The 115343-nt window shown below is 32.6% G+C and carries 108 protein-coding genes (2 of these 108 running past the window's edge); 53 read left to right on the forward strand and 55 right to left on the reverse strand.

What is annotated here, in order from left to right:
• Window positions 1–2710, reverse strand: partial view of an esterase-like activity of phytase family protein gene (locus DG435_RS00475; protein WP_106794339.1) — the 5' portion only. 158 nt of this gene lie to the left of the window's left edge; the window shows 2710 of its 2868 coding nt (coding positions 1–2710); it begins with the start codon at window positions 2708–2710; the stop codon falls past the left edge of the window.
• Window positions 2711–2961: 251 nt separating this feature from the next.
• Window positions 2962–3567, reverse strand: a complete 606-nt coding sequence (locus DG435_RS00480) for a hypothetical protein (protein WP_106794340.1) — start codon at window positions 3565–3567, stop codon at window positions 2962–2964.
• Between the two features lie 315 nt (window positions 3568–3882).
• Between DG435_RS00480 and DG435_RS00485 the strand changes: the two genes are divergently transcribed.
• The 13 genes from DG435_RS00485 to DG435_RS00545 all read left to right on the forward strand — a co-directional run bounded on the left by DG435_RS00485 (window position 3883) and on the right by DG435_RS00545 (window position 16820).
• Window positions 3883–6282: a TIM-barrel domain-containing protein gene (locus DG435_RS00485; protein WP_106794341.1), complete on the forward strand. Its 2400-nt coding sequence runs from the start codon at window positions 3883–3885 to the stop codon at window positions 6280–6282.
• Between the two features lie 27 nt (window positions 6283–6309).
• Window positions 6310–8442 (forward strand): glycoside hydrolase family 97 protein, encoded by a 2133-nt coding sequence (locus tag DG435_RS00490; protein ID WP_106794342.1) that lies wholly within the window; start codon window positions 6310–6312, stop codon window positions 8440–8442.
• A gap of 328 nt (window positions 8443–8770) precedes the next feature.
• Window positions 8771–9166 (forward strand): hypothetical protein, encoded by a 396-nt coding sequence (locus tag DG435_RS00495; protein WP_159025730.1) that lies wholly within the window; start codon window positions 8771–8773, stop codon window positions 9164–9166.
• Between the two features lie 24 nt (window positions 9167–9190).
• Entirely contained in the window at window positions 9191–9736 is a 546-nt protein-coding gene (locus DG435_RS00500; RefSeq protein WP_106794344.1) for an MOSC domain-containing protein, read from the forward strand.
• Between the two features lie 98 nt (window positions 9737–9834).
• Complete coding sequence (locus DG435_RS00505) at window positions 9835–10425, forward strand: YdeI family protein (protein ID WP_106794345.1); 591 nt, start codon at window positions 9835–9837, stop codon at window positions 10423–10425.
• Window positions 10426–10438: 13 nt separating this feature from the next.
• Window positions 10439–10747 carry a hypothetical protein gene (locus tag DG435_RS00510; RefSeq protein ID WP_159025731.1) on the forward strand — a complete coding sequence of 103 codons (309 nt, stop codon included), beginning with the start codon at window positions 10439–10441 and terminating at the stop codon, window positions 10745–10747.
• A gap of 182 nt (window positions 10748–10929) precedes the next feature.
• Window positions 10930–11364 (forward strand): hypothetical protein, encoded by a 435-nt coding sequence (locus tag DG435_RS00515; RefSeq protein WP_106794347.1) that lies wholly within the window; start codon window positions 10930–10932, stop codon window positions 11362–11364.
• A 63-nt stretch (window positions 11365–11427) separates the two neighbouring features.
• Window positions 11428–11898: a hypothetical protein gene (locus DG435_RS00520; protein WP_108840538.1), complete on the forward strand. Its 471-nt coding sequence runs from the start codon at window positions 11428–11430 to the stop codon at window positions 11896–11898.
• Window positions 11899–11978: 80 nt separating this feature from the next.
• Window positions 11979–12881, forward strand: a complete 903-nt coding sequence (gene bla, locus DG435_RS00525) for a class A beta-lactamase, subclass A2 (protein WP_199852732.1) — start codon at window positions 11979–11981, stop codon at window positions 12879–12881.
• 273 nt (window positions 12882–13154) lie between these two features.
• Window positions 13155–13961 (forward strand): class I SAM-dependent methyltransferase, encoded by an 807-nt coding sequence (locus DG435_RS00530; protein WP_106794875.1) that lies wholly within the window; start codon window positions 13155–13157, stop codon window positions 13959–13961.
• A gap of 210 nt (window positions 13962–14171) precedes the next feature.
• Window positions 14172–14663, forward strand: coding sequence for a hypothetical protein (locus DG435_RS00535; RefSeq protein WP_106794874.1), 492 nt, complete (start codon window positions 14172–14174; stop codon window positions 14661–14663).
• A gap of 87 nt (window positions 14664–14750) precedes the next feature.
• On the forward strand, window positions 14751–15485 hold the full coding sequence (locus tag DG435_RS00540) for a LytTR family DNA-binding domain-containing protein (protein WP_106794873.1): 735 nt from the start codon (window positions 14751–14753) through the stop codon (window positions 15483–15485).
• A 123-nt stretch (window positions 15486–15608) separates the two neighbouring features.
• Complete coding sequence (locus tag DG435_RS00545; RefSeq protein WP_106794872.1) at window positions 15609–16820, forward strand: alpha/beta hydrolase; 1212 nt, start codon at window positions 15609–15611, stop codon at window positions 16818–16820.
• A gap of 135 nt (window positions 16821–16955) precedes the next feature.
• Here the strand turns inward: DG435_RS00545 and DG435_RS00550 are convergent, their stop codons facing one another.
• On the reverse strand, window positions 16956–17468 hold the full coding sequence (locus DG435_RS00550) for a hypothetical protein (protein WP_234387190.1): 513 nt from the start codon (window positions 17466–17468) through the stop codon (window positions 16956–16958).
• A gap of 74 nt (window positions 17469–17542) precedes the next feature.
• Window positions 17543–18049, reverse strand: coding sequence for an RNA polymerase sigma factor (locus DG435_RS00555; protein WP_106794870.1), 507 nt, complete (start codon window positions 18047–18049; stop codon window positions 17543–17545).
• Window positions 18050–18493: 444 nt separating this feature from the next.
• Here DG435_RS00555 and DG435_RS00560 point away from each other — a divergent pair, with 444 nt between their 5' ends.
• The gene (locus DG435_RS00560; RefSeq protein WP_106794869.1) at window positions 18494–18889 is read left to right on the forward strand and encodes a lysozyme inhibitor LprI family protein; all 396 of its coding nucleotides are present in this window, start codon (window positions 18494–18496) and stop codon (window positions 18887–18889) included.
• Window positions 18890–18932: 43 nt separating this feature from the next.
• On the forward strand, window positions 18933–19466 hold the full coding sequence (locus DG435_RS00565; protein WP_106794868.1) for a GNAT family N-acetyltransferase: 534 nt from the start codon (window positions 18933–18935) through the stop codon (window positions 19464–19466).
• Window positions 19467–19600: 134 nt separating this feature from the next.
• On the opposite strand, the gene DG435_RS00570 is transcribed toward DG435_RS00565, so the two are convergent.
• The 8 genes from DG435_RS00570 to DG435_RS00605 all read right to left on the reverse strand — a co-directional run bounded on the left by DG435_RS00570 (window position 19601) and on the right by DG435_RS00605 (window position 27665).
• Window positions 19601–20281, reverse strand: a complete 681-nt coding sequence (locus DG435_RS00570; protein ID WP_106794867.1) for an HAD family hydrolase — start codon at window positions 20279–20281, stop codon at window positions 19601–19603.
• Between the two features lie 78 nt (window positions 20282–20359).
• Window positions 20360–22144, reverse strand: a complete 1785-nt coding sequence (locus tag DG435_RS00575) for an NAD(P)/FAD-dependent oxidoreductase (protein WP_106794866.1) — start codon at window positions 22142–22144, stop codon at window positions 20360–20362.
• A 21-nt stretch (window positions 22145–22165) separates the two neighbouring features.
• Window positions 22166–22981, reverse strand: a complete 816-nt coding sequence (locus DG435_RS00580; RefSeq protein WP_106794865.1) for a TauD/TfdA family dioxygenase — start codon at window positions 22979–22981, stop codon at window positions 22166–22168.
• Window positions 22982–23016: 35 nt separating this feature from the next.
• Window positions 23017–23991, reverse strand: coding sequence for an isocyanide synthase family protein (locus DG435_RS00585; RefSeq protein WP_106794864.1), 975 nt, complete (start codon window positions 23989–23991; stop codon window positions 23017–23019).
• Window positions 23992–24927: 936 nt separating this feature from the next.
• A complete protein-coding gene (locus DG435_RS25365) occupies window positions 24928–25161 on the reverse strand; it encodes a hypothetical protein (RefSeq protein ID WP_159098241.1) in 234 nt (77 codons plus the stop codon).
• Window positions 25162–25524: 363 nt separating this feature from the next.
• Window positions 25525–26166, reverse strand: coding sequence for an outer membrane beta-barrel protein (locus tag DG435_RS00595; RefSeq protein ID WP_106794862.1), 642 nt, complete (start codon window positions 26164–26166; stop codon window positions 25525–25527).
• A 249-nt stretch (window positions 26167–26415) separates the two neighbouring features.
• On the reverse strand, window positions 26416–27282 hold the full coding sequence (locus tag DG435_RS00600) for a hypothetical protein (RefSeq protein WP_159025775.1): 867 nt from the start codon (window positions 27280–27282) through the stop codon (window positions 26416–26418).
• 26 nt (window positions 27283–27308) lie between these two features.
• Entirely contained in the window at window positions 27309–27665 is a 357-nt protein-coding gene (locus DG435_RS00605; RefSeq protein ID WP_106794860.1) for a hypothetical protein, read from the reverse strand.
• Window positions 27666–27984: 319 nt separating this feature from the next.
• On the opposite strand from DG435_RS00605, the gene DG435_RS00610 reads away from it, so the two are divergent.
• Together DG435_RS00610 and DG435_RS00615 are read left to right on the forward strand one after the other, a co-directional pair.
• Window positions 27985–28662 carry a response regulator transcription factor gene (locus tag DG435_RS00610; protein WP_106794859.1) on the forward strand — a complete coding sequence of 226 codons (678 nt, stop codon included), beginning with the start codon at window positions 27985–27987 and terminating at the stop codon, window positions 28660–28662.
• Complete coding sequence (locus DG435_RS00615; RefSeq protein WP_106794858.1) at window positions 28659–29921, forward strand: cell wall metabolism sensor histidine kinase WalK; 1263 nt, start codon at window positions 28659–28661, stop codon at window positions 29919–29921. Before DG435_RS00610 ends, DG435_RS00615 begins: the two co-directional genes overlap by 4 nt.
• 2 nt (window positions 29922–29923) lie before the next feature.
• Here the strand turns inward: DG435_RS00615 and DG435_RS00620 are convergent, their stop codons facing one another.
• From DG435_RS00620 to DG435_RS00640, 5 genes are all read right to left on the reverse strand, one after another.
• Window positions 29924–30583 (reverse strand): alpha/beta hydrolase, encoded by a 660-nt coding sequence (locus DG435_RS00620; protein WP_106794857.1) that lies wholly within the window; start codon window positions 30581–30583, stop codon window positions 29924–29926.
• 4 nt (window positions 30584–30587) lie between these two features.
• Window positions 30588–31397, reverse strand: coding sequence for a hypothetical protein (locus DG435_RS00625; protein WP_106794856.1), 810 nt, complete (start codon window positions 31395–31397; stop codon window positions 30588–30590).
• 21 nt (window positions 31398–31418) lie between these two features.
• Entirely contained in the window at window positions 31419–31748 is a 330-nt protein-coding gene (locus DG435_RS00630) for a membrane protein (RefSeq protein WP_024769477.1), read from the reverse strand.
• Between the two features lie 68 nt (window positions 31749–31816).
• Window positions 31817–33070: a dihydroorotase family protein gene (locus tag DG435_RS00635; RefSeq protein WP_106794855.1), complete on the reverse strand. Its 1254-nt coding sequence runs from the start codon at window positions 33068–33070 to the stop codon at window positions 31817–31819.
• The gene (locus tag DG435_RS00640; protein WP_106794854.1) at window positions 33067–34995 is read right to left on the reverse strand and encodes a BatA and WFA domain-containing protein; all 1929 of its coding nucleotides are present in this window, start codon (window positions 34993–34995) and stop codon (window positions 33067–33069) included. The genes DG435_RS00635 and DG435_RS00640 overlap by 4 nt, the downstream gene beginning before the upstream one ends.
• A gap of 254 nt (window positions 34996–35249) precedes the next feature.
• On the opposite strand from DG435_RS00640, the gene DG435_RS00645 reads away from it, so the two are divergent.
• Window positions 35250–36482: a DEAD/DEAH box helicase gene (locus tag DG435_RS00645; RefSeq protein ID WP_106794853.1), complete on the forward strand. Its 1233-nt coding sequence runs from the start codon at window positions 35250–35252 to the stop codon at window positions 36480–36482.
• An 82-nt stretch (window positions 36483–36564) separates the two neighbouring features.
• On the opposite strand, the gene DG435_RS00650 is transcribed toward DG435_RS00645, so the two are convergent.
• Window positions 36565–37107 (reverse strand): porin family protein, encoded by a 543-nt coding sequence (locus tag DG435_RS00650; protein ID WP_106794852.1) that lies wholly within the window; start codon window positions 37105–37107, stop codon window positions 36565–36567.
• A gap of 172 nt (window positions 37108–37279) precedes the next feature.
• Between DG435_RS00650 and DG435_RS00655 the strand changes: the two genes are divergently transcribed.
• Window positions 37280–38848, forward strand: a complete 1569-nt coding sequence (locus DG435_RS00655; RefSeq protein ID WP_106794851.1) for an NAD(P)/FAD-dependent oxidoreductase — start codon at window positions 37280–37282, stop codon at window positions 38846–38848.
• Here the strand turns inward: DG435_RS00655 and DG435_RS00660 are convergent.
• From DG435_RS00660 to DG435_RS00675, 4 genes are all read right to left on the reverse strand, one after another.
• The gene (locus tag DG435_RS00660; RefSeq protein ID WP_106794850.1) at window positions 38845–40053 is read right to left on the reverse strand and encodes an ATP-binding protein; all 1209 of its coding nucleotides are present in this window, start codon (window positions 40051–40053) and stop codon (window positions 38845–38847) included. The two genes, DG435_RS00655 and DG435_RS00660, sit on opposite strands and share 4 nt — an antisense overlap.
• Window positions 40054–40240: 187 nt before the next feature.
• Window positions 40241–42043: a cytochrome-c peroxidase gene (locus DG435_RS00665; RefSeq protein ID WP_106794849.1), complete on the reverse strand. Its 1803-nt coding sequence runs from the start codon at window positions 42041–42043 to the stop codon at window positions 40241–40243.
• Window positions 42044–42047: 4 nt separating this feature from the next.
• The gene (locus DG435_RS00670) at window positions 42048–43517 is read right to left on the reverse strand and encodes a phosphatase (protein WP_106794848.1); all 1470 of its coding nucleotides are present in this window, start codon (window positions 43515–43517) and stop codon (window positions 42048–42050) included.
• A gap of 142 nt (window positions 43518–43659) precedes the next feature.
• Entirely contained in the window at window positions 43660–44433 is a 774-nt protein-coding gene (locus DG435_RS00675) for a TIGR02757 family protein (protein WP_106794847.1), read from the reverse strand.
• 256 nt (window positions 44434–44689) lie between these two features.
• Between DG435_RS00675 and DG435_RS00680 the strand changes: the two genes are divergently transcribed.
• The 3 genes from DG435_RS00680 (at window position 44690) to DG435_RS00690 (ending at window position 48678) form a co-directional block, all read left to right on the forward strand.
• The gene (locus DG435_RS00680) at window positions 44690–45748 is read left to right on the forward strand and encodes an AraC family transcriptional regulator (RefSeq protein WP_108840539.1); all 1059 of its coding nucleotides are present in this window, start codon (window positions 44690–44692) and stop codon (window positions 45746–45748) included.
• A 558-nt stretch (window positions 45749–46306) separates the two neighbouring features.
• On the forward strand, window positions 46307–47149 hold the full coding sequence (locus tag DG435_RS00685) for a M57 family metalloprotease (RefSeq protein ID WP_106792991.1): 843 nt from the start codon (window positions 46307–46309) through the stop codon (window positions 47147–47149).
• 692 nt (window positions 47150–47841) lie between these two features.
• Window positions 47842–48678 (forward strand): M57 family metalloprotease, encoded by an 837-nt coding sequence (locus tag DG435_RS00690; RefSeq protein ID WP_106792992.1) that lies wholly within the window; start codon window positions 47842–47844, stop codon window positions 48676–48678.
• A 119-nt stretch (window positions 48679–48797) separates the two neighbouring features.
• On the opposite strand, the gene DG435_RS00695 is transcribed toward DG435_RS00690, so the two are convergent.
• Together DG435_RS00695 and DG435_RS00700 are read right to left on the reverse strand one after the other, a co-directional pair.
• Window positions 48798–49664: an ABC transporter ATP-binding protein gene (locus tag DG435_RS00695; RefSeq protein WP_106792993.1), complete on the reverse strand. Its 867-nt coding sequence runs from the start codon at window positions 49662–49664 to the stop codon at window positions 48798–48800.
• Window positions 49665–49719: 55 nt separating this feature from the next.
• Window positions 49720–52155, reverse strand: coding sequence for a DUF5916 domain-containing protein (locus DG435_RS00700; protein ID WP_106792994.1), 2436 nt, complete (start codon window positions 52153–52155; stop codon window positions 49720–49722).
• Window positions 52156–52299: 144 nt separating this feature from the next.
• Between DG435_RS00700 and msrA the strand changes: the two genes are divergently transcribed.
• The 3 genes from msrA (at window position 52300) to DG435_RS00715 (ending at window position 53822) form a co-directional block, all read left to right on the forward strand.
• Entirely contained in the window at window positions 52300–52857 is a 558-nt protein-coding gene (gene msrA / locus DG435_RS00705) for a peptide-methionine (S)-S-oxide reductase MsrA (protein ID WP_106792995.1), read from the forward strand.
• Window positions 52858–52862: 5 nt separating this feature from the next.
• Complete coding sequence (gene folE, locus DG435_RS00710) at window positions 52863–53459, forward strand: GTP cyclohydrolase I FolE (RefSeq protein ID WP_106792996.1); 597 nt, start codon at window positions 52863–52865, stop codon at window positions 53457–53459.
• 63 nt (window positions 53460–53522) lie between these two features.
• On the forward strand, window positions 53523–53822 hold the full coding sequence (locus DG435_RS00715; protein ID WP_106792997.1) for a hypothetical protein: 300 nt from the start codon (window positions 53523–53525) through the stop codon (window positions 53820–53822).
• Here the strand turns inward: DG435_RS00715 and DG435_RS00720 are convergent.
• The 6 genes from DG435_RS00720 to DG435_RS00745 all read right to left on the reverse strand — a co-directional run bounded on the left by DG435_RS00720 (window position 53819) and on the right by DG435_RS00745 (window position 59226).
• Window positions 53819–54340, reverse strand: a complete 522-nt coding sequence (locus DG435_RS00720) for a DUF6787 family protein (RefSeq protein ID WP_106792998.1) — start codon at window positions 54338–54340, stop codon at window positions 53819–53821. The genes DG435_RS00715 and DG435_RS00720 overlap by 4 nt on opposite strands.
• Window positions 54341–54374: 34 nt before the next feature.
• Complete coding sequence (locus DG435_RS00725; protein WP_106792999.1) at window positions 54375–54803, reverse strand: DUF6146 family protein; 429 nt, start codon at window positions 54801–54803, stop codon at window positions 54375–54377.
• A 234-nt stretch (window positions 54804–55037) separates the two neighbouring features.
• Window positions 55038–55670, reverse strand: coding sequence for a DUF937 domain-containing protein (locus DG435_RS00730; protein WP_106793000.1), 633 nt, complete (start codon window positions 55668–55670; stop codon window positions 55038–55040).
• Between the two features lie 177 nt (window positions 55671–55847).
• A complete protein-coding gene (locus DG435_RS00735) occupies window positions 55848–56798 on the reverse strand; it encodes a D-2-hydroxyacid dehydrogenase (RefSeq protein ID WP_106793001.1) in 951 nt (316 codons plus the stop codon).
• 69 nt (window positions 56799–56867) lie between these two features.
• Window positions 56868–57932, reverse strand: coding sequence for a 3-phosphoserine/phosphohydroxythreonine transaminase (gene serC, locus DG435_RS00740; RefSeq protein WP_106793002.1), 1065 nt, complete (start codon window positions 57930–57932; stop codon window positions 56868–56870).
• A gap of 232 nt (window positions 57933–58164) precedes the next feature.
• The gene (locus DG435_RS00745; protein WP_106793003.1) at window positions 58165–59226 is read right to left on the reverse strand and encodes an acyl-CoA reductase; all 1062 of its coding nucleotides are present in this window, start codon (window positions 59224–59226) and stop codon (window positions 58165–58167) included.
• A 66-nt stretch (window positions 59227–59292) separates the two neighbouring features.
• Here DG435_RS00745 and DG435_RS00750 point away from each other — a divergent pair, with 66 nt between their 5' ends.
• The 4 genes from DG435_RS00750 to DG435_RS00765 all read left to right on the forward strand — a co-directional run bounded on the left by DG435_RS00750 (window position 59293) and on the right by DG435_RS00765 (window position 62119).
• Window positions 59293–59640, forward strand: a complete 348-nt coding sequence (locus DG435_RS00750) for a 4Fe-4S dicluster domain-containing protein (RefSeq protein ID WP_024769451.1) — start codon at window positions 59293–59295, stop codon at window positions 59638–59640.
• A 118-nt stretch (window positions 59641–59758) separates the two neighbouring features.
• Window positions 59759–60349, forward strand: coding sequence for an outer membrane beta-barrel protein (locus tag DG435_RS00755; protein WP_106793004.1), 591 nt, complete (start codon window positions 59759–59761; stop codon window positions 60347–60349).
• A 104-nt stretch (window positions 60350–60453) separates the two neighbouring features.
• Window positions 60454–61329, forward strand: a complete 876-nt coding sequence (locus DG435_RS00760; RefSeq protein WP_106793005.1) for an alpha/beta hydrolase — start codon at window positions 60454–60456, stop codon at window positions 61327–61329.
• Window positions 61316–62119, forward strand: coding sequence for an alpha/beta hydrolase (locus tag DG435_RS00765; RefSeq protein WP_106793006.1), 804 nt, complete (start codon window positions 61316–61318; stop codon window positions 62117–62119). Before DG435_RS00760 ends, DG435_RS00765 begins: the two co-directional genes overlap by 14 nt.
• A 108-nt stretch (window positions 62120–62227) precedes the next feature.
• Here the strand turns inward: DG435_RS00765 and DG435_RS00770 are convergent, their stop codons facing one another.
• Window positions 62228–62593 (reverse strand): hypothetical protein, encoded by a 366-nt coding sequence (locus DG435_RS00770; protein WP_024769447.1) that lies wholly within the window; start codon window positions 62591–62593, stop codon window positions 62228–62230.
• 560 nt (window positions 62594–63153) lie between these two features.
• Entirely contained in the window at window positions 63154–64860 is a 1707-nt protein-coding gene (locus DG435_RS00775) for an alpha-amylase family glycosyl hydrolase (RefSeq protein ID WP_106793007.1), read from the reverse strand.
• A gap of 196 nt (window positions 64861–65056) precedes the next feature.
• On the opposite strand from DG435_RS00775, the gene menA reads away from it, so the two are divergent.
• The 8 genes from menA (at window position 65057) to DG435_RS00815 (ending at window position 75161) form a co-directional block, all read left to right on the forward strand.
• Window positions 65057–65956, forward strand: a complete 900-nt coding sequence (gene menA / locus DG435_RS00780) for a 1,4-dihydroxy-2-naphthoate octaprenyltransferase (RefSeq protein WP_106793008.1) — start codon at window positions 65057–65059, stop codon at window positions 65954–65956.
• Window positions 65957–66060: 104 nt separating this feature from the next.
• A complete protein-coding gene (locus DG435_RS00785) occupies window positions 66061–66741 on the forward strand; it encodes a metal-dependent hydrolase (RefSeq protein ID WP_106793009.1) in 681 nt (226 codons plus the stop codon).
• Window positions 66741–67781 carry an o-succinylbenzoate synthase gene (locus DG435_RS00790; protein ID WP_106793010.1) on the forward strand — a complete coding sequence of 347 codons (1041 nt, stop codon included), beginning with the start codon at window positions 66741–66743 and terminating at the stop codon, window positions 67779–67781. The genes DG435_RS00785 and DG435_RS00790 overlap by 1 nt, the downstream gene beginning before the upstream one ends.
• A gap of 6 nt (window positions 67782–67787) precedes the next feature.
• Window positions 67788–68726 carry a CPBP family intramembrane glutamic endopeptidase gene (locus DG435_RS00795; RefSeq protein ID WP_106793011.1) on the forward strand — a complete coding sequence of 313 codons (939 nt, stop codon included), beginning with the start codon at window positions 67788–67790 and terminating at the stop codon, window positions 68724–68726.
• Window positions 68727–68796: 70 nt separating this feature from the next.
• Window positions 68797–69912 carry an AMP-binding protein gene (locus tag DG435_RS00800; RefSeq protein ID WP_106793012.1) on the forward strand — a complete coding sequence of 372 codons (1116 nt, stop codon included), beginning with the start codon at window positions 68797–68799 and terminating at the stop codon, window positions 69910–69912.
• 191 nt (window positions 69913–70103) lie between these two features.
• The gene (locus DG435_RS00805) at window positions 70104–72188 is read left to right on the forward strand and encodes a VWA domain-containing protein (protein WP_106793013.1); all 2085 of its coding nucleotides are present in this window, start codon (window positions 70104–70106) and stop codon (window positions 72186–72188) included.
• A gap of 118 nt (window positions 72189–72306) precedes the next feature.
• Entirely contained in the window at window positions 72307–73626 is a 1320-nt protein-coding gene (locus DG435_RS00810; protein ID WP_106793014.1) for a M24 family metallopeptidase, read from the forward strand.
• An 83-nt stretch (window positions 73627–73709) separates the two neighbouring features.
• Window positions 73710–75161, forward strand: a complete 1452-nt coding sequence (locus DG435_RS00815) for a hypothetical protein (RefSeq protein ID WP_106793015.1) — start codon at window positions 73710–73712, stop codon at window positions 75159–75161.
• Window positions 75162–75171: 10 nt separating this feature from the next.
• Here the strand turns inward: DG435_RS00815 and DG435_RS00820 are convergent, their stop codons facing one another.
• Window positions 75172–76407, reverse strand: coding sequence for a M14 family metallopeptidase (locus DG435_RS00820; protein WP_106793016.1), 1236 nt, complete (start codon window positions 76405–76407; stop codon window positions 75172–75174).
• Between the two features lie 142 nt (window positions 76408–76549).
• Window positions 76550–78178, reverse strand: a complete 1629-nt coding sequence (locus DG435_RS00825) for an acyl-CoA carboxylase subunit beta (protein WP_106793017.1) — start codon at window positions 78176–78178, stop codon at window positions 76550–76552.
• A 507-nt stretch (window positions 78179–78685) separates the two neighbouring features.
• Here DG435_RS00825 and DG435_RS00830 point away from each other — a divergent pair.
• The 4 genes from DG435_RS00830 to DG435_RS00845 are packed head-to-tail and all read left to right on the forward strand — an operon-like array spanning window position 78686 to window position 81926.
• On the forward strand, window positions 78686–78868 hold the full coding sequence (locus DG435_RS00830; RefSeq protein ID WP_034238511.1) for a CAL67264 family membrane protein: 183 nt from the start codon (window positions 78686–78688) through the stop codon (window positions 78866–78868).
• Window positions 78869–78908: 40 nt separating this feature from the next.
• On the forward strand, window positions 78909–80600 hold the full coding sequence (gene ettA / locus DG435_RS00835) for an energy-dependent translational throttle protein EttA (RefSeq protein ID WP_106793018.1): 1692 nt from the start codon (window positions 78909–78911) through the stop codon (window positions 80598–80600).
• A gap of 1 nt (window position 80601) precedes the next feature.
• Window positions 80602–81294 (forward strand): HAD family hydrolase, encoded by a 693-nt coding sequence (locus DG435_RS00840; RefSeq protein ID WP_074406055.1) that lies wholly within the window; start codon window positions 80602–80604, stop codon window positions 81292–81294.
• A 2-nt stretch (window positions 81295–81296) separates the two neighbouring features.
• The gene (locus DG435_RS00845; protein WP_106793019.1) at window positions 81297–81926 is read left to right on the forward strand and encodes a chloramphenicol acetyltransferase; all 630 of its coding nucleotides are present in this window, start codon (window positions 81297–81299) and stop codon (window positions 81924–81926) included.
• 97 nt (window positions 81927–82023) lie between these two features.
• Here the strand turns inward: DG435_RS00845 and DG435_RS00850 are convergent, their stop codons facing one another.
• The 3 genes from DG435_RS00850 to DG435_RS00860 form a co-directional block, all read right to left on the reverse strand.
• On the reverse strand, window positions 82024–82809 hold the full coding sequence (locus tag DG435_RS00850; protein ID WP_106793020.1) for a DUF3050 domain-containing protein: 786 nt from the start codon (window positions 82807–82809) through the stop codon (window positions 82024–82026).
• Between the two features lie 334 nt (window positions 82810–83143).
• On the reverse strand, window positions 83144–84265 hold the full coding sequence (locus DG435_RS00855; RefSeq protein ID WP_106793021.1) for a histidine decarboxylase: 1122 nt from the start codon (window positions 84263–84265) through the stop codon (window positions 83144–83146).
• A 261-nt stretch (window positions 84266–84526) separates the two neighbouring features.
• A complete protein-coding gene (locus tag DG435_RS00860) occupies window positions 84527–85117 on the reverse strand; it encodes a pseudouridine synthase (protein ID WP_106793022.1) in 591 nt (196 codons plus the stop codon).
• Between the two features lie 329 nt (window positions 85118–85446).
• Here DG435_RS00860 and DG435_RS00865 point away from each other — a divergent pair, with 329 nt between their 5' ends.
• Window positions 85447–85896 carry a cold-shock protein gene (locus DG435_RS00865; RefSeq protein ID WP_106793023.1) on the forward strand — a complete coding sequence of 150 codons (450 nt, stop codon included), beginning with the start codon at window positions 85447–85449 and terminating at the stop codon, window positions 85894–85896.
• 112 nt (window positions 85897–86008) lie between these two features.
• Here the strand turns inward: DG435_RS00865 and DG435_RS00870 are convergent, their stop codons facing one another.
• Window positions 86009–86812: an MBL fold metallo-hydrolase gene (locus tag DG435_RS00870; protein ID WP_106793024.1), complete on the reverse strand. Its 804-nt coding sequence runs from the start codon at window positions 86810–86812 to the stop codon at window positions 86009–86011.
• A 221-nt stretch (window positions 86813–87033) separates the two neighbouring features.
• Entirely contained in the window at window positions 87034–87789 is a 756-nt protein-coding gene (locus DG435_RS00875; protein ID WP_106793025.1) for a sulfite exporter TauE/SafE family protein, read from the reverse strand.
• Between the two features lie 239 nt (window positions 87790–88028).
• Between DG435_RS00875 and DG435_RS00880 the strand changes: the two genes are divergently transcribed.
• On the forward strand, window positions 88029–89747 hold the full coding sequence (locus DG435_RS00880) for a SulP family inorganic anion transporter (RefSeq protein ID WP_255409733.1): 1719 nt from the start codon (window positions 88029–88031) through the stop codon (window positions 89745–89747).
• Between the two features lie 9 nt (window positions 89748–89756).
• Here the strand turns inward: DG435_RS00880 and DG435_RS00885 are convergent, their stop codons facing one another.
• From DG435_RS00885 to DG435_RS00895, 3 genes are all read right to left on the reverse strand, one after another.
• Window positions 89757–90722 (reverse strand): carboxypeptidase-like regulatory domain-containing protein, encoded by a 966-nt coding sequence (locus DG435_RS00885; RefSeq protein ID WP_234387112.1) that lies wholly within the window; start codon window positions 90720–90722, stop codon window positions 89757–89759.
• Between the two features lie 153 nt (window positions 90723–90875).
• Window positions 90876–92489: an FAD-binding protein gene (locus DG435_RS00890; protein WP_106793027.1), complete on the reverse strand. Its 1614-nt coding sequence runs from the start codon at window positions 92487–92489 to the stop codon at window positions 90876–90878.
• Window positions 92490–92621: 132 nt separating this feature from the next.
• Window positions 92622–92945: a hypothetical protein gene (locus DG435_RS00895; protein WP_159025610.1), complete on the reverse strand. Its 324-nt coding sequence runs from the start codon at window positions 92943–92945 to the stop codon at window positions 92622–92624.
• 344 nt (window positions 92946–93289) lie between these two features.
• Here DG435_RS00895 and DG435_RS00900 point away from each other — a divergent pair, with 344 nt between their 5' ends.
• From DG435_RS00900 to DG435_RS00910, 3 genes are read left to right on the forward strand one after another with little or no spacing between them, the layout of a single operon-like run.
• Window positions 93290–93619, forward strand: a complete 330-nt coding sequence (locus DG435_RS00900; protein WP_106793029.1) for a helix-turn-helix transcriptional regulator — start codon at window positions 93290–93292, stop codon at window positions 93617–93619.
• Entirely contained in the window at window positions 93613–94899 is a 1287-nt protein-coding gene (locus DG435_RS00905; protein ID WP_106793030.1) for a type II toxin-antitoxin system HipA family toxin, read from the forward strand. Before DG435_RS00900 ends, DG435_RS00905 begins: the two co-directional genes overlap by 7 nt.
• A gap of 16 nt (window positions 94900–94915) precedes the next feature.
• Window positions 94916–95746 carry a DMT family transporter gene (locus DG435_RS00910; protein ID WP_234387113.1) on the forward strand — a complete coding sequence of 277 codons (831 nt, stop codon included), beginning with the start codon at window positions 94916–94918 and terminating at the stop codon, window positions 95744–95746.
• A gap of 106 nt (window positions 95747–95852) precedes the next feature.
• Here DG435_RS00910 and DG435_RS00915 read toward each other — a convergent pair whose 3' ends face one another.
• From DG435_RS00915 to DG435_RS00925, 3 genes are all read right to left on the reverse strand, one after another.
• Window positions 95853–96104: a hypothetical protein gene (locus DG435_RS00915; protein ID WP_106793031.1), complete on the reverse strand. Its 252-nt coding sequence runs from the start codon at window positions 96102–96104 to the stop codon at window positions 95853–95855.
• A gap of 1101 nt (window positions 96105–97205) precedes the next feature.
• Window positions 97206–98423, reverse strand: coding sequence for a sorbosone dehydrogenase family protein (locus tag DG435_RS00920; RefSeq protein ID WP_199852703.1), 1218 nt, complete (start codon window positions 98421–98423; stop codon window positions 97206–97208).
• Between the two features lie 198 nt (window positions 98424–98621).
• Window positions 98622–99257 (reverse strand): LysE family translocator, encoded by a 636-nt coding sequence (locus tag DG435_RS00925; RefSeq protein WP_106793032.1) that lies wholly within the window; start codon window positions 99255–99257, stop codon window positions 98622–98624.
• Between the two features lie 122 nt (window positions 99258–99379).
• On the opposite strand from DG435_RS00925, the gene DG435_RS00930 reads away from it, so the two are divergent.
• On the forward strand, window positions 99380–99832 hold the full coding sequence (locus DG435_RS00930) for an Lrp/AsnC family transcriptional regulator (RefSeq protein ID WP_159025611.1): 453 nt from the start codon (window positions 99380–99382) through the stop codon (window positions 99830–99832).
• Here DG435_RS00930 and DG435_RS00935 read toward each other — a convergent pair.
• The 3 genes from DG435_RS00935 to DG435_RS00945 form a co-directional block, all read right to left on the reverse strand.
• On the reverse strand, window positions 99829–102213 hold the full coding sequence (locus tag DG435_RS00935; protein ID WP_106793034.1) for a TonB-dependent receptor domain-containing protein: 2385 nt from the start codon (window positions 102211–102213) through the stop codon (window positions 99829–99831). The two genes, DG435_RS00930 and DG435_RS00935, sit on opposite strands and share 4 nt — an antisense overlap.
• A gap of 148 nt (window positions 102214–102361) precedes the next feature.
• Window positions 102362–103504 carry an AraC family transcriptional regulator gene (locus DG435_RS00940; RefSeq protein WP_106793035.1) on the reverse strand — a complete coding sequence of 381 codons (1143 nt, stop codon included), beginning with the start codon at window positions 103502–103504 and terminating at the stop codon, window positions 102362–102364.
• 93 nt (window positions 103505–103597) lie between these two features.
• Entirely contained in the window at window positions 103598–104158 is a 561-nt protein-coding gene (locus tag DG435_RS00945) for a Crp/Fnr family transcriptional regulator (RefSeq protein ID WP_106793036.1), read from the reverse strand.
• A gap of 331 nt (window positions 104159–104489) precedes the next feature.
• Between DG435_RS00945 and DG435_RS00950 the strand changes: the two genes are divergently transcribed.
• From DG435_RS00950 to DG435_RS00960, 3 genes are read left to right on the forward strand one after another with little or no spacing between them, the layout of a single operon-like run.
• Window positions 104490–105392: a GlcNAc-transferase family protein gene (locus DG435_RS00950; protein WP_106793037.1), complete on the forward strand. Its 903-nt coding sequence runs from the start codon at window positions 104490–104492 to the stop codon at window positions 105390–105392.
• On the forward strand, window positions 105373–105969 hold the full coding sequence (locus tag DG435_RS00955) for a 2OG-Fe(II) oxygenase (protein WP_106793038.1): 597 nt from the start codon (window positions 105373–105375) through the stop codon (window positions 105967–105969). Before DG435_RS00950 ends, DG435_RS00955 begins: the two co-directional genes overlap by 20 nt.
• Before the next feature lie 22 nt (window positions 105970–105991).
• Window positions 105992–106342, forward strand: coding sequence for a hypothetical protein (locus tag DG435_RS00960; RefSeq protein ID WP_159025612.1), 351 nt, complete (start codon window positions 105992–105994; stop codon window positions 106340–106342).
• Between the two features lie 336 nt (window positions 106343–106678).
• On the opposite strand, the gene DG435_RS00965 is transcribed toward DG435_RS00960, so the two are convergent.
• The 5 genes from DG435_RS00965 to DG435_RS00985 form a co-directional block, all read right to left on the reverse strand.
• Entirely contained in the window at window positions 106679–107314 is a 636-nt protein-coding gene (locus tag DG435_RS00965; RefSeq protein WP_106793040.1) for a hypothetical protein, read from the reverse strand.
• Window positions 107315–107331: 17 nt separating this feature from the next.
• Window positions 107332–107841 (reverse strand): DinB family protein, encoded by a 510-nt coding sequence (locus DG435_RS00970; protein ID WP_106793041.1) that lies wholly within the window; start codon window positions 107839–107841, stop codon window positions 107332–107334.
• Between the two features lie 18 nt (window positions 107842–107859).
• Complete coding sequence (locus tag DG435_RS00975; protein ID WP_234387114.1) at window positions 107860–108858, reverse strand: NAD(P)-dependent alcohol dehydrogenase; 999 nt, start codon at window positions 108856–108858, stop codon at window positions 107860–107862.
• A 136-nt stretch (window positions 108859–108994) separates the two neighbouring features.
• Complete coding sequence (locus tag DG435_RS00980; protein ID WP_106793042.1) at window positions 108995–110821, reverse strand: serine hydrolase; 1827 nt, start codon at window positions 110819–110821, stop codon at window positions 108995–108997.
• Between the two features lie 64 nt (window positions 110822–110885).
• Window positions 110886–111329 (reverse strand): GNAT family N-acetyltransferase, encoded by a 444-nt coding sequence (locus DG435_RS00985; RefSeq protein ID WP_106793043.1) that lies wholly within the window; start codon window positions 111327–111329, stop codon window positions 110886–110888.
• Window positions 111330–111736: 407 nt separating this feature from the next.
• On the opposite strand from DG435_RS00985, the gene DG435_RS00990 reads away from it, so the two are divergent.
• Together DG435_RS00990 and DG435_RS00995 are read left to right on the forward strand one after the other, a co-directional pair.
• On the forward strand, window positions 111737–111976 hold the full coding sequence (locus tag DG435_RS00990) for a DNA-binding protein (RefSeq protein ID WP_106793044.1): 240 nt from the start codon (window positions 111737–111739) through the stop codon (window positions 111974–111976).
• A gap of 89 nt (window positions 111977–112065) precedes the next feature.
• Window positions 112066–112737 (forward strand): DUF2293 domain-containing protein, encoded by a 672-nt coding sequence (locus DG435_RS00995; RefSeq protein WP_106793045.1) that lies wholly within the window; start codon window positions 112066–112068, stop codon window positions 112735–112737.
• A 91-nt stretch (window positions 112738–112828) separates the two neighbouring features.
• Here the strand turns inward: DG435_RS00995 and DG435_RS01000 are convergent, their stop codons facing one another.
• Complete coding sequence (locus tag DG435_RS01000; protein WP_106793046.1) at window positions 112829–113335, reverse strand: hypothetical protein; 507 nt, start codon at window positions 113333–113335, stop codon at window positions 112829–112831.
• Between the two features lie 973 nt (window positions 113336–114308).
• Between DG435_RS01000 and DG435_RS01005 the strand changes: the two genes are divergently transcribed.
• On the forward strand, window positions 114309–114758 hold the full coding sequence (locus DG435_RS01005) for a hypothetical protein (RefSeq protein WP_106793047.1): 450 nt from the start codon (window positions 114309–114311) through the stop codon (window positions 114756–114758).
• Between the two features lie 29 nt (window positions 114759–114787).
• Here the strand turns inward: DG435_RS01005 and DG435_RS01010 are convergent, their stop codons facing one another.
• A protein-coding gene (locus DG435_RS01010) for a sterol desaturase family protein (protein ID WP_108840540.1) crosses the window boundary here: on the reverse strand, window positions 114788–115343 show its 3' portion. It continues 125 nt past the right edge of the window; 556 of the gene's 681 nt are visible here — the last part of the coding sequence; the start codon falls outside the window, past its right edge — the gene reads right to left on this strand; it ends in the stop codon at window positions 114788–114790.

A 115343-nucleotide genomic window follows, 5' to 3' on the forward strand; every position in this document is an offset into this window, starting at 1 on the left:
GGTTGCCATGTATGTCATAAATATCAATAGATACAGTATTTTCTTTTTTTATGGTATTGAAAAAAGTAACCTCATTTCTAAATGTATTTGGATATACTTTAATAGTATTGGCGGTTGTCTTGTTTTTGTTAGATTTTATTTTTTTCCATTGTCTTCCTAATGGTTGATCTAACCATAAAAGAACAAACTCATTATCATCGGGGAGCCCCGTACCTATATGGCGACCTACACTAAAAGGATAGTTATTATCATTGAGTACACCGATTAAAAAAGGATTAAATACAACTACGCTTTCTATCGTAACAAAAGGAAATGCAAAATCTTTTCCTATTCCTATATCACCTTCTAATCCTGGTTCAGAAATTCTACGAATATCGTTAATTTTAAGAAGATCAACATTTAATCGTTTTTCTATCAATGTTTTGTCTTTATCTAATTCAACCTCATAAATTGCTTTATAACCATTTATATCTCCTTGAGAACCATCACGCTCTATGATTAGTCCTCTTTTTGAGCTAAACATGATAAAATCTCCTATTGCACTAGCTTTCTTATGAAGAGGATATTCGAATCTTTTACCTGTATATGATTTTCTTTCTAAATCGAATTCATGAATCAGTAAATTATTAGTATCAGAACCTTTAAGAGGTTTTTCTAGTAAAGGTAACAGCGTTTTTTTATCGGTGCTTAATGCCATTCCTTCAAAACCTCCACTACCTTTTACCCGAAAAGGAGTGTCTAGTTTTGTATTTCTATATGGCCAATATAATCCCGCTAACCATGGAGTGTTTTTCCCGTTTTGATCTTGTAGATTGGTTCCATCTCCCGCATTACCTACTTTGGGGAAATCACCAAATAAACATACTGTTCTTATCTCTGGGTATTTTTTATGAGCAATAAGAAGTGTCCTGAAATCAAAACTTTGAATATCCGCCCGATCAGTAAGATTATTTGCAACGATTACATCGGCCACAGCCGTTGTAAAAGTTTTTGAATCTACTGTTCTATTTGCAAAAATATCCCCACGATCATCGATATCGGTCCTGGGGTTAATTTTGGTTTCAATATTAAAACGAACCTTGGATGCATTCTTCCAACGTTTCACTGCCTCGGGATCTGAAGCCCCAGGTCCGTTTTGGTAGTATGATGTGTAAAAATTCACAAAATCGAATAGCTGCTGTAAGGAAGGCATAATATAAGGATCTATAAACCTATTCTGTTTTGCAAAAGCTACAGCAACCGGTGATAAAGAGAGATCATTAGTTTGAGAAGGCCTTCCATTTAAGATTTTATCTGCAATAAATGTATTTTGAATTTGATCTAAAGAAAAATCTTTAACAAGAACTTCATCTTTAAACTCATAGGGTGTACCATCTGCTTTACGTGTTTTTGCAGCTTCGATATGTGGATCATGATCCAAAACAGGGATTCTATCCAGCGTAATGCCGCAATCAGTTTCTATGGTTGGCATCAGAAAATCCAATGCAGCCTCTATAGCGGGTAATGTATTCTCTGGACGTAAGTTTCGGGCACCTCTATGGCCTTGTGCATCAAATAAATTGATATCAATCAACCCTTCAGGAGTCATAAAATCAGGTTGACCATCTTTATTTTTATCAAATTTTTGAAGGGATTCTAGTAATACATCAGGGCGATCAGAGATAATTCCCTGTACACCAAGATCCAAAAGCAGGTTTATGTTTTCAAGATCATTTACAGTATATACGACTACTTGGTGACCTGCGCGATTTAAAGAAGATACATTAAATAGTTCACTAGATGCAGCGGCTAGGGCAGAAGGAGGGTTTTTTCTGCTTCCTACTACCGTATTGGTATTTTGATCATCAAGCATCACGTACCATGGGGACATTACCGGAGATTTACTTCCATATGCTTTTGCATGTGACCGCATAGCATTCATTATCCGCAAGGCACTATATTCCTCACTATATGGATTCTGTGGTGCACGAAGTTCTTTCCCTGGGATGTCAAAATCAGGTAGTGGTACTGGAGGATCCATTAAAACACCATTCTTGTCAAAATGTAATAAGAAAGGTCCAAATTCATCACCAATCCAATAATCACCGTTAGCAGTTCTTTGTATAGATTCTATATCAAAATCTGCTCCAGTGAGAACTCTCGAATCACTAAAATGATTGGTAATAGCAAAAGGAATCAAACCATTAGGATCTCGCAACTCAATGTAACTTAATACATCAATAGATCCATTACCCCAACCAATAATGCTTTTGAAATTTGGCTTGATTCTATACAGACGAAGATTATAATCTGATGAATTTTCGATACTCCCAAAACCATTATCTGATAATACGGTGAAGGTTCTGTCGTAGTTGTTTAAAATTGAAGAAAACCCTTGTATTGGCTGTTTATTATAAAAAGGAACTGGCTGTTGATTGATTAATCCTTGGTTGATGTATTGTCCTGAGGTGGGTCCATTGGAGAAGCTGGCAGCTGGTAAAACTGCTCTGGATATCAGTATATCTCCAAAGTTTATGAAGGACTTACCAGTTCCTTTTAGGTATGTTTTTCTATTAAAATGATTATCGGTAGGAAGATCGAATTTGGATTTCTCTATAGACTCATTTTTAGAGGTCAATTTTTGAGCTTGTAATGTAAATAGCCCAATACATAGCATACTTAATAGTATACAGTGTTTTATTTTAGAAATGATTAAGTAATGACGTTTCATGGCGTGTTGTACATTTAAGATTTGCTTGGTTAATGACACCCTAAATTTACATCGCGTATATTACCTGATTGTTTATCATTCTTAAATAAATGATTATGTCTGTTATCCGTTTTTCTTTTTCTGAATTTACCGTAATTAAATGCTCTTTTTTACTCGTAAATTCAAACAATAAATACATAGTGTAAAGTTCCATGAAAATAAAACAAGGCCATCTACACTGGTAAATGGCCCGTTCTATATATACATATTGATTATCTAATACCATCTGGTAGTGAACTTATGCTACATATTTTTTTACGATATGTAACTCTAATTCTAATTTCATACGGTCCAAAGGGTGAATTATGCATAATCCCACCAGGTAATCGCTCATAATTAGTGACCAAATATGAAGAATTTGGCCTATTGTCAATGGCCAAATTCATCCAACCATCTAATCTGCCATTAAAAACATCAGCAGAATAACAACAATTGTTTAAATACAATTTTATGATACGGGTTTGTGTTATATTTCCTCGCCACCAGGTACAATTAGATGGGAGTTCTTCGGTACGACAATTATTTAATAGATCATCAATGATATATTGATGAGGCATATCTCTTCCGGATCCCGAAATAAAATTACATTCGTCTGTATCCAGAACCAGATCATCACTACAAGATGATCTATCATAAGTAGAACAAGTAGAAACCTCGATAGTTTCTCGTTTCAGATTTTTGCTATCTGAATTTTTAAGGATTGTATTTTCTTTTTCTGAAGATACAACTTCTTCTTTCTCACAGGATGAGAAAAGGAACGCTCCAATAAACAAGATTAGAATTGAGTAATTTACATTTTTACAGGTTTTAATTTTCATAATAATGAGTATTTGATTTTCCTACTCTATTTTTAGGATTTTCGGTTTCTCCTTTTTGTATTTCTACTCCTATATCAGCTTCAGCAAAGTTTTGTTACCCAATATGCAGCACTTTATGATGAACTTATTTAGACACCTGGTTTGTACTAGAAATTTTTACGAAAACGTTGTAGTGATTTTTTGTGATTCTTATTAAGTAAATTGAGTTTTACTGAAAAATCAATAATTCTTCTGGTGTAGCTATCGTTATATCCTTATTCTATAGGGATTCAGTTATATTTGAGTACTATCTATTGATAAAAACACATGTTGAATATGAATTCTAAGTTTACCTTTTTTCTAGTATTTATTACACTTATACTCACGACAATTTCTTGTAAAAAGAAGTACGAAGGCCCATATCAAGGCTTCAAAAAAAAAGACACTCATATCGAGGTGTTTAAGGATAATGGAAAATATATAATTAAACCTTATTCTGATAAAATTATAGAAACCTCATTTATACCAACAGGGGAGACATTTAATTCACAATCTCATGCCGTAATCTTAAACTCTATTGCTACAAAAATACAGGTATTAGAAAATGATAGTGTACTGACCATACATACTAGTGGTATTGATGTTCATATCACCAAAGAACCATTTCATATTTCATACACGTATAAGGGAAAGAAGCTGATTTCTGAAAAAGAGGGGTATATAAAAACAGATTCTACCGAAATTTTGGATTTTAACCTGGATAAAAGCGAAGTGATTTACGGAGCAGGATCTCGAGTGGTAGGGATGAATCGTAGAGGTAAAAAACTTCAGTTATACAATAGAGCTCATTATGGGTATGAAAATTATTCTGAATTAATGAATTTTACAATGCCTTTAGTGCTTTCTTCTAAAATTTATGCTGTTCATTTTGATAATGCTCCGATTGGATTTTTAGATATAGATAGTAAAAAAGATAATACACTACAATATGAAACCATTAACGGAAGAAAAACATATCAGGTAGTTGCAGGGGATGATTGGAAAGATTTGATAGATCAATATACCAACCTCACAGGAAAACAACCATTGCCTCCTCGTTGGGCATTTGGAAATTTTGCGAGTCGTTTCGGGTATCATTCTGAAAAAGAAACCAAAGAAACTATAGCTAGATTTAAAACAGATAGTATACCATTAGATGCTGTAATTCTGGATATTTATTGGTTTGGAAAAGAGATCAAGGGACATATGGGAAACTTTGAATTTTTGAAAGACTCATTTCCAAATCCAAAACAGATGATCAATGATTTTAAAGATCAGGGAATCAAAACAATATTGATTACAGAACCTTTTGTACTAACGACTTCAAAAAAATGGGATGATGCTGTGAAGAGAGGCGTTTTAGGAAAAGATATGAAAGGGAATCCATTTCAATATGATTTTTATTTTGGAAATACCGGAATTATAGATATTTATGATCCTAAAGGAAAAGAATGGTTTTGGGATATTTATGCTACATATACTCGTGATTATGGCGTAGCAGGTTGGTGGGGTGATTTAGGAGAGCCAGAAGTACATCCTTCAGAATTGCAACACGCTACAGGAAGCGCAGATGAGGTTCATAATATTTATGGTCATGATTGGGCACGATTGGTGCAGGAAGGGTACCAAAGAGATTTCCCTGATCAACGTCCGTTTATATTAATGCGGGCAGGATATTCTGGATCTCAACGATTTGGAATGATCCCATGGTCTGGTGATGTAAGCAGAAGTTGGGGGGGATTGCAATCCCAAACCGAAATAGCATTGCAGATGGGGATGCAGGGATTAGGGTATATGCATTCTGATCTGGGAGGATTTGCTGGCGGTGAGGTTTTTGATTCAGAATTGTATACCCGCTGGTTACAATATGGAGTGTTTCAACCCATATTCAGACCACATGCTCAGGAGCACATTGCACCAGAACCTGTTTTTCATGATATAAAAACAAAAGCTTTAGCCAAGAAAAGTATCGAACTTAGATATAGCTTACTACCTTATAATTATACCATTGCTTTTGATAATAATCAAATGGGGTTACCATTAATGCGTCCTTTGTTTTTTGAAAATACAGATAATAAAGAGTTATCCGAAATAAGTTTTGCCTATATGTGGGGTGATCATTTTCTGGTATCACCCATAGTACAACCAGGTATTGCATCTATGGATATTCCGTTTCCAAATGGAGCAAATTGGTACGATTTCTTTACCGGACAGAAATTTGAAGGAGGAACATTTAGAACAGTTGAAATAGTAGAAGATCACATTCCTGTATTTGTAAAAGCAGGAGCATTTATTCCTATGGTAAAACCTGTACAAACCACAGAAATGTATACGACCAAAGATATAATACTACATTATTATTATGATGATCAAGTGAAGACAAGTTATGGTAAATTATATGATGATGATGGTAAAACATCTAATGCTTTTGAAAATGGAAAGTATGAGATATTAAAATTTGATAGCAAAACAACTCCTGAAAAATTATCTGTAACATTATCAGCAGAAAAAGGAGCTAATTACACATCCAGTGACAGAAAAGTGACTTTGGTTATTCATAATATAAAAACTGAACCAAAATCTATAACAATAAAGGGAAGTTCTACTTTATTTGATTGGGATGCAGAACATAGAACATTAAATATTGCTCTCGATTGGAATTCTACCAAAGCTAAAAGTATTGATGTAATTTTTTAAAAGATTGAGAAAATCAAAAACTGACAAATGACTAAAACAAAAATCATACTATTATTTATAACTCTTGTCCTCATAATATCTTGTAAGCAAGAACAGTTGATTGTTACAAGTTTATCATCTCCAAAAAAATCAAATACGATAGAATTTTATTTATCTCAAGATGGGACTCCCCGGTATTTGGTTAAACATAAAAATAAAATTGTAATCGACAGCTCTTCCATGGGATTTGATTTTAAAAATCAACCAGCTTTAAAAAGCGGTTTAGAAATTATTGATACTAGATCCAATAGTGTAGATGAAACCTGGGAAATGCAATGGGGAGAACAACGGAAAGTTAAAAATCATTACAACGAATTAATCATAGAACTAGAAGAAATAGCTGCTCCGAATCGAAAATTTAATATACATTTTAAAGCATATGATGATGGTATTGGGTTTCGTTATGAATTTTTACCACAGCAAGGTGTTGATAGTTTAATTGTAATGGATGAGAATACAGAGTTTCAGTTAACAGGAGATCATACTACATGGTGGATTCCCGGGGATTGGGATATTTATGAGCATCTATATAATACCACTAAGATATCCGAAATTAATGCACTGGCCTTAAAAGATCATAATAATTTAGCTCAGACCACGATTCCTGAAAATGCTGTAAATACTCCCGTAACTATGCGTACGGCTGATGGAATATATTTAAGTTTCCATGAAGCTAATCTTACCGATTATGCCGGGATGACACTAAAGGTTGATAATGATACTTTTAAATTAACAAGTGAGCTTGTCGGCTCAGACAGATTAGGTTATAAAGTGAAAAGAGCTTTATCTGAAAAAACGGTTAAAACCCCATGGCGAACTATTCAAATAGCAGATAAAGCGACCGAATTAATAGATTCTAAATTGATTGTCAATTTAAATGAACCCAATAAAATTGGTGATGTTAGTTGGTTTGAACCTAAAAAATATGCCGGAATTTGGTGGGAGATGCATATTGATAAATCCTCTTGGGATTACGGAATGGCTATGGATGAGGATGGAAAATGGATTGATAATGGGAAAGCACATGGACGTCATGGCGCAACCACAGAAAACACTAAAAAATATATTGATTTTGCTGCAAAAAATGGAATAAAAGGTGTTTTGGTTGAAGGATGGAATACAGGATGGGAGCGTTGGATTGGTTTTGAGGATAGAGAAGGGGTTTTTGATTTTGTAACACCCTATCCCGATTATGATCTTAAAGCATTAACCCAATATGGAAAAGAAAAAGGGGTAGAGATTATTATGCATCATGAAACCTCTGGAGCACCTCGTACATATGAAAAACAATTGGATACAGCATTTCATATGATGAGCCAGTTAGGGATTCATTCTGTAAAAACGGGCTATGTTGGGAAAATAATTCCAAAAGGCGAATATCATCATGGACAATGGATGGTAAATCATTATCGAAAGGTCTTGGAGGCTGGAGCAAAATATAAAGTAGCAATAAACGCTCACGAACCTATTAAAGCTACTGGTATTCGACGTACATATCCTAATGCGATCGCCAGAGAAGGACTAAGAGGGCAAGAATTTAATGCCTGGGCAGCCGATGGAGGAAACCCACCAGAGCACCTGCCCATAGTTGCTTTTACAAGAATGTTAGCGGGACCCATTGATTTTACTCCTGGAGTGTTTGATATATCTTTGCCAACCAAAGAAAATAACCAAATTAATACAACACTAGCACAGCAACTAGCCTTATATGTTGTCATCTATAGCCCAATCCAAATGGCTTGTGATTTACCAGAAAATTATGAAAATCAACCTGCATTTCAATTTATAAAAGATGTAGGTGTAAACTGGGAGCAAACTATTGTTTTGAATGGAGAAATTGGAGATTATGTAACCATTGCACGAGAAGAAAGAAATACAGGAAATTGGTTTGTAGGAAGTATAACAGATGAAAATAAAAGAGAAATAACTATCAATTTTGATTTCCTTAAAGAGGGGGAAACGTATCAGGCGGTACTCTATAAAGATAGCGATGACACCCATTATAAAAACAACCCTACGGCAATAGATATTGAACACCTTGAAATAGAAAAAGGAACGACAAAAAAGATTAACCTCGCCGAAGGTGGTGGGGTTGCTATTAGCATCATGTTAAAGAAATAACATAGTATAGAAAATAATGATTTATTATCGAAATGAGGAGAATACTACATCGAGCTAAAAAAAACATAAATTACTCATTCTACTTGTGTTATATTTTAATCGATGCTGTAAAAAGTAATCTATCTCTCTGTAATTGAAACGCTACTGAAACTAAAAACGTAAATATTTCTTTGCAAAAGAACCTAAAAATATAGATATTGTATGTCTTAAAACCTTTAACCGATTAAGAATTAAAAGAAAATAAATACAGGTAATTTAGTATTATAAATTGCGATTGGTATTTCTTTGGATTTGCATCAAAATTCTAAGGTTTTTAATGCAAAAAAATATGAAAATCAAGAGTATACTGTTTTTTTTTATTGCCTTAATTTTAGTTGGATGTAAAACCGATGATATAGTATGGCTTGATGGCCAGTGGGAAGGAGTAGGGTGTCAATTGGATTTAGAAGATAATAATACCTGGTCTATTAATTTAGAGATTGATATTTACCAACAATCATTTGAGATAAAATATCCAAGCTTAGAATGTTCTGGACAATGGGAACTGGTCGAGTATTCATACAATCGTGCTACCTTTAATGAATTAATTTTAGAGAACACCAATACCTGTATAAAAGAAGGAACGGTAATCATAACCAAAGTGGATGAAAATCATATTAGTTTTAGCTATTATATTATAGATGGAAAAGATGTTTTGGCCTTCTCTACGTTGAAAAGAAAATAAGAATATTGGCGTATTATATACTAAATGAGGAAAGGAAAGATACTAGGTGTAAGCAAGAGTCAATCTCACACTTTTAATAAATTTAGTTGCGAGCATATAACGCTTATCAAAGGATTGGGCGTTAAAGGAGATGCCCATATGGGAAAAACAGTAAAACATAGATCTAGAGTATTAAAGGATCCTACTCAGCCAAATTTAAGACAAGTACACCTGATTCATTCTGAACTATTTGAGGAATTGAAGGAGAAAGGATTTTATATCAAGAAAGGGGAGATGGGAGAGAATATTACTACTATCGGGGTAGACTTATTAAGTCTTCCTAAGAGTACTATTCTAAAGCTTGGTAAGAAAGTGAAAATTAGAATAACTGGTTTAAGAAACCCTTGTAATCAATTAAATTCTATAAAAGAAGGATTGATGAAAGCTGTTTTGGTTATTGATGAGAATGGGGATTTAATAAGAAAAGCTGGTGTTATGGGAGTAGTGGTAGAAGGTGGAGAAATATCTGTTGAAGACGAAATTGAAATTTTATTACCCGAAGAACCATATCTTAAACTAGAAAGAGTATAGGAAACACGATAATATATCTCTTCAATTTTGATAGTTTTTTGAAACTTAGAAGTTGGTTATATTAACTGGTTTCGGTCATAAATTTAATACCTGGGGCTATGCAAAAAAATAAATCAGTCGAAGAATTTATTTCAAAGAAAGAAGAATGGAAAGAAGCATTAGAAATCTTAAGATCAATAATGCTTACTACAGAAATGGAAGAGACTATAAAATGGGGAATTCCGGTTTATACTATTAATGGAAAAAATGTAATAGGAATAGGAGCATTTAAATCCTATGTAGGTATTTGGTTTTATCAAGGTGTATTTTTAGAAGATAAGGCAAAGAAGTTGTTAAATGCTCAAGAAGGAAAAACCAAAGGTTTACGACAATGGAGATTTAATACTACTGATGATATAGATGAAAAATTGATATTTCAGTATGTAAAAGAAGCAATTAGAAATCAAAAAGAAGGCAAAGAAATCAAACCAGAAAGGTCAAAAACAATCGAGATTCCTTATGAATTATTAACTGCACTGAGTGTCAATGATAATTTAAAAAAATCTTTTGAACAACTAACTCCTTTCAAACAAAAAGAATACGCAGAATATATTGCTACAGCAAAGCGAGAAGCTACTCGTATATCAAGATTAGAGAAAATAAGCCCATTGATAATAGATGGTATTGGGTTGAATGATAAGTATCGATAAAAAATACTATTTTTTGCAAAACAATTTAGAGCAAAATAAATCAGAAGGTTATTCTAAACTAAGAATGTTATACATTTTTGCGATTGCTCCTTTTATTCTTGTTGGTAAGTGGACGGTTGGAAAAGATCTTATCGAATTACGGAATGAAAACTTTAAACTAAAATTCAAACAACGACTCATTTTACTTTTGACGGGAGCTTTGTTTTGGATAGGAATCTTTCTTTACGGATTTAATACATCTGAAAAGGAACGGTTAAAACTTTCTCCAGAAGACGAAATAGAAATATCTGACTGGAAAAAGAAACACGGATATGAAAAATAAACATTGGGGCAACACGATATATATGATCATAGCTGATTAGTGATTAATCGATTGGTTCTTGTATTTTTATGAGGGCGCAATGCTTGCAAAAAACAAAAGCTAGCAACCAATGCGCAGAAAATGTCGATAGTTAGGTAACATTATGTACAGCTACAACACATATATTAAACGTTGTATAACATATGAAAAAAAAGAACCAAATATTAATTGTAGCGATGATATTACTTTTCAGTTGTAAATCGAAAACTGTAATCATTGAAAATTCTGAGAATGGAAAAATGGAATTTAAATTCTTGGAAATCGCACAACCATTTGATTTGGAGTTAACCGAATTTCATGAAAACAATTTTCATTGTTTTACTGAGGGAATTCCATATGCTATTCTAATCGGAAAAACTAATAATACCTCATTACCAAATATTGTTACAGTTCTTTCAAGATGTGAAGAACGAACTTTTAAAGTTGGACAAAATTTAAGGATTGTTCCAAAAGAAGATCCACGGAATAATGTTAGCCTTAATTTAATTTACTCTTTAAAGGATACTATAATTAGTGGAAAGAAGAAAAGCTGGCTCATAGGTGCTGAAAATAATGCGATTTGGGGGATTGCTGAATAAACTGGATTAATATGAAAACGTTGTACAATAACATATATTAAATGTTAACTACAATTTGAAAAGATGACAACGAAGTACTTAATAGCAGGCTTAATATTTGGAATATCAATATCATTTATTTCATGGATAGTTGGAATGATTATTAATGCAATCCTTTTGAAAACTGAATTTTATAAAAAGATATCTAATCTGAATTTTATTACTAGTGAAACTATAAATAAAAATATTGGAATCAATTATTTTAAATGGATTGTAAAAAACACCTTTTTCAAATTTTTTAACCAAAAAATAAAATTAGAAAACCAGAAAATAGATTTGACTGAAATACGAAGAGAAATGACAATTGCGGAAATAAGTCATTTAATCGGATTTGTATTCGTAACCTTTTTTGCCTCATATAAAAGCATTACGGAAAACTATTCATTTGGACAAGTGATTATGATTGTTAATGTCTTAATGAATTTATATCCATCTTTATTACAGCAGAAAAACAAAAGACGAATTGATAAACTAATAAAAATAAAAAGCAGCTAACAATTTGTATAGTTCATTTGCTTCCTTCGGGTAGCAAACGCACCATACAAAAGACGTTATCTGTAAGCAAAATAAAAATTATGCTAAAAAAAACACCCATTATATTCTTACTCTTTTTAATAGTTTTCTCAAAAGGATATTCTCAAGAAATTGAAACATTAAGAAAAAAAATTGACAGTATTATAAATACTAAAAAAGCAATTGTTGGAGTCGCAATTAATGGTATTGAAGTTAAAGATACTCTAAGTATCAATGGTCAAAGACACTTTCCAATGCAAAGCGTATTCAAGTTTCCAATTGCATTGACAATTTTATCTGAAATAGACAAAGGCAACCTTTCTCTAAACCAAAAAATTGACATTAAGAAAAGTGAGTTGTTGCCTGGACTATGGAGTCCAATTCGAAAAAAATATCCAGAAGGTGGCAAATTTACCATAGCGGAAATCATAGAGTATACCGTCGCTTTAAGTGACAATGTTGGTTGTGATGTTTTGTTAAAACTTCTTGGAGAACCACAGGCTGTTGAAAATTATTTTTCGAGTCTCGGTTTTAGGGAATTTGCTGTTAAGATAAATGAAGAGACCATGCAAAATAATTGGGATTCTCAATTTCTAAATTGGACAATACCAAAAGAAGCTAACAAGATACTGGCAACATTTTATGAAAACAAAAATGGTTTACTTTCCAAAGAAAGCTATGATTTCATATGGAATATAATGAAAGGAACCAAAACAGGAAAAAACAGACTAAGGGGACAATTACCTAAAGAGACGGTAGTTGCACATAAAACTGGCTGGTCAGGAAAACATAAAGAAACAGGTATAACTGCCGCAGTAAATAATATCGGAATTGTTTTTCTACCTAATGGAGAATACTTTACTATAAGCGTTTTTGTCACTGAATCAGTAGAAGATTTTGAAACTAACGAGAAAATAATATCTGATATTTCTAAAGCAGCTTGGGATTATTTCATAGATGAGTAACTATAGATTATCCTAATCAAATATTAAAAATGCTAGTAGGTAACAATGCGCATAAGTAATAGTGGTTTAAGCGATAAAACAAAATATAAACATATAACAAAGGTCAGTGCAAAACTGAAAAGTTAGTGAGTAGAAATCCACTACTACTCATATACGAAACGTTGTATTTAATCTAACATGATGAACATCCCTTTTTGTAACTACTTTGATATAAAAATATTTCTAACTTAGTACGTTCAATTTCAATATGTTGTTAACACTTATTGCTAACCTATGCTTACCAATATTTTTTCTTTCTTTCTTAAAATTTCTCCACGACTGAAACGAGCAGTCTGGAAAAAACTATATGAGTATCTGTCAAAGAAGTATCCAACAGAAGAGTGGACTTATATGAACTACGGATACGAATCTTGCAATGAATCTATTGAAATTCCATTGAAAGAGGAGGAAGAGCGTGACCGGTATATGATTCAGCTATACCACCATGTGGCAACAGCTGTAGATCTTGTGGATAAAGACGTAGTAGAAGTTGGTAGTGGACGTGGAGGAGGTTCGTCGTACATTAAACGATATCTTAAACCAAAGACGATGATTGGAATTGATTACTCTAAAAATGCAATCAAATTCTGCAATAAACATCATTCGGTGGAAGGATTAACCTTTATTCATGGTGATGCAGAAAACTTATCGTTGGGAAATGAAAGTGTAGATGCGATTGTGAATGTAGAATCGTCACATTGCTACGGATCCATGAAAAAGTTTGTGGAGCAAGTTAACAGAGTGCTACGTCCTGGCGGGTATTTTTTGTTTGCAGACCTACGTCCCTCAGAAAAGATCGAAGAACTTGATAAGACTTTCAATGATGCAGGATTTGAAGTGCTTAAAAAGGAATTGATCTCGAAGGAAGTGGTCAATGCAATGGATGCATTTCACGAATTCAAGTTAGCATTCTTTCAAAATATGGTAAAGGGCTGGTTAAAAAAGCCGTTGAATGATTTTGCAGGAGTTAAGGGTTCGAACATCCATAAGGAATTGAGTAATGGTAAGATGGTTTATTATCATTATGTATTAAGAAAATGATAAGCCTCTGCTTACTCTAGCATGTTTATATAGACGCAGTATTAAATTGAAAAACTAAGCACAACAGAATATATAAAAAATGCTCAAGATTTGGCTATCTTTGAGTTCTTCCATACTATAAAAAAGCAATCACAGATGAAAGATTTGTGTTTTTAAAGAATCGCACATTTCATATACAATGCCGTTGTACTTAATATTAAACTAACAAATATGAACTATAGAATAATTACTAAATACTATTATCTCACTGCCTTTCTTTTACTAACTAATTCTGTTTTTAGTCAAAATGAAAAACAAGAGAAAATGGAATTACTAAACTTTATGGTTGGTGAATGGATTGGAACATCGAAAGTTTATGAAAAAGGTATTGTTTCCAAACAAGGTTCGGCATACCAAAAAATCACTTATGATTTAGACAAGAGCATTTTGGTTATTGAGTTGAACACCGAATTATTGCAGTTACACACAATAATTTATTATGATGAAAAAGACAATAAATACTATTATTACCCTTTTTCTAAAAGAGGTGTGTCTAGATATCCTGCGGAGTATAGAAATGGAAAATTAATAGTGTGGAGTAATGAAAAGAATCGATTTATTTTCAATAGAACTTTGGACGGCGGTTTTCGAGAATATGGAGAACAATTAGTTGACGGAAAATGGACAAAATATTTTGAGGATACTTTTAAAAATTCTCAATAAAAAAATACTAAACACAACAATGGCTATAATTCATTGTGACAGAGAGTTAAAACAAAATTTAATTTAAAAACCAAATACTATTAATAAATGAATAAACTTAATCCATCCATAAAACATCACCTACTTATTGGGCTATTTATAGGTTTTTGGATTTTTTGTTTTGGTTTTTTTATTAGACCCTTTGACGATGCTATATTAGATTATGAATGGGTTCCTATAAGTATTGGGTTTGGTCTGTTTAGCTTCTTGTGTTATGCTATTGTAGCTGTCATACAAAATAAGTTGTATCAAAAGCTTTTAAGATGGAATGTGACTTTTGAGATTATTACCATAGTATGCTACTGTCTGTTTTTTACCATTGTATTGTATGCATACTCTAAAAGCGATCTTGTAAACTCTGCCTACAACTTTTCTTACTTCTCATTTTTAATGGCAAAGACCTCTATTGTCTTAATTCCTATCCTAATACTCGCTAGAATATATGTTGTAAAACTCATTCCTCCTAAAGAAACCATGCTCACTATAAAAGGAGATAATAAGTTAGACATACTTAAACTATATCCATCAGATTTAATATCTGTCTCGAGTTCACAAAACTATGTTGAGATTTTCTTTTTAGATAATGATGCTTTGAGTTCAAAACTTATACGATCTTCTCTAAAAAAAATTCATCAAACTGTTCCTTTTTTAATACAAGTGCATCGTTCTCACTTTATAAACCCTTCTCATTTTAAATCTTGGAAAAACCAAAATACGATTTATGTAACCCAAATGGAAGTAGTTGTTTCTAAAAATTACAAAGAGGTTATTTTAACCTTATAATTTTCGTCCCTAATAAATAACTTTTCGTACCAAACCCATATTTTTTAGCGGTTTGAAGGTTTTTTGAATGTACTTTTACATTGTGATAAGCCTGTCAAATAATCATCATAAAATCACTTTTAAATGAAAAACATACTACTAGTAGTTGTCATTATAAGCATACATTTTCAGACCAAAGCACAATTTTCTAAAAACGGAAAGAAAGAAATTATCATCGCCACTGTAGATTCTATTTGCTCAGAAACTCTTAAAGAACATCGAGAGATATGGGTGCATCTTCCAGTTGAAGGTAAAGAAGGTGAAAAATACCCTGTATTATATATTTTAGATGCTCCGGAGCAATTTTCTCCAATTGCTGGTATTGTAAGCCATCTAGAAAAATGGGATATGCCACAGACCATTGTTGTAGGGATTCCAAATACAGATAGAATTAGAGATTTTACTCCTACTGATGCCCCAGCTTCTCCCGGAGAGCCATTTGAAAATTCAGGAGGGTATGAAAATTTTATAAACTTTATGGAGTGTGAGCTAGCTCCATATCTTAAAAACAAATACCCCGTGGATGAAATGAGTACTATCGTAGGACATTCTCTTGCAGGTCTTTTTGTAGTAAATACCTATGTATCTGATCCACGTGTTTTTGACAAGTATCTAGCTATTGATCCAGCCGTTTCCTGGGATGATCAGATATTTGTAGATACATCTGAAGAACTACTCCAAAAAAATAACTATCAAGACAAATCACTTCACGTTGCTGTCGCAAATAGCACTTCAGTAGATACCGTAAGAGTAAGAAGGATGAATGATAGACATACCGAACATTTAAGAGCCAATCTTAACTTTCACGATATCTTGGTAGAAAACAAACAACACCTTGATGCTACTTGGGAGTATTATCCTTATGATGACCACAGGAGTCTCATCATTCCCTCAATGTATTCTGGCATAAAAAACTTATTTAGTTGGTATAAATTTAAAGCAAGATGGCTTTTTAATACTCCAAAAGGATATAGCGCAAAAGAACTTACTGAACCTTACTATACTCATTTTAAAACCTTGAGTACACATTTTAAACGTGATATGAAACCAGAATGGGAATTTGTAAATGAGGTAGCATTCTTTATTTTAGATGTACATAAGCTACCTGAAAAAGCAAAAGCTTATCTTGATGTAAATCTTCACTTTTATCCAGACGAATCTAGAAGCTATGTGGCGATGGGAGATTTTTACTTAAAAGAGAAAAAGAAGAAAGCCGCTGTTGAGTATTACAAAAAAGCTATTGAGATAGATGGCAATACAGACGCTCTAAAAAAACTCAAAAAACTGACTAAATAAAACTGTGATCTCAGATGTTACAATGAATCAGTCATTTATACTTCAAATTATTAATGAAAAACAAATGATGTAATCTGAAATTACAGATTTAATATTCAAATATTATGTTTCAATGACTAGAATCATATATTTGATTTATTCTTCTAAACTTTCAATCAATTCATCAATTCTATTAATTCTCGGTATAATTTCATTCTCTACTCTTCTTTTGCTCAAATAGTATTCATAAATTCCTACTCCGACCAAAGCCAAAAATGCTCCGACCCCTATATATCGTGCTAAAGGTTTTTCCCAAATACCAACAAAAAACAAAGGAACTATGAGGTAAATAGTCAAAATAGCCCAATTTAACCAAGTTTCAAGCATTTTCTTTTGGGCTAGAAGGTAGACTTTGGTCTTTTCTAAGTATTGTAGGTAACTTTCTTCAAGGTCGCTCGGCTTGAATTTTTTTACGCCAGACATTCGAATTCCAACATATATTGACCACACTATGACGAGTACCGACGCAATTTTCATGGAAATATAAGGAGCCCAATAAACAATGAACATAAATGCCAGAATAGTTATCAATGCAGAAATAACATTTACCCGTTCTATATACTTCCACCAACGGTGTAAACGTCCTAAACTCGATTGTAATTCTAGCATCAATTTAGATTTTTCAAATTTTAAACGTTCCTGATTGCTAGACGATTGCCAGATATTAATTAATTCATCTTCTATCATAATATTTCATTTATACAGTTCAATAATTTAGATTTTATTCGCTTAACCTTTACGGCTATGTTATTTTCGGACAAGCCTAGAATACTAGAAATTTCCCTATAGGCTAATCCTTCCAGGTAAAGTGCAACAATCGCCTTATCACCTTCATTCAATTTTTTTACACATTTTCTTAGACTAATTAATTTTTCATTCTCGCCTCCGATTCTTTCTTCCGAACTAAGATTTTCAATAGTCATACTATCTAGTCTAATAAATCTGTTTTGGTTTTTAGTGTGTTTGGATTTAAAACGAAGGCAAACGTTTAAGGCTATTCTGAACATCCATGTACTAAGAGATGAATTACCTTTAAAGGTAGCTATCGACCTCCATACATGAACCAAAACCTCTTGAAAAAGGTCTTTAGCATCCTCATGGTCTTTTGAATAAATCGAGCAAATTCTGAATAGTTTCTCCTGATTTTCTTCTAAGGCATTAAGAAATATAGTTTCACGTTCTTTTCTCATTGTTAAAGCTTGTCTCTACTATTTTAGTTACCATAGTTTTCAAAATATGACACTTTAGTATACTATTTTTTAATCAATAACTAAAGGCTTTTCATTACAACAGGTTTTCTTGCTGGTACGCGAAGACGCACTTGACTCTGACGTAGCTATTACGATGAGCTTATTCAATCAGATAAAAGACAGACTTAAAAAATTAATTGCTTACTCTTACGTGTCTCTACAGAAGATAACAATATGTAAGAAAAGATAGGTTTTTGTGCTTAATCCAAAAGGTCTGTGTTATTTGTAAAGTCGCCAAATATAAAATTTGACGTTTATGAGAAAAAAGATAAAAGCAAAATATTTATATTTGGCTTAGTACCAATCCGAAGTGTATTGCTTATCAACTGCCTTACATTTCTTATACATTGTTGGCAACAAGCTAAAGAAACAAAACACTGAAAAATGAACCGATTATTTTTAATATTATTTTTGACTTTTAAATTGACTTGTTTTTCGCAGACTCAATCGGAAATGAATAAAGATGCGAATAACGAATATCAAAAAGCTGATACAGAACTTAATGAAGTTTATCAAAATATATTGACAGAATATAAATCTGACACAATTTTTATTGACCGACTTAAAAAAACACAAAGAATTTGGATTTCTTACAGAGATGCTGAATTGGAAATGAAATTCCCAGCTAAAAATAAACAAACCGAATATGGAAGTGTTTACCCAATGTGCGTTTCTTATTTTTTGAAAGAACTGACCGAAGAGCGAATTGAAAAATTAAAAATTTGGTTAATTGGAATTGAGGAAGGAGATGTTTGTTCAGGTTCAGTTAAAATGAAATAAAAACCAGTCGCCAATTTTTACATTAACCGTTATAAGCAATAAAATGAAAACTTTGATAGAAACAGAAAGATTATTGTTAAAGGAAATTACCTTGGATGATAAAGAGGAAATGTTTCAGTTGCATTCTAATTTTGACGTACAAAAGTATACGGGAGAACCTCTGGTTGAATCTATAGAAGAAATGGAACAGGCAATACAGACAAGAATTTACGACTATAAAAAGTATGGATATGGAAGATGGGCTACCTTTCTAAAAAATGGGATGCAGTTTGTTGGCTGGGCTGGTTTAGCGTATCTGCCTGAATTTGATGAAATTGATCTTGGTTATAGATTCTCACCTAAATATTGGGGGATGGGTTTTGCAACAGAAGCATCTCACGCAATTTTGAGATACGGATTTGATAAACTCGAATTAAGACGGATAATAGCAATTGCTATGAAAGAAAATATAGCTTCTATAAGAGTAATGGAAAAAGTTGGGATGGAATTTGATAAATTTGCGCCTTATGAAGTTGAAGGTGAGGATGTTGCTTGGTATTGGTGTGATAAAAAGCTTATAGCAAGAAATAAACCCTAATCTTTAACTTGTGTGAAAAATGTTCCTTTAGATACTCGATGGTATAGGACTTAATGATAAGTATAGATAAAGAGTTTGTTTAAATAATGCTACTACAAAATTTAGTTACGAGAAAAAGGAGTAACATCTTTCTTTTATAAAGCTACGTATTGATCTAGTAACAGTTGTTTTAAGTCATTAGAGCTTCTTACTATAAAGTTTGGAGATAATGGTATCAATTTTTCTTCATTTCTAAACCCCCAGGTAATGGCAATGCTATCAACACCTGCATTTTTGGCAGTAACTAAATCTACTTCTGTGTCTCCAATTAATACCAATCGATCTAAAGATATTTTGAGAGAATGTGAAATATCTAAAATACCCTTTGGATCCGGTTTTTTATGTATGTCTGATTGACCTATAATATGATCGAATTTGATATTTGGAAAAAAATGACTTGCACATTTACATGTTAAATCATGAAACTTATTGGATAATAATGCTAATTTTATTCCTGTGGATTGTAATTCTTCTAAAATCTCCAAAATACCCACATATACTTCAGAATGTTGAGTATACAAATTTTCATACATTAAACGAAACTCACTTAATAAGTCTTCTATTAATTTTTCATTTCTATCTATTGTAGGAATTGATTGCTTTATAAGATTTTTAGTTCCATTCCCAATAAACTCACGATAATTTTTTATGGTATGAGTTGGGAAATTATTTTTTTTCATAAGCTCATTCATGATATGAGTATATATTCCTAAGGTATTTAAAAGCGTTCCATCTAAATCAAAAATAACTCCTTCGTATTTCTTTTTTATCGACATATAATAATTGTTTTTTAAGTATTCACAGAGATAAATATTTTTTATCTCTGTGAACTCTTTTTTATTTTGAATCAAAAATTATTTAATTTCTATTAGAGATTCTTTTTGCACATTTACCATACCTTCTAATATTAAATTTTTAAGCAAAGTTAATTGTGTCATACTTATTTTGTCTATTAATTCACTATATAAAACGGGCTGTTGTTTTAATAAATCAAATAGTGCTTTACCTCCTGTTCTTTGATCTACAAATCGAACCTCTTTATTTTTCTCAAGTCCTGTTTTAGTAAATCTTGAACAAGGAATTAAATGTTCAATTCCTGAAGGAGCTGCGTCTGCATTTTTAATTGGATCTTTCCAATATGTTGCGATGGCTTTTTTTAGTTCTTCTGGAATCTCCATTGGAGGGATACTTGCTTTAAAACCAGGGACATCAATAGAAAAGCCATCTCTAATATATACATTTTCATCTAATGATACTATATCAGAGGGAGAAGGTTCAGATCGATTTAATTCTGATAATCTCTTTAAAAACCTACCATCAGTATCCAAATCTTCTTCTTTGAAAGAACCGGAAGTTAGTAATGTTAAGAGATCTTGATTTAAAGCAGTATCTACCAATGCATGAAAAGTTTCATCTTTAATACCCAGATCAGAAGTAAGTACATTCCTTTTATTCCAAAAAATACTTTGCGGGTTAGATTTAGCTATGGCATGATACCATTGATCTATAGATAGAGCAAAAGAGTGAGCAATCTTATGCCATTCTTCATCATAATCATGCCATACATCTTTTTTCATTTCATCGGTAAGATTTTTATCATCTAGTGTCGACCTTATTAATAAAGATGCAGTTGATGCCATACCACCGGCAAAAGCAACACCTGAAGAAAAAAGAGGGTCAACAAAATAAGCAGAATCTCCTACCATTATCCAGCCTTCATCAAAGTCACAAAATTTTTCCTGAATCATAGAATAGTTGGATAGCACTTTAACTTCGTCATTTACAGGTTTTGCATCTTTAATAAGATCTTTTAATCTTGGAACTGTTTTTATAAAATCAAAAAATTGTTCAGGATCTTTTAAATCCTTATTTAACGTTTTTATTAATTTTGGATCAGTAATGATTCCTAATGAGTATACAATTGTTCTTTCGTTGTTTATCATTTTAGGAATAGGAATATACCAAATCCAACCATGTTCAAAAGCGAAACAAGCAACCGGAGATTGATTGTTTTTATTAAAGATGTTCCAATCCCCATCAAGAGTTTGAGCCGGTTTTCCTCCAACAAAATGATTCCAAACAGCTAAGTTTTTATACTCTGAAAGATAACTCTTTCGAGTCGTTGGGATTACCGTATTTCTTCTGCCGGACGCATCTACAAAAATTTTACAATTTACGACCTGACCAGATTCTAATGTAACAGTTCCGATATTGTTCTCATAACGATATTGTTCTATTTTGTTTTTTTCAAATACATCAACGCCAGATGATTGTGCATGATCCAATAAGATTTTATCGAATTCTGCTCTATCTGTATGTATGGCCCAACGATGAACACCATCTTCTACATAGTTTAACATGTCAAAGAAGGTAGTTTTAGGAGTTTTGTTATCCCAATCAAAAATTCCTCCAAACTTTTTAATCCAGCAACCACTATCCAAAACTTTTTGAAGTACTCCACACTCCTCCAAAATAGGAATTATAGGGTGAGCAAATGACTCTCCTATTTTTTCACGGGGAAATTCATCTTCTTCGAAAATTGCTACTTTTAGATTACTTTTTTTGGTTAGTAAAGCACCCAATATGGATCCAGAGGGGCCTCCTCCCATGATTATAATATCATATTCTTTATGTGTCATGATTAGTCTATTATTTGTGGTTTATAAAATATGTATTCGTTGTAAATAGCGATCTATATTATCTTTTAAAGGGTTTCTTCCGTGTAATAGTGATAAATTATCAATTAGTAAATAATCCCCTGTTTCCCATCTATGTTGATAACATACATCCGATTCATATAATTTGGGTATGAAGCTTTTTAAAAAATCATTTTGTTCATTTGAAGAAAACCCTAAGATTTCAATATGTATAGGGTTAAGTTGTACACTTTCTTCATTTAATGGTTCTGCGAATCGTATTACATCTTTACCAAGATGCTCATCATAGTGCACAAGTTTTTGTACTACTTTACCACCGTAATGAGCATTTTTATCTGTACTATAGGTAATAGTAATACTTTTCCATAATTTTAATTCTTGTGGACTAGCTTTTTCTAATACTTTTTGAGTATCACAAAATGTACTTTCTCCACCAGGTGTATTAATATTGGCTCTTAAACATTGAAAAAACAGAAATGATGGTACTGAGTTTGCAAATGCTCCATCCCAATGAAAAGGAACATTTCCTTTTGTGAATAGATAATTATTGGCATTTTCTTTAATTTCTAAATTTAAAATATGCCCAAAATTCCATTCGAGAAGATCTCCCCACTGTTTTGCATAGTTTAGCATATTATTAGACTCCATAGGTTTAAAGCCTTTTAGAAGCACAACTTTTTCTTGATGTATTATTTCTGTCAAATCTTTTATAGATAAGTCAGTAAGTAGACCATTTTCGTTTGCTTGTATAATTGTGCCAAATGGAAGTATTGGTTTGGTTTTTATTTGCGGTAATGCATTTAGATTATTTGTTTCCATAATGTTTTAATTTTTTTACTTATTGAATGAGATTGTTATACCATTGAATAAAATGAATACCCTTTTTGTGAAGAGATTAATTCTGCTCCCATTTCTTTTGCCTCTTTGTTTTTTACTAGTTTATAACCTTCTTCATCTAGCAAAACAACATTGTGCCAAGGAGTACCCCAATTATGATTACATTTTACTAATTGAATACCTATTTTTCCTGTGTTTAGTTTTTGTGGATGGATAGAAATTCTGATGCATTCTGGGAAAAATTTTGCTACTAGATCGCTCCAGGAATGACTTCTTTGAATTACTTGATACGCTATTTCTTTTGATTGTTTTTTTAATTGATTCTTACTCAATTCCCTATTTAATACAGACATGTCTTCATATACAAACTTGTGTAAACCATTAAATAAGTTTTTCTCTGATTCTTGATTCTTTACATTATATTTTACTTCTTCTATACTTTCACCATAATTATTACTTAATTCATATCTCATTTCATCATATGATAGTTCTGGAAAGACGTTATCTAAATTGAAGGTTTCTAAATAGTTTATATTTTCTCGTTTAATCATATCATTTAGTGCTTCAGAATAGGTCGTAACATCATCATCGTTAACTTGAACAATATCACTAAAGACTCTTCCGTCAGAACAGATAACAACTTTTGCTCCTGGAGTATAAATCTGTTGAATCTGGGTACATATTTTATTAAGACGTTTTAATCCCAGAAATTCTCCCAAATCGGGTTTGATTCCTAAGGTTTTTTCTCGGTTAGGAGATTTTGCAGGAAAAGCAGGTAAGATTAGTCGAATTGGTTCATTTTTATGGATAAATGAATTTATTTTTTTCAAGTGGTTTCGAACTGCAACATCTACATCTGGATCATCAAAAATGATTTCAATATCAAAAACTTTTAAATGACTATAATTCATTATAACATTAAAAATTTTTTTGGCTAGAGAAGATTGCTCTTTTTTTATAGAAACAACACTGTCGTTCTGTGATAAATTCATGGTTTTAAATAGTTTAAGTTGGGTTATGTTTAATATTATTTGTAGTTGTTTGTTTAAGAGAAAGGCATAGGATTAGGTTTAAAAATGTAGCAGATTTAAAATTCTATATATTGTACTTTGGTTATCACCAGCAACAAATTTGATATTTTGTGTTTACAATATTAGCCCCAAATCCTCCAAGGTTTTTTTTAGAGCTAGGAGATAGCCATATTAGATAGAAACCTTATTTACGTCTATGGTTCTGTAATTAACAAGAATTTGGTCAATATCTATTTCTGACAATGAGTCATTGATTGGTAGGGATAAGGATAAGGTTTTTTTCGAACCGTAATCTTTATGATGATTTTACCTTTAATAAGATGAATGCTATAGTAGTTTTTTATAGCTTCAATAATAGATAATTGTATAGTTGTAAGCTTATCTATATGGTTATGAATTGCTTTTTGTAAGTGTAACATGTGTTGAGTTTGGTTTTAAGAGAAAGTATTTTTTTTACATATGCTTTATTGTTTGTAAGGAATACGATTAAAGTTTATATTTTATTTTGATGTCGAAATTAAGTAATTGCTTATACTTAAAATGTAACATTTATAGGTGTTTTATTGCACTTTTATACTTATACGTTCATTGTTTGATATTATACAAAGGTGATTTCAAATAACTTGCATAAGAGTTTGAGGATATTATATAAATAGTGATTTTGTTACGTTTATATAACTAATGATTTAAAAGAAAACCCCTCTCATTATAGATATATCAAGCATTTTGACTCTATTTTTATAATTCTAAAAGAGAATTAGAGCCGTTCACACAATCTTCCCTAAAAGGGATAAAATTCTTGAAATACTATATTATGATTCGCTCAAGGGTATATTGAGCTATATCAACATCTAATTTATTTAGGAGGAGAGGAGCTTATTTATGAAGTATGAAGAGTTACATAGTACTGTTTTTGTTTTCAGCTTCTTCTTTTATCGAGTTATAAATACTCTTATCATCAATCTTAGTTATCGAAGATAACTTTTTGAGTAAGAGCATTGCTTCATCTTTGCCCTCCTCAAACATGTTTATAGTATTCTTATTAAATGTGATATTTTCTTCAGCCTCCATTTTTAGAATGTGAGATTGATATAAGAAGTTTCGTATAATATGATTACTAGCATATAACATTGAGTGATATATTTTTCTTTTTTCCACGTTTCGCTTCTTTTCTAGAATTACTATAATATTGAGCATAATAAATAGAGCAAAGAACTTAAGCCAAAGAAATATTAATTCATCGATTTTTGATGATTTTATAAAGTTAAAGTACATATCTATTTGTTCTGCTAGATTTACATTTCTTATAATGCAATATAAATAGCCGATTGTAGATAGTAAAAATCCAACGATCACATAGACGTATTTTTTTAAAACCAGTTTCATTGTATGTTATTATTTTATTTATAATATTTTTAGTTATGTAACAATACAACCGTAATGTATAGGTGATTTTAGGGTAATTACTATAATAGGCTATAACGGATATTGTTTTTAGAATTTATATGCTAATCCAAAATTAATATGCTCAAAATCAAACCCTACTATAATTTCATCGGTGGATTTTTCTCCTTTATCAGCTTTCATGGATTCATAAGATATAGCTCCCCATAAAGCTTCAATAGCAAAATGATCATTCAAGAAATATGTTAATCCAGGAGTGAGTCCAATTTTATACCCTTTTTCTCTATTTTTAAGCCCATTTCTTTCTATATCTGCTGTAAGGTAATCTACTCCAAGTTCACCAAAAAGAGAGAATTTATGACCTGGAGTAAAATCATATCGACCAAATACTCCGATAAGTCCATGATGAGATTTAATTTCTTCTTCTCCTTCTTCTTCTTTTTCACTTTCGTATCCAAATTTTACACCTCCAGTTACAGTTTCGGAAATAAGATAACCTACTCTGGTAAATACATCTAACATAATATCTTTATGCTCTTCTCCTTCGTTTTTAATTGTTTTGGAATCAAATCCAAACAAAGCAGAAACAAATACATCTCCTTGCTCAAACTCTCCTTTTTTATCGTAATCTTTAGCAAAATGATGCTCTTTTGTAGCATTATTATGACGTTCTTGAGCATTAGCAAAAGAGAAAGATGCTATTGTGATTATTAGTAATAGTATTTTTTTCATGAATTAGTATTTTTAAAATAGTTGAGTTATTATTTTCTTTTATGTTATCAGGATCTGAAATGATATTTCATACCAGAAGATCCGTATCATTTTATTTTTATTTGGTTTAAGAGTGGGATGTTAATCTTTAGAATTTTTCAAAGCAGTGCCTTGGGGATAAGGCACGTTAGATTGCTTGATAATATTGATGTTTCACAAGATTAATTTGGTGTTGACATGTTGTTTACGCAAAGGAAAGGAAGGGAACAATTACAATTTTGTATGCTCGTATAAGGTCGTTATTTCATTATACGCTCTGGTAAGTTTATTAGAAATATCATAAATTTCTTTATGTTGATATCCTTGTTTTCCTAGTTTACCTTGTTTTATAAATTCCCATATCGTTAATGCATTTGCAATTTTTTCGTCTGTTTCTGCATTATCAAAATCTGAAAGGAGTAATGGTGTATTCATTCCGTCTATTTCATTGTATATGTTTTTCAACATTTGTTCAGAATTTTTGTCTTTTAGTGTAGGGTGATTTGCCAAATAATATAAAGCAAGTCTTTGTGCAAGCATACGTTGTCTTCCCGATACGGTTATGATTTTTTTAAGCTCAATATCTTTTTCGTTATAAGATTCATCATTTGCTAGCCCTTTTGTAGCTTTATTTGCATTTTTGGATTCTATTGCAATCGAGCGAACAACATTTTCTGTTTCTTTAAGCAAATCTGTATTCAAGTTTAATATTTTTTTGGCATCATCAAAATTTGGAGTGCTTTCTATATGTTTTTTAAATGTGGCCCATAGATTACTAACTTTTTTAATTTTACTCTTTGTTACCTTATTGCTAGAATTTTTAGATAAAATTTCATTCTGTTTTTCAAAAATGATTTTACTTGTCATGAGATCTCTTGAAGCTTTATCATCATCAGAGTTCTCTACCATATATAAATAATCTTTGGCCATTTTTTGAATTAACATGCCTTGTTTCTCCGATATGTTAATAGCTTTATTATAAGTCATCACACCGTATTTTGGCTTAGATTGGGCATTAATTGTAGACAAACCCAATGTCATTATTCCTAGTATAAACAGTATATACGTTGATTTAGTAGTTAAATAATTATGTCTCATTTTTATTGTTTTTAAGTATTTAAATATTAGTATTCTTCAAGAATTAATTTTGTAATTTTCTTATCAGGAGATAATCCTAGAATTAGAATCAAAGAAGTATTTTCGAACTCTGTTAGATACCTTTTTGCTTTGTCTTCATCTAATAAAAAAGAAGAAGCTCCCATTGGCCCTTTTTTTGATTGGTTTTCAGAAATGAATTGTTTTACTTTTTCAATTGTAAATGTCGATTGTAATTGGGGGGAGAACGTATCAAAAATCTTTTTAGAATCTTTTGCGTTGTATGCATCCGTTACTTCGGTGATTACTTTTTGATAATCCTCTTGGGTTTGCGAAAAGCTTATTTGCAAAAAAAGAAATAAGATTAGGCTAAGTATTTTTTTCATAGCATTTAAATTATGGTTTAACCATTTTATAACTACGGTTAAATGATTGTTTTCTAACCGATTTGTTTTATTGGGTGCGAAAGTAGAATTAGAATCTGTAGAGAATTTGTGGAGAATCTGTAGGAAATCTGTAGACGTTGTTTTTATTCTATTTTTCGAAGTAATTGACTGAAAAACAAGTGAGTAATAAAGTTTTTTTTAAACCATAAATTGACTTACTTTTTGAAAATGAATATTGTTTATAAAAACTTTTGCTTTCTGATAATTATTTGTTTCTTTAATTAAAGGTAATTGGAGTATTAAATTTAACCCGAAAGAAGTGAAAATTCTAATTATAGAAGATGAACATATGCTTGCCGAATCAATGGTACAATACCTCGAGAGAGAAGGATACCAATGTGAATGGACAGATAACTTAGCGGCGGCAAAAGAAAAAAGCTGGGATTATGAATATGATTGCCTGGTTGTTGATATTAATCTTCCCGATGGTAGTGGCCTTGATGTTATCAAACAGGTTAAAGAAATGAGATCAAAATCAGGAATTATTATCGTATCTGCCCGTAATGCTATTGATGATAGGATTTATGGCCTTGATATTGGAGCAGATGATTATCTTACTAAGCCATTTGATCTTGCAGAGCTAAATGCACGTATAAAGGCAATTATACGCAGACGAAATTTTGATGCACAAAATACGATTACCTTTAATGAAATTGAAGTGTGCCCTTATGAAATGAGTGTTAAAGTAAATAACAAAACTCTCAAACTTACTAAAAAGGAATATGACCTGATGTTATATTTTATCTCGAATCCAAATCGTGTAATTCCCAAAGGATCTATTGCAGAACACCTCTGGGGAGATGAAATGGGGATCGCAGATTCGTATGATTTTATATATTCTCATTTAAAAAACCTGAGAAAAAAAATTCTCGAACAAGGTGGTCAAGATTACATCCAAACGGTATACAGTGTAGGGTATAAATTTTCTGATCAATGAAACTACTAAGCTTATCCAATCGTTATTATTTTACAGGATTATTTATCGTATCCCTTATAGGAGGTTTATCTTCTTACTTTGTTATTAGACATACTGTAAATAGTGAGTTTAACGATAAATTATTTGCAGCAAAAGAAGAATTAGTAGATGAGCTTTATAGACATGATGAGTTATTGAGTAGTTATAGTCTAAATATAGGTGATAATATTGTTATTCAAAAAGTAGATAGAGACCCAAAAATCCAAACATTTATAAAAGACACGGTATTGTTTAATGAATACCAAAATGAGGAGATGAACTATAGGCAGATCACCTTTTCTGATAAAGTGAAAGATACTTTTTATGTCTTTTCGATAACCAAATCATTACTTTCTTCAGAAGATTTAATACGAGGTGTTACGCAGGTTATTACTCTGATTACTGCTTTATTTTTTATAACAATGCTTGTATTGAGTAATATTGTTTCACAACGAATTTGGGTACCTTTTTATAATACTCTAAGCCAGATAAAAGATTTTAATGTTAAGAAACCAAAACCACTGTCTTTTAGTGAAACTAATATATTGGAGTTTAGAGAATTAAATTCTACACTTGAACTGATGACAAATCAAGTGACAAAGGATTATAAGAATTTGAAAGAATATACCGAGAATACTTCTCACGAAATACAAACTCCATTAGCTATTATTAAAAACAAAATGGAACTTTTAATGCAAGATAAAAATCTTTCTGAACAGCAAATATCCATTTTAGGACAAGTATATGAATCTACAGGAAGACTATCAAAACTTAAAGATAACCTTTCGTTATTATCAAAAATTGATAACAATCAATTTATCGATACAACAAAACTAATAGTAGCAGAATACCTTAAAAAGAAAATAGGTAAGGTAAAAGAATTACTTGATATTAAAAGTATTGAAGTAACCTATGATTTTAAAGGAAACCCAGTGATAGAGATTAATGAAACAATGGCCTATGTATTGTTTAATAATTTGATTAGTAATGCCATAAAACATAATATAGAATCTGGAAAACTCGTAATGACACTTACCAATGAGTATTTTGAGATTAAAAACACAGGAAAGCCATTAGAGATACCAGAAGAAGAATTGTTTGGACGTTTTAAGAAATCTGGAAACAGACCTGATTCTAGTGGTCTTGGTTTGTCATTAGTATATAGAATTGTTGATTACTACGACTTCTCTATAAGTTATAAAAATACTGATATTTGGCATAAAATTACACTTAAATTCTAATGCTAAATACGAGTACTCAACCATTCTTTAAATTGATAAAAATTCTGTGGCGCTACACCATGACCTACCGGAAATTCATTTAATGGACTTGTTATACCAAGTTCTGAAAGTAAGATAGGAGCTTTACGTGCCCAATCCACAGGAATTACTTGGTCTACATTACCATGAGAACAATATAGATTAAGCTTAGAAAAGTCATTTGTCTTGTAACTATCGGCTAAGATATCTTCATTAATGTATCCACTTAGTGCAATTACATTTTTTACCTTTTGAGGGTAGGAGAGTGCAACTGCGTAACTAAGGATAGTTCCCTGGCTAAATCCAAGAAGAGTAACATTATCTTTATCCAAATCATAAGCATTTACAGCTTCATCAATAAAACCAGCAATTTTATCTCTGGATTCGATAGCCTGTTTATCATCACTAAATTTTCCTTGGCTGTCATCAAAGTAGATTGCGTACCATGCATTACCGTATGGTTGCATAGAATAAGGTGCCCGTACCGAGATAATGAATAATTCCTCTTGTAATTCTGTAGCAAAAGAAAAAAGATCATTTTCATCACTACCATACCCATGAAACATGAATAGAACAGGAGTCTTTTCTTTTTTTATTGTTGGTTCTTTGATGATATGGTGTAGTGATAATGTTTTGGCTTGCATAGTTTTATTTTAATTGTATATGTATATGATCATCATGCCGTACAGCCTGGCATCCATGAAATCGTATTTTGGCACTTTGTACCTTTAATCTATTCTTAAGATGTGGTTCTATAAAGACTTTCTCTATCTGTTTTTGTTTTACGATTGCCAAAAGTAAATCTTTTGTAGCTTTTTTTGAAAGTTTTAGCCCTTTGTTTATAGTTCCAAAAGTTATATACTTTGTAAAATCGTACTGCCAGTTTCCTTTTTGTTTACAAACTAAGGTTTGATTATATTCTTGTTTAGTAGGGGATTCAAATACCCCATAGCCACTAATTGAAGGTTTTTTATTGGTAATCTGATAATTATGATCTTGGTAAATAAATGAGATGTCGATTTTTTTTCCATCATTATGACTTAAATGTGGAAGTAATGGAAATCCATTTATAAATGGAAAATTTGCATCTAGATATATTAATATAACTCCTGGATTAGAGTGCTGAACCAAACTTGAGGTTTTTTCTAATACAGTATAGAGCCTTGGGTGTACATAATTCCTATTCAAAAATTTTGTGATAAAACTGTGGGCTTTTATTTGTGTAGTATCTTTTATTTTTTCTCTACCAAATAATGGAGCGATATATGGAACAATAAAAAATGTTATAAATATATAAGTGATAAGAAATATACCTAATTTTTTAAATCGATATTTTCGTACATTTCTTTTAACGAGCACTTCTGTAAGAATATATATAACCCCACCAATTTGAGTTAGAGCAGTTAAAAAAAGAAATAATAAGAATTTGAAAACTAGTTTCGCTATTTTTTTGAACATAAAAAGGTTGGTTATAGCCTTCTATTTAATAAAACTAAACCATTCCTGAAAGTAAGGTCCCAAAATGGGAACTGTTTTTTGTTCTTCTCGTATTGCCAAGATAAGCCCAAAAACAATCAGCACGATACAGAAGATATAAAAAGCGAGATGAATCATTAGTGAGTCAAAAACATTAGCTAAAGCTATTAAAAGATAGAAACTGATCCACGAACCTAATGCTTGCCTGATATGAAAACTTGCAAACTGGTTTTTACTTTCCTGATTCATGAAAAAAGCTATAATTGTACCAATAACGGTTATATATGAAACAATAGCCGCTGTTTTTCCTTGTTTTGCGTAGTCAGATTGCATGATTGTTGTATTAGATTATTTAGTTTTACTACACTAGATCTTAATAAAGAATTAGTTGTGTAATAGACTTATTTCAATATCATTTTTCCCTTAGCAATAATGCCATAAGGAGTTCCTTTTATAGATTTTCCTATAAAAGCACTATTTTTTGAAGAAGATATAACATGTTCTTCTGTAAAAGTGGTTTCATCCATAGGGCTAAATAGTGATAAATCTGCTTTATTGCCTTTTTCAATGCTCTCACTTTCTATTTTGAAAATAGATTTACCTCTGGTAAGTAGTGCTATTGTTTGTTCAATATCCAATATGTTATTAAGAGTTCCAAAAGCACTTTCCAGCCCTGTTGTACCATATTTTGCATGATCAAATTCTACCTTTTTATGTTCTACATCTATTGGTTGATGATCACTGGTAATCATATCAATTGTACCATCCTTTATACCTTTTACTAAGGCATTTACATCTTTTTGTGTTCTTAATGGAGGGAGTACCTTATAATTAGTGTCGAATGTAACCAATTCTTTATCGGTTAGAGTTAAATGATGAACGGTTGTACTACAGCTTACTTGTAATCCTTTTGCCTTAGCGTCTCGAATTAATTCTACTGATTTTGCTGTCGAAATTGTAGGGATGTGTAAGGTGCCCCCGGTATATTCTAGTAGAAATAAATCCCGTGCAATCTGTAACTCTTCTGCTAAAGCAGGAATTCCTTTCAACCCTAATAAAGTACTTTGTTCTTCTTCATTAACCATTCCTTTTCCGGCAATATTATTTTCTTGAGGAAAAGATAGAACCAATCCGCCAAAATTTTGCGCATAGAGAAGAGCAATCTTTAATAAATTAGGGTTTTGAATGGCTTTTTTATAATCACCAAAGGCGATAGCACCTGCCTGTTGCATATCATATAACTCTGCCATATCTATTCCCTTAGATTGTATTGTCAAAGCTCCGATAGGATATAGGGATACTGCACTATTTTGGGATTTTCCTTTCAGAAAACCTACAGAAGTACTATTGTCGGTTATAGGAAATGTGTTTGGATGTAATGCTATAGCTGTGAAACCACTTTTTGCAGCTACTTGTAAACCGTGATCGATAGTTTCACGTTCTTCGTATCCTGGTTCACCAAAACTTACACTACTATCAAACCATCCTTGCGAGATGTGTAAGTTGTCTAATGTAACTTCTTCAACATGATCCGAGGCCTTGATTGTTGTATTAATATCTGTAATTATCCCGTTTTCGATCAAGATATCAACTGTTTGACGATGAAAGGGAGACTTTGGATCAATTACAGTAGCAGCCTTTAATAAGAAATTCATTTTAGATATTTTAATAGTAGTATTTCAATTAGCAGGAATATCAATGCAAAAATAACAAACCATTTCCAAAGTTCATTAACACTAGTCTCTTCTTTTATTTGGTCAAAAAGCTCTGTTATTGATTGACTTACTTGATAATCTTCGGTAGTATTTAGGTTATAGTATTGTAAATCACTCTCTGCACTATTATAATTATAACTTACATGTTGTTGAACACTGTTATTTTTATCTTGTACTCTATAAATTCCTGCCCTCGTAGGAACCTCATCTGTAGTGATACTCACTTTTGTAGAAAAACTTTGCTGCAAGGGTATAATACTTTCCTGATCAGAGACCAGAGATAATATCCCATCTTGTCCGAGAGATATAGGAACATCATAAGAATTGATCTGACCAATAGTATATGATATATCGGTAAGTTGCAGGCTACGTTTACCAATGTTATATAGTGTAGGAACAATTAGCGGCGAATTCTTAAAATTAGAGTTTTCCTGATTTATAGCCGATGTAAATACGTATATATTATTTGTCTTATATAAGAAAGGACTATTATCTTCAAAAGATAATACAATATTAGATGCATTTGCTTGATAATAGCTATTCACCTTTGGGTATTGAAAATTTGTAATTTTTTTATCAAATACCCCCCGATACAATGGGTGTGAGAAGTTAATCGAAGTAATTTTCTTTTCCTGTGTTTTTTCTGCTAATAATCCTTGTGTCGAATATCCGCTTATAAATTGTTGATAAGAAACCAAATCCCCGTGTATAGCAGGAATAAGACAAATAGTACCTCCTTGATCAACAAATGGTTTTAGTGCGTTAATAAGTGATACCGGAATTTGCTTAACCTCATTAATTATCACCAGGTTTGCATTACTAATATCATTATAATTAAGTCTTTCGACAGAGCTGCTTAGTACTACAAATTCATCTGAAGTAAAAATATTTTTTATAAAACTATCATCAGCTTCATTAATTGCAACAACTTTTATCTTTTCTGGAGTATTTATAGTAAAAAACCTTGAGTTATCAAATGTTATTGCAGGATCTTCTATAATAACGCGACCATTGATTTTTATGTTTTCATCTAAACGAAACTCAGTTTCAGCTGTACCATTTTCGGGAATTGAAACTGCTGTTTTAGCAATTAATTTGTCATCATTATATAGCGCAATAGATATGTTTTCTGCATTAGCATCCGTATTGCTTAATACTACATTAAGTGTGAGATCATTATTTGTATTGTGTTCTAAATATAAACTGTCGATAGCAATGTTTTGTCTGGTGACAGGCTGTAATTGAACAAGGTGTGTTTTTGTATCTGTATCTTTTTGTAAAGCAAAAGCGTTTTCTTTTTGTTGAAAATCCGAAACCATTATTACACGCTTAATAGTTTCTGGAGATGTCCCGAGTAATTGTTTTGCTTTAAGGTAAGCTGCAGGGTAGGAAAGTTGATTTGATGAGTACTCGATCTGTAACAAGTCGTTTTGAATATCTTGTTTAGAAACATCAATAAAAGTCTCTGTATTGGTAAAAAGAGATATGGTCTCTTCCTCTGGTAGGTCGCTAAGGATTTCTTGTACAGCACGTTTTAGGAGAGGCCCTTTAGATCCTTTGGCCTGCATACTAAATGAATTATCAAGATATAATGCTGTTTTACTTTTTTTGCCAACAATTTCTTCTAATGCCAGAAACGGTTGAGCAAAAGCAAAAATAATAGCAGCCATTGCTAATAAACGGGCAATTAGTGTTAACCATTTTTTGATTTGAGAACTCTTACGAGTTTGTATGGTAACTGCTTTTAAAAACTGAACATTTGTAAAATTAACCTTTTTAAAACGCCGTAACTGAAATAAATGAACTAGAATAGGAATTATAAGTGCAAAAAGAGCGTAAAGAAATTCTGGGTGTTTAAACTGCATTCCTCTTGTTAATTCTTGGATTGTGTAAATATACTATAAGATTTGGGAATAAGGATTTTGAAAACGTATTTTTTATATGCTATGATGTATCAGGTAAAATAGATTATTTTAAAGTAGTAGTATTGGGTAGCCGATTAAACAAAAACATCATTCTAGATTGTTTTACTAAAGAAAATCATAAAAAATAGGGCTATCTTTGCAAAAATATTCAGAAATGGCATTTCCCATAAATTGTTATTTCTTAAACGATTTATATGTCATTTAACACATTAGGATTATCCGATGCACTTTTACGAGCCATCGACAAAAAAGGATATACAGTTCCTTCGCCGATTCAAGAAAAAGCTATTCCGCCGATTTTAGAAAGAAAAGATGTTTTAGCATCTGCGCAAACAGGTACAGGAAAAACAGCAGGATTTACATTACCGCTATTACAGATTTTATCTCAAGGACAAAAATTAAGAAAAAGACCTGTACGTGCTTTGGTACTAACACCTACAAGAGAATTAGCGGCTCAGGTATTGGATAATGTAAGGGCATATAGCGAATTTCTGGATTTGCGATCAATGGTAGTATTTGGAGGAGTGAATGCAAACCCACAAATACGAGCATTAAGAAATGGTGTTGATGTATTGGTTGCAACTCCTGGACGGTTATTGGATTTACATAATCAAAGAGCACTCTCTTTGGCGAATGTTGAAATTTTGGTTTTAGATGAAGCAGATCGTATGCTCGATATGGGGTTTCAAAGAGATATTAATAAGATTCTGAATTTATTACCTGCTAAGAGACAAAACTTATTGTTTTCTGCCACATTTTCTAAGGAAATTAAACAATTAGCTAATGGAATTTTACATCATCCAGTCTGGGTTGAAGCTGCACCAGAGAATACTACAGCAGAGAAAATTGAACAAAAGTTATATAGAGTTGATCAAAAAAGAAAATCTGAACTAATTATTAAATTTATATCAGAAGGAGGATGGAAACAAGTATTAGTTTTTACCAGAACAAAGCATGGAGCTAATCGACTAACAAAAAAAATGGTAGCTGCAGGGATTACTGCTGCAGCAATTCATGGAAATAAAAGCCAGGGAGCTAGAACAAAAGCTCTCGGAGGTTTTAAAAAAGGAACGATTCGGGTGTTGGTAGCAACAGATATAGCGGCTCGTGGACTAGATATTCCATTATTACCACATGTTGTAAATTTTGAATTACCCAATATTTCTGAAGATTATGTACATCGTATTGGCCGTACCGGTAGAGCAGGAGCTAGTGGAGAAGCAATCTCTTTAGTTAGTCAGGAAGAAATAAGCTATGTAAAAGGAATAGAAAAATTATTAGGAGAAAAACTACAAAGTGAAATTGTAGCAGGTTTTGAACCAACAGCGAGTTTTGAAAAACCGGCATCAACATCAAGAAACAAACCTCATAAAAAACCTAAGCCAAAAGGTAATAATAGAAACTATAAAAGGAGGTCCAGAAGATAAAAATTTGGCTTTACATAAAATAGAAGGTAACAAAAAAGCGGAAGTAAGACTTCCGCTTTTTATATATAAATCTTTTTTTGTATTAAAAGATATAGTATCCAACAGAAACTTGAAATACAGAATTTTTAGCTTCAGTGTTATCCACAATATCAGTAAAACCAATATTATATCGTAATTGACCGAAAAAAGAACCAAATTCTACTCCAGCACCTACAGCAGCACTTAAGTCAAAACTTTCTGGATCGGTACCACCATTAAAATTGTCATTAACTATAAAACCAAATTGAGGTCCTGCTTCTGCACTAAAAAATTTAGCGAATTTAAATTTTACTAAAACAGGAAGATTTAAATAATCAACATCAATATCTTGATCTATACCAAAGGCTTTAAATTTTGCTCCTTGTGCAGAATATATAAGTTCTGGCTGTACAGCAAACATATCTGATAACCCTATTTGTACGACAGCACCAATATGATATCCTGTTCGTCCATCTAAATTGTTATAACCGTCTCCATTTAATGTAGCAAAGTTTACCCCACCTTTAAAACCAAGTTTGATGTCCTGTGCATTCGAAGAAATTGAAAAACCGATTACCGCAATTGCTAATAAAAAAAGCTTTTTCATAATTGTAAATTTAAGGTTTGTTTGAGGTCAAAGATAGGAACTAATATCTTAAGAAAAGGTTAAATCTAGAAAGCTTCGACTTGTTTACTAGTACCATTTTGATGTTTTTTAAGTATTATTTTGAAACAAAGAATGTTGTATCTTCGCCCTAAATTCAAAACCTAAGCTAAGATTGCAATACGAATTCACAATACAAGTTTCACCAGAAATTGCTGCACATCCCGATCAATTAAAAAGTAAGGTAGCACATAAAAATGGTATCCCTTTGGATGAAATTAGACATGTTCAAGTTTTAAAACGCTCTATTGATGCGCGACAACGAGCAATTAAGGTCAATTTGAAGCTAAAAGTATATGTGCAGGAAGACTTTATAGATAAACCAATTATAGTACCCGAATATCCAAATGTTTCTAATGCACCAGAGGTTATTATCATTGGAGCTGGGCCAGCTGGTTTGTTTGCAGCACTCCGTTGTATTGAATTAGGTTGTAAACCTATTGTTTTAGAACGAGGAAAAGATGTACAGGCACGTCGCAGAGATCTTAAAGCTATTACTAGAGATCATATTGTTAATGAAGATTCAAATTATTGTTTTGGAGAAGGTGGTGCGGGTACATACAGTGACGGTAAATTATACACCCGATCTAAGAAAAGAGGAGATGTACATCGTATTTTAGAGCTCCTGGTTGGATTTGGAGCTACCGATCAGATTTTGGTCGAGGCACACCCACATATTGGGACAAATAAATTACCCGGTATTATAACTGCAATACGAGAGAAAATTGTTGAAAGAGGAGGAGAAGTACATTTTGATACCCGTGTAATTGATTTTAAAATTAAAAACTCTGAAATTAATGGTGTAACTCTGCTTGATGGGAGTACTATTGACACTAATAAGGTTATTCTAGCTACAGGACATTCTGCAAGAGATATATTTGAACTGTTGTATGATAAGAAAATAGAGATCGAAGCAAAACCTTTTGCTTTGGGAGTACGAGTAGAACACCCGCAAAAACTTATAGATCAGATCCAGTATTCATGTGAGGTTCGTGGGCCTTATTTGCCTCCTTCGCCGTATAGTATTGTAAAACAGATAAAAGGTAGAGGTATGTACTCTTTTTGTATGTGCCCGGGAGGAGTGATTGCTCCATGTGCTACCAGCCCTGGAGAAGTGGTTACAAACGGGTGGTCTCCTTCTAAAAGAGATCAACCTACTGCCAATAGCGGTATTGTTATAGAATTACGATTAGAAGATTTTAAAGAATTTTCTAAGTATGGCCCTTTATCAGGAGTATATTTTCAGAAAAGTATAGAGCAGCACGCTTGGCAGGTAGGTGGGGAGACTCAGAGAGTTCCTGCACAAAGGTTAATAGATATGGTTGAAGGAAAAATATCAACAAACCTTCCTGAGACCTCTTATAAGCCTGGTTTAACATCTGCTGATATGGGGGGAGTATTCCCAGAATTTATTCATCAAACGCTACAAGATGGTTTTAAGGCATTTGGTAAAAGCATGAAAGGCTATCTTACTAATGAAGCTGTAGTACATGCTCCCGAGTCCAGAACATCATCGCCTGTTCGCATTCCAAGAGATTGGAAAACATTAGAACATACACATATTAAAGGATTGTATCCTTGTGGTGAAGGTGCGGGATATGCCGGAGGTATAATTTCTGCAGCTATTGATGGTGAAAAATGTGCTCAGGCTTGCGTAGCAACAATAATATCTAAAACAGTTTAATTAGATTTCTTTATAGAGAACTCAAAAATGGTCTGAATCTTTTCTTTAGAAGATACTTTGATATAGCCTCCTAGATTTTTAACTAATTTTTCTACTGTAGAAAGCCCAATACCATTACCTTTATTACCACTTCTATCTGCAATATTAGCTGTTGTGAAAAGTTCAAAAATAGTATCCAATTTATCATTTGGAATTCCCATTCCATTATCTGTTATTCTGAAATAGTAGAAATTTTCATCCTCGTTAGTTTCTATAGATATAATGATTTGCTCTTTGTCATTATATTTAATACTGTTTCCGATAAGATTAAAGAAAATTTGTTTTAATGCAAGCTTATTACACTGTATAATAGGATCTTCTTCGGGAAAATAAATAGTAAAATCCGGTTTCATAGTAAGTAAATCAACAATTTTATTCAATAGATGATTTAAATAAAATTCTTCGGGTTTATTCTGCATTAAACTTTCGCTCTCATAATGATCTAGTACATCACTAATATAGCTACTCATAGAGAAAGAAGAAGTTTTGATATAATCAAAATATTCTAAACTTTCATTATCGAGTTTATCTCCCAATTTAAGCTTCAGTAAATCTGTCGATGTAATAACATTGGCTAAAGGCATCTTAAGATCATGAGAAATCACTCTTGCAAACTCCCTTAGGGATTCGTTATGTTTTTCTAATTTATTTTGAATTATTTGAAGATCATTATTCTTTTTGTTCAGCTCAAAAAGAATAATCACTTGTTTTGCCAAAGCATTAAGAGATTCTAATTGCTTATTAGAAAGTTCTCTAGGAACACTATCCATCACACATAATGACCCCAAAGCAAAACCATCCTTATCTACTAACGGAATTCCAGCATAAAAAATAATAGGCTTTCCTTCAAGAATAATTGGACTGTCATTAAAGCGTTTATCTTCTCTAGTGTCTTTAATTAATAATGGAGCTTGAGGTTGTAAAACAACATGAGAGCAAAGAGAATTATTACGAGGAGTCTCGCAAGTCTCTAATCCGTGTTTAGATTTAAACCATTGTCTGTCATTATCTACCAACGAAATTAGTGCCATATCTGTTTCACAGATAAATGCAGCAAGAGCCGTAATCTCATCAAACTCCTTCTGTGATTCGGTATCCAGAATGTCTAATGATTTTAAAGCTTCTAACCTAAAGTTTTCGTTTATGGGTATTGCGTTTGGTATCATCCTCTTACAAAGAATTGATTTATATAAAGAATCAATTCTTAATAAAATTAACAAAAATAACCCAGATATTACGAATTAATTAGCATTACATAATAATTTTACGCGATAACCGTAACTTGTTGAAAAAGATGTACTACCGCCTATATTCTATATTACAAAAGGTAAGAATAGTAAATCTAGCTCTCTTTTAATATGCTTCAATGTTATCTTCTAGTGTACGTATAAAAGAAATAATATCCTTTATTTCCTGATTAGTGAGATCTAATGGATCAGGAGGTAGCGTTTGATATTCATTATGAATACCAATACCAATGCCGCCGCCACGATTATAAAAATCCATAACATCTTCTAGGGTTGTATACACTCCGTTATGCATGTAAGGGGCTGTTTTTCCTGCATTCCTAACTGTAGGGGTTTTAAAAAAATGCTTCCTTTCAGGAGTTTTATATACATAATATCTTCCCAAATCAGAACTAATAGTAGCATTGATAGTATCATTTTGCTCTGGAACTCCAATCAATTCAATTTCTGATTCTCTATAATTAGGAGGTACAGTACCATTAAAAACAGGAGCAAAATGACATGTGGCGCATTTGGCTTTACCATTAAAAAGATTAAAACCATTAATTTCATTTTGCGTAAGCGTATTTTCTATAGTGTTTATATTGCGATCAAATTTAGAATCAAATGGTGCTAAACTTCGTATATAACTGGCAATAGCATTCCTGATTTCTGCATTACCAACTTTTTGGTTTTTGAAAACTTCTGCAAAACTTTTTGCATACGTACTATCTTGCGTTACAACCTGTTTCAGTGTTTCTAAATCTGTATGAAATTCATTTTCATTTTCTATTACTCCAATAATTTGCCCCTCTAAACTACCTGCTCTTTTATCATAGAAAAATGCCTTTTGTAAGCCAGCATAAAGTAGAGTGGGAGTGTTGCGTGTAACTTTTGCCCCAATTTTTAATCCATCTGTAAATGCTTTATCTGCGTGATGACAAGTTGCGCAGCTCATCTTTTTATCCGAAGACAAATTAGTATCGTAAAATAGTTTTTTGCCCAATGTTACTTTTTGTGGAGTCATTTTTCCAGAATTTCTATCGGCAAAATAGGTGTGATTATAAGTATCCTTAGAAAAAAGAGAAGTAGCTTTATTTTTTATTGCTAACTCAAAAGGAAAACTCACATGCCAGTCATCAACAACCAGGTTCCATAACTCTAATTGTTTATGCGTATGATTTTTAATGAAGTCATATCGATTAAATGTATTAAAATTGGCATTTAAATCTTGAATTGAAGCTTCAATTTCATAATTCCATTTTTTATAAAGTGCTACGTTGTTAAATTCATTTTTAAAGATGGATAAGTAAGTCTTTAAACTTTGGTATACTATTTTAGACTCTTCTAAAGAGTTTTCTAGGACTGGAGAATCAAAACCTGTTATTCCTGTAAGTGCTATTTGAACTATTGATTTTCTAAACAACCACAAAAAATGATATGTCTTTAAGTGATTAAAACTAGTGTTCTTTCTGATTAATTTTAATCTATTTGAAACTAGATTCAAGTGTTTGTTTACACGTACAGAATTCATGTTTTCTGTAAAGATTTCTTCTTCAAGAACCTGATATCCACTTGGATTTTTAGTTTTTATATCAGTAAAATCCTCTTCTTCGACTTTCAAAATATTAGGTTGATTTAAGAAGCCGTAGTTTTCAATGTCCAGGGAAGCCAAAATGGGTTCAATTTTTTTAAAATACTTCCTGGATTGAAGAAAATATCTTTTGAGGTTGCTAGTATCAGTTTTAGCACTATCCAAATGATTAATAGCCATAGTGATATCGGATATGAATTGTTCTTTCATTTGGATATTGAATGGCGTCTTTTCTTTTTTGACTTCTTTCTCTTCTGAACAAGAAGAAAAAATACCGAATATGATAAAGAGGCTTATCACAAAATAAGCCCCTTTATTGTATTTAAATAAAATCATATGTTTATCGTTCTAAACCTTTAATTACATAAAGCATACTACCTTCTTTACGACTATTTGCTATATCAGGATTTGCTGTAGGATCGGTAAAAGGTGTTCCGTCTGTTCTTTCCCAGCCATGATTTTGGGTAATCATAAGAAAAGTCTCATCTACACCAATAACGTCTGATATGTCAATCATACCTGTTATTTCCCAGATTCTATCTAGACTTCCATATCCAGCTGCTGCTGCTTTAGGCTGATCACATTCTAATACTACTTTTAATTCTCCAGAGTTTAAATTGTATTGATATAATCTTGAATAGTGATTTGCTGCAGGTTTAAAATCCTGAATTCCATTTGGATCCTCTTGTATGTAAGCATAATTTTCGGTTACCAAAATATTATCAGGACTATGAAAAGCTTCTGCAGTACCACCTACTTTGTCACCATCTAATACACATGTTATTTTACCAGGGCCAAACGGAGTTCTATTATTTAATTCTACTTTGTAAATTCTTCCAGAACGTGTTCCCTTTCCTACTAATCCAGGTTTATCTCTTCCTGTAACTGCAAAATATACTTCTTGATTTTTCTTTCTGTTATGTCCTCTTCTCCAATCTATATCTTCTAATCTAGAAAATCCCATAACACCTTTTTCTTTGGCTTCGGCATCCAATAGATCGATATCTTTTTCTGTTAATTCTACAAACTCCATATCGTAAGAAACCCCTTCTTCCATATCTACCTCATAGGTTACATCTGGAGAGGTTACTTTTAATCCGTATAATTTACCTCCTTCAAGATCTCCCTGTCTGCCCACATACATTCCTAATTGCCCAGATGGAACTTCGTTATTACTATTGTCATCCCCAATAAAAACTACAGTCTTGCCAGGATATGCACGTCTATTTAATGCAACTGCATTCTCGGTAGACCATTGCCCTAGTGCGGTTAACATTCTAGGGGCAGAAGCTTCTGATGCATTCTTGTATGGATCAGTAGCAAAAACACCTTTCGAAGTTCCTCCCCATTCACCACCAGAAAGATATAAAGGACCAAAACCATGTACAGATGGAGTAATTAGTGAGCCAGAACATTGTGCTGTATTTGCTGTAGCCAAAGCATTAAGAATATGTTCTCCTTTAATAGGTTTAAAAGTCTCATCTAATGTGATTCTGGCAATAGAATAATCAGCTTCTATATTATTAATTAAAGTAAATGTTCCGTTTTTATTACGAAGTAATCCTGCACCATCAGCCATAGAACCGTAGGTGAAATCAGGAATATAGGTGTCTTCAGATGAAAGTAGATTGTATATTTCTATATCAGAAAATTCAGAAGTCTTTTCTAATAAAACAGGAGAGATAGAATGATTTTTCAGTTCGATTTTTCCTGTTGGTGGTTTAATAGGACCTCCTGTGTAATCGTCTAGGTTGCAAGAAGCCAATAGTAATGCAGCACCTAGAGAGGCAATAATAAGATGATTTTTCATGATTGTGTGGATTTTTGTTTCCACAAATTTAGCCTAAGGCATACCTCAATAACTTTATGAAGATGTTTTATGTTTATTAAAGAAATATCATCTAAATGTTTAGAATGTAAAATTAAGATTACTTTTTAGAATGATTCTAAACTTAAAATTTCTCGAAAACTCCAAGTCCAAATAATGCGTAATCGTACTTAACCGGGTCTGTAGGGTCTAAGGCCCTTAATTTTGTATCAAGCTCCAACAATGCTTTTCCATCATTTTGTTTGCGTGTAAGCAATCCCAACTTGCGGGCGACATTTCCCGAGTGTACATCTAACGGGCATGATAATTGAGCAGGAGAGAGGTCGCGCCAAATACCTAAATCAACCCCGGCAGAAGCGTCTCTTACCATCCACCGTAAAAACATATTGATTCGCTTAGCAGCAGAATTTTTATGAGGATCACTCACATGTTTTTCTGTTCTAAGTGGGTGTGGTAATGAAAAAAATTCCTTTTTAAAATTATGAATCGCAGTCTGGAAGTTGTCATCTCCTTTATGTAATTTAAAAAAAGCTTCCATATCAACATATTTGGTATATATATACCGTAACGCAGTAATGAAATAGGAGAGATCTGTACTATTAAAGGTTCTATGAACAAAACCATTAAAATCTTGAAGATTCATTTCGGTATGATTCATTATAAAATCATACGGGCTATTACCCAAAAGAGACATTAATTTGTGAGAATTGGTTAAGATGCTTTTGCGGTTTCCCCAGGAAATGGTAGCAGTAAGGAATCCCGAAATTTCAATATCTTCTTTCTGAGTATATAGATGGGGAATTTGTACTGGATCTGTTTCAATAAATTTTGGTTGTTCGTAGTAAAATGCCTTTTCATCCAGGAAATCTTTGAGCTCGATATTGTTGAATTTTTTCACAAGGAGATATTATGATTTTTATTGTTTTTTCATTAGCAAAGATGATAATTTTAATGAATACTCTTTAAAATTTAATAAAAAGGTTAAATAAAATACAGATTTGAGTTTTGTGTACAATAAGTTGATGTGTTAAAAAGTTTATCTATTTTAGTACTATCAAAAAGATAGTTTTTATTATGTTACTATGCATATAGGCATTTCTATTGATCTATATTAATAACAGTCAGTGGTTTTTTGTTATTTAAAGATTCTTGAGATGAAAATTATAGATTATTTATTTTTAATAAGTGGCTTACAAACGTTAGTTATTACTGTTGTTCTTCTTTTTTACCGATCTAAAAAAGTATATATTAATAGATATCTGGGGTTGTTTTTTGTTACTTTATGTGTGGAGATGGCAATGTATTTTGTTTTTAAGTATGTTGAACATCCCGCTGTTTATTATCACCCATTTCGATTTAATTTGTTAAGTATGAGTTTTTTGTTTTTCTACGCAGTAGAAACGGCGGGAATTTATATAAAACGTAAAATCTATTATTATGTTCCAGCAATTTTTGAATTTTTATTTTTATTAGTATTTTTTCTTTTAGTACTACAAAACCCAGAAATACATACCACTTTAAAAGAAATGTATTTTGGTAGAATAATGAACATTGTTGCTTCAATCTATATCATAACGATGTCTGTTATGATTATTAAAGTTAATAGTAGACATAAGAAACAACTACCATATTTTTATGAAATAACTAAATACAAGTCATTGAATTGGCTAACTGTTTTTTGTGTTATCTGTATCTTATTTAATCTTGCAGGGAATTCATTGAATCTGTTTATTAGTGAAAAGTATTATACATATATTATAAATGCTATTCTTTTATTGTCCCTTTATTATATTACTATTGCCAGTCTGGTACAGATTAATATTATAAATATCATTTCACCCAAGACAGAAGAAAAAGAAACTAAAGCAGAATTAGAAAATATTGTAAGGATTATTGAAGAATATATGATAGAAACCAAAGCGTATTTAAATCCTTCAATTACCTTAAAAACATTTGCTAAGGAGGTTAGGTTACCAGAAAGGCTAATTTCTAAAGCGATTAATAAGATTGAGCATAAGAATTTTAATAATTATATCAATTATTATAGAATAGAGGAGTTTAAACAACTTTTGTCTATGGATAGGCACAAAAAATTTAGCATTTCTGCAATAGCTAATGAAGTTGGTTTTAACTCAAGAGCATCTTTTTACAAAAATTTCAAAGATATTGTTGGAGTCTCTCCTTCGTCATATGCAAAAAATTCAGATGATTGATTATCTTACCTTTATAATGTTTCTTATTATGATTTAAGACATCCTAAATCATGTTAGGGGACACCTACTTGTTGACTTGAGTGTTCTTTTTGTTGAATTTAGCACCAACTAATTTTACACAAACAATCGACTTATTATGGAAACACTATTCAACAGTACTTCAATCTTGTTCTTGATAAAAACTAAAGAAATTTATTAAGATAACTCATAGACTATATTATTGATTTCAACAAAGTTATAAACCGGAATTTTTTTAAATATAATTTTAGGATTCTTAGGGACCATTTTGAAAGCCTAAAAGTTGAGATTTAAAATTTCTTATTGAGTGAGTGAGAATCAAAAAAACTTTCCAAATTTTGATTCATATGAGGTCTTTTTAACCTCGATCCGGTTTATGCTTTGTTTTGGCTATAACTCAGACAGTCTTATTTAGAACAATACAGATTACATATTCTTAATTGTATTAAGGTTTCAAAGTTCTTAATATCTAATTTTTTAATCGAGATAATAAAAACCAAAAGGTTTTTATTGACTTACACAAATTAACAAACTTAAAATATGAAAACTATTAAATTATTAGCACTTAGTGCTATTGTCACAGGATGCATTACTTCTTGTCAAAAAGAAGAAATTGCTACAGAAATAAATGAAACAAATAACACCCCTACAAAAGAACAGCTTCTTAAGCTAGAAAGCATGGGAGTTAATACAGAAGATGTATCTGTAAAAACGATAACAGATCTTGATGGGAGTAGCGCAGACTACTTCGTTAATGGTACAGATCTTGGTATCCCAGTAGTGGGACTTGTAAATCAACCAAGTTTAGAATCTTTGGATAACGGAATGAAGCAGTATAGAACAAGAAACATTGTTTCTAGCCGTAATCGTACTATTAATGTATTAGGTTACACTGGTGGTGGAGGTAATGGACTGTCTAACACAGGAAGACAAGCCTTACAAAGAGCTGTTAATACATATAATAACTTAAATACCTCTCTTAATATGAGACTTACTTTTGGTACTAACTACCAAGCTGCTGATTTAGTAGTATATGTAAGAAGTGATTTAGGATCGGGTGGATTAGCTGGATTTCCTTCTGGTGGAAGAGCTTACAAGTGGGCAAGAATCGGACCTAGTGTAAAAAACCAAGGAGTTGCTTATACACAACATGTTATTACTCATGAAATGGGGCATTGTATAGGATTACGTCATACAGATTGGCAACAAAGAGTATGTAATGGTCAAAATGAAGGACAAGGGCAAGATGGAGCTATTCATATTCCAGGAACACCAACTGGAGTTGATATTACATCATTCATGATTTCTTGCCCTACACAAGGAAACCCTATGAATGGAACTCTAAATAGAAATGATGTTACTGCACTGCAGTATCTATATTAATATAATATAGTTAAGAACTTTGATTTTTTTTAGAAGAGGCTGCCTGAAAAGGCAGTCTTTTCGTGTTTAATTTTTTTTATATAAATATGGTGTTTTTGATCAATAATAATTATGCAAATATGTGTATTTGATTTAGTTAATGATTTTTTTTTGAATGTCCTTAATCATGATTTAGGACATCTTAAATCGTGATTAAAGACATCTAATTATTGATTTGAGCGCTTTTTTTATGGAATTTAGCACCAACTAATTTTACACAAACTCTTGACTTATGAAAACACTATTCAATACAATTCCAATTTTGTTTTTAGTAAATAAATATTAGTCTATAGGATAACTATGGATTATATTCTTGGTTGCACAAAGTTATAAACCGGAATATTTTTTAAATATAATTTTAGGATTCTAGGGACCATTTTGAAAACCTAAAAATTGAAGTTTAAAAATTCTTATTGAGGAACAATCAAAAAATACTTTCCAAATTTTGATTAAATAAGAGGTCATTTTAGCCTCTATCCGGTTTATGCTTTGCTGTTTAACGATATGCTTAAACAGCTTCATTTAGAACAATAAAGATTACATACTCTAACTAGTATTAAGGTTTCAAGGTTCTTAATATCTAATTTTTTAATCGAGATAATAGAAAACCTTTTGGTTTTTTTTGACTCACACAAATTAACAAACTTAATAATATGAAAACTATCAAATTATTAGCGCTTAGCGCTATCGTGGCAGGATGTATTACTTCTTGTCAAAAAGAAGAAGTTGCTGCCGAAGTAAATGAAATAGATAATGTTCCTACAAAAGAACAGCTTCTAAAATTAGAAAGCATGGGGGTTAATACAAATAATGTGTCTGTAAAAACAGTAACTGACCTAGACGGAAGTACTGCAGACTATTTTGTTAATGGTACAGATTTAGGTGTGCCAGTAGCTGGACTTGTTGATCAGCCAAGTTTAGAATCTTTGGATAATGGAAACAAGCAGTATAGAACAAGAAATCTTATTTCTAGCCGTAATCGTACTATTGATGTATTAGGTTACACTGGAGGTGGAGGTAATGGGCTTTCTAATACAGGAAGACAAGCTTTACAAAGAGCTGTTGCTAATTTTAATAATTTAAATACTTCTCTTAATATGAGACTTACCTTTGGTACTAATTATCAAGCTGCTGATTTAGTAGTATATGTAAGAAGTGATTTAGGAGCTGGTGGATTAGCTGGATTCCCTTCTGGAGGAAGAGCATACAAATGGGCACGAATCGGACCTAGAGTAGCTAACAATGGTGTTACTTATGCTACTCATGTAATTACTCATGAGATGGGCCACTGTATTGGTTTACGTCATACAGACTGGTTTGCAAGATCATGTGATGGTAGCAACGAAGGTCAAGGTTCTGATGGAGCTATTCATATCCCAGGAACTCCAACAGGTATCGACAGAACTTCTATAATGATTTCTTGTGCAACAGGAAATGAAAATGGAAGATTTAATAGAAACGATGCAACGGCAATACAGTACTTGTATTAATAAAAATTGCTAAGAACTTTGAAACTTATTAAGAAAAGGCTGCGTCATGATGCAGCCTTTTTTATAGAATTTTTATAATAAAGCAGTATGTATACTACTGGTGTAATTTGTTATTGAATTTATCCTACAATTTTGCCATCTACCATAACCAACTTTCTATCGGCCATATCAGCCAATTCCTGATTATGAGTTACAATCACAAAAGTCTGACCAAATTCATCTCTTAGCTTAAAAAATAATTGATGTAAATTTTCTGCAGCCTCGCTGTCTAAATTTCCAGAAGGTTCATCAGCAAAAATCACTTTTGGATTATTGATTAGTGCTCTGGCAACGGCAACACGTTGTTGTTCTCCTCCAGATAATTCATTAGGCTTATGATCATATCGATGAGAAAGCCCTAAAAAATCTAAGAGTTCTTTGGCTCTTTTTTCTACTTCAATTCGTGATGCCTTTTTAATAAATGAAGGAATACAAACATTTTCTAGAGCAGTAAATTCGGGTAATAATTGATGAAATTGAAAAATAAAACCTAATTGTTCATTCCTAAAAGAAGAAAGTCCCTTATCTTTTTTATTTTTTTTGATAAAATTTATGATACCAAAAATTAGTAAAGGAATAATGAGTACGACCCTAATCGCTGTTTTAATATATATATCAAAAATATCGGGTGAGATAATCCATGAGAGAATAACGAAGATAGCATATGCTATCAGAAAGAACTGAAATAGATTTGAAAACTTTTTTGATTTTTGATTTTTTAATTCCTTGTCTTGAAGCTTAAAAATATCAGTTTCATTAATAGTTAGAGAAGAATCATCTTTTTGACCGGGGTTATCTAATGTACCCAAAATTTGCAGTAATGTAGTTTTTCCTGCGCCAGAAGCACCAACAATAGAAACAATTTCTCCTTGTTTAATATGAAGATCTACTCCTTTAAGAACATGAAGGTCTCCATAGTTTTTATGAATATTATTAGCTTTGATCATCCGTTTTCTATACTTGAAGGAGTGAAAGTAATCAATATCATTAGAATCCCCAAGATTATCCTTTAGAAGAACGTTTTAAATTATTCACATCAAGAAAATAGACTACTCTTAACGATAAGGTATGCTTGATAGGTTTGTTAAACAAATTGTTTAAACTTTGCGTATAATTTAATGTAGATAGCTCATCATCATTAAAAATTTGATTGCGATAGAGTAGGGTAGCTTCACTACCAGGAGCGAATCTCCAGTTAAAACTCAAATCCAGATTCCAAATATTAAAATTGGTATTTGGATTATCTTCTGAAACATCATAATCAATTTGAGACCTTGAGCCATTTTCGTTTAGAATATAAAATACATTATCAGAATAATCAGCTGTACTCCAGAAGTTTCGGAAACGTAGATTTACAGCTTTGTATGGGTCAAAATTATAACTTGCACTTAACGAATTTTCTAATGAAATAATATCTCGTTGCCCCAGAAATACATCTGTACCATCATCATCGATATACCCAAAATTGTTTGGACGATTATAATATTCTGATCTCCATATCACTAATAATTTATCAGAAAACCGATATCGAGGAGAAACCTCTATTCTGTATATTTTTTGTCCGTCATCAAACCACTGCCTGGTTCCCGCACTAATATCATACGCGAATTTTTTTCTATAATCAGAAGAAACAAACATTCTTCCTCCTATACTTCGACTAAAAGTAACAAATCTTCCATCTATACGAGGCTCAAAATAGTCTTGATTTTTAGAGTTATAAGATCCTCTACCACCAAAACCAAATCGTTTTTTGGTCACAAAAAACCAATTGGCACCTATAGAATTTTGTGTTTGAATGCTAGGATCATATAATCGTCGATGTCTTGCGAAAACATTAATCCGATAGGTGTTAAATAATCCTTTAGGTTCAAAGATTTGGTAGGACGCACTGACTCTGAAATTATTGAAGTTATTTCTAAAATTGACTCCCAAATCATTAATGTTATACGTTGTATTTGCCAAATCGTGACCAAAACCATACCTGATTTTACCTTTGATACGGTCAAAATCAAGCTCAGATGCAAAACCACCAATATTATCTCCCGGAGAATTTATGTGACTAACCAAAGATCTTCCGGTTAGGCGATACGAGTTAGATTTATTAGCTAGGTTCCAAACCAACCCGGTTACATTTGCATTTCTAAACTCACTACCGCTACGAGTTACATTAGTATTTATTAAGGAAACAGAAGAATTTTTATTAAACTGTTGATCCAATACAAAAATATTATAATTCGATATCGGTTCGACTACTTCTTTACGCACAGCTCCAGTAATAGTATCGGTAATTCGTATTTCTGTTTTTTCTGTAATAGCATTAAAAAAACCGATACCCAGATTTCCTTTTGTCCTTCCCGAGATTTTTAATGCATTAAGCAAATTTACTTTAGAAGGAGCGTCCTCTGCAACTTCATTAGCATTAAGGTCATCATCAGATATAGATGTAGAAGGTTTGCCACCAACTCTCCTGGAAAAGAAAATATTTCCCTTGTTAAATAATTCTGTGCCTTCAGTAAAGAATTGCCTGTTTTCACCAAAAGTTTGTTCGAACGGACCTAAATTAAGGCGAACTTCATCAAAGGCTGCTTGCCCAAAATCCGGGATTAGGGTAGCATCTAATGTAAAGCTATCACTTAGCCCATATTTCACATCCATTCCAGCACTAAAATCAGTCTCGGTGTCTCCATCAGATTGTGAGACCAGACCTTGCACAAACGGAAAAAAAGTAAGCCTCACAGGAGGATTAACATTCTCTACACCTTTAACCAAACCATTATACTGCGTGCGTTGACCAATTTTATTATCAATAAAGTTCCAGGTATGAGTCTGATTTCTGCTCAGAGATCTTCTATAAAAATTGATGCTCCAATCCTGTATATTCACTTCGGGAAAGCGTAATGCATTATATGGTATTTTAAATTCTGCATACCATCCTTGGTCATCAAAAGAAACTTTGGCATCAAAAACTACATTATAACTAAAATCTTCATTGAATTGATCAGCTCTTGCATCACCAATAGTACCTGCGCTGGTTATAAAAAAACGAGTTTCATTAGTTCCATCGTTGTAGGTATTTATGGCAATGCTAAAATGATCTGCCTGAACAAATATATCATCTCGCTGGCTAAATTGACGCAACACTGTATCGGGTTGATCATCATATAGGTAGACTCCAAAATAAACGGCTTTATTGTCATATGCCATTTTTACTTCAGATCTTATTTCTTTTGGTATTTCTCCCTCATTTCCGGGTTGCCACATTTGAAAATCACCATGAGCCGGAAGGGTTTTCCATATTTCATCATCAAGAACACCATCAACTTTTGGAGGGTTATTTATTCTTTCTGCTATAATTTCTTTTCTTTCTTGAGCAAAAGATTGTAATGTAACGAAAAGTAAAAATACTGCATACGCTTTTGAGTGTAGTTGTGTATTCATAAAATTGTAATAAAAATCTTACTTTTTTTGATTAGTTGCAAAACTAGGCTTGTATTAGGAGATGTGGTACTAACGAAAAGTTAAAAAGCAAGAAATGGATATGCATATATGTATTTTCGTTAAAAAAAATACGACTATATAGTTATGAAAGAAAATAATATAGAAATCGCAGTATTTGCTGGAGGGTGTTTTTGGTGTACAGAAGCAGTTTTTCAGCGCTTAGAAGGGGTGCATAAGGTAATATCGGGATATACAGGAGGAACTATAAAAAATCCTGCATACCGTGAAATAACAACAGGAAGAACAGGCCATGCTGAAGCGATTAAAATCGAATATGATCCTAATCTCATTAGCTATAAAGAGCTATTAGAAATATTTTTTGCTACACATGACCCTACAACGTTAAATAGTCAAGGAGCAGATCGTGGTACACAGTATCGAAGTGCTATATTTTATGTTGATGAGCAACAACAACAGATAGCAGAACAAATGATTGCAACCCTTAAGGATGACTTTGTTTTTGACGATCCTATAGTTACAGAAATAACCAAACTGGGGCCATTTTATAATGCAGAAGCATATCATCAGGATTACTATAATCAAAATAGTAGTCAAGGATATTGTCAATTCGTGATAAATCCAAAACTTAATAAATTAAATACTACCTTTAAAAATAAATTGAAAAAAGAAATACAGAATTAATTGCTATGCCGTATAAACATTTTGAAGAATACAATATAAAAGTAACAGAAGAAGTAAAAGAAAAATTTGAATCTATTATTGAAGATCTTGGAGAAGATATAAAAAGAGAAGGTATTGTTAAAACTCCTGAGCGTGCAGCAAAAGCAATGCAGTTTCTTACTCAGGGATACCATCAGGATCCTGCCGAAATTCTTAAAAGTGCTATGTTTAAAGAAGGCTATGACGATATGGTTATAGTTAAGGATATCGAACTATATTCGTTGTGTGAACATCATATGTTACCCTTTTTTGGGAAAGCACATATTGCATATATACCCGATGGTCATATCGTAGGATTAAGTAAATTACCTAGAATTGTTGATGTATTTGCAAGGCGATTACAAGTACAGGAACGACTTACACATGATATTTTAGAGTGTATTAATAATACATTGAAACCAAAAGGTGTTGCTGTAGTGATTGAAGCTTCTCATATGTGTATGATGATGCGTGGAGTACAAAAACAAAATTCGGTAACAACCACTTCTGGTTTTAGAGGGCAATTTGAAAAAATAGAAACTCGATCAGAGTTTTTGAGATTAATTACGGCTGATTTAGGGTAACAAATTTTTGGAATACTCTTTGCATTATTTATTGTATATTAAACTATAAATTATGTATTAAATATGGCAAAAGATAAATATAAAAAACTTGGATTAAGTTTACTTTTTGATGGCTTAGGGATGATTACTTATGTGATTCCTGGAGTAGGGGAGTTTGCAGATGTGATATGGGCTCCTTTAGCGGGATGGTTGATGACCAGAATGTATAAAGGTAATGTTGGTAAGGCAGCCGGAGTATTCACATTTGTAGAAGAAGCACTACCGGGTATGGATATTATACCAACATTTACGATAATGTGGGTATATACATATGTGATTAAAAAAGAAAAAGTAAAAGAGATTATTGATGTTGATATTTCTTAATCTTTAAAGAAACGAGCAAACCCCATTCTGTTTAACATCTTTTTTTCAAAACCCCAGAAAAATTTAAATTGCCCAAAGAGCCACCCTACGATAATAAGTAATATTTGATATATAGGAAATATCAATAGTATTCTGATAGGCCAATACAACCATCCATTTGTTGTATCTCTATGTAGTCCTATAAAAGTAAGTATAGGATCAGAAATACGAGCTGCAGTAGATCCTGTAACCGCAAACGCAATAAAGATTGCTATGAGTTCCCATCGATACGAAACATTCCATTTTGTCTCCAGAATATTAAAAAGCTTCAGAGTAATGAAAAGGAATATCGAAAATAGAAAAACTATTATAGCAGATAGTGTGCCAATATAGATGCTATCGGTCTGATCTATAGGTAATAATTTCAGAATATACTTACCAATCAGATAAGAAGAGAATACTAAACCGAGTAATCCTAATACGGGAAATACTAATTGCCAACTACGTTCTATTTCCCAGCGTTCCTTAAATTTTTGCATAGTGCAAAAGTACAATAATTAAAAAGAATTTAAATCAAAATCGCCGCCCTCTTGTAGCAATAAATCGTTGCCTATAGCGCTGCTCAAAATATACAAAGTAATTATACAAAAGATAGTTTACCTCATAACCATAATGAGTTGCATATTGATAATTGATTTGCTGAAGATATAAATTAGGATCAAATCGTTGTGGTTGCATTACCCGTTGATTATATTCTGTAACATATATGCGATTTCTGGTTTCTAAAAATGTCTCAGAATAGAAACCTCTTGGTCTTTGTGTTACTAACCATGCATTAAATCCAGGTTCGATGATAATAATTTCATATTCCAGACTATCATTTGCTATTCTTACGGTATCTGAAGCGGTATCGGTAGAGGCTACATCCATTTTTCTGTTTTTGGTTGTAGAACAACTATAAATGAACATTCCTAAGATTACTATATAAATACAATTTTTCATAACCTTATAAATATATCTAAAAAAAGAATACCATAGTGTTGTAGAAATTATAAATTCCAGAAATCAATTTGATCTTGCTCAATTTCTTGAGCACCAATAAAACTAATAATCTTTTTATATCCTAGGCAGTTGGTTAAAATAAAAGCTTATTAAAGTCATACAACTCTAATAAGCCCTTTCTTTGATATATTCAAAATAATAAAAATTATATTATTTGATTATTGGGTAGGAGTATTATTTTCCGAAAAGACCACCTAGTAGCCCTCCAAGACCTCCTTTTTTCTTTCCACCACCACTTAGTAACATTCCGGCAACATCATCAAGAATACTCCCATCACCATCTGCATCTAAGAAAGATTCTATCAATGATTGTTGCTTAGAACCACCACCAGACATACCACCTAGTAAACCTGATAATCCATTAGCATCACTTACGTTATTTTGTTTAGCTTGTTTTCCTAATACTCCTAAAAGAATTGGAGCAGCAACTTTTAGTATTTGAGCCACAGAACCGGCATCGATTCCTGATTTTTGACTTAAAGCATTTTCTACTGCAGGTTGTTTATTTCCAAGAATATGACCTAGAATACCGGCTCCATCATTAGTAACACTTTGATCAACACCACCGTCAAATAAACCTCCTAAATTATCCAAAATCCCACCAGTATGCTTACCTGTTAGTGCTCCTAATAGTCCTGAAGCTCCTTCAGGAGTAGATGCATTTCGTTGCATTGCTCCCATAAGTACAGGCATAGCCATACTTAATAAATCTCCAGTTTTACCTTCGGATTGGCCTGTTTGCGAGCTTACACCGTTGATAATTTGCTTGCCCATAGGGCTATTTAATAGATCTAAAATTCCTGACATTGTAAATATTTTTTAATGAATCTAAATTTACATTTTTAATACTAGAATTAGAGTTAAGAGTTCATTTTATTTTGATAAAAAAAAGATGAAAAACCATTTTATAGGATGAAGAGCAAAAAAAGAACCGTTTCAATGATTGAAACGGCTCTTTACTAATATGAAATTTATATTTTGTGTCTAGTTCAGAATCTTAATAATTTGCTCGGCTAATTCTTGACCAATACGATCTTGAGCTTCTCCCGTTGCTGCACCAATATGTGGTGTTAGCGATATTTTACTATTCATCAAAATTTTGATAGCCGGACTAGGTTCATTTTCAAATACATCAAGTCCTGCAAAACCTAATTTTCCTTTCTCCAAGGCTTCTACCAATGCTACTTCATCGATTACTCCACCTCTTGCAGCATTAATGATTCCTGCGCCATCCTTCATTTGTTCGATTTCAGGATTCCCGATCACATATTCTTTTTGTGCAGGAACGTGTAGTGTGAAAAAATCAGAATTTTTAAGAACTTCTTCTTTGGATACAGTCTTGATCTTAAATTTTAATGATTGTCCATCAAAGAACTCTAATGGTATTTCTACTTCTTCAATAAATGGATCATAGGCAATAACATTCATTCCAACTCCAATTGCAATTTTTGCAGTTGCCTGTCCTATTCGTCCGATACCTATTACTCCAAGGGTTTTTCCTCTTAATTCGATACCGCTACCATATGCTTTTTTCAGGTTTTTGAATTTACTATCACCCTCGAGAGGCATGTTACGGTTAGAGTCATGTAAAAAACGTACACTACCATATAAGTGTGCAAAAACCAACTCTGCAACAGATCCAGAAGAAGCTGCTGGAGTATTAATTACATGTAGTCCTTTTTCTCGGGCATAAGCTACATCAATATTGTCCATTCCTACACCGCCACGACCAATAATCTTAAGAGAAGGACAATTATCAATAATATCTGTTCTTACTTTGGTAGCACTTCGTACAAGTAGTACAGAAATTTCATTTTCATTAATATAATTAACTAATTGATCTTGAGCTACTGTAGTTGTTAAAACCTCGAAGCCTTTTTTTTCTAAAGCTTTAATTCCGCTTTGAGATACTCCGTCGTTTGCTAATACTTTCATTTTCAAGTTTTAAATTTTGAATATTAAGTCCTATTAATTTGACTTGTCTTAATGATTATTGTTGTTAGTTTACGCTTTACGTTCCAGGTCACCCATTATATCAACAAGAGCAGCAACACTTTCAAGGCTTAATGCATTGTACATACTAGCTCTGTAACCTCCGATACTTCTGTGACCATTGATTCCGTTGATTCCTGCTTCTTTCCACATGGCATCAAAAGTTTCTTTAAGGTCTTCATTTACCAATGTAAAAGTTGCATTCATATAAGAACGATCTTCTTTGGCAGCAAATCCTTTAAATAGAGGGTTTACATCAATTTCAGAATAAATAAGGTTAGCCTTTTTTTCGTTTAATTCTTCTATTGCAGATATTCCACCAAGTTGTTTTAACCAACGTAGTGTAAGCATAGAAACATAAACAGGATAAACAGGAGGTGTGTTAAACATACTTGCTTTGCTAATATGAACCTGATAGTCTAACATAGAAGGAATATCCCTTTCTATTTTACCAAGAATATCTTCTTTTACAACTACAAGTGTTGTTCCTGCAGGTCCCATATTTTTTTGCGCTCCAGCATAAATCAAACTAAATTTAGAAAAATCTAATTGTCTGGAGAATATATCGCTACTCATATCACATACCAATGGGATATCTGTAGTAGGAAAATCTTTTAATTGCGTCCCGTAAATTGTATTATTACTGGTAAGGTGTAAATAATCCAAATCTGTAGGAATATTTAATTTTTTGGGAATAAAGTTGAAATTGGCATCTTTTGATGAAGCAACTTCTATAACTTCACCAAACTTTTTTGCTTCCTTTACAGCTTTGTCACTCCAAGCTCCCGTGTTTAAGTATCCTGCTTTTGATTGTAGTAGGTTATAGGCAGTCATTAGAAATTGAGTACTTGCCCCACCTTGAAGAAATAAGGCTTTATACCCTTTACCTTCAAGACCTAATAATTCTAAAGCCAGACTGCGGGCTTCTTCCATAACATCAACAAAATCTTTACTACGATGCGATATTTCCAGAATGGAAAGACCAGAATTGTTAAAATCTAACACTGCTTGTGATGCTTCTTTAAATACTTCTTGTGGTAAAATACAGGGTCCAGCGCTAAAATTATGTTTTTTCATGTGCTAATGTTTGTTGTTTTTAATGGCCACATGGAATCTTTAACAATTATAAATACCTTAAACATTTATGTTTTTGATTATTTTTAATTGTATCCGTTTCATTAGTAGTTTTTAATTGTTGTTAAATAGATAGTTTTGTGATCTTTTCTTTTACTCAAAAAAGAGAGTTAGAAAAAACACCACAAAGGTGCTAATAATATGATACAAAAGCATTGTCAAAATGATAAATTATTCAATTAATTTTTGTCAAAAATTCAATAATATCTATACCGTCTGCATAATCTGAAAGTTGAGGATTTTGAGTTTCCCCAAATGCAATACATTCTGGAGAAAAATCAGAACCTACAATACATTGAATTTTTTCACTGTCATTTTGTATTTTATTACTTAACTGGTCTTTAGAATCATAGGTTTCATAAAATAATGTAGCAATTGGAGAAGCATAACTTTCATCCTCTTTGAGCATTAAAAAACCATTTTCAAATAATTTGTAATTACTCATTAAATAAACTGCTTTATTGTAATCATAATTGTTAGCATACTTTGCACTATTGATGATATCATGATACGGATAAATAGCTTTAAAAAAAGAATCAAAATCATACCCTTTTGGGATCATTAGTTTTGATACACTTCTGCATCCTAATCCATAGTATCTAAAAATATCATTGCCGAGTACCTCGAGTTGTTCATTAGTTTCATTTCCTGTTAAAATTGCAACAGAATTTCTATTTTTACGTATGATATTGGGAACTTTACCAAAATAATATTCAAAATATCTAGAAGTATTGTTACTTCCTGTTGCAATTACTGCATCAAAACCTTTAAATTTTTCTGAAGTAAATTTAATAGCTCCTTCAAACCGAGGCTCTATTGTTATTAGGTAAGAAGCTATAAATGGTAATAACTGATTATCATTAGAGGATTGTTTTACTAAAACATGATGTCCTGTAATTAGTACAGAAAGAAAATCATGAAATCCTACTAATGGTATATTTCCTGCCATAATAATACCAACAGTTTTTGGTTCTATTTTTTCTAATGAATAATGAGATAACCAATCTTTCAAATTGTTCTCGGTAAGAGCATTACTCCATTGCTGTAGAGAAAAAAGCACATTTTCTTCTGTAAACCATCCATTATGATGTACTGCAGTAGTAATTTTATGGATCATTTCATCAAAAAAATCATCATTGCGATGAAGGGTATTAACTTTCTCATAACCAGTAGTTTTGAATTGGTTAAGGAACTTTCCTAATTCAGAAAAAGCTTTGATACGGTCATTTAATAACATCTCTTATTTGTTTATCACTAGTTTACGAGCTATTTTTGTGCTGCAAATTTAGAATAAAAAAGAGCTATGGCAATTATAATAACAGATGAATGTATAAACTGCGGTGCTTGTGAGCCAGAATGCCCAAATACTGCAATTTATGAAGGAGCTGATGATTGGAGGTATTCTGATGGTACAGATTTAGAAGGAGATGTAGTTCTTCCTGGAGGTAAAAATGTAAATGCTGATGAAGCACAAGAGCCTGTAAGTGACGAAGTATATTATATAGTTCCTGATAAATGTACAGAATGTAAAGGGTTTCATGAAGAGCCACAATGTGCGGCTGTATGTCCTGTAGATTGCTGTATTCCTGATGAGGATATAGTAGAAACCGAAGAATTTTTATTGCAAAAACAAGGTTTTATGCATAAATAGAGGATATTATCTCAATATAGATCATAAAAAAACCTGTCATATGACAGGTTTTTTTATGGTCATTTTTTAATTTTTAGTATTTTCGCTCTACTACAACCTCAAATCTAAAGACGAAATCATGAAAAAAACAATCTTTTTTATTCTTTTTACAACGCTTTCTGTTGTTTCTTATGGACAATATCGCTGGGAAGTTTCTGGCGGAGCTACTTTTTCTAAACTAAACCTTGATAACAACGAAACTACGGGTGGAACCGGTTTTTTTGTTAATGCCGGATATGGCTATGTAATGGGAGTTAGAGCGAGAACAAGTATTGTTTTTTCTTTAGACCTTTTACAACGTACCAGCGAAATAGAAGGAACAGGTGATGCAGAAACACTACAGGTTGGATTTAACCCAAAATTTAGATACTTAACAGGTGATGGTAAAGATCGTTTTCGTGGCTTTATTAATGTTGGGCCTTCTTTTAGGGTAAATACAAAATTTGAAATAAACGGTGTAGAATTAGAAGATGATGCCTATGAGAATTTGATTATAGGTGGTGTGTATGGAGCTGGTTTTTCTCAAATGATAGGAGAGATGTTTGATGTTATGGCAGAAGTAGGAGTAATGAACGATTTTGTAGATAACCTTACAGATACTAATAGTAAATTCTTTGATATTTATGCACGAGTAGGGGTTCGATTCAGAATTTATGATGCACGACGATAAACTTTAACAAATAATATGTATTTAAAACCCTGCTTCGGCAGGATTTTTTTATACTTCAATTTAATTTTTTGTAAATTAGATACTTACAAAAAAAGAATAATTGGATGTCGTATTGGGGATATATAGCAATTAGTGTTCTTGCAGTGTATGTTATTGTAAGTATAACCTTGTATTATTTGCAGGAGTACTTTATTTTTAAACCAGAGAAGTTAGATAAGGATTTTGAATTTCATTATAACAATCAGGTTGTAGAAGAGTATAATCTGGAAACAAGAGATGGGGCTATACTTAATGGTCTTCATTTTAAAGTAGAAAACCCAAAAGGTGTTGTTCTATATCTTAAAGGGAACTCTAAAAGTATAAAAGGCTGGGGGAAATTTGCTGTAGACTTTACAAGACACGGATATGACGTATTTATGTTGGATTATAGAGGGTTTGGTAAAAGTACAGGCAGACGTTCTTTTAAAGCAATAAAAAGAGATCTTCAGTTTGTCTACAATAAGATAAAAGATAAAGTAAAGGAAGAATATATTATTCTATATGGTCGTTCAATGGGATCTGGATTTGCTACAAAACTTGCCTCTATTAATAATCCTAAAATGTTGATATTGGATGCTCCATATTATAGCCTAAATAAGGTTGCTGCAAAGTTTATACCTTTTATGCCGATTTCTTTAATAATGAGGTATCCTATACCAACCTATAAATGGCTTAAGTATGTAAATTGCCCTATTCATATTATACACGGCACTCATGATAAATTAATTCCTTTTAAGTCAAGTATTAAATTGTCAAAAATTCGACCAAAGCTTACTCGATTGTATACTGTGATAGGAGGAGGGCATAAAAATTTAAATAATTTCGAATCTTACCATAAGATGCTTGAAGAAATTATCAATTCTAAAATGAGAAAGATAAACCTTTCTAATACAAGTATTGGTGTTGTGCACTCTTCAAAAAAGGCAAATGCACAAGCTTAAAAAAATACTATTGTGGAGTATATCACTCTATAGTATTGCTATGGTATTGCTTTATTTTTTTCAAGAAAAAATTATTTTTCAACCAGAAAAACTTTCTACAGATTTTGTTTTTCAATTTGAACATCCTTTTGAAGAGTTTTTTCTAAAAACCAACGATAATAGTCGTCTTAATGCTATTCGCTTTGTTAATGAAGATCCCAAAGGGGTGATTTTGTATTTTCATGGTAATAAAGGAAGTTTGAAACGTTGGGGAGAAATAGCAATGTTCTTTGCAAAAAAAAATTATGATATTATCATAATGGATTATCGAGGATATGGAAAAAGTACAGGAAAAATCAGTGAACAAAAATTATATGATGACGCTCAATTGTTTTATAACTATGTTTTAGAATTGTACCCCAAAGATCAAATAACTATTTATGGACGATCCATTGGTACCGGAATTGCAGTAAAAGTAGCTTCAGATAATCAACCTGGTCATTTGATATTAGAAACTCCTTATTACAATATGAATGACGTAGCAGAAAGCTGGCTACCCTATTTTCCAACGAACAAGTTATTACGGTATAAAATTCCGTCTAATAAGTTTATACAGAATGTAGTTTGTGATATCACTATTTATCATGGAACCGATGATAGAGTAGTTCCTTATGCATCGGGGGAGCTATTATTTAATAGTATTTCAGCCTCAAATAAAAGAATAATTACAATACCAAAAGGATCGCATAACGACTTAATAAAATTTGAAGAGTATCTTACTACAATTGATAATGTCCTTAAAAATGACTAATCATATTAAAAAGAGAAGCGCCATTCTTAAATAAAAAGACGTAGCGCTTCTGTAAAATCTATGATTTTTTTAAAATATAAAGAAAATGGTTTATTTAGAACTTACCATTTAATACTCCATAAGAGCATCTCTATACTCTTTTAAGTCTGATATATTCGTTCTGTTTTTAAGACTTTTTGTAAGTGATACCAAATATTTAAGACTCTCTACTGGGTCTTTAGTTCCTTCATTGTTTGTTATTTCGGTATCCTCATCTATAGGTTCATCATCCGGAATTGGTATGAGAAAAGAATTATTCTCTTCTATATGTTCATAAGTAAACCTAAGAACTTTTACTACTAGTGGTATTTGCTCTTCTAAAGCATAAGTCCTTAATTCTTTAAGGTCTCCAATTAGTGCATCTGTATTGATACCTGTTTTTTCCAGGTCTACCAGAATTTTATCGATTAACTTGATTGCTTTTTTATTTTCCAAATGGGTAATATTATAAAGATGATTAACTACTAATGATTGCAAATTTAAATTTTTCTTGAATTATTAGAAATCAATTCGAGGTATTTATTTACGTAAATATTTGTTTTTTTTATTTAGTATAATTTAACACACAAAGATGTTTTGTGTTAAATTACTGTTTATCAATTAGTTAAGAGCTCTATCTTTAATCTATACTACTATTCCGGCTAAAGTTTGAGGTAAAACCGTAACCGTATATGCACTAAACCTCTTTATCTTTGACATGTATTCCAATTACAATTTTTCCCTTACTTTTTTTGTTTTCCCCAACACTTACCTCCTTATCCTAAGGAGGTAAGTTCTTCAAGGGGTATTATGTACTTCAATAAATTACTACTTTATTACCCGATACAAGGCCTGGTTTTTACTTTGAGTTTCTATGAAAACATAGGTTATATGTATATATAGCTACATACAACTAGGTGTTGAGATATATTATTTTTGAATATTAGAAAAAAATAAAACAAGATTCATAGTCACATGATGATGACCTATGATTAAAAAGAATTCTTATTATTAATTTATTTTTTAATAGCTAGTAGAACAATTTCATATTCAGAATCGACTGCTACAGAATCATTAGAGACTGTAACTTCTCTATCCGAGTATTTATCAATCAAAATGGTTCCCTCTGGGAAAACAGAATTAATTTTAATTACTTTTTCTCCCATAGGAAGACCTAATCCTATTACTACCTTGTCTGATATTCCATTTTTATGATACTTTCTTGAAAACACATAGGGTTTTTGAGATATCATTTTGTGCTTACCAGCTCCTACAGCGGGGTGATCTTTTCTAAAAACTCCTAGTTTTTGCCAATGCCTTAATAATGCTTTGGTATCCTCATTGTTGATAGCATCCCAATTCATATTAGATCTAAGAGTAGCATCTCCTTTAGTTTCATCGATGATTAAAGGTCTTGCTATTTCATCGCCATAATATATTTGTGATATCCCGGGAGTTAGTAGCAGTTTGGTGGCAGATTCATAAGTTTTATTTCTTTTATTGTCAAAAGGTTTACCGTCATCATGAGAGCTTATGTAGTTGGTTATCCCTTTACCAATTAAATTTGTATATAAAGTTTTACTGTATTTGCTAAACAATTTTTCATAATCAAGCTGATTAGCATCGTGTTTAAATTGAAAATTGATCATGTTATCAAATCCATGAGCAAAATAATCTACTTTGCGATCTCCAAAATCATAATATCGTTTACCATCGATTCCATAACCATATAATTCACCTAATATAAAGAACTCATTATTATCCAGTAGTTTATCTGGGTTTTTTGATTTCCATTCTAAGAAGGCTAACTTAGCTTGCTCGGCCAGGATACTCCAAGCATCTTCTCTAATATGTTTTACAGTATCTACTCGATATCCATCTATCCCTAAATCTCTAACATAGTCTGTTAACCATTTGATAATATAATTTTTAGGAGATCTTTTTAATCTTGTTTTAGTAAAGAAAATATCTATTTCTGCAAGTTCTATTTCTAATCGTCCCTCTGCCTTCCATTTATTTATTAATGCTTCGGGTAACTCTACATTTTCATTATTCTCTGTTTTTATATCAGGAAGGTTTTTTACCAGAGTGCAATTTATAGTGCTTTCATAATTTTTATAAGTGCATTGTGGAGAGGTTCGTACCCAGCTATCTGGCCAAACAGGATCTTGCTCGGTAACCGGGCCAGTATGGTTCATTACAACATCCATTAGAATTCGGATATCGTTTTTATGGGCAGTTTCTACTAATTGTTTAAGTTCTTTATAAGTGCCAAAATTCGGATCAATTTTTGTCCAATCCTTTGTCCAATACCCATGAAACGCATATGTATTTCCAGTACCTTCATCTACACTTCCGTGTATCTGTTCAACAACAGGGCTGAACCAAATCACATTAACTCCAAGGTCTTTAAAATATCCATCTTCTATTTTTTGAGTAATCCCTTTAATATCACCACCTTCAAAACCTCTAAGCTTCCCTGTTTTTTTAGTTCGCTCTAAAACTTTATCATTTGTAGTATTCCCATTTTTAAACCTGTCGGTTAACAAAAAATATATATTGGATCCTTCCCAAACAAAGGAAGGTTTTTCATTTTTTTTTACTTTATTAGTATTAGGTTTGGTGATTTTTGATTGATCAATACCATCTTTTTTTGACTCCTCTTTACATCCGATCATTAGGCATAAGAGTAAAAAAACAATGGTTTTTATAAATTTGAACATAGTATTTAGGGATTTAAAAATGCTAAGCTATAAAAAGTCTCATAAAAATTAGAGAAAGATGAATTACTAAATTCATAAAAATGAGTGACATTATAATTTGTTATGCATTTTTGCAAATCCATAAGGTAAAGAATTGATGTAATTAATTTTTATTTTTCTATAAAAATAATGTTCCTTTGGAGTCAAAATTATAAAAATGACCAAATTCAAAGCATGGATCTCTGCAGCTAGATTAAGAACTTTACCACTATCGGTTTCAGGAATAGTTGTTGGATCAGCTTTAGGTTATATAAATTTTTTAGGAACAAACATCTTTTGGTTGGCCATTGCTACTACATTAGGGTTACAAATTTTATCCAATTTTGCTAATGATTATGGTGATGGGGTAAAAGGAACTGATAATGAGGATAGAGTTGGGCCACAAAGAGCTTTGCAAAGCGGAGCCATTTCTAAAAAAGAAATGTATAAAGGAATAGTACTTACAGCATTAATCACGTTAGGAGTTGCCATTGCTTTAATTTATGTTTCTTTCGGAAAAGAAAATTTTTTCTATTCTGTATTCTTTTTCATACTAGGACTTACTGCTATAGCAGCCGCGATTAAGTATACGATGGGTAGTTCTGCATATGGCTATAGAGGCTTAGGAGATCTTTTTGTATTTATCTTTTTTGGGTTAGTTAGTGTGGTTGGATGCTACTTTTTGTTTGCAAAAAAACTTGACATACTTGTTTTTCTCCCCGCCATCACTATCGGATTATTAAGTGCTACAGTATTAAACCTTAATAATATGAGAGATTATCATAGTGATAAAAAAGCAGGTAAAAATACACTTGTTGTAAAACTAGGAATTAATCGAGCAAGAACATATCATTTTACTTTGCTAATTATCGCTATGCTATCCATGTTAGTGTATCTTTATGCTACATATAAAACTCCTATAAACTTTTTGTTCCTGATTGCTTATATACCTTTACTCATTCATATACGAAAGGTAGCCAAAACTAGCAATTCAGAACTACTGGATCCTGAGCTAAAAAAAATAGCTTTAACAACATTTTTACTGTCTATTTTATTTAGTCTGGGGCAGATTTTATAATTTAGTCGAACTCTGTAATTACAGATGATTTATAGTAGTTCCTTGTAATATTCTATTGTATCTCAAGATCTATTTATAGTATAATAAGTTTAAATTTTTCACGCATGAAAATTACCTTTTACGGCCATAATACTTTATTAATTGAAATTAATGAAACAAATATCCTTATAGATCCATTTATTTCGGGTAATCCATTATCTAAGGATAAAATTGATATGAGTACAATTAAAGCAGATTATATACTGCTTACTCATGCACATCAAGATCATGTTCTCGATGCAGAGGCTATAGCGAAAAGAAATACTGCTACGATTGTCTCGAATTATGAAATAGCTACATATTACCAGAACCTAGGCATAGAAGTGCATCCTATGAATCATGGAGGAACCTGGAATTTTGAATTTGGAAAAGTAAAATATGTAAATGCAATTCATACCAGTAGCTTTGCCGATGGAACTTATGGGGGACAACCAGGAGGATTTATTATTGAAGGAGAACATAAAACCATTTACATTGCTGGTGATACAGCATTAACAATGGATATGAAATTAATTCCATTAAGAAATACTTTAGATCTTGCTATTTTACCAATTGGGGATAATTTTACAATGGGAGTGGATGATGCTATTATCGCAAGTGATTTTGTTGAATGTGATAAAATATTAGGTGTACATTATGATACTTTTGGATATATCGAAATAGATCATGATGAAGCCAAGCAAAAGTTTTTTGAAAAAAACAAAGACCTTATGCTATTGGGTATAGGGGAAAGCATCGTATTATAATGGATGCCAGTTATTATAAGTATACCCTTCAGTTTAAAAGACCAAGCGGTACTTCGAGAGGGATTCTAAAAACCAAAGAAACCTGGTTTATCGTGATTTCTGATGGAACAAAGAAAGGGATAGGTGAATGCGGAATTCTAAGAACATTAAGTATAGATGACCGACCAGATTATGAGGATAAATTAAGGTGGACCTGTGAGAATATTCATTTAGGAGTAGATAAACTTTGGGAAGAGCTTATAGAGTTTCCAAGTATTCAGTTTGGAGTAGAGATAGCTTTTAGATCTTTAGAAAGTGATTCTCCTTTTTTATTATTTCCTTCGGCATTTACTAATGGTGAGGAACGAATTTCTATCAATGGACTCATATGGATGGGAGATAAAGAATTTATGAGGCAACAAATTACCTCAAAATTAGATGATGGGTTCGATTGTATAAAAATGAAAATTGGGGCTATTGATTTTGAAACAGAACTAAATTTGTTGTCCTATATACGATCTCAGTTTTCTTCAGACAGTATTGAGTTAAGAGTAGATGCAAATGGAGCTTTTAAACCAGAAGAAGCCTTAGATAAATTAAAACGCCTTTCTGTTTATAATTTGCATAGTATAGAACAACCTATACGACAGGGACAACATATAGAAATGGCAAGATTATGTAAAGAAACTCAATTACCTATAGCGTTAGATGAAGAATTAATAGGTGTTTTTGATGTAACAGAAAAGAAAAAAATACTACAAACTATACAACCACAATATATTATTCTTAAACCAAGCTTGGTAGGAGGTTTTAAAGGAACCAAAGAATGGATTGATATTGCAGAATCATACGGGATAGGGTGGTGGATTACCAGCGCACTAGAGAGCAACATAGGATTAAACGCTATTGCGCAATATACATATACCTTAAATAGCAAAATGCCCCAAGGTTTGGGAACAGGGGGATTGTATACGAATAACTTTGATTCACCATTGGTTGTTAGTCAAGGAACTTTGGGATATTTTAATAACATAAACTGGAACGTAAATTATTTAAATTAAGATTATATGTATATAGCACAAGCACTTAAAATAAAACATGATTGGTGGAGATATTTAATCGGGTTAGTAATCATTTTTATTTTTTGGCAATTTATTGGCATTATCCCTTTATTCATAGGGGCATTTATAAATACTGGTGATTTACAAACGTTGATGGTTGCTGCAGAATCTAACTTCACCTCGTTAGATATGAATTCTAATTTATTTCTAACCTTAGTGATTATAAGTTTTATATCTGGATTGTTGGGGTTATTTATAGCTGTTAAGTTTCTTCACAAACAAAAGATTAGAGAATTGACTACAACAAGAAAAAAAATTGATTGGAAACGTATTTGGTTTACATTTTTTCTTGTTTCATCTATAAATATTGTGTTTTTTGTGATTAGCTATTATACAGAACCAGAAATTTATAAGCTTAATTTTGAAATGATTCCTTTTTTGATCTTGGCTTTAATTTCTTTACTCTTGTTACCGCTACAAACCAGTTTTGAAGAGTATTTGTTTAGAGGATATTTAATGCAAGGTATAGGTGTTTTAGCTAAGAATAAATGGTTGCCACTTATCATCACTTCTGTAACGTTTGGATTACTTCATGGTTTAAATCCAGAAGTCGAGAAACTAGGCTATATTATGATGGTGTTTTATATAGGGACCGGTCTTCTATTAGGTATTATGACTCTAATGGACGATGGTATGGAATTGGCCTTAGGCTTTCACGCAGCAAATAATATAATGGCTGCAATGTTGGTTACAACAGACTGGAGTGCTTTTCAGACTAATGCAATATTTTTAGATATATCAGAACCTTCGGCAGGTATTGATATTGTACTTCCGGTTATTATATTATATCCTATTTATCTGTTCATATTAGCTAAGAAATATAAATGGACAGGGTGGAAAGATAAACTATTTGGAAACATAACATCTGATAGAGTTTTAGAATAACTAACAAAAAGATAACACACTCTTTACATATTGATAACTTATGAGTATGTTAGAAAATTGAAATTTGAATATGCAAACTAAGAGTACATTTTCTATACCCGAAATACATCAAAGCTTTTCAATAAATAAAAGTTCTTTTGATAAAGAAAGACTAAAGTCTTTGGCTTATAGTTTTATTAAGGAAGGTGAGGTTTATGAACAGGAAGCAGGAAGTTTTTTGTTGGATTGGTTAAATGAAAAAGATCATATTGTTGTGCAAACTTCAGGTTCTACGGGAAAACCAAAAAAAATAAAAGTTTATAAACAGCACATGATCAATAGTGCAATAGCAACCGGAAAATTTTTTAAATCTGAAGAAGGAACTACCGCACTGCTATGCCTTCCTGCAAATTATATTGCTGGGAAAATGATGCTTGTAAGAGCTATGGTATTGGGATGGAAGATAGATTTGATACCTCCAAGAACAAATCCTTTGGATACGGTATATAAGCAATATGACTTTTGTGCAATGGTACCCTTACAATTAGATAACTCTCTTAATAGACTCCATTTAATTAAAAAACTAATAGTCGGTGGTGGTCCTGTTTCAGAAAATTTGAAAGAATTGGTTCAGGGTTTTAAAACTAAAATATTTGAAACCTACGGTATGACAGAAACAGTTTCTCATATCGCTGCAAGAAGAATAAATCCAAAGAAAAAAGATAAAAAAGATGCTCGCTATTTTAAGGCGCTACCTAATATCACATTAAGCACTGATACAAGAAATTGTTTGATTATTAAGGCTCCACAACTAAATGAAGAAACAATTATTACCAATGACGTAGTAGAACTAAAAACATATAAAAAGTTTTTGTGGAAAGGGCGTCATGATAATGTAATTAATAGTGGGGGGGTGAAGTTGTATCCAGAAGAGATAGAAACAAAATTACAACTATTGATCGGGCATCGTTTTTTTGTTACCAGCATCCCTGATGATACACTAGGTGATAAAGTAATCTTGCTCATAGAACATGAGTATGATAAGATTTCATATCTAACACTGCAAGAAGGGATACAAAACCTAAAGACTTTAAACAAATATGAAATCCCGAAAGAAATTTATTTTCTACCTCAATTTATAGGAACAGAAAATGGAAAAGTACAAAGAAAACAGACAGTAGAGATGGCCATGAATTTTAAAATGTAATTCTTTTCAAATTAAAATTTGAATTGTGCCTGCCAATAAATTCAAACCATAAACTCTTCACTCCTACGTTTTGTGGAAACATAAAAACCAATATTTCCTTTTTACTCAATAAAAAGACTACTTCACTCATTTTTGATTGTTATCACTTATAAGAACACATAGTTTTAGTTCATAATTAAAAACTATCAACTATGAGACTATTATATTATATTTTGTTTGTTTTTCTTACCATAGGAATTACGAATGCGCAACAAATAAAAATTACAGGAAAAGTAACCGATGATCAAAGTCTACCATTACCAGGGGTTAATATCTTAGTAAAAGGTGATGCTAACGGTACGCAAACAGATTTTGACGGTAATTACTCTATTATGGCGAATATTGGAGATACACTACTGTTTTCTTATGTGGGATTCGAAACTGCAGAAGAAAAAGTAACTGTTGCCTCTACCATTATGGATATTAAGTTGATTCCTGCTTCATCACAACTAGAAGAAGTTGTAGTCACAGCATATGGGTCAAATAGGGTAAGAAAATCGATGAGTTATGCTGTATCTAGTAATAAACCAAGAAGGAGAGGTAGAAAACATAGGCAAAGACGTATGAGCAAGCCGTCGGGAGTACAGGTTTTTAGTACAGGTAATGCATTAAAAGTCCGAGGAATAAGTTCGGTTTCAGGTACAAAACAACCGTTGTATGTGGTAGATGGAGTTCCTATTGATAATAAAGATATTACTGTGGTAAAAGCAATAGATCCGGCAAATATTGAAAAGGTAGAGGTGCTTAAAAATAAAAAAGGAGCTTCGATTTATGGAGCTAAGGCTAAACATGGGTGCATTGTAATTACAACACATTCTGGTAATTATAAAGTACAAAATGATGAATCATACAGAGAAATTGTTGAGAATGATTTTAAAAGAGTTCATATGGATCCTCTTTCTACCTTCTCTATTGATGTAGATAAAGCATCTTATAGTAATATTAGAAGAATGATTAATACCGGAGTTAAAGTTCCCGCTGATGCCGTTAAAATTGAAGAAATGATCAATTATTTTAATTATCAATACGAACAACCCAAAGACGAACATCCTTTTGCAATTCATACCGAATATGCCTCAACTCCTTGGAATACAAAAACGCAATTGGTTAAGATTGGATTAAAAGGAAAAGAGATTCCTCAACATGAAATTCCTGCGTCGAATCTTGTGTTCTTAATTGATGTATCAGGATCAATGGGTAACAGTAACAAGTTACCGCTACTTAAGAAAGCTTTTAAACTTTTGGTGAATCAATTACGGGAAAAAGACAAAGTTTCTATTGTAGTATATGCCGGAGCAGCAGGAATGGTGCTTAAACCTACATCTGGTGCTAATAAGCATGAAATTAACCAAGCACTGCAAAACCTTGAAGCTGGAGGATCAACAGCAGGAGGAGAAGGAATAAGACTGGCATATAAAATAGCCAAAGACAATTTTATAAAAAATGGGAATAATAGAGTCATTCTAGCCACCGATGGTGATTTTAATGTAGGAATTAGTAGTGATAAAGACATGAAAAAACTGATTGAAGAAAAACGAAAATCTGATGTGTTTTTAACATGCCTGGGATTTGGGATGGGGAACTATAAAGATAGTAAGTTAGAAACGTTGGCCGATACTGGTAATGGTAACCATGCATATATTGATACTATGCAAGAAGCACAAAGAGTATTGGGAAAAGAATTCGGCGGTACTTTATATACAATAGCCAAAGATGTGAAGATCCAGGTTGAGTTTAACCCTAGTAAAGTACAGGCATATCGATTGATAGGGTATGAAAACAGGCTTTTGGCAGATGAGGATTTTATAGATGATACCAAAGATGCAGGAGAGCTGGGGAGTGGGCATACAGTAACTGCACTGTATGAGGTAATTCCTATAGGAGTAAAAAGTAAGTATGTCAAAGAAATTGCTGATCTAAAATATACCAGCTCAACGATTAATAAAGAATATGGAGATGAGTTATTAACCGTTAAGTTTAGATATAAAAAGCCGCAAGAGAAAAAGAGTATAGAAATGGTTCATGTTTTGCATACAGATTCCAAAACTTCCGCTTCACAAGATTTTAATTTTGCAGCTTCAATCGCTTGGTTTGGAATGAAATTAAGAGACTCAAAATATATTAACAACCAAAATATTAAAGACATAATATCTTTAGCCGAAACGAATAAAGAAAAAGACAATCAGGGGTATAAAGCAGAGTTTATAAGACTCATGAACAGTTATCAGGGATTGTAAGGTAATCAAAAGGTATTGTTAAAGTTAGAAAGAGACATCTGTATTGTTTTGCAGGTGTCTTTTTTTGTGATATTTTTATTTCAATTATATAATTAATTGCCTCACACTAATCATAACAATGAAAAACTTTTTTATTATAATTTTACTTTTCCTAAGTACTACAATCCAATCTCAAATCCTTAAAGAAAGAGAAAGAGCCGCAGCAATTGATATGGTTTTAAAAGATCGATTCGATAATCTTTTGCCTCAATTAATGGATCGTACAGAGTTTGATATGTGGATTCTGATTTCAAGAGAATACAATGAAGATCCCGTACTTAAAACAATGCTTCCTTCAACCTGGCTAAACGCCAGAAGGAGAACTATCTTAGTTTTTTATAGAGATAAAGCCAAGAATACAATAGAAAAACTGGCTGTAGCCCGATACAATGTGGGAAAAAATATTGATTCTGCCTGGGATAAGGATAAACAACCAGATCAATGGAAAGCACTAGTGGATATCATTTCAAAAAGAGATCCTAAAAAAATTGGAATTAATTATTCTAAGGATTTTGGAATTTTGGATGGTGTAGTAAAAACAGATTATGATGAGTTTATGAAGGTGCTGCCAGAAGAATATAAATCAAGAGTTTCCTCGGCCGAGAAATTGTCAATAGCGTGGGTAGAAACACGTACCAAACAGGAAATGGAAATATATAAAGAGTTGGTAAAGATCACTCATGCTATTATAGAAGAAGCATTTAGTACATCGGTTATACAACCAGGAACCACTACTACAGACGATGTAGTGTGGTGGCTAAGACAAAAGGTAACCGATATGGGGTTAAAAACCTGGTTTCATCCTACTGTAGATATTCAACGTTCGGGAGAAGCATTACAAAACCATATTGTTTCCTTTTCTGATCGACCAAAAGATAAAACGATTCGACCTGGAGATTTAATTCATTGTGATTTTGGGATTACGTATTTACGGTTAAATACAGATTGCCAGCAACATGCTTATATTCTAAAAAATGAAGAAACATCACCGCCAGAGTTTTTAACAAAGGCTTTTGCAGACGGAAATAAAGTACAGGATATTTTTATATCTAATTTTAAGACCGGTAAGACCGGAAATGAAATTTTATTGAAATCCCTGGAACAAGGAAAAGCCGAAGGGCTTAAACCATCAATATACACACATCCATTAGGGTTGTATGGGCATTCTGCTGGTCCAACAATAGGAATGTGGGATGCACAAGGCGGAGTCCCGGGAACAGGAGATTATCTCTTGTATGAAAATACGGTTTATGCTATTGAGTTAAATACTACGGTAACACTCCAGGAATGGAAAAAAGATATACGTATTATGCTCGAAGAAGCAGGTTTTTGGGGAACTTCAGGTTTTGAATATGTTAACGACAGACAGACAGAATTGATAACCATACCAAAACGATAATTTTTATCACAATATAGTTCTGAATTCCTATATTCGTGGATTAGATTTTTTAATATTTAAAGTTTATAATTAGTCAGGATTTTATGAATCGATTATTTGTTTTTTTATTTGTGAGTACTTTATTATTTGGATGTAGTTCTGATAATGATGTGGTTGTTAATGAACCGGATAATAGCGAAGTTATTACCGAAAAAGAAAATGCGTTGCTAACTATTTCTAGAGGGAGTAATTTTAGTATTAGATTTAATGAAGAAATTAAAGATCTTAGTTTAGAGGTGATCATAACTGGAGAAGATGGTACAATCTTGACAAGAAATAATATTGAAACAAATACAGAAATTAAATTGATGGCAAAATATGATACAAATAAGCCGTATCATTTACATTTTGTGCTCAGATATCTTGAGTCAGATACCGAACCAGAATTTAGATATGAAAATGTTGTAAAATATTATGTTCAAACTTTTTTGAATGTTTCTAATCGTACATACTTTTATGATCTGGACATTGATCAAGGTAAAGCAGAGGGTACTGCAGAACTAAAATTTGATAATGTTCCTTTTAATTTTTTGAATGCATCACAAAATACTAGTTTTGGAAGTTCTACTTCATTTGATTTACCAATTGTAGATAATAAACTTAATTTTGATGTTAAAATTAAACAGGTTGGCGCGACTACCGTATATGCATATGCAGAAAGTACAAAAGTTGGTTTTGAGGAACTTAGGTATACAAGACAAGAATTAAGTAATGGAGAACTAGTAACTTTAGATTATAATACTTTACCCAAAGCAAAACTGATAAAGGTTAATTTTCCGGATTTAGGCCTGTCAAATTCTGCTTTTAGAAGATTCACCAGTAGTCTATCAGGTTTTGATTCATCAGAAAATTCTACTTTTTTTAGATTTGATAGTAATTTGGTATTTCCAGGCGGCGAATTATCAAAAGAGTTTTTTGTTCCAGAGAATATTTTTGAAAAGTATTCGTTTTTTGGAACATCGGTATTTGATGATAATATTACTTCAACTCGGAATTTTTATAATACTATTGATGAAATTCCAAAAACATATGTTCCGTCAACTTTAAATGTTTCTATAATAAATAATTCCTTTCTAAATTATCAAGCAACAGTAGCAGGAGATTACGATTATTTTAATTTTGCGGCATCATATAGTGATGGTGAGAATGTTTTAGCAGATACCAAAAGGTTTAGCTGGGTAATTTTTGATTCGGCTATTCCGTCAATATCAATTGTTTTAAAAGATTTAGTTTCAGAATTTATTAGAGAGGAAGATGGTTTTAATATAACGGCTTCAGATCTAGGAAATCCACAACTAACTATTTATAAGAGTTCTGAAATTAATGATAAGAACGATTTTGTTGATATGGTAATCAATAGGAACCGTTCTAAAAATTTAAGAAATATATCATACGAGCGATGGATATCTATTGATAGTGGCTCTAAAAGTAGCTTTAATATAGAGAATGATATCTATGAAATGCAGTTGTTACCAAAAGATGATTACGCGTATTAAACTTTAATAATCATTTACCTACCAAAATCCTCATCATTTGTTCGGCGGTAACTGTACCGATCATTTTTATTTCGTCTCGCGGAGTATCATCACCTATTTCATAAGTTACACCTGTAGCGTTATGACCATATAGAAACCATCCTTTAGAAACTGGTTTCTTACTGTTTCCTGGTTTTTCATTTACAACATAGTCGGGGATATTGTTTTCTAATGCGGTAAACCAATTCTCTATAAAATGGGGGAGTGTAGTGCCTTTTCGTATTTGATTGGTGTAAAATATATCATACCAGGTAGAGTGAAAATCTAAACCCAGAATTAGTTTAGAATTATGGTTTTTTAATGTTTCGGTAATAAATTGTACAGTCTGTCTAATTTCGGGCTGTCGGTATGCAGACCAATCTCGATTAGTATCAACACCACCGGCATTATGCCTCCAGTGCCCAAGATCTACACCATCAGGATTCATAATTGGGAAAGCCAATACCCGGTATCTGCTTAAGAACTTATCAGAAAGCTCAGAATCATCTAAAATGGTTTGTACAAAGTGCTGAAAGGCAAAATAACCTGTAACTTCAGGAGGATGCTGACGGGTTAGTAAAACGATAAGATCTCTGTTTTCAGGCTTACCTTTATAGATATCCAAAACAGGTAAGTTTCTGCCTAATTTTGAAGCTCCAAAAATACTAAGATTTGCATAACTCTCTTTTCCTTTGATTAGCGTTGTATACCAGTTTTTAACATCATTAGATGATTGTATTTCTTGTGAAGCTATTACTAGAGGAGTCTTTTCTAATTTTACTTTAATCGTAGTACTTTCTCCAATTTCATATACATTGGTTGAATCTATACTTCTCCATCGACCATTTACTTTTAGCTGAGGAAAATACCTGTGTTTATGCCCTTCTGTATATTGAAATTTAAAATAAAAATATTTGGATGTATTTGCCCATGTTTTAAAAGCATAATAAGCACTTTTGTTGATAGGAGTGTTTTCTGGGCTTATGATTACAGCAGCGGTACTGTCGTTTATTTGTCTAAACCCATTAAGACGAGCTCCATCAAATTCATTACTGGCATATACACCTGTATCTTTTAATTCATAAGTTTGCTTAGTTTGAAAATTAATTTTTTTAGTAGTAGTATCCACTGGGGTTTCAAAAGAAACTTTTTTAACAGTTTGGCAACTTGATAGAAAAATAAAACTCAGTATCCATATAGGATATAAGGTGTTGACATATACTTTCATAATGAATGAGTTTTATTGTCTGTAAATTAATATCTGTAAATAGATGAATAAAGATACTGAATACAAATTTCATTACTAAGTAAACCCTAATTACTAAGCAATTAGGGTCAATGATTATTAAATGCGAGATGATATTTTGATTTTATACCTGAATTATTCCCAAATTAAATTTCTTTTCGATTGGAGAATGGTCTGCAGCTTCTATACCCATAGAAATCCATTTTCTCGTATCCAATGGATCTATAATTGCATCTGTCCAGATACGTGCAGCAGCATAATACGGAGAAGTCTGCTTGTCATATCTGGCTTTGATTTTATTAAACAAAGCTTTCTCATCTTCTTCAGATAATTGTTCTCCTTTCTTTTTTAAAGAAGCGGTTTCTATTTGTAATAATACTTTTGCTGCCTGCGAACCTCCCATTACTGCTAATTCTGCACTTGGCCATGCAGCAATTAATCTTGGGTCATATGCTTTGCCACACATCGCATAATTACCAGCACCATAAGAATTACCAATTACGATTGTGAATTTTGGGACTACGCTGTTACTTACAGCATTTACCATTTTTGCACCATCTTTAATGATGCCACCATGTTCACTTTTGCTACCAACCATAAATCCAGTTACATCCTGTAGAAATACCAATGGTATTTTCTTTTGATTACAATTGGCGATAAATCGTGTTGCTTTATCAGCCGAGTCAGAATAGATGACACCTCCAAACTGCATTTCTCCTTTCTTAGTCTTTACAATTTTACGTTGATTTGCTACAATACCTACAGCCCATCCATCGATACGCGCATACCCAGTTAAAATAGTTTGCCCATATCCGGCTTTGTATTCTTCAAAATCAGAATCATCTACTAGTCGATTGATGATTTCCATCATGTCATACTGTTCATTTCTGGCTTTTGGTAAGATACCATAGATATCATCTTGATTTTCTTTTGGAGAAACAGGTTTACTACGATTAAAACCAGCTTTTTCAAAATCCCCAATTTTTGACATTATATTTTTAATAGTATTTAGGGCATCTGCATCATCTTTAGATTTATAATCGGTTACTCCAGAAATTTCACAATGAGTGGTAGCACCACCCAGAGTTTCATTATCAATACTTTCTCCGATAGCTGCCTTTACCAAATAACTTCCGGCAAGAAATATACTACCTGTTTTATCTACAATCAATGCTTCATCACTCATGATAGGTAGATATGCACCTCCAGCAACACAACTTCCCATAACAGCAGAAATTTGAACGATTCCCATACTGCTCATTACCGCATTATTACGAAATATTCTCCCGAAATGTTCTTTATCAGGAAAGATTTCATCTTGCATTGGTAAATATACTCCTGCACTATCTACAAGATAGATGATTGGTAATTTGTTTTCAATAGATAATTCCTGGGCTCTTAAGTTTTTCTTTCCTGTAATAGGAAACCAGGCTCCAGCTTTTACTGTTGCATCATTTGCAACAACAATACATTGTTTTCCACTTACATATCCAATCTTAACAATTACACCACCACTAGGACATCCTCCATGATCTTGATACATATCCTCTCCTGCAAAAGCACCAATTTCTATAGATTTAGAATCTGTGTCCAATAAATAATCGATTCTTTCTCTTGCGGTCATTTTGCCTTTGGCATGCAGTTTTTCTATACGTTTTTCGCCTCCTCCTAATTTTACTTTAGCTAGTCGCTGTCGTAATTCTGATACTAAAAGTTTATTGTGATCTTCGTTTTTGTTGAAGTTTATATCCATTGCGTGTATTGTGTGTATTGTTTGCACGAAAATACAAAAAACGTAGATTTTATGAATGATAGAAAGTCAATTTAAACCGTGCCATTATTTCGCTTTTTAAATAATGTTTTTTAAGTTATTTAACCTGTTGTTTTTTAACGGTTTAATAGATGGGTTTTACCAAACCTATAATTAGGAATTCCATTATTTTGTGATTGAATTGAGTGCTAATCAAATAATTTGGTTACAACGCTTGTTTGTATCAACGCAGTATCATCATTTAGAATCAGAAAATGATGATATGTGTTATTGATAGTACTATGAATCATGTTTTATAGTCCATACTTAACCCTTGAAGATACGTTTTTAAAAAAAAGTAAATTCTTAATTTGCTGTAGGACAATAGGTAAACTATTTTTTTGTTTTAACAACTCTATAAAAACCTGTGTTTTGACGATAAAATACCGATATTTGCACTTGCTTATGTATAAAAACATGAGTAACCGTACTAAACTAAAAAAATAATTTATGGGAATGAATAAAAATACAGTGTTGGCTTGGGCAACTTTTATAATGATAATAGTTGGTTTAGCACTTATTGCATTAGGAGCTTTTAGATATAGAGATGTATCGGGATATGGTTTTGCGGCTGTTGGAGTGGGATTTTTTGCAATTGCCTGGGTTTTTAATGCATTAAAAGGAAGAGTTTAACTCTTATAACTATACAATCAAAAATAACAATTAGGGGCTTATGTCAGACGATAAAAAAGTAATCTTTTCGATGTCCGGAGTTAGTAAAACGTACAAAAGTGCAAATACTCCGGTTCTCAAAAACATATATCTCAGCTTTTTTTATGGAGCTAAAATAGGTATTCTGGGACTTAATGGTTCTGGAAAATCTACTTTACTTAAGATTATAGCAGGAATAGATAAAAACTATCAGGGCGATGTTGTATTTGCTCCTGGATATACAGTTGGTTTGTTAGAACAAGAACCAAAACTGGATCCTGAAAAAACTGTACTAGAAGTAGTAAAGGAAGGAGTGGCAGAAACTGTTGCCATTTTAGATGAGTATAATAAGATCAATGATATGTTTGGTTTACCAGAGGTCTATGAGAATCCTGATAAAATGCAGGAGCTTATGGATAAACAAGCTAACCTGCAAGATCAGATTGATGCCAGTAATGCATGGGAGCTGGATACCAAGCTAGAAATAGCTATGGATGCACTTCGTACTCCAGAATCTGATAAGAAAATTGGAGTACTGTCCGGTGGTGAACGTAGAAGGGTAGCTCTTTGCCGTCTTTTATTACAAGAACCAGATGTTTTATTATTAGATGAACCTACTAACCATTTAGATGCAGAATCAGTTCATTGGCTAGAGCATCACCTACAACAATATAAAGGTACTGTGATTGCTGTAACTCACGACAGATACTTTTTGGATAATGCTGCAGGATGGATATTAGAACTTGATAGAGGAGAGGGTATCCCCTGGAAAGGAAATTATTCTTCATGGTTAGATCAAAAATCAAAACGACTAGCACAAGAACAAAAACAAGCTTCTAAACGTCAAAAGACTTTAGAACGAGAGCTAGAATGGGTTCGTATGGCCCCAAAAGGTCGTCAGGCAAAACAAAAAGCACGTTTAAGTAATTACGATAAACTGCTTAGTCAGGATCAAAAACAAGTGGATGAAAAGCTTGAGATTTATATTCCTAATGGCCCTAGATTAGGAACTAATGTAATCGAAGCCGAAGGAGTAAGTAAGGCTTTTGATGATAAGTTGTTGTATGAAGATTTAAATTTTAATCTTCCTCAGGCAGGTATTGTTGGTATTATTGGTCCAAACGGAGCTGGTAAGACTACTATATTTAAAATGATAATGGGAGAAGAGCAACCAGATAAAGGTAGCTTTGCTGTCGGGGATACTGCTAAGATTGCTTATGTAGATCAAAGTCATAGTAATATCGATCCTGATAAGACGATTTGGCAAAACTTTAGTGATGAACAAGAGCTAGTCACAATGGGAGGAAGGCAAGTAAATTCCAGAGCGTATTTGAGTCGTTTTAATTTCAGCGGAAGCGAACAAAACAAAATGGTATCTGCTCTTTCTGGAGGTGAACGTAACCGATTACACTTGGCAATGACCTTAAAAGAAGAGGGTAATGTATTACTTTTAGACGAACCTACTAATGATCTTGATGTCAATACGTTACGAGCTCTGGAGGAAGGGTTGGAAAACTTTGCTGGATGTGCTGTAGTAATTTCTCACGACCGTTGGTTTTTAGATAGAGTTTGTACTCATATTTTAGCTTTTGAAGGAGATTCGCAAGTATATTTCTTCGAAGGAAGTTTCTCTGATTACGAAGAAAATAAAAAGAAACGTTTAGGTGGTGATTTAATGCCAAAACGTATTAAGTATAAAAAACTGGTAAGATAGTATGCCTTTAAAAAAAATCAAAGTAATTGCTTTTGATGCAGACGATACGCTTTGGGTAAATGAGACTTTTTTTAGAAAAGCAGAGGATGAGTTTTGTACTTTGTTAGAAGAGTATTTATCCAAAGAAGAAGCAAATAAATTACTTTTTGATGTTGAAATGCAAAACCTACCATTATATGGTTATGGGATCAAACCTTTTACACTTTCGTTAATAGAAGCGGCTATAAAAATTTCTAATGGAAATATGACGATTGATTTGGTGCAAAAGTTGATAGAAAAAGGAAAGGAAATGCTTCGGGAGCCCATAGAATTGATTGATGGAATTGATCAGACATTAGATCAATTATCTAAGAAGTATCGCCTTGTAATGGCAACTAAAGGAGATTTGTTAGATCAGGAGCGAAAACTCATTAAATCTGGACTGGAAAATTATTTTCATCACATTGAAATTGTTTCTGATAAAACAGAAAAACAATATAAAAAACTAGTAAAACATCTGGATATTACTGAAGATGAATTTTTAATGGTAGGTAACTCTTTAAAATCTGATGTCCTGCCGGTTTTAAATATTGGAGCACATGCATTTCATATTCCGTTTCATACTACCTGGGTACATGAAATGGTCGATGATAAAATAGATCACCCAAATTTTAGAAGTTTTGCAAAGGCTAGTGAGTTATTGCAAATATTATAAAAATGAAAACAAAACTAGATCTTACTACTTGGAACAGAAAAGAACATTTTGACTTTTTTGGTAGTTTTGATGAACCGTTCTTTGGGATAACAACAACTGTAGATTTTACATTAGGATACCAAAAGATAGAAGATCTGGGGTATCCTTATTTTTTGTTTTACCTCTACAAATCCCTTCATGCTGCAAATTCAATTGAAGCATTTAGATATCGTATAGAGGATAATCAAGTGTTTGTATATGATAAAATACATGCATCACCAACTATAGGGAGAGAAGATCATACATTTGGATTTTCATTTATGGAGTATGATGATGATTTTGATATGTTTTGTAATAAAGCACAACAAGAAATTGAAGCTGTTAAAAAAAGTACAGGATTGCGACATACAGATAATGCCAAGCGTATAGATACGATTCACTATTCATCTATTCCCTGGTATAATTTTACTGGACTTACACATGCTAGACATTTTCAGTTTAAGGATAGTGTTCCTAAAATTTCTTTTGGAAGATATACCAAAGAAAACGGTAGATTAAGTTTACCAATTGCTATTAATGTACATCATGGACTTATGGACGGATACCATATTGGCCTTTATCTCGAAGAGTTTCAGCGGTTATTGAATGAATAGTGTATTTCTTTATCCTAAAAATGATTCTTTAAGACCGTAATCATTATAGAAAAACAAAAGCCTTACTTTTAAATGTAAGGCTTTTGTTTTTATTGTTTTAGGTACTGAATATAAGCTTTTTCTTCTGGATTAAATCAGAAATGCAATCCCATAACTTAATTCTTTGAATTAATGATCTCTTGGCGACTTGCAAAGCTTCTTCCCACTTTTTTGAATCATTGCCACATAATTGAGAAATCATTTCTAATGAAAGCGGTCCATGTTCATCTCCATCAAGTTCGATATGCCTTTCTAAGTAGTACGTTAGTTTGTTATACAGTTTGTTTTCTAAGTCGGATTTTTTCAATATTTCAATAAACATATCAGGAATTACATCTTCTCTACCAAAGGTGAATGCAGAAGCAATACGATGTGGTTCTCCTGTTTCTATAATTTCGAAAGAAAACTTAACAAAATCTATTACGTGTTGGTGGATATGTAATTGACTTAATGCATCATTAACATCATTTCCGGATTCAATTAAATCAATTAACGAATCAATTTTGGATGTATCAGCTTTCATCTGTTTCATGGCATCTAAATACATTTCAAAATGACTTTTGGGCTCTCCTAATTCATTAATGTCACTTTCTTCTGCATATACTATTTCATTTATAAATCTTGATAGTACAGGGTTTTTTCTTGGGGTCCATGGAGTAGTGGTGTTAGTTAATTTAACCTGTATTGCTTTTAATAAAGACATGAAATCCCAAACTGCGAAAACATGGTTTTCCATAAATATTTTTATATCATTAATATGATCTAAATTTTTATAGAGTTTGTGATTTTGTAATTGTGCTCTTAAATCAAAAAGTTCATTTTCTATATGTTGCAACCTATTCATAATGTATACATTCTATTTTGCTATTTCATGTTAGTTATTCTAATCAAAGAAAAATTTTAAAGCTGTGTTTTTTACTGGCGCAAAAATAATATAAAAACAGAATACCACCGCATATAGCGGTGGTACTTGCAATGATAAATCATTTTAATATAGGAAAGTATTGTTGAATTATATTAAATAGTGAATGGGATATTCTATATAAGAAATAACAACATACTTTTACACAAATTCATTGACGAAAATACCATAAAATCGTATGTTTATTTATGAAATAATCATTACAATTTGTAATACCCCATTCTATTATGTTATAATCGCATAATTCAATTTTATATTAGACAGTGCACATTTCAACTTCCATATCTGCTATAAAGTTATCAATTTGTTCATAAGATACATTGGGCATACAAATGATATGAGATTGCCCATTTTCTGTTGCTAATTGCCATTTGTTTATAATTTTAGGGCTAGGAGCAGGGAAAATTATGGTAATGGCATTGAGGTTTCTCCAGGCTTCAATTCCAAGGTTTTTTAGTTTACTTTCTGTATAAGAAGCCACGGCCAAACTATGTTCTGTACGTTTTTTGAACCCTTCGATTCCTAATTTTTTTATAGCATACCATAAAAATAATGGAGTATGTCCATTTCTTGATCCGGTTATCGTAGCATCAGAACTACCTATATATGCTATTCTTCTTGCAATTCGGTCTCTATTATCTTTTTTTACAATAACCACACCCGATGGCATTGGAGATCCTATAAATTTATGTCCACTGATTGAGATGCTATCTATACCATCCTCAAAATCAAATTGAGGCCGTGGAGTAACAAACGGAGCAAAACCACCCGCCAGAGCAGCATCTGCATGAATGTAATGCTTCTCTATAGCCATATCTTCCAAAATTCCTTTAATTTTTTTGGTATTGTCTTTAGCTTCAGTCATTGTAGTACCAATATTCGCAACTACTATTGCTGGTCTATGTCTGTTGTAGCCAATAGCTTCTTTTAAGTCGTTATAATCCATCTCACCGTTTGGGAGTGATTTTATAATTACATGATTGATATTGAGTAGGGTTACATTTTTTTGAATACTATAATGTGTAGCTTCAGAAAAATAAACCATTCCTTTTGGATATAACTCTCTCGCTACATAAAGACTGTACAGATTTCCTTCAGAGCCACCATTGGTTACATATCCCCAAATATCATTTTCATGCGCTCTAAATAACCCGGCAAAGAAATTTACAACTTCACGTTCCATAGCTCTCGAATCTACGCGATATGTAGATTCGCTAAATGGATCTCCTAAATTATTTAAAGGAAATTGAAGAAATGGCATTAATTCTGAATAATCGAAGTCTTTTGAAACTGGGTATCCTAAAAAGTTTTTTGTTGTACTTTTGATACTATAATATAATTCTTCAAGCTGTTGTTGCTCTGTAGTGTGTAATTTCATAATAGGCTTAATAATTTGTTCAAAATTACATGTGTAAGACTAATATTCTAAATTATATGATAAAATAGGGATATTAATCTGTTTTGGTATCTTTTAAAAGATTTTAATTCTATTGCTGCATTGTTTGTGTACTCTTTTTAGAATATCATTCTTGTAGATATTTTGCTTTTACGAAGTGTAAAGGGAAGATAGAATTACACTATAAGAATAAAATAGAGTATTTGATCCAAAATAACTTAAAATGGTAATGGTAAAGTGCATTTATAAAGTGTATAATTCTTTAACTTCTCCGGCTTCCATTTCATCTAAATTGATAGTGCCAACTCGTACGCGTACTAATCGCAATGTGGGGAAACCAACAGCCGATGTCATTTTTCGTACTTGACGAAATTTTCCTTCTTGTAATGTGATAGAGACCCAACTAGTCGGCCCGTGCCTATCATCGCGTATTTTTTTTGGTCTTTCAGGAAGTTTGGGAATAGTCGCTAATTTAGAAGCTTTACAAGGGGCAGTGGTGTATTTTTTTCCTTCAAAACCAATTTCCACTCCTTTTCTTAACAATTCAATTGCATCTATAGTGATGTCTCCATTTACCTGGGCATAGTATTCTTTTTCTACTTTACCACTACAGATGTGATTACTTGTTTTTCCGTCTGTAGTGAGTAATAATAGTCCTTCGGATTTTTCATCCAGTCGTCCAATAGCCATTATTCCTTCTGGAAAATCATATAACTCTCCTAGTAGTTTCTTTGAATTTTGTTTTTGTCCGTTATTAATAAACTGGCTTAAATAGCCATAAGGTTTATAAATAGCGAAATGTTTATGACTTTGTTTATTGGTATTATTTTCCATTCAAAAGTTATAGAAATTGCTGTTTTAGAGGTGAAAAAATGAGTTTTCGAATTTACGAATTTAGTTTTATCAAAGGTTAAATTTCATATAGAACGATGAATCAGGCAAATACTTTTCTGAAATTAAAAATGAAAACTTATCTTTGTAGAAATTTCAATACATCGATATTTATATATCAGGCGTATATGTTATTGCAACCACTGGGTAAATTATTCGGTAAATCAATCTTAGAAATTGCTATTTTCCAATCATTCGTTTAGTATTTCAATGACAACCTCCGTATTTTAGGTTAAAAAATAGGTTTAATAAAAAAACAGTATAAAGAGCGAATGGCAAAATCACAACAGACTTTTAGTAAAATTGAAAAAGAGAAAAAGAAGTTAAAAAAGAGAGAAGAAAAGCAGAAAAAGAAAGAGGAGCGTAAAGCTAATTCTAATAAAGGTAATGGACTGGATAGTATGATTGCTTATGTTGATGAAAATGGATATACTACCGATACTCCTCCGGATCCGACCAAAAAGAAAAAAATCAAAGCAGAGAATATTGAAATCGGAGTTCCTAAAAGAGAAAAGGAAGAATTTGACCCGGTAAGAAAAGGGAAAGTTGCATTTTTTAACGATTCTAAGGGATATGGTTTTATTAATGACGAAGAAACTCAGGAGCGATATTTTGTGCATGTGAATGGCTTGATGCAAGAGGTAAAAGAAAATGATAAAGTATCTTTTGAGCTTGAGCGTGGTCAGAAAGGAATGAATGCGGTTAGAGTAAAAAAAATATAGTTACTATAATAATGTAATGATTTTTTATAATCATATATAAATAATTAAAAGGTCTGCATGTATTGCAGACCTTTTTAATGTTAGATTATTTATTAGCACAAACGATGCTAAACTACTTAGTGTTGTTGGGATACCAGTCTAATTGAATCACTTCTATATCAGGATTTTTAGACACCAGTTCTTTAAACTTTACAACATCACTTAATCCTTCGGTTCCTCGATAATGATACGGATATACTTGCTTAGGTTTAAATTCAAGAACAGCACTCGCGGCACTTTCTACTGTCATAGTATACGGTAAATTCATGCATACAAATGCCATATCTATGTATTGTAATGCTCTCATTTCAGGAATATCTTCTGTATCTCCCGAAAAATAGAGTCGTTTCTTTCCTAAAGTGATTATGTAACCATTGCCTCTACCTTTATCATGAAATTTTAAAGCCTCTTCTCTTAGATTGTACATAGGGACAGCCTCAATAGATATGCCTTGTACCTCTTTTGTTTCTCCGTTATTAAGAATAATCAGGTGATCTGTATATTGTGCAGGAAGTTTTTCGGCTACTGCCTGGGGTGCAATAATTTCGGCGTTTGATAAATCCAGGCTATCCAAAGTTTCAATATCCATATGGTCGCCATGTATATCTGTGATGAGTACCAGGTCTGCGAGTTTCTTGTCTTTAAAAGCTTTGGCTCCTCCTGCCGGATCTATATAAATAGTTTTCTCTTTCCATTCTAAAATAGTTGTAGCATGGATTATTGGGTCGATAGTAATATCACTTACTGGTTTTTTGGGTATTTCTTGGGGAGTTTCGGTAATAGTTTCATTGCTTTCTTCGGTATCTTCATTTTTTTGCGATTTACAGTTCAAAAAAATAAGACATACCAAGGTAATGAATACGGGGGAAAGTTTCATGAGATGGTGATTTTTGTGATTAATTAGATCTAAAAGATAAGAATAATGGACGAGATAGGTGAAATAGGTAGTGTTATACTGAGTAGATAAAGTAATTGCTATAGGTTAGTTTTTATGTAATATAGTGTAACAGAGTGTAAAGCAAAGAAGGTGGGAATATACTATTGATTACATATTGGTAACTTCTCTTTTAGCTTTTTTTTGTTTTTAGAGATTTTGGGCTAGTTATCTATCCATAATTTAATCGCCATAGCAATAACCATGATGATCAAAAATACTTTAACCAAACCATCACCTTTTTTAACAGACCATCTGCTAGCTATCCATCCACCCGTGGCGTTTCCTATAGCAAGAACAAAACCATAGAGGTAATCGATCTGATTATTATACGCAAAAATGGCTAATGCTCCAATGGTATAAATAAAAACAACCAATACTTTGACAGCATTTGATGTAACAAGGTTTAAGTAATTTATAGAGGTTAATGCTAATAAGATAAATATCCCTACACCTGCCTGAATAAACCCACCGTAGACTCCAATAAAGAAAAAAGCGAGAATGGATATCCAAAGATGTTTGCTATGTGTTCTTTCTATTACATTTTGAAGGTCTACTTTAGGTTTAAAAACCATAAAAAGGACTACGATAACCATTACAATTGCAAGGATTTTATTAAATGTATCCCCTTTGATATCAATTGCAATCTGGGCTCCAATCAATGATCCAACAAGAGCGGATATTCCCAGATAAATTCCAAAAGAACCTGGTTTGATTCCTTTGCTTCTAAAACCAGCAATCGAAGAGATAGATTGAATAAAAACCCCTATACGATTTGTGCCATTAGCAACGGCAGGAGGGAGTCCCATAAAAATTAACATAGGTAAGGTAAGTAAAGAACCACCGCCAGCTATAGTGTTAATTACTCCTGCTATAAACCCAATAATTGCTAAAATGAAAAGAAGTAATGTTTCGTTCATAGAGTTTTTTGAAAAAATACTAAGAAAAAGTAAACTATGTTGGCGTCAAAAATAGGAAAATCTCTATAATGAGTCTGGCAAAAATTAATTATTTCTATTAAGATAGGATGAATTAAAATTTAAATAGATGAATTATAAATTCTTTTGGTATAACTTCTTAAACTGTTGTAGATTTACCTAATAAATCAAAAACCTTCAGCAACGTTAAAAAGTTATATAAAATAATTCCGTTTCTTCAGATTTTTAAGGATAAAAAGTATAATAGCTCTTTCTTTAAAGCAGATTGTATTGCTGGTATCACTGTAGGAGTTATCCTTATACCACAAGCGATTGCTTATGCATTGCTTATGGGAGTGCCTCCGATTTATGGTTTATATGCATGCTTGATTCCTTTATTGCTTTATGCTTTTTTTGGAACATCCAGGCAGCTAAGTATAGGACCGGTAGCTGTTACTGCAATTTTAGTAATGAGCGGGGTGAGCCAACTTGCAGATCCATTTACAGAGAAGTTTGTAGAATTGGTTTTGTTTACCGGTTTCTTGATTGGAGTACTACAGATTATTATGAGTGCGTTACGTATGGGGTTTTTGGTAAATCTAATTTCCCAACCTGTAATTTCGGGATTTATCTCTGCAGCAGCGATAATTATCATTATTTCTCAATTGGATCAAGGATTGGGGATTAGCATTCCAGATTTTAAATACACGCATCAGACAATTTGGTATGCTATTAGCCACTTTTCTGAAGTAAATTGGATTACACTAGGGATTTGTTTGTGCTCTATTGTGGTTATTAATTTACTTAAAAAATGGAAACGGTCGTTTCCGGGTGCCCTTACCGTGCTTGTGATTACAACTTTTGTAGCCTATATTTTTGACTTAAATGCAAAAGGATTGTCGATTATAAAAGATGTGCCCAGTGGGCTTCCTTTTTTTAGTATTCCAAATATGGATTATGATACAATGGTTGCGCTTATTCCATCAGTATTGACTGTCACTTTTATTGGGTATGTTGGAAGTATTGGGATTGCTAAATCTATAGAAATGAAAAACAGGGATCACATTATACGCCCTAATCAAGAATTATTTGCTCTAGGAATCGCTAAAGTGATTGGTGCTTTTTTTCAGGCGGTACCTTCTTCTGGAAGTTATAGCAGAACAGCAATTAATGACGAGGCAGGAGGGAAGACTACTGTATCATCTATTATAGCTGCGCTAATGGTGATATTTTCTTTGTTGTTTCTCACGACATTTTTTTATTATATCCCAAAAGCAACTCTTGCGGCAATTATATTAGTTTCTGTATTTGGATTGATTAATTTTAATGAAGCAAAATATTTGTTTCGACTTAGGAGACGAGATTTTATTGTAATGATTATTACCTTTTTTGGAACATTGATTTTTGGAGTAGAAAACGGAATCTTTATCGGGGTGATATTGTCGTTTGTTTTTCTACAGTATTACAGTGCTCGCCCTCATATTGCCGAATTGGTAAACATACCAGGTACCAAATATTACAGAAATATCAATAGATTTCCAGATGCAACACAATCAGATGCATATTTAATTATTAGGTTTGATAATCAATTATATTTTGGTAATTCAAGTTATTTTAAAGATACTATCCTGGCCTATGTTTCTGATCGTAAACCATTACCAGAGTTTCTAATCCTTGATAATACAAATATGCATGATATAGATAGTACAGGTCTTCATGTGCTAGATGATATCCAGCAATACCTTGATGATATAGGAATTCAATTGTTAATGGTAGGTACAATAGGTCCAGTTCGAGATTTTCTAAAACGATCTGGTTTTACAGATAGATTAGGTGCGACCTATTATTATTTGACAATCTCTGATGCAGTAGATCATGCAGAAAACCAAACTGCTGAACATAAAGAAATCCACGAAGCAGCAGTACAATTTAATAAGAAAAGAAAGTCTTTTTTAGATTAAGGTTACTTTCTAATCCTCTTCGTATAAGTGCAATTTTAACCCCATACCATAGTTGGTGTTGTTATTTTTGATCAAGTTATTGTTTTTGCTATATCCTCTGTCAAAACGTTGCCAGGTTCTGTTTTTAAAAAATACCCTTCTGGTAAAAGTTTTGTAACTACTTATTTTGTCTGTGAACGGAAGTAAGGGTCTAAAAGTAGTAGATACTTTAACTATACCTTTTCGAGTTTCAATTTCACTGTACTTTTTTGTTTGCTGTAGTTTTCCATTTTTATCTGTATAACCTAATACTTGTATAGAAACAAAAATCCCTTCTTTTGGGATAAAGACTTTATGTTCTGAAACGTTCAGTTCAAAATTAGATTTATCTTTATTAGTTACCATAAATATAATATCCTCATATGACAGTCTTTTCCCTGGATATCCATTGTTATTGCCATAAAACTGCATCTTGAACAAAGTAGAAAAAGATTGTTTTTTGTTAGAATTCCGGTTTGAAGATTCAGTTTTAATAGGTAGGTATACTGAAGCGATTTTGGTGGACTTCTCAGAGCTTTTAGGAAAGAAAACTGCAATTTCAGACTCTACTGTAGGAAGCCAGCTTTTAAAATAATCATTATGTACTTCTGAAGCTAATTTCCTGGTTTTATATTTTCTTTTCTTTTCTGCTGTAATATATACCTCTTTAAGTTCTGCAATATCCTGGACTAAAAGTATTTTTTTGGGTAAGGCAGCGGTAGAGAGTGCTAACTCTTTATATCCAATGGATGATACATATAAAGAATCTATATCAGAATACCATTTTTTTGAGAATTGGAAATTTCCATCAGCATCAGCAAATGTACCACTTCCATTCCTGAAAGAAATTGTAGCATATGATATAGGTGTATTTTGTACAGAATCAAGTACAGTATAGGTCTGTGAATAGACAATTTGTGCTAAAAAAAGCAGTAGTAGGTGAGACAGCTTTTTCATTGGTAATGGGGATTAGAAAAACTAAAGTAATGAAATATATTTATAATAGAACGATTATCGTGCCAAAGAGCTATGATTATAATTAAAATTATTTTCAATCATAACCATGTATTATAATTAATTATTTGATAATCAATTAATTGTGATATTTTATTAAACAATTACTCCAACTACTTTATTTAACCCACATCTTTCAATAAAACCATTGGTAAATACGTTCATGGATTCAGAATCTAGTAAGTCGTTACGAGTATCAAGCCAATGTTGTACGGTGGCAGTACCATACATATTTTGAATACGCTGAAAATTGAGATTAAAATTTATTTTCCCCCAATGTAAGGTGTATGGAATATTGATAGCTTCTAATCGGTTCCATACTTTTTCATAGAATTTTCGGGTTATATCTGCATCTACACCATCTAATTCTAGTACACATGTTTTGGCAAATTTTGTAAAGCCTAATAGAGCTTCGGTTCCTTTTACGTATCGCAATGATATTCCGCCAGGAAAAGGATCACCATCTTCAATAATCATCATGATTTCTTCGACTACTCGTACACTATCTTTAATATTTATTCCTAGAGCTGCACTGGCAACTTTACCTCTAAATTTGGTATTGCTAAATGTTTCTCCAATGGTTCCTTCCATAGGAGGGATTTCTTTGTAAGCCAGAGGGAATAGTATATTGACTAATTTCGGGACTAATAAAATCGATAACCCCCCCAGGCTATCCATAACTGTTTGTATTAGTCCTAATAAATCATCACCATAGGTTAGCCCCTTATCATCAGGAGTTCTACGGGTATAGTTATCCCTGTATTTGCGTTTGTAGGAGACTTTTAGGAATACACCTTTATTGTTGTTGTCTGGCTCAAAATCATAAGGATTTATAAGTATTTCAAAATGATATAATTCTCGATCAGGAGAATGTTGAGGAAATGGGAGTATGGTGTTAATTGTTGAAAAATCTAATGTTTTCATGGTGTTTTTAAGACCACTATTGTAAGCGATTTTATCTATGCGATGTTCTTCGAGTAGAAATTTGGGCTCTGTTTCTATCATAATACCGTGTATGATTCCAAAACTTCCGAAGCTTACTAAGGCGGCATTAAACATAGTGTCATCTCTTATTAAATCTGCACCTAGCCAATTAATAAACCGATCTGATACTATAGGATTAGAGCTTCGTTCTAACCATATGTGACGATCTCGACCAACGACTAGATGTATTCCAGTTACAAAATCCTGTATTGCTCCTACGTTAAAAGCGGCACCGTGAGTGCCTGTGGATAGTGCGCCTGCTACTGTTTGGCCGTTGCTAGCTCCCGAGGCTTTAATGGAGCGATTGGGGCGTTTTTCTTTTTCTAACTTTGAATTAAGTTGTAATACAGAAACTCCACATTGTACAAAAAATAGATCTTCAGCTAATCCTCCTTTGTTTAAATATTCGTTGCTTATGTTTGGTTTGCTAACCGAAAAACTAAGGCGTAATGATTTAGTGTCTAGGATACCGCCTTCAGAAACAGCTACCTTAGAAAATGACCAGCCGCTTCCCATAGCGCGTAATCTAATGTTGTTATCAATTGCATGTCCTATCAGCCATTGTAGATTTTTGGTGGTGGCTATGTATTTATCAGCTCCTTTGCTTATCGAATCATTATTACGTACTTTAAAAGAAGCGTTTTGTGTTAGTTTTTGTGTGAAATTTTGATGCCTGTTTTCCCATTTCCTTATAGGTAATGTCTCGATGCCTTTTGGTAACGCCATGATTATGTTTTTTAATATTTTATTACAAAATGTCTTTGTTTTTAGATAGTACTGCTGATAGATCAATATCAAAATCCGATATGGATTACCTATGTTTATTGGTATAAGCCAAATAGAAACGATGTATTTAATCTATAATTCATCAATTGGTGGGTCTGGTGGAGCGCATTCCCATTCTATGGTTTGTGGTATAACGATGCCTAGTGTAATTGTAGATAGTAATATATATCCAAGGTTAGTGGTGTTAGTTGCCGAGCTTAAGTGCTTGGATTCGCACTTGGCATCGATATCTTTAGGAGAAACTAATCCCCAGGCGAAACTCCAGGAGGTTTTAGTGTTTTTAACCACAGAGTCACTATCGTGAATACTTATAACTCGTGTAGACATGCAGCTTGTGCAACAAAGAGTTATTGCTAGTACTGCGCTTATACTTTGTAATCGAATAGAATATTTCATTGTCTTAGATTTTAAGACAATCAGACGATATGATAAGAGGGAATCGTTAAGTAGGTTAAAAATAATAATATTTTAAATGATATGAAAGGGGGATTTACCTGTTTTTATAATGATAAATATTAAAAAATTAGTTTTAATGAATGATGATAATGTTTGAAGCTAAAAATATTTAATTAAAGTATAATATTATATACTTTATGATTTATGATCAATATTAGGTATATTATAGTATACTTTATTATATTTGATATATTGTTGTGCTAAGGAGTACAATAAATTATACTTAGTTTACGTTTTACATTTTTAATGTATATTATTATATACTTTAATTTAATTTATGTGTGATGAATATTGATAATCTTTCAGACGAACAAATACTAGCAGAACTTACTCAAAGAGTAAAACAACGACGCCTTAATCTTAATATTACTCAGGATGAACTTTCTAAAAGGGCAGGGGTACATGTGCAAACGATTAAGAATTTTGAATCCGGAAAGACGACTACGTTATTAACTTTTATCCAAATACTTCGGGCATTTGGAGATTTAAGCGCGTTAAGCTCTTTATTTCCAGATCCGGGCATAAGTCCCATAGAACTATTAAAACTAAAAGGAAAAGAACGTGAGCGTGCGTCACGTAGCTCTAAAAATCAAAATGAAGATCCATTATGGTAGATGTTATTAAAATTACCCTTTGGGGAGAAGAATTGGGGGCATTGAGTTGGGATAGCAAAAAAAACTTTGCCTCTTTTGAGTTTTTCTCATCATTTCTAAATAAAAATCAGGATGTGTCACCGATACACATGCCGATACGATCTTCTGCAAAAAAAATATATAGCTTTCCTAATCTAAACCAGGAAACCTACCGCGGATTACCAGGAATGTTGTCTGACGTATTGCCCGATGATTTCGGGAATCGCTTAATTGATCAATGGCTAGCTCTTAATAATATCCCAAAATCTAAGTTTACCCCACTAGATCGCTTGTGTTATATCGGTACTCGTGGTATGGGAGCATTAGAGTTTCAACCTGCAAAACACATAGGACAAGCTCAAACTACTACCCTCGAAGTAGATAAACTAGCACACCTGGCAGAAAAAATACTTAATACACGAGAAAAACTAGAACTAAATCTTTCTGAAACAGAACATCTTAATGAATTGATTAAAGTAGGAACTTCTGCTGGAGGGCAACGGGCTAAAGCCATAATCGCTTATAATTCCATAACAAATGAGATTCGATCGGGCCAAGCTATAGCTCCTCACGGATTTGAACACTATATTTTTAAGTTTGATGGAGTAAATGATACTACTCTTGGAGATCCACAAGGGTATGGAAGGATCGAATATGCATATTACTTAATGGCATTGGATTGTGGTATTAATATGGAAAAATCTTTGCTTTTTGAAGAGCATGATAGAGCTCATTTTATGACCAGACGCTTTGATCGCCATAGTAATAACGAAAAAATACATATGCAAACCTTGTGTTCGATAGCACATTTTGATTATAAATCTCCAGGAGCACACTCTTATGAAAATGCATTCGAAGTAATGAGACAATTACGATTACCACATAGTGATGCTATACAATTGTATAAAAGAATGGTATTTAATGTCATTGCCCGTAATCAGGATGATCATACTAAGAATATTTCTTTTTTGATGGATAAACGTGGAGTTTGGAGACTTTCTCCTGCTTATGATGTGACTTATTCGTACAATCCAGAAGGGATCTGGACCAGTATGCATCAGATGTCAATCAATGGTAAACGGGATAATTTTACACTACAGGACCTGATTGCTGTAGGAGAGAAGATTAGCTACAAAAATCATAAGGAGGCAATACAGCAAGTTGTTGATGTTGTTTCTAATTGGGATCATTATGTTCAGAAAACAGGAATTCCAAAATTACAGGGTGATCGATTAGCGAAGCCATTTAGGTTGCACCTTTGATTTTTTAATTAAATACATGAAAAAAGCTATATACTTTATGCTTCTTAGCGCTGTGTCTTTTACAGCAATGAACTTACTTGTTAAGTATTTAGCACACTTTGGAGGAGCACAGCTGGTATTTTTTAGAGCGTTTGGCTCTTTATTTTTTACAATGAGTTATTTGTTATGGCATGAGATTCCAATATTGGGTAACCAAAAAAGATTAATGATTTATAGAGGCCTTGCAGGAGTGACCTCGATGGGATTATTCTTTATATCGGTTAATTATCTTCCTATTGGTTCTGCTGTATCCTTACGATATTTATCACCAATATTTGCCACTATTTTTGCTGTACTTTTTCTTAGAGAACAAGTAAAACCAATACAATGGTTGTTCTTTTTGATGGCTTTTAGTGGAGTTTTGATGATCAAAGGTTTTGATCCCAATGTTGATTCTTTTGGCCTGCTGTTAGTACTGGGTTCTGCAGTATTTAGTGGAGTAGTATATGTACTTATCAATAAAATTGGTCATGGTGATCATCCCGTTGTGATCGTTAACTATTTCATGTGGATTTCTGTTACTATAGGAGGTGTTCTTTCCATTTTCAATTGGACCACACCAAAAGGAGTAGAGTGGCTACTATTGCTTAGCCTAGGAATTTTTGGATATTTCGGACAATTATTTATGACCAAAGCATTTCAATCTCAGGCAACGAATAAGGTGGTATCCCTAAAATACGTCGAAGTTATTTTTACGATGATTGCAGGGGTATTTTGGTTTACTGATATATATCCAATCCTAAGTATTATAGGAACCTTATTAGTGATCATTGGATTAATTCTTAATATTTGGTACCGTAAACGTTAACCTGATTTATGTTTTAGGCATAGCCATAAGGCTCGAAAGTCTCAAGACATAGTAGGTTTCTAATACATAAATCGGGTTAGTATTACGAGTGTTTGAAAGATTTCAATTATGAAAAGTCTTCTCTAAGATAAAACATGAGTTTTCTCTTATCTGTAAAACTTTTGATAGTGATAATATCACCTGTAATTTTATTATAAATTACTTCAACAAACAATAAATCTACGTAGTAAATAGAATAGTAAAAATCACGATTTTGGTCATTTATTGTAAAGAGGTGAATGCCTCGATCCCAGAGGTCTTTGTATTTGATATCTAATTGTCGAGCATTAAACTCTTGTTCAAGGGTAATTCTGCGCATAAGCTATTAATTTTAATATGAGGCGTGATAAAACTACGGAAAAACCGTAACATATGCAAGTGAAAATTGTACAATGTGTTGAAAAACAATAAAATGCATGTATGGGATGACCCTTTCTTAAGAATATATTTGGTTATAGAACATTAGGGTTTTAAATAGCTTTATGGCTAATATTAGCTAGTATTATCTTTTCGCAAAGAGAATAGGGGTAAGTATTGTATATAGCATACCACAAAATCTTTATTTAGCCCTGTTTTTGTCTTGTGTAAGAAAAATCTTTTGTTGAAATACAATAAATCCTACATGAAAATGTGCTATTGCAGGTTTTTGTTTCTTTTGGCCCGAATTTACTAATAAAGAAGTCATTTAATAGAAAGCGGCCCCCTTTGGTTAACTACTCCAATAGAGGGCCTAAATTGAAACATAATCGGTATTTAACACAAACTCAACTTATACTAATTATGAAGTTTCAACTTTACTTTTTACTAGTTCAAATATATCTTAGTTTTATAAATTCTGTCATGTTTATTCATAAAAAAATTAACATTTAACCAGTTAATAACAATGTAATGTTAATTAATTGTTAACCAGTTATTTGAATGTACCTGTATGTGATTGAATCTATTCGATTGCATTTGTTTTCGGAATTCCTTTCTAGGTTTGTTCTACCCTTTTTATGGGGTAGCCATAATAAAGAAAATAAAAAACGTCAAATCGATACAGATTGCGTTTTCAATTCAGAGAAAAACAAAACTAATTATAGAGTATTAACATTCTTTTAAAGTTTATTGATGGTGGGGAAGGAGCGGGTACTAAATTTACGTATTAAGAGTTTTCATCATTATATAAACAGGTTTATACTTGTCTCTTGTTTCCTACACCAATATTTGAAAATTCTTAGATGATACTTCCAGAACTACAAAAAATATGTTGAGTAAATCCCACTAACCGATCAATGATTTAATATATGATACCTTTTGTCTTTCAAAATTTATCTAATAATATCATGTCACAAAACTAAAACCAGTATCTAAACCTCACAAGAGGTGCATTACAGAAGGCTAATGAATAGACAAGGTTTTGTATTATATTTTTAAAGAATTACTTCTCAATTTTATTAATCTCTATAATACGGTGTGTACTACTGGTATCTCCATACGAATTTCCGTTGGTAGCAATAAAGATACGTCCCTGAGGAGAAACCGCAATATCTCTAAGACGGCCGAATTTACCATTAAAAAACACTTCTTCCTGGGTAATTGCAGTTCCATCGCTATTTAAAGTAAGCGCAATTATTCTTTGATCCTTTAAAACGGTCATCAATAATTTATTGGTCCATTCAGGAATTTTATCACTGGTATAGTATATCAGGTCAGAGGGAGCAATAGTGGGTGTCCATTCAAAAATGGATTCAATAACCTCTGTACTTGCTGCAAAAGCCTGTTCGTTGGGAGTATCGATTTTACCTTTTACATCGGGCCAGCCATAATTTTTGCCAGACTGTATGATATTTATTTCATCATCAGAACTAGGTCCATGTTCAGAGCTATACAGCTTGCCATTAGGATGCAATACCAGTCCTTGTGCATTTCTATGCCCTAAACTATAGACATAACTGTTTGTGAAAGGGTTGTCAGAGGGAATAGTGCCATCTAGATTTAATCTTAGAACTTTACCTCCCAAAGAATTCATGTCTTGAGAAAGATTGGTATTACCAGCATCACCAGTAGTCATAATTAGATGCATACTCGGAGTGATCAACAAACGAGAACCATCGTGATTAGAGTTGGCAGGGATTTGGTCTATAAGTATGGTTTCATTGGTTAATGTATTATTTGCATATGTAAACTGAACCAATCGTTCCAATAAACCACTTCCTCCATTATATGTGTATACAACGTATACATATGGATTTGTATCAAAATTGGGATGAAGTACCATTCCCAATAATCCACTTTCACCTACTTGTGATACGTTAGGAATAGTAAATATCAGTTGTTGTTCTCCACTGTCGGGATTTATCCTGCTAATTTTTCCATTACGTTCGGTGACCCATAAGAAATTATCAGGACCCCAAATTAGCTCCCAGGGAACACTTAAGGTTTCTACTAATACTTTTGTTGCTTCTACAGGTTCACCAGTATCAGGATTTGTAGTATCATCATCTCCTGAACAAAACCATAACAAAAATGAAATTAGTACAACACTTGCTAATTTTGATATTCGCTTCATAATATTTCTTTTTAAGTCAACAACTGAATCTTGTATAAGATGATGATTGTCAGTAATTTGTGTGATAATTGATAGTTGTGATTTCATCTATCAATTATTTTATATGTTCTTATGAGAAAACAACATAACCAACTTTATTCTCAAAAGCCAATTACTTTCTCTTAATTATACAACGGTTAACTTACACGATACCCTACTTTTTTTTGTTTTTTTTAAATTTTTTTAATTCTTTTTTAAGAATTGTTTACATTCTGTTATGCAAAGTTTTAACACTTATCTGAAGTATTATTTTTTACTTAAGGCTAATTTGATTCCTAGTAAAATAAAAAGAACTCCTGTGGTTTTATCCATCCAAAACTTCACTTTACTGTTCTCTCTGATCTTGTTTGCCAGCTTGGCAGAAAAGAATGCCAGCATCATGCACCATATTGTACCTGTAGCTACAAAAGTTAACCCCAGAATTATGAATGGAATGGCACTTTTAGCATATTCGGGATTAATAAATTGTGGTAAGAATGCCAGAAAAAAGAGAGCAACTTTAGGGTTAAGTAGATTGGTTAAAACACCTGACATATATACTTTTAAGTAGTTTTTTGTTGTTTCTTTTCCTTTAATTACTTCAGCAATAGCTGTTGATTTTGTTAGCAATGATTTAATCCCTAAATATACAAGATAAACAGCGCCAGCATATTTAACAATACTAAATGCAGTAGCAGATTTTGCTAATAAAATTGATAGTCCAAGAGCTGCAAAAAAACAATGTAAAAGAGCTCCCGAAGAAATCCCCAGAGCAGAGATCACTCCAGATTTTTTTCCTTGCGAAATACTACGCCCTAAAATATACATAGTATCTGCTCCAGGTGTGAGGTTAAGTAGTATTCCTGCTAAAATAAAGGTTCCAAAATTAAGAATGCCAAACATAGGATTGTATTAGATTTTGATTCAAAATTATACGAAAGAAAGGATATCAAGAAAACAAATCATTGGCTTATCTTTGTTTTTTCTGGAGAATATATCTTAATTATAACTAAAAACCAATGATTATGGTGAAAGACGATTTAGACTGGAAGATTTTAGAACTATTACAAGAAAATGCACGCTTGCCATTTGCGCACATAGGTAGAGTAGTGGGGCTTTCTCCATCTGCTGTGGCAGAACGAGTACAACGCATGGAAGATACAGAAGTGATCACAGGATATACAATGCAGGTAAATCCCGCTAAACTGGGATGGTCTCTTTCTGCATTCATTATGATGAGTGTAAATAGAATAAATTTTCAGTCTTTTACCGATGCACTGGATGCGGATGCGTATCCTGAAATGGTAGAATGCACCAGAGTCACCGGAAAAGACTGTTTAATAATGAAGTTTCATGTAAAGGACAGTAAACATCTTGAAGAAGTTATCAATCGTTTAGCACAACATGGAGATCCAACAACATTATTGATTTTGAATGAGTTGATGAAAAATGGCACGATAGGAAGATGTACCCATTAGTTACTTCTGTTTCTTTCATCATCATTTCCAAAACCTCTTTGTTTACTCTTTATTTTATTATTTCCAAATGTATAGGATAGTGATATTCTGGCAAATCGAGGGCTGTAATTTTGAGCATATACAGATTCTATACCATTTACTACAGAGGCTAGTCTACTGTAACTTGATGTATCTAATATGTCATTCAATAATATTGACAGCTGTAGTTTATCTTTAAACATACTTTGTTTTACTCCTAGATTTAGGTTGTAGGTTTCACTAATATCAAACAAGTTAGCTTTATGTGGTGAATTATATAAAAAGTTAACCTGTAATTTGGTGTTTTTACCTAATGTAAACGTATTATTTGTAGAAAAATAAAGCTGAAATCCATCTTCGGCATTAGCGTTTATTTTATTATCAATGACAGTTTTGTATCCAAGAACATATACCTGGTTCTGGCTTTTCCACCAAGGAAGCGTATTAAAAGAGAATGTTTCGCCAACTCCCCAATTATAACTTTTATAATAGTTTTCTCGTATCACAGCTTGTACTTCGGTTTCTTGATCTGCTGTGAAAATAGTACCAAAACCATCAGAGGTTACATTAAGGAAAGCATTGGTGGTTAATATATTATTGTAGGTATGATTAAATTCGAAACTATCTGTAAACGAAGGTTGTAAAAAAGGATTCCCTTCAGAAAAACTATTGCTATTGACATAAATTCTGAATGGATTTAAATTCCTAAAACCTGGTCGGTTAATACGTCTTCCGTAATTAAGAGAAAATACGTTATTATCATTTTTTTGATATGATATATATGCTGTCGGAAAAAACTTGAAATAATCGTTCGTATTAGTTTGGTTTAGAGTTTCTGAGAACCCTTCGGTAAATGTGTTTTCTACGCGTAACCCCAGTTGAAATTCCCATTTTTCATTGATCTTCTTAGAAGCATTAACATATAACGCCTGGATATTTTCTGTGTATTCAAATTGATTGGAAGCTATAGGATCAAAAATAGGAGTACCTGTCTCTGTAGTAAAATTTTGTAAACCATTTATGGTTTTGATAAAACTAAGCTTACCACCATATGATAAATTAACAGATGGAAAAGGGTGTTCGACATCTATTTTTGCACTAAAATTATCTATACGTTGATCCGATAAGTTCATAGCTGCATAGTTGATCCCAACAAATTCACCGTTTGGTAAGAACGTATTCACTACATTGTCTTGTTTTAGGTTATTGTCATAATCAAAATAATCAATATCAAAAGAGATTTTTCTATCAAGGGTATCCAGTGTGGTAATCATATGTAGGTTATACAGGTGGCTATTTACCTTTCTGTCAAAAAAACCTGTATTATCTAATATAGAATCCAGTTGATTGGTTGCATTAAAAATTTGAGTAGTGGATTGTACAGCATTATCCGGAGTGTTTTGATTCCCAAGGTATTGTGCTCCTATGATAATATTATCTGTAATGTCATAATCTATTGATAAACGCCCTGATATATTATCTTTATTTGCTTTGTTATCCATATCCAATATCCATGGACCATTGGGATAAAACACATCTACTTCTTCTATTTCTCTATTGTTTCCTTGAGTACCATTAGCACTTACAGAAAATCGTAATTTGTTTTTGTTATAAAAAAAGTTGTTACGTAGTGTAGTAAAATGGTATGTATTCTGATTATAGGACAGGGTAGTGGTATTTTTCCAGGAATTTCGTGCTCCTTTTTTATAAACAATATTAATAAGTCCACCATTTCCTGCAGCTTCATATTTAGCTGGTGGATTCGTAATGATTTCTATTTTCTTAATATCACTTGCTGCTATGGCATTTAAAAAGTCTATTAGTTCTTCTCCGGATAGCTGTAATAATCGTCCATCAACCATTACACGTGATGCACCTCTACCAATCATACTCAAGGTATTATTCTGGACGGTGACCCCTGGAGCTATTTTAAGAGCATCTAATGCGTCTCCGCCACTGGCAGCAATACTATTTTCTACGTTAAACACCAAACGATCTGGTTTACGTTCTATTACTTTTTTGGTTTTGGTAATCACCACTTCATCAAGGCTGGTAGTACTGCTCTCGAGGGTAATATTACCTAAATCTACAACGCTATCTAGTACGATATCCTTTTGCCATTCGGTATATCCCATAAAACGTATTGCCAGTGTATAAGTTCCTTCTTTTGCCATTAGGGTGAAGTTTCCGTTTTCGTCGGTAATTGCACCTGTAATTACTGCACCATCAGATCCTGGTGTAGATAAAATAACATTGGCAAAAGCTATGGTTTCTGTTTTACTAATAACTTTTCCTTTGATTTCTAGTTGAGAAAAGCATAAGAAAGGAAATAAAAACAATAAAGAAATAAAAATAGATCGCATCACAATTTTATATTTAAGATTAATTATGAAGCAAATATCATTTTTGAATACAACCTGTGCGACCGATTAAAATAATCGAACGCTTTTGATCACCAAAAATGAGTTCGACTTTTTTCAAGCAAACGTTCGACTTTTTGCAAGACTCTGATTATGAGTTGTTTTTTCTGTATTGAGTAGGGGTGGCGTTAGCGTATTTTTTAAAAGAAGTGTTGAAAGAAGATTTAGAATTAAAACCTACTTCATACAAGATTTCGAGAACAGTTACTTGTTTTTTAGTAGGATCTTTTAAAATATCCATTGCGTGTTGTATACGATATTCATTTACAAAATCGAAAAAGTGCTGATCCAGGTGATGATTGATCAGAATCGATACTTCTCTAACGGGTAGTTGTAGATCATCTGCCAAATTCTGTATAGTAAGTGTGGGATTCAGATAAGGTTTTTTGTCGATCATATACGTTTTTAATTGTTGTATTTGATCCTGAATCACTTTATCGTCTGGGAGATTGATTACTGTTTCATTCTTTGTAATCATATTTTCTACCGGAAGTAATTTAGAATCAATTCCTCTAAAAATTCCCGGATCATATAATGCTTTTAAAATTAACCAACATATAAAACACAGGACTAAAAACACAACAATGATTCTGGCAATATTTACGGTTTGGAAATCATCATTAAAAAACTTAAATATCGTTTTAGAAGTACTAACGACATAGATAAAACTAGAAATAACGTTTAGCTGAAACAACCATTTATGTTTTGCTGTTGTTGCATTAGAGTAGTTTTCCAGCATTACCTTCTTAGATCTTTTTAGGATAACAAAAATGGCAATAATATAAGCTATAACCTGAATATGACCAATAATCAAAGTGGAAATGGATTCTGGAGTTAGCAAATAATTATTCATAAAAGAAAGTTTGGCTTCCGAGCTTCCCAAATAAAATCTGGGAATTATTATCAAGGTATTTATCACAAAAGGAAGACCATGTAACAGATGTTTTGGTTTCAGCTTAAAATCAGTATAGATAACCGATAAGACAAAAAGATAAAGCACCGGGCTTGAAAAAAATGGAAGATCCATACGTATCATTTCCAGCGTTAGTGGCATATCTATAAACCGATGATAGAAAAAAGAGCTGATATCGATGGCCACAAGAATAAGAAAAGCAGCAATAAGTCGATTACTGGTTTTGTTTTTGGTTTTTACAGTTAGTAAGAAGATGGCAAAAAGTGATGATATAAAAACAATCATCAGGCTTATAATGCTAAGAATAGCGTAGTTATCCATTTAATAATTTAATTCTTGCGTTTACCTTTGATGATATATAGGTTTTGAGAACCATACGGGATTCTCATAATTTCATCAAATATACTAACTATATTAAGATATCTCATGTAGTGCTCTATTAAGACTGCGTAGTGTTATTCCTAAATAATCGGCTATATCTTGTTTAGAAAAAGCCATGGCTTCATCAGAAGAAAATTTCATTAATTTTTTGAGGTTATATGCAATAGGATATGATTGTTGTTGGGATGCTCTAATCGCAGTATCTCGTACTTTATTGGCTAGTGCTCTTAATAACAATATATTAAGTTCGGGGTGATTTTCCAGTAGCGTATAAAAATCTTTGACATCAACCTGGTATCCAGTAACCTCTGTTATCGTTTCTGCATTGCAAAAGCTAATAACATCATTAAAGATTTCTAATTCTCCAAGGATTTCACCAGTGCTAAAAAACTCCTGGATGAAGTCTCTACCATTATCTTCGTTTACATAACATTTTACTACGCCACTTTTTATAATGAATATAGAGGGTACATATTTTCCTTGAATAATAATTTTTTCTTTTGAAATAAACTTCTTCTCTTTTACCATAGTGCTTGCAGAAGATTCTGATAGTTGCGAAAAGAAATCTAATAATTCTTGATTGATCCTAATCATTTGAAAAATGCTTAAACAAACAGTCTTTTTGAGTTAAAAAATGATGTACGTGCAATATACTAAAGAAGTAGTATGATTATATAGATATTTTGATTCAATTATAGATTTTGGATCAGACCTGAAAACGCGAGATACCTTATCTCAAGAAGAGTATATCACTACCTTAATCTCTCTAAAGTTACATCACATTGGATTACACCTAAAAAGGGTAAACCCCTGACTATTAATAGGTGAATCCCCCTTTTTTGAGAGACGAACCCATTGTATCTTGATAAAAATTTAGTTGTAATGACTCGTTTGGAGGCAGACATATAGCTGAAAAGAAAATAATATGCTCGAAAAGATATACATACAAATACCTGCATATCGCGATAAGGAACTGTCTAATACCGTCATTGACCTTAATAAAAAGGCTAAACATCCCGAAAGACTAAGAATCGTAATTGCATGGCAACATGGAAATAAGGAACAGCTTAAAAAAGAAGTTTTTGACTATGGCAATGTCGAAATTCTTGATATTCACTATAAAGACAGTAAAGGTTGTAACTGGGCACGTAATTTACTCCAGAAACAATGGAAAAATGAAGCCTATACTTTGTATTTGGATTCTCATCATAGGTTTGTAAAAGACTGGGATGAGGAAACCATAAAAATGTTTAAAACCTTAAAAGAAGAAGGTATAAAAAAACCAATTATTACGGCATATCTCCCTTCTTATGATCCCGAAAATGAACCCGATGGAAGAATGAAATATCCTCTTAAAATTTATCCTTTAGAGCGAGATAAGGGACTTCTCACGAAGTTAACAAGCTATCCTATTCCTCATTGGAAAAAAATTAAAAAACCACTTGCCGCACAGTTCATCTCATTACACTTTTTGTTTGCTGATGGTTTCTTTAATGAGGAAATTCATTTTGATCCAGAGATCTATTTTTTTGGAGATGAGGTTTTAACAAGCCTTAGAGCGTATACATATGGGTATGACTTGTTTCACCCTCATATTATTTTGGGATGGCATTTATACGATAGAAAAACAAGAACACCACATTGGGATGATCATACTTCATGGTATAAACAGGAAGAGATGTCTTATAATAAAATGAAAATAATCTATACAACGAATATGACTTCTAATACTATACTTGGGCCCGATAGAAAAGTGATTGAATACGAAAAACATATCGACCTTAAGTTGTATGATAATGCCATAGAAAATGAAGCAATCAATATCTGAAATATTAGAAAAGGATAAAATCGTATGTATTGATGATTTTGTACCGGCATCGATGTGTACGACAATATTAGAAGAACTCGAATATTCTTTTTGGAAACGTAGTACGGTAATAGACCCAAGGGTACATAAGAGTCATCTTAGCAATACCCGGATTAGTAAAAGTGCAGATCAGGTGTTATTTACAGATACACTTATAGAGGTAGTAAAGAAAATAGAGGAAGATATTACATCATTATTTGATGTGAACCTAAATAAACTAGAGCACTGGCAAGCCACAAAATATGCCAAACACGGTAAGTTTGATTATCACTACGATAGTGGGGCCTGGAGTGAGCATTATGCAGGAGAACGAAAGAAAACCTATTTGTTATACCTCAATACGCCTAAAAAAGGAGGGGCTACACATTTCAAAAATTTAGATATCAAGGTTAAACCAAAACAAGGACGGTTATTGGTCTGGGATAATTTACTGCCAGACGGAAATTGTAATTATAATATGTTGCATGCAGGACTACCAATTCTTAATGGTAAAAAAACAACATTGGTTACCTGGGAAAGACAAAAAGAAATACGATAAAAACTCTAAAATTGAAACGCATATGACAAAAAAAATCAAAAACTTAAAAGCCGAAGACTCTAAACTATCTCATATACGAGATAAGAACCTTATTGTTTCTGTAAAGAATCAGGAGAAAATTATAAAGGATGTTATAAAAAAGCATGGACCTATTATTGATCTTGAAAAAGACCCACAATTACTAATTGATATCCTTGTTAAGTTTAAACCTCAGTTTTATGGGCCCGATGGAGGATTACCACCGGGAGGAGTACCTGATCCACCACCACCGCCAGGACCATCTTCATATAGAGGTATTGAAAATGTGCATCTTATGAAAGAAATTCTAAAACTGAATAAGAAAATGAGTAGTATAAAAAAACGACTCAAGTAATCTTTAACCCGGATTGTGCAGTAGATTTTCTAATGTATAATTCGGGTTTGCTATGTATTAACCTGAGTTCGATTAATCTGAAATGTGTCAGTTTGAGTGATATTCTGTTAAGAATTTTGTATCGAAAACAAGCATTTCAATGCTAAAAACCTATTCTCGATACAAATTTTACTCATTCTAATCGTAAAATTCACTCGAATTGACAGTTTTTATGCCCCTGAAATATTAATCAGGTTATTAGTATCAGACCGAGCTTTTCTAAACCTATATAACCATCAAAATAAGTAAACAAACCTTCAGGAAGGCCCGGTTTGATCAATTCATTTTAGAAATGTATTATTGCAAGGTATTCTCTTTGGGGTAATACATTCTTTTTCTTTTTAGCCCTATGATTAATCCAACTATACCAACCAGAAAGCAAACTCCTGCCCAAAAGAAAGGATCGTAACCGTCAACTAGTATTCTATAGATAAAAGTGAATAGAAATAGGGTAATTCCAGTTATTTTCCAGATTTTATCTTTTTCAAACCTTTTATTTTTATCAAATATAGGAGGGAGATTGATGATAACCTTTAGCTCATTCCAATCCCATAAAATCAGGAGGATATTAGCCAATAGTATTAATCCTGTAATCACAGGAGTATAGGCAAAATAATAGGATAAAGTAATTATAAATATATTCGTGATTATAGGTAGATTAAGTAATGCTCCCAGTTTAGCATACTTTTGTGTCATTAGTAGACATCCCGCGATGAGTTGGCCAACGCCAATAAATTTCCAATATAGGCCAGATTGATACATAGTTTCAAAAAAATGCCAGGCCGTATCAATAGGTTCCGATGCTCCACTTACCGATGTAAATCGTTTCCCTTTGATTTTGATAAGACTAGCAAAAACAAATGCTCCACCGATCATATATCGGGTATAAATGATAAAAACCTGTAACCATAGTTTTTCCTTAATGTTATTCATGATGCATTGTTTTTATATTATCCCATCTTTAATTCTTCAATTGCAGCTATGTGATGATCATCGTGTTCTGCAACAAAAAGAAACAAATCCATGGTACGCATTGGTGTTTTTAACCTGGGGTGCAATGCGTGTTTATAGATTTCCTTTTCGGTAAGTTGATGAAGTTGGTTTACAGTTATTGTACGAATAGCCAAGAATTCTTTAAGTAAATCATTACTGTCTCTTAGATTGTGCTGGGCAAAATCTGTTTTTTGGTTTTGCAGATCGGCTGGTCTCAATTCTATTTTATCGGTTAAAATATCATTAAGTCTTCCTTGCCAGATGGGCTCTAAATCGATCAGGTGTCCAATGTTTTCCTGGATCGACCATTTTCCGTTTTTTTTATGAGTTAGCTGTTCTTTTGTGACAGAGTTTATAGTGTTCCTAAGGATAATGGGAGCTTCTTCCAGTCTTTTGAGTAGTAAAGGGAAGATATTTTCTTCAAAAGAGAAGTCAAACTTTCGATCAAACCATTTTTCTCGTTTCATAGATTTATTCTTTTTAATTTAGGCTTCAGATGTGATGATTATTTTTCCAAGAACCAGTCCTTCTCCAAAATACTGAAATGCTGAAATAGCCTGGGATAATGGATAACATCTATCAATAACAGGTACTATTTTTCCGGCATCACGTAGTGCCAGCATATGACCGATATCTTCTTTATTCTGTTTATGCATCAGGAGTCCCATTTTCTTATTAGTGATTTTGGAGATCAATGGACCGCAAAAGAGAACTTGCAAAAGTCTACGCATAGAACCACCTGCCATAACATATGCTCCTTTAGGTTTAAGTATACGTTTAAAGTCAAAAACAGAGCGATGTCCCACAATATCAAAAATCAAGTCGTATTGCTGTTTGTTTTTAGTAAAATCTTCTCTGGTATAATCAATAACATGATCTGCACCGATTGATCTCATCAGGTCTAGTTTTCTGGTGCTGTCTACACCAGTTACTTCGGCACCCAATGATTTGGCGATCTGTATTGCAAATGTACCTGCACCGCCGCCAGCACCATTAATCAAAACCTGTTGTCCGGGTTTAATCTCTCCATTATAGCGAAGTCCTTGCAGGGCGACAACACCTGCTTGTGGTATAGCCGATGCTTCTTCAAATGTTATATCTTCAGGTTTGGGTAAGAGTAACTCCTGATCTACACATACATATTCTGCAAAACCTCCCCAATGCAAAAATATATCTCCGAATACTTCATTACCGGTCTCAAACCGGGCGACTTTATTTCCTACAGCAATAACCTGTCCGGAAATATCAGAACCAAGAATATGATATTTAGGTTTTATAAGGCCCCATATACGAGAAAAGAAAGGTTTTCCCTTCAGTAGTTCCCAATCTGATGAGTTGATAGCAGTTGCACGAATTTTGACCAATACTTCGTTTTCCTTAGGGGTAGGTACAGGGATTTCTTTAAGAGTAAGTACATCAGATGAACCGTATTTGTGATACATCAGAGCTTTCATTTGAGTATCCTTTTCTATACTATACCCCATGCGTATTTATGATTTATGATTGGTGTGTATGTATAGGACGATTACCTCGGGGTATTGTTACAATACTACTTTTGAGGCAGTCTAATGTCGAGAACAAACTGTTTCTCCTATCATAATGAGGTGATTCTCTAAACTCTTATTCGGTCTGGTTTTGTTTTTTCTGCTCTATTTTTTCGATCATGTTTAAGGCATTCGTATTTTTCTCATTAAGGCTATACGATTTTTTGTAATTTTCTATGGCCAGATCCAGATCTCCGATCTTCATACAGGCTTCAGCATAACTGTCATATACATTAGAGCTTTCGGGATAGAGTAGCATATTGACTTTAAATATATCTTGCGCCAATTTTAAGTTTTCTGCACCCATAAAACGATATCCTAATCGGTTTAGATTATTTTCTGAAACAGCAGGATCATCCGCATTGGTTTTCATCACTTCCTGATATGCTTTCAGACCTTCTTCAAAATTACCTTCTTCAAGAAACTCAAAAGGAATCTTTTCGTCTTCTTTCATCAATACCAGAGTAGATTCAACTGTTTTTTTCATAGGATGTATAAGTAGCATATTCAATTGTCCACTTTCTGCATCTGTTGTAAATTGAATAGGTTGATTGTTTTCTCTACTAATATAGATACTATCAGATACCTTAAATAAAGCTACTGGTTCCGCGCCCATATCTTTTCTGAATAACTGATTATTAGTATGGTATATCTGGATGAGGTTATCATTTTTTAAACGATAGCGACCACTAATTTCCTTAAGTTGAGCAGCATTCATTTCCATTTTTTCATATGTTGGTACAAAATCATCCCACGAATAGGAAAGTGCTACCGATCGAATCAATTCTGAAATAAAATCTGGATGATTAGAGTTGGTTAATACAACTACTCCGTACCCTTTATCTTTATGCGCTATCATTTCACTTGAAAATCCTTCGTCCCAGCCTCCGTGGCCAAAGTAGATTTCGTCTTCCATTTTATTTATAAAGATGCCTAATCCACTAAAATCTTCTACAAACGGAGTTAGCATTTTGGTAGTCATATCCTGGGATAATGCAGCTTTACTTTCTCCTTTTAATGTCTGCTGTATATTAACAGCAAATTTACCCAGATCCTCTGCAGTAGTCCATAATCCTGCTGCGGCCATTTCTGGATAAGTATGTCGTTTCCCTTTGGTCATAGAACCATCTGGCAAATAACCGGTTGCGGCCATTTTTAATTGCTCACTTTGTAAAGGTTGATCATATGTACTATTACTCATTTGTAAAGGCTGCAATACCAACTCACTCATAAGTTGTGGAAATGGTTTTTGAGCAACATCGATCATCATTTGTTGCATCACTGTATATCCTCCTCCAGAATAACGAAAACTCTTTTCCGGGATTTTATCTACAAAGATAGCTCCAGAATTAGCTGGAGATTCCCCATTTAATACTTGTACCAGTGTGGGTACAGGTAGGTCAGGGCTGTACCCTAAAAAGCCATGTACGGTTAATCCTCCAGAATGGTTAAGAAGGTGCCTGAGCGCAACTTTCTTTTCTTTAGTGAATTCACTATCTGGTAATTTCCAGGATTGTAAATAGGTATTTACATCTTTATCGAGATCAATTTTACCTTGTTCTACAAGCGTTAATGCTCCGTATGCTGCTACAGGCTTACTAATAGAACCTGCCTGAAAAAGTGTTTGATCGGTAACAGGAGATTTAGTTTCCTTATCCATAATACCATAGCTCTTTATCCAATCGATCTTATAATCTTTAATAACTGCAATGCTTACTCCCGGAACCCCGTAATGTTTCATACGTTCTTCTATAGTCCATGTCGAATCCCCCTTGATATATACGGGATGACTAAGGTTGGTTTCTACCAACTTTACATGATCAGGCGCTACGACTGTTTCTGGAGTAGTAGAACAAGAAATAAAAAAAGAAAGAACAGGGAAGAGGAATACGAGTTTTTTCATGATAAGTTTGATTGATGATTGTATTTGATTCGGTTAAAGTTAGTAAATATAATAAAGGATAGTATTAGTCATCATTTTTTAGGTCAAAATTAATAAGAACAATAGGATCTTTGTCTTCTATCCCTCCGGCTGCGGCATAGGCTTTTCTTGCCGCAGTATTAGAATGTTCTGTTGCAAGCCAGGCTTCTTTACAATCTAATTGTATTGCATAATCACATAAATACCTGGTGATTTTACGTCCAATACCTTTATTATGGTATTCGTCGAGTACAGAGACTTCATCTATAAAGAATACTGGATCTTTATCGGGATGAACATAATGAAATCCCGAGGCCATTGCGACAATTTGAATACCATCATAGGCTAGTACCATATGATGTCTGGGATCTTTTAGAAATTCTTTGGCCCGGTTTGTTTTTATGGGGTGATCAAACAAGGCATCTCCTACCTGCTCCATAGCAGAGAGGTCGGCTTCGGTAGCTAATTTTAGTGCTATATGTTCTAACATGATTGACAATATGTGTTTATACCAATGTACTCTTTTTTTGAGTACAGATACCTCTTTTTTGTCTTGCAAATCAAAAACTTAACATTGAGAGCATCTCTAACTATGCATTCTATAACAATTATAAATGCAGGTAACAAAAACAAGTTCCCTCATCAAGAAGGGGCGTTTACTCATTTGTGATTTTATTAACATAGCCTATGTGATATTTTTAAGTATAACTTAAACTCGGATTATGAAAAACTCAACACTCTACAGTAGTACAATTCATCGATATCTTTTCTCAATACTGTACTTATATAGGAGATAAGTACGTAATTATATCACATAACATAGTTCAGTATAACAATCCCACTGTTACAGAAGGGGAAAGGGTTGTTATTAGTAATAACACACAAAGAGAATTGTATATGGATTGTATCATCAAACATATCAAAATCATAGAACGAATGGATCAACTTATTCGTTTACAGGCTACTGGATCACCAGAAAAATTTGCGCAAAGATTAGGAATATCAAGAACCAAACTCTATCGAATGATTAACCTTATGAAACAATTAAATGCACCGATCGAGTATGGTGCAACTATTCAAAGTTATGTATATACAGAAGTAGTTGGATTTACTTTTGGGTTTTATAGAAGAAGATGAAAAAGAGTATGTGTCAATATACGTGATGTTTTAGGATAAATTGAATACTAAAAAAATGTATTTTCGCCTTCTTTTAAAACAATTGATATTTGGCTACAACCTCTCAGAATATATTTTTAACGAAGAAAGAAAAACTTCGATGTATACAATGTGGTAAACGCATTCTTGTTGGGAAATCATTTGTAGCAGAAAGCGAAAAACACAAAGGAACCTGTTTTAGCTGTTCTCCGTTTGGTGGGTATGTATTGTTACCGCCTGGCGATGCCGCAATGACCCGTAGATCTAAGAAACATTCTACCTTGTGTGGAGTAGTATGGGCATGGAATCAACGCCGTAAACGCTATGAGCGACAAGGGCAGTTGGTGGAAGAAATCGCAATAGAGAAAGCAAAAATAGAATGTGAGAAAGATCAAGGTATCCGTGCAGAAAAAAATAGAAAAGCAGCTATAGTAAGAGAACAACAAGACAAAGAATATATTATTAATTTCGCCATCGCTATTAGAAGACGATATCCTAATTGTCCTGTAAAACGAGAGTTTGATATAGCAAAACACGCTTGTGAGAAATACAGTGGCAGAGTAGGACGTACAGCAAATGCTAAGGAGTTTGATGATAAAATGATTGATCTTGCAGTAGAAGCTCATATACGACATGCCGAAACTAATTATGACGATCAATTTGGTAAAGGGAAACGTAAAAAAGAAATCCGAAAAGAAGTACGATCAGATATCAATCAGGTATTAAAACACTGGAAAAAGTAGTGTTCAAAAAAGAGGCATGCTCATAGGGTCAAATAAAAAAAACAGACTTCACATAGAAGTCTGCTTCTTTACTATCAATACTGTGAATTCTCTATCGGTATACTGAGTACGCTATTACGCAAGAATTACTTTCTCTTTCATTACATGTCCAAAATACGATGTTGGCACTAATAAAAGCAGCTCCGGCAGAACTAGTTAATTGATTTACGTGTGCCTGTAGATCATCTTGATAGTGATCTAAATTGATATCTCCATCACCGTCAACATAATAGATCATACTTTTGTAGTGTGTAGAAACAGCTCCTGTTGGTGGCCATACACGAGGATACGTAGTACATTCTTTTACAAAACGCTCGAACTCAGATGACGCATCATCGCTACATCCTTCATCTCCGTGAAGTGTACAATTAGCCTTAGCTTGGGCAGGAACAAGTTTACTTAATTCCTCTGCTGTAGCCTGGCGATGTTCTACAGTACCTACTAATTCCAAATATGGATTAGTCTTAACAATTTCTGGTTGTTCTGTATTCGTTTCACAAGAGGTAAATAATACTAGGAATACTAATAGACTTGATAAGATTTTTGAGTGTAATTTCATTTTATATTATTTATTGGTTAATACTTCTACTAAATAACTAATTATCTGCCTGATAATATTCGGTTTGTATTTTAAGAATATGTAAAGAAACCAATTCGTTTTCTGGGGAAATTTCACCTATTTATAATGATAAATTAACAAGTAAATAACGTACTGTATTTTGAGGAAAATGTTTATACTATTGGCTATACATCATAATTTACTTGACACCTAGAGTTTATGCAAAGAGCGGCACAATCTCTCTATTGTCGAAGCATATTAATTGCTGGATTATGGAATGAACTATTTTGAGACAGAACCTCGATAAGTTCTTTAAATTAAACACTCGATCATCTACGGTAGCACCATATAAAGTTATGTTTATACACCTGTTGTGCATTTAAATAATCTTTTAACTGAAATCTGTCAATTCGAGAGCTTCGACCATAGGAAGAAGTGTATCGAGCCCTTCGACACGCTCAGGATGACAAGGATTTGGGATCAAAAAAGCTATTCTCGATAGTCCTGCTGAGCTTGCCGAAGTGCAATTTTTCTTTATGTCATCTCGAGCGCAGTCGAGAGGTCACTATGAAAAACCACTCGAATTGACGCTTTTTTTATAGTACTAGTTTAAAATGCACAACGAGTGTTTATACAGAAAAAGTTGGATTTAGATTTATATTAGACGATACAAATGATTATAATGAATATAAATAAGGAGTAAATATGCCGGTTGTTTTTCAGATTACAGATTAATTATTATATTATGGCTGTTGTATATTTAGGGAATACTATAAAAAGAATTACCTCGGGTATGTTATTTCAATAATTGGAAGGAATATGTACTTCGAAATGCTTAGCAGAGTAAGGTTGTTGAGCCCTCCCTTAGCATAGAATGATAAGGATTTTATCAAAAAAGGTATCTAAATATACAACTAGCACAACAACTTATATAATGTAACGTTTTAGGGGGCTTAAAATATATACACATAGTATGGGATATATAAAGGATTCTCCTTTCTACAAAGATGCAATACATGAATTTAATTACCCTAGTGGTAATTATTACCTGTTTGATACTTTTGTTGTAGCAGAGATTAATGAAGGAGTATTATTTACCTGGGATGATCATGCCAAACCAATTACTGAAGAATTTACCCATCTGTATGATAATAACGGTGAAGATATTGTATATATATCCAACCGCGTGAACTTGTATTCTGTAAAACCGAGTGATTGGGTTAAGTTTTTTAGGAACGGCTACAACCTAAGAGGATATGCCGTGGTAAGTTATACCTCCAGGGGGATTTTTAATTCTTTGATAGAAAAACTCTTTATGCGAAACAGTTTCCAGAGCTTTGATAATCTTGGAGATGCCATTACATGGGCAAAAGAACTAACTCAAAAAATAGAGGTAGATTCTGAAAATGAGCAAAGCGCATAAGTATATTTTTTTCTTTTCTTATTGAGCATTTAGTCACGTTCTGCATTATAATACGTACCAAAAATCCTATCCCAGATCACAGTATAAAACCCAAAATTGTATTTTGAATACTCATGATGGTTTCTATGAAAAACATTATTACCAAACAGTAAAACTCGTTTATTCGAAGATGTATTTAGATGTGATAGTACTCCGATCAACCAATTAAAGAATAGAAAGAAAATAAAACTATAAAAATTAAGTGGCAATAAGAACGGAAGTAGGGTTAGGATACAACCAAAAAGAATAGCTTCCAGAGGATGCATCACATAGAGGCTAATCTCATTAAAACTATAGTGCTCATGATGTTTTTCATGTGCTAATGTAAATGGCCAAACGTAGTGAGAGGCATAATGAAATACGTACATTACAAAATCAACAACCACAAAGAGTAGTATAAAATCCCGTATAAGATTAGTATCGGTAAATGTAATGTTGGAGTTGATAAAAAGTAAGTACCCGGGAATTGCAACGAGTACATTAATTACCATAATCACAATAGATAACGTAACATCTTTCTTTTCGATGGGTAACTTTTGATGGCTA

The sequence above is a fragment of the Aquimarina sp. Aq78 genome (assembly GCF_900299525.1).
Classification (GTDB): domain Bacteria; phylum Bacteroidota; class Bacteroidia; order Flavobacteriales; family Flavobacteriaceae; genus Aquimarina.

Bases quoted from the DNA above. Each gene is read 5' to 3' on its own strand.
- DG435_RS00550 (WP_234387190.1), bottom strand. From the start codon at position 17,468: ATGCTAGAATTACAATCGAGTTTAGGACGTTTACACCGTTGGTGGAAG.
- DG435_RS00930 (WP_159025611.1), top strand. From the start codon at position 99,380: ATGGTGAAAGACGATTTAGACTGGAAGATTTTAGAACTATTACAAGAA.
- DG435_RS00885 (WP_234387112.1), bottom strand. From the start codon at position 90,722: ATGAAAAAGCTGTCTCACCTACTACTGCTTTTTTTAGCACAAATTGTC.
- DG435_RS00790 (WP_106793010.1), top strand. From the start codon at position 66,741: ATGGATGCCAGTTATTATAAGTATACCCTTCAGTTTAAAAGACCAAGC.
- serC (WP_106793002.1), bottom strand. From the start codon at position 57,932: ATGAAAAAACATAATTTTAGCGCTGGACCCTGTATTTTACCACAAGAA.
- DG435_RS00760 (WP_106793005.1), top strand. From the start codon at position 60,454: ATGTCGTATTGGGGATATATAGCAATTAGTGTTCTTGCAGTGTATGTT.
- DG435_RS00950 (WP_106793037.1), top strand. From the start codon at position 104,490: ATGCTCGAAAAGATATACATACAAATACCTGCATATCGCGATAAGGAA.
- DG435_RS00965 (WP_106793040.1), bottom strand. From the start codon at position 107,314: ATGAATAACATTAAGGAAAAACTATGGTTACAGGTTTTTATCATTTAT.
- DG435_RS00515 (WP_106794347.1), top strand. From the start codon at position 10,930: ATGAAAAAAAAGAACCAAATATTAATTGTAGCGATGATATTACTTTTC.
- DG435_RS00535 (WP_106794874.1), top strand. From the start codon at position 14,172: ATGAACTATAGAATAATTACTAAATACTATTATCTCACTGCCTTTCTT.
- DG435_RS00495 (WP_159025730.1), top strand. From the start codon at position 8,771: ATGAAAATCAAGAGTATACTGTTTTTTTTTATTGCCTTAATTTTAGTT.
- DG435_RS01000 (WP_106793046.1), bottom strand. From the start codon at position 113,335: ATGAAATTACACTCAAAAATCTTATCAAGTCTATTAGTATTCCTAGTA.
- DG435_RS00500 (WP_106794344.1), top strand. From the start codon at position 9,191: ATGAGGAAAGGAAAGATACTAGGTGTAAGCAAGAGTCAATCTCACACT.
- DG435_RS00665 (WP_106794849.1), bottom strand. From the start codon at position 42,043: ATGATTTTATTTAAATACAATAAAGGGGCTTATTTTGTGATAAGCCTC.
- DG435_RS00670 (WP_106794848.1), bottom strand. From the start codon at position 43,517: ATGAAAAATCATCTTATTATTGCCTCTCTAGGTGCTGCATTACTATTG.
- DG435_RS00990 (WP_106793044.1), top strand. From the start codon at position 111,737: ATGGATTGTATCATCAAACATATCAAAATCATAGAACGAATGGATCAA.
- DG435_RS00900 (WP_106793029.1), top strand. From the start codon at position 93,290: ATGAATATTGATAATCTTTCAGACGAACAAATACTAGCAGAACTTACT.
- DG435_RS00755 (WP_106793004.1), top strand. From the start codon at position 59,759: ATGAAAAAAACAATCTTTTTTATTCTTTTTACAACGCTTTCTGTTGTT.
- DG435_RS00615 (WP_106794858.1), top strand. From the start codon at position 28,659: ATGAAACTACTAAGCTTATCCAATCGTTATTATTTTACAGGATTATTT.
- DG435_RS00540 (WP_106794873.1), top strand. From the start codon at position 14,751: ATGAATAAACTTAATCCATCCATAAAACATCACCTACTTATTGGGCTA.
- DG435_RS00505 (WP_106794345.1), top strand. From the start codon at position 9,835: ATGCAAAAAAATAAATCAGTCGAAGAATTTATTTCAAAGAAAGAAGAA.
- DG435_RS00830 (WP_034238511.1), top strand. From the start codon at position 78,686: ATGGGAATGAATAAAAATACAGTGTTGGCTTGGGCAACTTTTATAATG.
- DG435_RS00825 (WP_106793017.1), bottom strand. From the start codon at position 78,178: ATGGATATAAACTTCAACAAAAACGAAGATCACAATAAACTTTTAGTA.
- DG435_RS00680 (WP_108840539.1), top strand. From the start codon at position 44,690: ATGAAAATTATAGATTATTTATTTTTAATAAGTGGCTTACAAACGTTA.
- DG435_RS00935 (WP_106793034.1), bottom strand. From the start codon at position 102,213: ATGCGATCTATTTTTATTTCTTTATTGTTTTTATTTCCTTTCTTATGC.
- DG435_RS00580 (WP_106794865.1), bottom strand. From the start codon at position 22,981: ATGGAAACAAATAATCTAAATGCATTACCGCAAATAAAAACCAAACCA.
- DG435_RS00985 (WP_106793043.1), bottom strand. From the start codon at position 111,329: ATGTTAGAACATATAGCACTAAAATTAGCTACCGAAGCCGACCTCTCT.
- DG435_RS00785 (WP_106793009.1), top strand. From the start codon at position 66,061: ATGAAAATTACCTTTTACGGCCATAATACTTTATTAATTGAAATTAAT.
- DG435_RS00915 (WP_106793031.1), bottom strand. From the start codon at position 96,104: ATGCGCAGAATTACCCTTGAACAAGAGTTTAATGCTCGACAATTAGAT.
- DG435_RS00690 (WP_106792992.1), top strand. From the start codon at position 47,842: ATGAAAACTATCAAATTATTAGCGCTTAGCGCTATCGTGGCAGGATGT.
- DG435_RS00640 (WP_106794854.1), bottom strand. From the start codon at position 34,995: ATGCAGTTTAAACACCCAGAATTTCTTTACGCTCTTTTTGCACTTATA.
- DG435_RS01005 (WP_106793047.1), top strand. From the start codon at position 114,309: ATGGGATATATAAAGGATTCTCCTTTCTACAAAGATGCAATACATGAA.
- DG435_RS00530 (WP_106794875.1), top strand. From the start codon at position 13,155: ATGCTTACCAATATTTTTTCTTTCTTTCTTAAAATTTCTCCACGACTG.
- DG435_RS00945 (WP_106793036.1), bottom strand. From the start codon at position 104,158: ATGATTAGGATCAATCAAGAATTATTAGATTTCTTTTCGCAACTATCA.
- DG435_RS00865 (WP_106793023.1), top strand. From the start codon at position 85,447: ATGGCAAAATCACAACAGACTTTTAGTAAAATTGAAAAAGAGAAAAAG.
- DG435_RS00855 (WP_106793021.1), bottom strand. From the start codon at position 84,265: ATGAAATTACACACTACAGAGCAACAACAGCTTGAAGAATTATATTAT.
- DG435_RS00630 (WP_024769477.1), bottom strand. From the start codon at position 31,748: ATGCAATCTGACTACGCAAAACAAGGAAAAACAGCGGCTATTGTTTCA.
- DG435_RS00960 (WP_159025612.1), top strand. From the start codon at position 105,992: ATGACAAAAAAAATCAAAAACTTAAAAGCCGAAGACTCTAAACTATCT.
- DG435_RS00925 (WP_106793032.1), bottom strand. From the start codon at position 99,257: ATGTTTGGCATTCTTAATTTTGGAACCTTTATTTTAGCAGGAATACTA.
- DG435_RS00970 (WP_106793041.1), bottom strand. From the start codon at position 107,841: ATGAAACGAGAAAAATGGTTTGATCGAAAGTTTGACTTCTCTTTTGAA.
- DG435_RS00700 (WP_106792994.1), bottom strand. From the start codon at position 52,155: ATGAATACACAACTACACTCAAAAGCGTATGCAGTATTTTTACTTTTC.
- DG435_RS00575 (WP_106794866.1), bottom strand. From the start codon at position 22,144: ATGACACATAAAGAATATGATATTATAATCATGGGAGGAGGCCCCTCT.
- DG435_RS00560 (WP_106794869.1), top strand. From the start codon at position 18,494: ATGAACCGATTATTTTTAATATTATTTTTGACTTTTAAATTGACTTGT.
- DG435_RS00735 (WP_106793001.1), bottom strand. From the start codon at position 56,798: ATGAAAGTATTAGCAAACGACGGAGTATCTCAAAGCGGAATTAAAGCT.
- DG435_RS00800 (WP_106793012.1), top strand. From the start codon at position 68,797: ATGCAAACTAAGAGTACATTTTCTATACCCGAAATACATCAAAGCTTT.
- DG435_RS00660 (WP_106794850.1), bottom strand. From the start codon at position 40,053: ATGATACCAAACGCAATACCCATAAACGAAAACTTTAGGTTAGAAGCT.
- DG435_RS00645 (WP_106794853.1), top strand. From the start codon at position 35,250: ATGTCATTTAACACATTAGGATTATCCGATGCACTTTTACGAGCCATC.
- DG435_RS00480 (WP_106794340.1), bottom strand. From the start codon at position 3,567: ATGAAAATTAAAACCTGTAAAAATGTAAATTACTCAATTCTAATCTTG.
- DG435_RS00815 (WP_106793015.1), top strand. From the start codon at position 73,710: ATGAATCGATTATTTGTTTTTTTATTTGTGAGTACTTTATTATTTGGA.
- DG435_RS00975 (WP_234387114.1), bottom strand. From the start codon at position 108,858: ATGGGGTATAGTATAGAAAAGGATACTCAAATGAAAGCTCTGATGTAT.
- DG435_RS00485 (WP_106794341.1), top strand. From the start codon at position 3,883: ATGAATTCTAAGTTTACCTTTTTTCTAGTATTTATTACACTTATACTC.
- DG435_RS00715 (WP_106792997.1), top strand. From the start codon at position 53,523: ATGGCAAAAGATAAATATAAAAAACTTGGATTAAGTTTACTTTTTGAT.
- DG435_RS00765 (WP_106793006.1), top strand. From the start codon at position 61,316: ATGCACAAGCTTAAAAAAATACTATTGTGGAGTATATCACTCTATAGT.
- msrA (WP_106792995.1), top strand. From the start codon at position 52,300: ATGAAAGAAAATAATATAGAAATCGCAGTATTTGCTGGAGGGTGTTTT.
- DG435_RS00820 (WP_106793016.1), bottom strand. From the start codon at position 76,407: ATGAAAGTATATGTCAACACCTTATATCCTATATGGATACTGAGTTTT.
- DG435_RS00685 (WP_106792991.1), top strand. From the start codon at position 46,307: ATGAAAACTATTAAATTATTAGCACTTAGTGCTATTGTCACAGGATGC.
- DG435_RS00890 (WP_106793027.1), bottom strand. From the start codon at position 92,489: ATGGCGTTACCAAAAGGCATCGAGACATTACCTATAAGGAAATGGGAA.
- DG435_RS00490 (WP_106794342.1), top strand. From the start codon at position 6,310: ATGACTAAAACAAAAATCATACTATTATTTATAACTCTTGTCCTCATA.
- DG435_RS00955 (WP_106793038.1), top strand. From the start codon at position 105,373: ATGAAGCAATCAATATCTGAAATATTAGAAAAGGATAAAATCGTATGT.
- DG435_RS00795 (WP_106793011.1), top strand. From the start codon at position 67,788: ATGTATATAGCACAAGCACTTAAAATAAAACATGATTGGTGGAGATAT.
- bla (WP_199852732.1), top strand. From the start codon at position 11,979: ATGCTAAAAAAAACACCCATTATATTCTTACTCTTTTTAATAGTTTTC.
- DG435_RS00940 (WP_106793035.1), bottom strand. From the start codon at position 103,504: ATGGATAACTACGCTATTCTTAGCATTATAAGCCTGATGATTGTTTTT.
- DG435_RS00910 (WP_234387113.1), top strand. From the start codon at position 94,916: ATGAAAAAAGCTATATACTTTATGCTTCTTAGCGCTGTGTCTTTTACA.
- DG435_RS00875 (WP_106793025.1), bottom strand. From the start codon at position 87,789: ATGAACGAAACATTACTTCTTTTCATTTTAGCAATTATTGGGTTTATA.
- DG435_RS00725 (WP_106792999.1), bottom strand. From the start codon at position 54,803: ATGAAAAATTGTATTTATATAGTAATCTTAGGAATGTTCATTTATAGT.
- DG435_RS00810 (WP_106793014.1), top strand. From the start codon at position 72,307: ATGAAAAACTTTTTTATTATAATTTTACTTTTCCTAAGTACTACAATC.
- DG435_RS00570 (WP_106794867.1), bottom strand. From the start codon at position 20,281: ATGTCGATAAAAAAGAAATACGAAGGAGTTATTTTTGATTTAGATGGA.
- DG435_RS00625 (WP_106794856.1), bottom strand. From the start codon at position 31,397: ATGTTCAAAAAAATAGCGAAACTAGTTTTCAAATTCTTATTATTTCTT.
- DG435_RS00850 (WP_106793020.1), bottom strand. From the start codon at position 82,809: ATGAATAGGTTGCAACATATAGAAAATGAACTTTTTGATTTAAGAGCA.
- DG435_RS00585 (WP_106794864.1), bottom strand. From the start codon at position 23,991: ATGAATTTATCACAGAACGACAGTGTTGTTTCTATAAAAAAAGAGCAA.
- DG435_RS00805 (WP_106793013.1), top strand. From the start codon at position 70,104: ATGAGACTATTATATTATATTTTGTTTGTTTTTCTTACCATAGGAATT.
- DG435_RS00920 (WP_199852703.1), bottom strand. From the start codon at position 98,423: ATGAAATCACAACTATCAATTATCACACAAATTACTGACAATCATCAT.
- DG435_RS00775 (WP_106793007.1), bottom strand. From the start codon at position 64,860: ATGTTCAAATTTATAAAAACCATTGTTTTTTTACTCTTATGCCTAATG.
- DG435_RS00620 (WP_106794857.1), bottom strand. From the start codon at position 30,583: ATGCAAGCCAAAACATTATCACTACACCATATCATCAAAGAACCAACA.
- DG435_RS00840 (WP_074406055.1), top strand. From the start codon at position 80,602: ATGCCTTTAAAAAAAATCAAAGTAATTGCTTTTGATGCAGACGATACG.
- DG435_RS00555 (WP_106794870.1), bottom strand. From the start codon at position 18,049: ATGAGAAAAGAACGTGAAACTATATTTCTTAATGCCTTAGAAGAAAAT.
- DG435_RS00720 (WP_106792998.1), bottom strand. From the start codon at position 54,340: ATGCAAAAATTTAAGGAACGCTGGGAAATAGAACGTAGTTGGCAATTA.
- DG435_RS00895 (WP_159025610.1), bottom strand. From the start codon at position 92,945: ATGAAATATTCTATTCGATTACAAAGTATAAGCGCAGTACTAGCAATA.
- DG435_RS00695 (WP_106792993.1), bottom strand. From the start codon at position 49,664: ATGATCAAAGCTAATAATATTCATAAAAACTATGGAGACCTTCATGTT.
- DG435_RS00545 (WP_106794872.1), top strand. From the start codon at position 15,609: ATGAAAAACATACTACTAGTAGTTGTCATTATAAGCATACATTTTCAG.
- DG435_RS25365 (WP_159098241.1), bottom strand. From the start codon at position 25,161: ATGTTATATGCTAGTAATCATATTATACGAAACTTCTTATATCAATCT.
- DG435_RS00905 (WP_106793030.1), top strand. From the start codon at position 93,613: ATGGTAGATGTTATTAAAATTACCCTTTGGGGAGAAGAATTGGGGGCA.
- DG435_RS00635 (WP_106794855.1), bottom strand. From the start codon at position 33,070: ATGAATTTCTTATTAAAGGCTGCTACTGTAATTGATCCAAAGTCTCCC.
- DG435_RS00730 (WP_106793000.1), bottom strand. From the start codon at position 55,670: ATGTCAGGAATTTTAGATCTATTAAATAGCCCTATGGGCAAGCAAATT.
- DG435_RS00860 (WP_106793022.1), bottom strand. From the start codon at position 85,117: ATGGAAAATAATACCAATAAACAAAGTCATAAACATTTCGCTATTTAT.
- DG435_RS00565 (WP_106794868.1), top strand. From the start codon at position 18,933: ATGAAAACTTTGATAGAAACAGAAAGATTATTGTTAAAGGAAATTACC.
- DG435_RS00605 (WP_106794860.1), bottom strand. From the start codon at position 27,665: ATGAAAAAAATACTTAGCCTAATCTTATTTCTTTTTTTGCAAATAAGC.
- ettA (WP_106793018.1), top strand. From the start codon at position 78,909: ATGTCAGACGATAAAAAAGTAATCTTTTCGATGTCCGGAGTTAGTAAA.
- DG435_RS00745 (WP_106793003.1), bottom strand. From the start codon at position 59,226: ATGTTATTAAATGACCGTATCAAAGCTTTTTCTGAATTAGGAAAGTTC.
- DG435_RS00845 (WP_106793019.1), top strand. From the start codon at position 81,297: ATGAAAACAAAACTAGATCTTACTACTTGGAACAGAAAAGAACATTTT.
- DG435_RS00520 (WP_108840538.1), top strand. From the start codon at position 11,428: ATGACAACGAAGTACTTAATAGCAGGCTTAATATTTGGAATATCAATA.
- menA (WP_106793008.1), top strand. From the start codon at position 65,057: ATGACCAAATTCAAAGCATGGATCTCTGCAGCTAGATTAAGAACTTTA.
- DG435_RS00595 (WP_106794862.1), bottom strand. From the start codon at position 26,166: ATGAAAAAAATACTATTACTAATAATCACAATAGCATCTTTCTCTTTT.
- DG435_RS00600 (WP_159025775.1), bottom strand. From the start codon at position 27,282: ATGAGACATAATTATTTAACTACTAAATCAACGTATATACTGTTTATA.
- folE (WP_106792996.1), top strand. From the start codon at position 52,863: ATGCCGTATAAACATTTTGAAGAATACAATATAAAAGTAACAGAAGAA.
- DG435_RS00750 (WP_024769451.1), top strand. From the start codon at position 59,293: ATGGCAATTATAATAACAGATGAATGTATAAACTGCGGTGCTTGTGAG.
- DG435_RS00650 (WP_106794852.1), bottom strand. From the start codon at position 37,107: ATGAAAAAGCTTTTTTTATTAGCAATTGCGGTAATCGGTTTTTCAATT.
- DG435_RS00980 (WP_106793042.1), bottom strand. From the start codon at position 110,821: ATGAAAAAACTCGTATTCCTCTTCCCTGTTCTTTCTTTTTTTATTTCT.
- DG435_RS00870 (WP_106793024.1), bottom strand. From the start codon at position 86,812: ATGAAACTTTCCCCCGTATTCATTACCTTGGTATGTCTTATTTTTTTG.